At 41.2% G+C, this 84,250-nt stretch carries 83 protein-coding genes and 2 pseudogenes (1 of these 85 only partly in view); 37 read left to right on the top strand and 48 right to left on the bottom strand.

The features are described from left to right. Positions 1-76: 76 nt before the first annotated feature. The 3 genes and pseudogenes from H6G96_RS02620 to H6G96_RS02610 form a co-directional block, all read right to left on the bottom strand. Positions 77-991, bottom strand: a complete 915-nt coding sequence (locus H6G96_RS02620) for a DUF262 domain-containing protein (RefSeq protein ID WP_190909914.1) — start codon at positions 989-991, stop codon at positions 77-79. 155 nt (positions 992-1,146) lie between these two features. Then, positions 1,147-3,807: a bifunctional aconitate hydratase 2/2-methylisocitrate dehydratase gene (gene acnB, locus H6G96_RS02615; RefSeq protein WP_190909912.1), complete on the bottom strand. Its 2,661-nt coding sequence runs from the start codon at positions 3,805-3,807 to the stop codon at positions 1,147-1,149. A 320-nt stretch (positions 3,808-4,127) separates the two neighbouring features. Continuing rightward, a pseudogene (locus H6G96_RS02610) lies at positions 4,128-4,400 on the bottom strand (DUF4351 domain-containing protein); the annotation flags it as partial. Positions 4,401-4,459: 59 nt separating this feature from the next. On the opposite strand from H6G96_RS02610, the pseudogene H6G96_RS41095 reads away from it, so the two are divergent. After that, positions 4,460-4,594: pseudogene (locus H6G96_RS41095) on the top strand (IS630 family transposase); the annotation flags it as partial. Positions 4,595-4,874: 280 nt separating this feature from the next. Here the strand turns inward: H6G96_RS41095 and bchM are convergent. Next, positions 4,875-5,561: a magnesium protoporphyrin IX methyltransferase gene (gene bchM, locus H6G96_RS02605; protein WP_190909910.1), complete on the bottom strand. Its 687-nt coding sequence runs from the start codon at positions 5,559-5,561 to the stop codon at positions 4,875-4,877. Positions 5,562-5,976: 415 nt separating this feature from the next. Between bchM and H6G96_RS02600 the strand changes: the two genes are divergently transcribed. After that, on the top strand, positions 5,977-8,058 hold the full coding sequence (locus H6G96_RS02600) for a cation:proton antiporter (protein ID WP_190909908.1): 2,082 nt from the start codon (positions 5,977-5,979) through the stop codon (positions 8,056-8,058). 161 nt (positions 8,059-8,219) lie between these two features. Here H6G96_RS02600 and H6G96_RS02595 read toward each other — a convergent pair whose 3' ends face one another. Both H6G96_RS02595 and H6G96_RS02590 read right to left on the bottom strand, forming a co-directional pair. Then, positions 8,220-8,453 carry a hypothetical protein gene (locus H6G96_RS02595; protein ID WP_190909906.1) on the bottom strand — a complete coding sequence of 78 codons (234 nt, stop codon included), beginning with the start codon at positions 8,451-8,453 and terminating at the stop codon, positions 8,220-8,222. A 73-nt stretch (positions 8,454-8,526) separates the two neighbouring features. After that, positions 8,527-8,958, bottom strand: a complete 432-nt coding sequence (locus H6G96_RS02590) for a hypothetical protein (RefSeq protein ID WP_190909904.1) — start codon at positions 8,956-8,958, stop codon at positions 8,527-8,529. Between the two features lie 162 nt (positions 8,959-9,120). Between H6G96_RS02590 and H6G96_RS02585 the strand changes: the two genes are divergently transcribed. After that, positions 9,121-9,318 (top strand): hypothetical protein, encoded by a 198-nt coding sequence (locus tag H6G96_RS02585; RefSeq protein ID WP_190909902.1) that lies wholly within the window; start codon positions 9,121-9,123, stop codon positions 9,316-9,318. 356 nt (positions 9,319-9,674) lie between these two features. Further along, positions 9,675-12,701, top strand: a complete 3,027-nt coding sequence (locus H6G96_RS02580; protein ID WP_190909900.1) for an SMC family ATPase — start codon at positions 9,675-9,677, stop codon at positions 12,699-12,701. Here the strand turns inward: H6G96_RS02580 and H6G96_RS02575 are convergent. The 3 genes from H6G96_RS02575 to H6G96_RS02565 form a co-directional block, all read right to left on the bottom strand. Continuing rightward, the gene (locus tag H6G96_RS02575) at positions 12,698-13,939 is read right to left on the bottom strand and encodes a peptidoglycan-binding protein (protein WP_190909898.1); all 1,242 of its coding nucleotides are present in this window, start codon (positions 13,937-13,939) and stop codon (positions 12,698-12,700) included. The two genes, H6G96_RS02580 and H6G96_RS02575, sit on opposite strands and share 4 nt — an antisense overlap. A 341-nt stretch (positions 13,940-14,280) precedes the next feature. Further along, entirely contained in the window at positions 14,281-14,787 is a 507-nt protein-coding gene (locus H6G96_RS02570; RefSeq protein ID WP_190909993.1) for an SH3 domain-containing protein, read from the bottom strand. A 119-nt stretch (positions 14,788-14,906) separates the two neighbouring features. Continuing rightward, complete coding sequence (locus H6G96_RS02565; protein ID WP_190909896.1) at positions 14,907-16,418, bottom strand: AAA family ATPase; 1,512 nt, start codon at positions 16,416-16,418, stop codon at positions 14,907-14,909. Between the two features lie 187 nt (positions 16,419-16,605). Here H6G96_RS02565 and H6G96_RS41090 point away from each other — a divergent pair, with 187 nt between their 5' ends. Continuing rightward, complete coding sequence (locus H6G96_RS41090; RefSeq protein ID WP_190909894.1) at positions 16,606-17,682, top strand: DUF6745 domain-containing protein; 1,077 nt, start codon at positions 16,606-16,608, stop codon at positions 17,680-17,682. A gap of 109 nt (positions 17,683-17,791) precedes the next feature. On the opposite strand, the gene H6G96_RS02555 is transcribed toward H6G96_RS41090, so the two are convergent. The 7 genes from H6G96_RS02555 to H6G96_RS02525 all read right to left on the bottom strand — a co-directional run bounded on the left by H6G96_RS02555 (position 17,792) and on the right by H6G96_RS02525 (position 21,950). After that, positions 17,792-18,310, bottom strand: a complete 519-nt coding sequence (locus H6G96_RS02555; RefSeq protein ID WP_190909892.1) for a DUF177 domain-containing protein — start codon at positions 18,308-18,310, stop codon at positions 17,792-17,794. Between the two features lie 157 nt (positions 18,311-18,467). Next, positions 18,468-18,995 carry a R3H domain-containing nucleic acid-binding protein gene (locus H6G96_RS02550; protein WP_190909890.1) on the bottom strand — a complete coding sequence of 176 codons (528 nt, stop codon included), beginning with the start codon at positions 18,993-18,995 and terminating at the stop codon, positions 18,468-18,470. After that, positions 18,992-20,143 (bottom strand): membrane protein insertase YidC, encoded by a 1,152-nt coding sequence (gene yidC, locus H6G96_RS02545; RefSeq protein ID WP_190909888.1) that lies wholly within the window; start codon positions 20,141-20,143, stop codon positions 18,992-18,994. The genes H6G96_RS02550 and yidC overlap by 4 nt, the downstream gene beginning before the upstream one ends. Positions 20,144-20,313: 170 nt before the next feature. Continuing rightward, a complete protein-coding gene (locus H6G96_RS02540; RefSeq protein ID WP_109009000.1) occupies positions 20,314-20,706 on the bottom strand; it encodes a PH domain-containing protein in 393 nt (130 codons plus the stop codon). Further along, the gene (rnpA, locus tag H6G96_RS02535; protein ID WP_190909885.1) at positions 20,693-21,115 is read right to left on the bottom strand and encodes a ribonuclease P protein component; all 423 of its coding nucleotides are present in this window, start codon (positions 21,113-21,115) and stop codon (positions 20,693-20,695) included. The genes H6G96_RS02540 and rnpA overlap by 14 nt, the downstream gene beginning before the upstream one ends. A 25-nt stretch (positions 21,116-21,140) precedes the next feature. After that, positions 21,141-21,275, bottom strand: coding sequence for a 50S ribosomal protein L34 (gene rpmH / locus H6G96_RS02530; RefSeq protein WP_099102484.1), 135 nt, complete (start codon positions 21,273-21,275; stop codon positions 21,141-21,143). A gap of 162 nt (positions 21,276-21,437) precedes the next feature. Beyond that, on the bottom strand, positions 21,438-21,950 hold the full coding sequence (locus H6G96_RS02525; protein WP_190909883.1) for a DUF2808 domain-containing protein: 513 nt from the start codon (positions 21,948-21,950) through the stop codon (positions 21,438-21,440). Positions 21,951-22,712: 762 nt separating this feature from the next. Here H6G96_RS02525 and H6G96_RS02520 point away from each other — a divergent pair. From H6G96_RS02520 to H6G96_RS02500, 5 genes are all read left to right on the top strand, one after another. Further along, complete coding sequence (locus tag H6G96_RS02520; protein WP_190909881.1) at positions 22,713-23,885, top strand: Re/Si-specific NAD(P)(+) transhydrogenase subunit alpha; 1,173 nt, start codon at positions 22,713-22,715, stop codon at positions 23,883-23,885. A 92-nt stretch (positions 23,886-23,977) separates the two neighbouring features. After that, positions 23,978-24,271 (top strand): NAD(P) transhydrogenase subunit alpha, encoded by a 294-nt coding sequence (locus H6G96_RS02515; protein ID WP_100900811.1) that lies wholly within the window; start codon positions 23,978-23,980, stop codon positions 24,269-24,271. Beyond that, a complete protein-coding gene (locus H6G96_RS02510; RefSeq protein ID WP_190909879.1) occupies positions 24,268-25,674 on the top strand; it encodes an NAD(P)(+) transhydrogenase (Re/Si-specific) subunit beta in 1,407 nt (468 codons plus the stop codon). Before H6G96_RS02515 ends, H6G96_RS02510 begins: the two co-directional genes overlap by 4 nt. Positions 25,675-25,926: 252 nt before the next feature. Beyond that, entirely contained in the window at positions 25,927-26,688 is a 762-nt protein-coding gene (locus tag H6G96_RS02505; RefSeq protein ID WP_190909877.1) for a hypothetical protein, read from the top strand. Between the two features lie 3 nt (positions 26,689-26,691). Beyond that, on the top strand, positions 26,692-27,009 hold the full coding sequence (locus H6G96_RS02500) for a hypothetical protein (RefSeq protein WP_190909875.1): 318 nt from the start codon (positions 26,692-26,694) through the stop codon (positions 27,007-27,009). Here H6G96_RS02500 and H6G96_RS02495 read toward each other — a convergent pair. From H6G96_RS02495 to H6G96_RS02485, 3 genes are all read right to left on the bottom strand, one after another. After that, positions 26,999-27,436 carry a nucleic acid-binding protein gene (locus H6G96_RS02495; RefSeq protein ID WP_190909873.1) on the bottom strand — a complete coding sequence of 146 codons (438 nt, stop codon included), beginning with the start codon at positions 27,434-27,436 and terminating at the stop codon, positions 26,999-27,001. The genes H6G96_RS02500 and H6G96_RS02495 overlap by 11 nt on opposite strands. 71 nt (positions 27,437-27,507) lie before the next feature. Beyond that, a complete protein-coding gene (locus H6G96_RS02490) occupies positions 27,508-27,768 on the bottom strand; it encodes a hypothetical protein (RefSeq protein ID WP_242063144.1) in 261 nt (86 codons plus the stop codon). Positions 27,769-27,921: 153 nt separating this feature from the next. Beyond that, complete coding sequence (locus tag H6G96_RS02485) at positions 27,922-28,125, bottom strand: hypothetical protein (RefSeq protein WP_190909871.1); 204 nt, start codon at positions 28,123-28,125, stop codon at positions 27,922-27,924. 104 nt (positions 28,126-28,229) lie between these two features. Here H6G96_RS02485 and H6G96_RS02480 point away from each other — a divergent pair, with 104 nt between their 5' ends. From H6G96_RS02480 to H6G96_RS02470, 3 genes are all read left to right on the top strand, one after another. Continuing rightward, positions 28,230-28,484 (top strand): type II toxin-antitoxin system ParD family antitoxin, encoded by a 255-nt coding sequence (locus H6G96_RS02480; RefSeq protein ID WP_190909869.1) that lies wholly within the window; start codon positions 28,230-28,232, stop codon positions 28,482-28,484. Beyond that, positions 28,481-28,645 carry a type II toxin-antitoxin system RelE/ParE family toxin gene (locus H6G96_RS40695; protein WP_199339344.1) on the top strand — a complete coding sequence of 55 codons (165 nt, stop codon included), beginning with the start codon at positions 28,481-28,483 and terminating at the stop codon, positions 28,643-28,645. The genes H6G96_RS02480 and H6G96_RS40695 overlap by 4 nt, the downstream gene beginning before the upstream one ends. A 151-nt stretch (positions 28,646-28,796) precedes the next feature. Next, positions 28,797-28,961, top strand: a complete 165-nt coding sequence (locus H6G96_RS02470; RefSeq protein ID WP_190909867.1) for a hypothetical protein — start codon at positions 28,797-28,799, stop codon at positions 28,959-28,961. Here H6G96_RS02470 and H6G96_RS02465 read toward each other — a convergent pair. The 6 genes from H6G96_RS02465 to petN form a co-directional block, all read right to left on the bottom strand. After that, positions 28,945-29,382 (bottom strand): type II toxin-antitoxin system VapC family toxin, encoded by a 438-nt coding sequence (locus tag H6G96_RS02465; RefSeq protein WP_347242162.1) that lies wholly within the window; start codon positions 29,380-29,382, stop codon positions 28,945-28,947. The genes H6G96_RS02470 and H6G96_RS02465 overlap by 17 nt on opposite strands. Before the next feature lie 8 nt (positions 29,383-29,390). Further along, a complete protein-coding gene (locus H6G96_RS02460) occupies positions 29,391-29,669 on the bottom strand; it encodes a hypothetical protein (protein ID WP_190909862.1) in 279 nt (92 codons plus the stop codon). 10 nt (positions 29,670-29,679) lie between these two features. Then, a complete protein-coding gene (locus H6G96_RS02455; protein WP_190909860.1) occupies positions 29,680-29,937 on the bottom strand; it encodes a hypothetical protein in 258 nt (85 codons plus the stop codon). A 216-nt stretch (positions 29,938-30,153) separates the two neighbouring features. Continuing rightward, on the bottom strand, positions 30,154-33,294 hold the full coding sequence (locus H6G96_RS02450) for a GAF domain-containing protein (RefSeq protein WP_190909858.1): 3,141 nt from the start codon (positions 33,292-33,294) through the stop codon (positions 30,154-30,156). A 152-nt stretch (positions 33,295-33,446) separates the two neighbouring features. After that, a complete protein-coding gene (locus H6G96_RS02445; protein ID WP_190909856.1) occupies positions 33,447-33,608 on the bottom strand; it encodes a hypothetical protein in 162 nt (53 codons plus the stop codon). Between the two features lie 7 nt (positions 33,609-33,615). Next, the gene (petN, locus tag H6G96_RS02440) at positions 33,616-33,705 is read right to left on the bottom strand and encodes a cytochrome b6-f complex subunit PetN (RefSeq protein ID WP_012408302.1); all 90 of its coding nucleotides are present in this window, start codon (positions 33,703-33,705) and stop codon (positions 33,616-33,618) included. A 279-nt stretch (positions 33,706-33,984) separates the two neighbouring features. Here petN and H6G96_RS02435 point away from each other — a divergent pair, with 279 nt between their 5' ends. From H6G96_RS02435 to H6G96_RS02420, 4 genes are all read left to right on the top strand, one after another. Next, on the top strand, positions 33,985-35,871 hold the full coding sequence (locus H6G96_RS02435) for an ATP-binding protein (RefSeq protein WP_190909854.1): 1,887 nt from the start codon (positions 33,985-33,987) through the stop codon (positions 35,869-35,871). Between the two features lie 30 nt (positions 35,872-35,901). Continuing rightward, positions 35,902-37,164 carry a response regulator gene (locus H6G96_RS02430; RefSeq protein WP_190909852.1) on the top strand — a complete coding sequence of 421 codons (1,263 nt, stop codon included), beginning with the start codon at positions 35,902-35,904 and terminating at the stop codon, positions 37,162-37,164. A 125-nt stretch (positions 37,165-37,289) separates the two neighbouring features. After that, positions 37,290-37,724: a hypothetical protein gene (locus H6G96_RS02425; RefSeq protein ID WP_190909991.1), complete on the top strand. Its 435-nt coding sequence runs from the start codon at positions 37,290-37,292 to the stop codon at positions 37,722-37,724. Positions 37,725-37,845: 121 nt separating this feature from the next. Next, positions 37,846-38,319: a tryptophan-rich sensory protein gene (locus H6G96_RS02420; protein WP_190909850.1), complete on the top strand. Its 474-nt coding sequence runs from the start codon at positions 37,846-37,848 to the stop codon at positions 38,317-38,319. A 108-nt stretch (positions 38,320-38,427) separates the two neighbouring features. On the opposite strand, the gene H6G96_RS02415 is transcribed toward H6G96_RS02420, so the two are convergent. From H6G96_RS02415 to H6G96_RS02400, 4 genes are all read right to left on the bottom strand, one after another. Next, a complete protein-coding gene (locus H6G96_RS02415) occupies positions 38,428-38,817 on the bottom strand; it encodes a hypothetical protein (protein ID WP_190909848.1) in 390 nt (129 codons plus the stop codon). Between the two features lie 782 nt (positions 38,818-39,599). Then, positions 39,600-41,216 (bottom strand): NAD(P)/FAD-dependent oxidoreductase, encoded by a 1,617-nt coding sequence (locus H6G96_RS02410; RefSeq protein ID WP_190909846.1) that lies wholly within the window; start codon positions 41,214-41,216, stop codon positions 39,600-39,602. 340 nt (positions 41,217-41,556) lie between these two features. Beyond that, complete coding sequence (locus H6G96_RS02405) at positions 41,557-42,870, bottom strand: hypothetical protein (protein WP_242063143.1); 1,314 nt, start codon at positions 42,868-42,870, stop codon at positions 41,557-41,559. A gap of 227 nt (positions 42,871-43,097) precedes the next feature. Next, entirely contained in the window at positions 43,098-43,739 is a 642-nt protein-coding gene (locus H6G96_RS02400; protein ID WP_190909844.1) for a hypothetical protein, read from the bottom strand. A 1,003-nt stretch (positions 43,740-44,742) separates the two neighbouring features. Here H6G96_RS02400 and H6G96_RS41085 point away from each other — a divergent pair. Beyond that, positions 44,743-45,171 carry a hypothetical protein gene (locus H6G96_RS41085; protein ID WP_242063142.1) on the top strand — a complete coding sequence of 143 codons (429 nt, stop codon included), beginning with the start codon at positions 44,743-44,745 and terminating at the stop codon, positions 45,169-45,171. 181 nt (positions 45,172-45,352) lie between these two features. Here the strand turns inward: H6G96_RS41085 and H6G96_RS02390 are convergent, their stop codons facing one another. Next, on the bottom strand, positions 45,353-45,610 hold the full coding sequence (locus tag H6G96_RS02390) for a hypothetical protein (RefSeq protein WP_190909840.1): 258 nt from the start codon (positions 45,608-45,610) through the stop codon (positions 45,353-45,355). 104 nt (positions 45,611-45,714) lie between these two features. On the opposite strand from H6G96_RS02390, the gene H6G96_RS02385 reads away from it, so the two are divergent. From H6G96_RS02385 to H6G96_RS02360, 6 genes are all read left to right on the top strand, one after another. Continuing rightward, positions 45,715-47,079, top strand: coding sequence for an amino acid permease (locus H6G96_RS02385; protein ID WP_190909838.1), 1,365 nt, complete (start codon positions 45,715-45,717; stop codon positions 47,077-47,079). Positions 47,080-47,256: 177 nt separating this feature from the next. Then, positions 47,257-47,922 carry a class I SAM-dependent methyltransferase gene (locus H6G96_RS02380; protein WP_190909836.1) on the top strand — a complete coding sequence of 222 codons (666 nt, stop codon included), beginning with the start codon at positions 47,257-47,259 and terminating at the stop codon, positions 47,920-47,922. Positions 47,923-48,247: 325 nt separating this feature from the next. Next, positions 48,248-49,057, top strand: a complete 810-nt coding sequence (locus H6G96_RS02375; RefSeq protein WP_190909834.1) for an SDR family oxidoreductase — start codon at positions 48,248-48,250, stop codon at positions 49,055-49,057. A 138-nt stretch (positions 49,058-49,195) separates the two neighbouring features. Continuing rightward, positions 49,196-50,599, top strand: coding sequence for a glycoside hydrolase 100 family protein (locus tag H6G96_RS02370; RefSeq protein WP_190909832.1), 1,404 nt, complete (start codon positions 49,196-49,198; stop codon positions 50,597-50,599). A gap of 251 nt (positions 50,600-50,850) precedes the next feature. Further along, the gene (locus H6G96_RS02365; protein ID WP_190727519.1) at positions 50,851-51,153 is read left to right on the top strand and encodes a hypothetical protein; all 303 of its coding nucleotides are present in this window, start codon (positions 50,851-50,853) and stop codon (positions 51,151-51,153) included. A 104-nt stretch (positions 51,154-51,257) separates the two neighbouring features. Then, on the top strand, positions 51,258-51,725 hold the full coding sequence (locus H6G96_RS02360) for a hypothetical protein (protein ID WP_190909831.1): 468 nt from the start codon (positions 51,258-51,260) through the stop codon (positions 51,723-51,725). A 57-nt stretch (positions 51,726-51,782) separates the two neighbouring features. Here H6G96_RS02360 and H6G96_RS02355 read toward each other — a convergent pair whose 3' ends face one another. The 10 genes from H6G96_RS02355 to H6G96_RS02315 form a co-directional block, all read right to left on the bottom strand. Beyond that, positions 51,783-51,959 carry a hypothetical protein gene (locus tag H6G96_RS02355; RefSeq protein WP_190909829.1) on the bottom strand — a complete coding sequence of 59 codons (177 nt, stop codon included), beginning with the start codon at positions 51,957-51,959 and terminating at the stop codon, positions 51,783-51,785. 201 nt (positions 51,960-52,160) lie between these two features. Next, positions 52,161-55,169 carry a UPF0182 family protein gene (locus H6G96_RS02350; RefSeq protein ID WP_190909827.1) on the bottom strand — a complete coding sequence of 1,003 codons (3,009 nt, stop codon included), beginning with the start codon at positions 55,167-55,169 and terminating at the stop codon, positions 52,161-52,163. Between the two features lie 348 nt (positions 55,170-55,517). Beyond that, positions 55,518-55,664 carry a hypothetical protein gene (locus H6G96_RS41080; RefSeq protein ID WP_242063141.1) on the bottom strand — a complete coding sequence of 49 codons (147 nt, stop codon included), beginning with the start codon at positions 55,662-55,664 and terminating at the stop codon, positions 55,518-55,520. A 24-nt stretch (positions 55,665-55,688) separates the two neighbouring features. Further along, positions 55,689-55,922 (bottom strand): PIN domain-containing protein, encoded by a 234-nt coding sequence (locus H6G96_RS41075; protein ID WP_242063140.1) that lies wholly within the window; start codon positions 55,920-55,922, stop codon positions 55,689-55,691. Positions 55,923-55,924: 2 nt separating this feature from the next. Continuing rightward, on the bottom strand, positions 55,925-56,140 hold the full coding sequence (locus H6G96_RS02340; RefSeq protein ID WP_190909825.1) for a hypothetical protein: 216 nt from the start codon (positions 56,138-56,140) through the stop codon (positions 55,925-55,927). A 165-nt stretch (positions 56,141-56,305) separates the two neighbouring features. Continuing rightward, on the bottom strand, positions 56,306-56,551 hold the full coding sequence (locus tag H6G96_RS02335; protein ID WP_190909823.1) for a DUF1902 domain-containing protein: 246 nt from the start codon (positions 56,549-56,551) through the stop codon (positions 56,306-56,308). 123 nt (positions 56,552-56,674) lie between these two features. Next, complete coding sequence (locus H6G96_RS02330; RefSeq protein WP_190909821.1) at positions 56,675-57,271, bottom strand: transposase; 597 nt, start codon at positions 57,269-57,271, stop codon at positions 56,675-56,677. A 331-nt stretch (positions 57,272-57,602) separates the two neighbouring features. After that, positions 57,603-57,902 (bottom strand): hypothetical protein, encoded by a 300-nt coding sequence (locus tag H6G96_RS02325; RefSeq protein ID WP_190909819.1) that lies wholly within the window; start codon positions 57,900-57,902, stop codon positions 57,603-57,605. Between the two features lie 19 nt (positions 57,903-57,921). Continuing rightward, positions 57,922-58,122 (bottom strand): hypothetical protein, encoded by a 201-nt coding sequence (locus H6G96_RS02320; protein ID WP_190909817.1) that lies wholly within the window; start codon positions 58,120-58,122, stop codon positions 57,922-57,924. A gap of 149 nt (positions 58,123-58,271) precedes the next feature. Next, complete coding sequence (locus H6G96_RS02315) at positions 58,272-58,745, bottom strand: hypothetical protein (RefSeq protein WP_190909815.1); 474 nt, start codon at positions 58,743-58,745, stop codon at positions 58,272-58,274. Positions 58,746-58,914: 169 nt separating this feature from the next. Here H6G96_RS02315 and H6G96_RS02310 point away from each other — a divergent pair, with 169 nt between their 5' ends. The 4 genes from H6G96_RS02310 to H6G96_RS02295 all read left to right on the top strand — a co-directional run bounded on the left by H6G96_RS02310 (position 58,915) and on the right by H6G96_RS02295 (position 64,568). Continuing rightward, the gene (locus H6G96_RS02310) at positions 58,915-61,320 is read left to right on the top strand and encodes a GH116 family glycosyl hydrolase (RefSeq protein ID WP_190909813.1); all 2,406 of its coding nucleotides are present in this window, start codon (positions 58,915-58,917) and stop codon (positions 61,318-61,320) included. Between the two features lie 434 nt (positions 61,321-61,754). Next, positions 61,755-62,534 carry a cysteine peptidase family C39 domain-containing protein gene (locus tag H6G96_RS02305; protein WP_190909811.1) on the top strand — a complete coding sequence of 260 codons (780 nt, stop codon included), beginning with the start codon at positions 61,755-61,757 and terminating at the stop codon, positions 62,532-62,534. A 1,033-nt stretch (positions 62,535-63,567) separates the two neighbouring features. Beyond that, on the top strand, positions 63,568-64,038 hold the full coding sequence (locus tag H6G96_RS02300; RefSeq protein ID WP_190909988.1) for a HetP family heterocyst commitment protein: 471 nt from the start codon (positions 63,568-63,570) through the stop codon (positions 64,036-64,038). A gap of 344 nt (positions 64,039-64,382) precedes the next feature. Further along, positions 64,383-64,568 carry a hypothetical protein gene (locus H6G96_RS02295; RefSeq protein WP_190909809.1) on the top strand — a complete coding sequence of 62 codons (186 nt, stop codon included), beginning with the start codon at positions 64,383-64,385 and terminating at the stop codon, positions 64,566-64,568. A gap of 266 nt (positions 64,569-64,834) precedes the next feature. Here H6G96_RS02295 and rpe read toward each other — a convergent pair whose 3' ends face one another. After that, positions 64,835-65,542 carry a ribulose-phosphate 3-epimerase gene (gene rpe / locus H6G96_RS02290; RefSeq protein ID WP_190909807.1) on the bottom strand — a complete coding sequence of 236 codons (708 nt, stop codon included), beginning with the start codon at positions 65,540-65,542 and terminating at the stop codon, positions 64,835-64,837. Positions 65,543-65,742: 200 nt separating this feature from the next. Between rpe and H6G96_RS02285 the strand changes: the two genes are divergently transcribed. Both H6G96_RS02285 and H6G96_RS02280 read left to right on the top strand, forming a co-directional pair. Then, complete coding sequence (locus H6G96_RS02285) at positions 65,743-67,338, top strand: S8 family serine peptidase (protein ID WP_190909805.1); 1,596 nt, start codon at positions 65,743-65,745, stop codon at positions 67,336-67,338. Between the two features lie 426 nt (positions 67,339-67,764). Then, the gene (locus H6G96_RS02280) at positions 67,765-69,096 is read left to right on the top strand and encodes a serpin family protein (protein ID WP_190909803.1); all 1,332 of its coding nucleotides are present in this window, start codon (positions 67,765-67,767) and stop codon (positions 69,094-69,096) included. A gap of 54 nt (positions 69,097-69,150) precedes the next feature. On the opposite strand, the gene H6G96_RS02275 is transcribed toward H6G96_RS02280, so the two are convergent. Next, positions 69,151-70,326: an AI-2E family transporter gene (locus tag H6G96_RS02275; protein WP_190909801.1), complete on the bottom strand. Its 1,176-nt coding sequence runs from the start codon at positions 70,324-70,326 to the stop codon at positions 69,151-69,153. A 211-nt stretch (positions 70,327-70,537) separates the two neighbouring features. On the opposite strand from H6G96_RS02275, the gene H6G96_RS02270 reads away from it, so the two are divergent. Continuing rightward, on the top strand, positions 70,538-70,921 hold the full coding sequence (locus H6G96_RS02270) for a hypothetical protein (protein WP_242063150.1): 384 nt from the start codon (positions 70,538-70,540) through the stop codon (positions 70,919-70,921). A 285-nt stretch (positions 70,922-71,206) separates the two neighbouring features. Further along, entirely contained in the window at positions 71,207-72,631 is a 1,425-nt protein-coding gene (locus H6G96_RS02265) for an LCP family protein (protein WP_190909799.1), read from the top strand. An 85-nt stretch (positions 72,632-72,716) separates the two neighbouring features. Here the strand turns inward: H6G96_RS02265 and H6G96_RS02260 are convergent, their stop codons facing one another. The 6 genes from H6G96_RS02260 to H6G96_RS02235 form a co-directional block, all read right to left on the bottom strand. Continuing rightward, positions 72,717-73,790, bottom strand: coding sequence for an anthranilate phosphoribosyltransferase family protein (locus H6G96_RS02260; RefSeq protein ID WP_190909797.1), 1,074 nt, complete (start codon positions 73,788-73,790; stop codon positions 72,717-72,719). Positions 73,791-73,917: 127 nt separating this feature from the next. Beyond that, the gene (locus H6G96_RS02255) at positions 73,918-74,865 is read right to left on the bottom strand and encodes a LysR family transcriptional regulator (protein ID WP_190909796.1); all 948 of its coding nucleotides are present in this window, start codon (positions 74,863-74,865) and stop codon (positions 73,918-73,920) included. Between the two features lie 184 nt (positions 74,866-75,049). Next, complete coding sequence (locus H6G96_RS02250) at positions 75,050-75,274, bottom strand: type II toxin-antitoxin system HicA family toxin (protein WP_190909794.1); 225 nt, start codon at positions 75,272-75,274, stop codon at positions 75,050-75,052. A gap of 3 nt (positions 75,275-75,277) precedes the next feature. Beyond that, positions 75,278-75,487 carry a type II toxin-antitoxin system HicB family antitoxin gene (locus tag H6G96_RS02245; RefSeq protein ID WP_190909792.1) on the bottom strand — a complete coding sequence of 70 codons (210 nt, stop codon included), beginning with the start codon at positions 75,485-75,487 and terminating at the stop codon, positions 75,278-75,280. Positions 75,488-75,574: 87 nt separating this feature from the next. Beyond that, entirely contained in the window at positions 75,575-76,873 is a 1,299-nt protein-coding gene (locus H6G96_RS02240; RefSeq protein WP_190909984.1) for a HEAT repeat domain-containing protein, read from the bottom strand. A gap of 17 nt (positions 76,874-76,890) precedes the next feature. Next, entirely contained in the window at positions 76,891-77,304 is a 414-nt protein-coding gene (locus H6G96_RS02235) for a ubiquinol-cytochrome c reductase iron-sulfur subunit (protein ID WP_190909790.1), read from the bottom strand. Between the two features lie 511 nt (positions 77,305-77,815). On the opposite strand from H6G96_RS02235, the gene H6G96_RS02230 reads away from it, so the two are divergent. The 5 genes from H6G96_RS02230 to H6G96_RS02210 form a co-directional block, all read left to right on the top strand. Next, entirely contained in the window at positions 77,816-79,444 is a 1,629-nt protein-coding gene (locus tag H6G96_RS02230; RefSeq protein ID WP_190909788.1) for a ferredoxin--nitrite reductase, read from the top strand. Positions 79,445-79,600: 156 nt separating this feature from the next. Beyond that, entirely contained in the window at positions 79,601-80,923 is a 1,323-nt protein-coding gene (locus tag H6G96_RS02225) for a CmpA/NrtA family ABC transporter substrate-binding protein (protein WP_190909786.1), read from the top strand. Between the two features lie 104 nt (positions 80,924-81,027). Beyond that, positions 81,028-81,861 (top strand): nitrate ABC transporter permease, encoded by an 834-nt coding sequence (gene ntrB / locus H6G96_RS02220; protein ID WP_190909783.1) that lies wholly within the window; start codon positions 81,028-81,030, stop codon positions 81,859-81,861. Between the two features lie 43 nt (positions 81,862-81,904). Beyond that, the gene (locus H6G96_RS02215; RefSeq protein WP_190909781.1) at positions 81,905-83,893 is read left to right on the top strand and encodes a nitrate ABC transporter ATP-binding protein; all 1,989 of its coding nucleotides are present in this window, start codon (positions 81,905-81,907) and stop codon (positions 83,891-83,893) included. A gap of 53 nt (positions 83,894-83,946) precedes the next feature. Beyond that, positions 83,947-84,250 carry the 5' portion of a nitrate ABC transporter ATP-binding protein gene (locus H6G96_RS02210; protein WP_190909779.1) on the top strand. It continues 536 nt past the right edge of the window, so only the first 304 of its 840 coding nucleotides appear in the window; the start codon lies at positions 83,947-83,949; the stop codon falls past the right edge of the window.

Below are 84,250 nucleotides of genomic sequence, written 5' to 3'. Positions count from 1 at the left end.
ATATGCCTTGCTATAAGTAAACCTAATTAATCATCACCTCCGGTTTCACATAGTTCAGCAAAAAATGTATCTCTGTTTACAAAATCTTGACGCTTATTCTCTTGGAAAAAACTTTGCGATTTACTGAAATTTCTTTTTGGTTAACTGCTTCACCATCTTTACGTAGATAAAACCAAAATGCATTTGTTAATTCGTCTGAATACACTTTTTGGCTAACACTAGATTTATAACTTTCTACAAAAGGTAACCATTCATTCTCATATACCTCTTCTCGCTCTTCATGCGGCAACCTCATAAATATATAGTTACGAACCAAGTCTACCTGAGTTAGTTCTTCTCCCTTATTATTTAAACTTTCAAAAATAAGATATGGGTTATCGTTTGCATCAGAAGTTATATTTACTATAACTAATTGCTCTAATATAATTTTTTTCAATTTTGTTAAATCAAGAGGTATATCTTGCTCAGGGACAGATTCTTTCAGCCGTTTATCAAAAAAATTATAAGCTTCATTTATTTGCCCTGACTGCAATTCTGGATTTTTGGTTTTAGCTGTTTTAGCTGTTTTAGCTTCAACTATATTTTTATATGCATCACGATCATTTTGAGTAGGTAATACTTTAAAGTAATCGTCATTTTTATGATATTTGTTAATTAAATAAAATTCATATATCTGTTCAGACATTTGTTTATCATCTTTTTTAAGATGATTTCGTAATGCTGCTAAGAGAATACTAAGGGTGGTAAGACGTTGTTGCCCATCTATTACAACATATGGAGTGATGCCGTCAGCTGTTCCTAATTCAGCTTGTGTAACTATGGGGCCAAGAAAATAAGAACCTTGTACTTCATCATTATAGAGACTCATCAAATCTTCCCAAAGAGTCTTCCAATTTTCCTGTTTCCAAGAGTATGGTCGCTGAAAAAGAGGTATTTGAAACTGTTTACCACCTTCTAGTAAGTTACGAAGAGTTGTTTCTGATGCTTTCATGCTTGTTATTTGCTTTATGTATCATATACGATAATAACTAATTTTTGTATTATCAAAGACTTCAGTGTGAGGAATTTACATTAAAAAGCCTGCTAATGCGGGCTTTTTAATGTAATCACAGATTAAAACCTGGGGCATTTCATGTCAATTATTACCTACCTCGCTGCCGTAGGCATACCCAAAATATCCTCAAGCCTCGGCATATCTTCCAACGCAATCACGCGCCCTTCATCCTCAAAACCAGCAATTTGATCAAAGTTCAAATACCGATACAAATCATCTGCAAAAGGATGAATTCTACTCGCCACAATATCCAAATATTCCTGCACTGTGGGAAGCCGTCCTAACAGCGCACAAACTGCGGCTAATTCTGCTGAACCAAGATACACCCGCGCATCTTTACCCATGCGATTATTGAAGTTGCGGGTAGAGGTAGAAAACACTGTTGTGCCATCAGCAACTCGCGCCTGATTACCCATACACAAACTGCATCCTGGCATTTCTGTTCTAGCACCCGCAGCCCCAAAAACGCTGTATACACCTTCTTCTTTTAATTGGTGTTCATCCATACGCGTTGGTGGTGCTATCCACAGGCGAGTTTTCACTTCACCTGCACCTTCCAAAACTTTCGCTGTTGCCCGATAATGACCAATATTCGTCATACAAGAACCGACGAATACTTCTTGCACAGGATCATTAGCAACTTGCGATAATAATTTAACATTATCGGGGTCATTGGGAGCAGCAACAATTGGTTCTTTGATTTCGTTTAAATCAATTTCAATTATTTCGGCATACTCCGCATCGGCATCGCCTTCTAATAACACAGGATTTGCTAACCATTCTTCCATCTTTGCCACACGGCGCAGCATGGTACGCGCATCTTGATAGCCCCGTGCTATCATATTTTTCAGCAACGCGATGTTAGAACGCAGATATTCAGAAATTGTCTCTGCACTCAGCTTAATTGTGCATCCGGCACAAGAACGTTCAGCACTAGCATCGGTGAGTTCAAAGGCTTGTTCAACTTTTAAATCTGGCAAACCTTCTATTTCCAGAATTCGTCCGGAGAAGACATTTTTCTTGTTCTGCTTCTCTACTGTCAGCAAACCTTTTTGAATTGCTACGTAGGGTATGGCATTCACGACATCGCGCAGGGTGATACCTGGTTGCAATTCTCCTTTAAATCTTACCAAAACTGACTCTGGCATATCTAAAGGCATCACACCCAAGGCGGCTGCAAAGGCCACTAACCCAGAACCGGCGGGGAAGGAAATACCCAAGGGGAAGCGGGTGTGAGAGTCGCCGCCAGTTCCCACGGTGTCGGGTAGCAGCATCCGGTTTAACCAAGAGTGGATGATACCATCACCGGGACGGAGGGCGACACCGCCACGAGAAGCAAAGAAGTCGGGGAGTTCGTGATGGGTTTGGATGTCTACTGGTTTGGGATAAGCTGCTGTGTGGCAGAAACTTTGTATTACTAAGTCTGCACTGAAACCAAGACAGGCGAGTTCTTTTAATTCGTCGCGGGTCATGGGGCCTGTGGTATCTTGAGAACCAACGGTGGTGATGATGGGTTCGCAAGATGTGCCGGGACGCACACCAGGTAATCCGCAAGCTTTACCTACCATTTTCTGTGCTAGGCTGTAGCCTTTACCTGTATCAAAGGCTTGCTGGGGACGGGTGAAAACGGTGCTGTGTTCTAAACCAAGTGCAAGACGAGTTTTATCGGTGAGGGTACGTCCAATAAGTAGGGGGATGCGTCCACCTGCGCGGACTTCATCGAGGATGGTGTCAGGTTTGAGGGCAAAGGTAGAAATGACTTCGCCTGCTTCGTTTGTGATTTCGCCTTTGTAGGGATGGATGGTAATTACCATGCCGGTTTCGAGTTTGGTGACATCGCACTGAATAGGCAAAGCACCGGCATCTTCAGCTGTGTTAAAGAAGATTGGCGCGATCGCACCACCTAAAACATAACCCCCAGCGCGTTTGTTTGGCACAAAAGGTATATCATTTCCCATGTGCCACAACACCGAGTTGATGGCAGATTTACGCGAAGAACCTGTACCAACTACATCTCCCACATAAGCTACAGGATGCCCTTTCTTCTTCAGTTCGGCAATGGTTTGTAAACTTCCCGGTTGCCGTGACTCTAACATCACTAAAGCGTGTAAGGGAATATCCGGGCGAGTTGTGGCGCTTTGGGCGGGTGATAAATCGTCGGTATTGGTTTCGCCTGGAACTTTAAAAACGGTGACAGTAATCGCTTCTGGAACTGTGGGGCGCATGGTAAACCATTCAGCTTCCGCCCAAGAGTCAACCACCCGTTTTGCGAAAGGATTGGTTTTAGATAACTCTAAAACATCGTGGTAAGCGTCGTACACCAAGAGGATTTTGCTTAAGGCGTTGGCGGCGTAGGCGGAAATGGGTTCCTTTCCTTGTCCACCCATTACTAAAGGTGTTTCAGATGAGTCTGAGACGGATACGGTAGGCCATTGCAGCAAATCGATTAAAGATTGCACATTGTAACCACCTACCATCGTGCCCAGCAATTGCACCGCTTCTATGCGCGAAACCAAGGGACTAGTGATTTCCTTTTTGGCGATCGCGGTGAGAAATCCGGCTTTGACATAAGCTGCTGGATCAACACCAGGAGAAACGCGATCGCGCAATAAATGTAATAATATATCCTCTTGACCCTTGGGCGGATTTTTCAGTAATTCACATAATTCTGAGGTTTGCTTCGCATCCAATGGTAAAGGAGGAATACCGAGTGCTGCTCTTTCGGCAACGTGTTTACGATATTGTTCTAGCATTTTTATGTTCTCCATTGGGATGTTCTATCTTTAATTATGAAATTTTTAGGCAATACTTGGCTATAAAAGTTTAGCTTACTTTTATGATGAAAGCCTTACTGGTAATCGGTTATTAGCAACTTTTTTTATACTGAAAGTTTAGTTTAGTTTGAAAAGTATTAAGCGAATAGAATTCGCTACTACACAAACATTCGCCCTTAGCGTTCCCGCAGGGTAGGCTACCTCCGTGGACTAAGAGAAAATCAAGAATTTTTAACCTACGGAGGTGGGTTTCGTCTGTATAGCCGCGACTTCTACTCGCCAGGTGTAGTAATAATAAATTAGATTGATTGTTGGTTTAACCAAGTTTCTAAATCAGCAACACTAGAAAAGTCTAGCAATGCTTCTCCTAAATTCTCTAATTGTTCAAGCGATAAGCGTTGAATTTGCTCGATTAATGACGTATCAATCTCACCAATACGGCGATTGAGTTAACGTAGAACTAAACGTTGTTCTCCTTGTTTCTTTCCTTCTTGTATAGCTTGTTCTCTGTCTCTTTGATAAAGTGGTTCTAATCGCATAATTAACTCCCTATCATCTGCTTATAATTTTTTAGGTTGTTCCCCCAGAACAGTAGCATATTGGTGTATGCATGGAGATCCAGATAATCTATAAATGGATAAGTCAGGGAAACAGAGCCGAAGATTTTCAGGATATTGACCCCAAGATTGTTTTAATTTTAGATAATGCTAGTTTTCATAATCGTTTTGATATTCTCGCTAAAATCTCCCAAGAACTCTCTAACTTTATACGGCTTTGTTGCACAAATAGAAAAAATGGTAAATTATATTTATTAATAACTATGTTGCAATTTAAATGCTGATTAGATTAACCGTTAACCGTCAACAGTTAACACTTAACGACCGTAAACAGTGTTTATACAATTTAGTCACGAATTAGCTTAGTAAGCTGAAATTTACGCAAGCGTCAAATGTTAAAAATAAAACTAACCTGCCGTCTTCTACGTAGATTAACTGAGCTTGTGTAGCCGACAGGCTTTAGCCTGTCGGCTATTAGTGCTAAAATTTTCAATTACGTGTAGCTTCCAGTAGACGGGAAAAATAAAAACGAGTCTTCGTCATCGCTTTTCGTTGCAATGAAAAGCCATTACTTTCTAAAATTTTCACCACATCAGCTTCACGATGCAAATATGCACGAGTCGCTTTACTTGCTCCGGGAAAGAAACTGCCAATTTTCTTAAGTATACTCAGAGCGCAAGTCTTCGGCGCAAAACTGAGAATTATCCGCGACTGTGCCAAAGAACAGAGATGAGAAATCATCTCATCCGCTTTTTCTTGGGGGTAGTGGATGAGAACATCTAAGCAAATAACGGTATGGTAACTCCCACTCAACGATTCCAAATCCTGCACGGCAAAAGTGGGATTTTCAGTATTTCCCAAGGTAAGCTTTGCTCTATCTTTGCCTTCTTCCACCATTTTTTCAGAAATATCGGTGGCATAAACTTTAGCACCATCTACCGCTAAAGGAATGCTGAGACTACCGACACCACAGCCAGCATCGCAGATTGATAGCTCTGGTAAATTATTATCAGCCTTCAGCCAGCCGAGAACTGTATCCACGGTTTGCTGGTGTCCATTGCGGATGTCTAGTTGGACTTTATTGACTTCGCCATCGCCGTAGATTCGCTTCCAACGGTCAAACCCTGTGGAATTGAAATACTCGCGAACAATCGTTTTATCGTCGGCTGTGTTCATAAACTTTGATTTTTAGAAGTTCCCAATGTTTAAAATTATCATTGATAGGAACCCATAAGAGCGGTCTTCCAGATTTTTCTAGATATGATGCAGAGAATTAAGGGCACACATCTGTGCATTCATAATCATTTAAACAAGAATTGCTATATTTAATAAACTATTTATAGTTTTTTGAAAGAATTTCTTACTCTTTAAAGAGCAATTATTTTTATTACTATAAATTGTATCAATATTTCACACTGTAGATATATAAAATCCTTCTTAAGGTAGAATCGGAATGCGATCGCAACCTTTATGCTGTTAAAGTTTTTATGATTTGTAACTAATAAAACTGAATAAACAAAAAACTTTAAGTAAAATTTCTTATGCTATCTCTAGATTTACTTTACTATTTATTTAGGCTTAATTATTAAACATGGCACTGAACTCGCTCACAGACAGCCCTATCGTTGCATTTACAATTCTCCTAACAGTAATCTTTACTGTACCTCCTATATTTGAGCGGCTGCGGCTACCTGGATTAGTGGGGTTGTTGGTGGCAGGCATATTACTAGGTCAAAATGGGCTAAAGTTATTAAATCATGAGTCTGAAACTATTAATCTGCTCTCAGAAATAGGCAAACTTTATTTAATGTTCGTAGCAGGTTTAGAAATTGACTTAGAGCAGTTTCGTAAAACTAGAAATCGCTCAATTGGGTTTGGTATTTTAACATTTTTAGTTCCAATGATTGCTGGCATTGCTACAGGACGATTATTCAATTTTAGTTGGAATGCCTCCGTCCTCATTGGTTCTTTACTGGCCTCTCATACCCTCTTGGCATATCCAATTGTGAGTCGTCTCGGAGTGGTAACGAATGAAGCTGTAACCGTCACGATTGGTGCCACAATTTTTACTGACACAGGTGCTTTGCTAGTATTGGCGATTTGTGTTGGAATTCATGGAGGAGAATTCTCCGCCATGAGTTTAGCGATTTTATTGGGTGGATTAGCAATTTACACTGCTGTTGTCCTGTTTGGCTTTGACTGGGCAGGAAAAGAGTTTTTTCGCCGCTCTGGGGATGAACAAAGTAACCAGTTTTTGTTTATCTTACTAGCATTATTTTTAGCATCTGTCGGAGCGCAGGTAATTGGAGTTGAAAAAATTGTTGGTGCTTTTTTAGCAGGTTTAGCTGTCAACGACGTTCTGGGACGTAGCCCAGTCAGAGAGAAAATCGAATTTATTGGTAGTGCTTTATTTATCCCTTGTTTCTTTGTGGACATGGGATTATTAATTAATATTCCTGCATTTATCAAAACCCTCAGTTCAATTTGGCTGACTCTGGTAATTGTAGTAGCTTTGATTGGCAGCAAATTTATAGCAGCATTCTTAGCCAAATTATTGTATCGCTACAACACGGCGGAATTGCTAACAATGTGGTCATTATCACTACCACAGGTAGCAGCCACACTAGCAGCAACCTTAGTTGCTTATCAAACGGTAAATCCTGCTGGTGAGCGTTTAATCAGTGAAGCTGTCTTAAACAGTGTGATTGTTCTCATGCTGGTAACTGCAATTCTGGGCCCCATAATAACAGCACGATTTGCTCCTTCACTACAGCTTTCTCAGACAGATTTTGAAACAGATAGTTTGACAACTTGGTGGCAAGATAATGAAGATGAGCAAGTAGATAAAAATCAATATCCATTTACTGTATTAGTGCCAATATACAACCCCCAAACCCAGCGCTATCTAATAGAAATGGCAGCACTCCTGGCAAGTCATGAATCTGGAAGAATTGTGCCATTAGCTATTACTAAAGCACATATTCAGATGGATGATCCGCAATTAGTAACAGCACTCGATCAAAGCCGAGAAAGATTGAATTTAGCTAAAGAAATCAGTCAAGAATTTGAGGTGGAAGTATTACCAGCAATTCGGATTGATGATGATGCAGCCTTGGGGATTAGCCGCACCAGTCGAGAACAAAACGCTAGCTTAGTAGTGATGGGTTGGTCGCAAACAACAGGTTTGCGTGCCCGCTTATTTGGTAGTGTAATTGATAGTGTTTTCTGGTCTTCTCACTGTCCAGTAGCAGTAACACGCCTTTTAAGTAGTCCTAAGACAATTCAAAGAATTCTTGTACCAGTTGGAGACTTAACGCGCCAAACTATAGGCGCTTTGAGATTTGCCCAGATTTTGGCTGATGTTAATCAGGCAGAAGTAGTGCTATTACACGTATACAACCGCAAAACCCCGTCTAATCGAGTAGAAAACTTTGTATCTCAGTTGTCTGATATTACTTCTAAAGGCCAATTACAGGTGAATACGAATATCCAAACAATCAGGGGTGATGATATTGCTAGAACCATAATTCGGGAAGCTCAGGCATTTGATCTAGCAGTGTTACGTTCCGTTCGTTATCGCACAGCAGGTGGATTAGCCGTTAGCGAAGTGACAACGCAGTTAATTAAAGAATTGAAGTGTTCAATTGTATTGTTGGGAGAGCCTCATTCGTAATATGACGAGTCAACGTCAGTAAAAAGTACAAACACTTGCGATCGCTTTTGCGTCAGTGATGGGAATCGACAAGAGCGATTGCAAATCACCCCCAAAATGATTTACCTGTGGGACTGAAAGATAAACGACTGCTACACGGGTATTTAAGATTACTGCTGACGCTATTTAATCTCTGCGATCGGTAATAACAAAGTATCTTCTATTTGCTGTCGAACTTTCCGGCTGACATAACAATCACTCTTTAAACAAGATACAAGTATTTTATGGGCATCGTAATATTGTTTAAATATTTCTTTTTGCTCGTCAGTAAAATGCCATTCGTGACCAATGTTTCGATATCTAATAAGTAAAAATTTGAGTTTTTCAACCCAAGATTTTCCATTAGCTCTCCACAAGGGTTTAAATATTCCTTTATCCTTATCTGGATCAGGAATTTGTTGTTTAAACCTTCTTAGTGAGCGTTGTAATTCATAGTCTGATGTCGATGTAATAGCACGATTTAGGGCATATGATAGTTGAGACGCTAGTGTAAATGTCATTCAATCCGATGGGTTGAGTCATATCTAGCACCCGCATTGTGCCGCAGCGCTCTTGAATCAGGGGTTTTATTTTTTCGCGTACCTCTTGCACGATCGCATCAATATCAATGCTGTTATCCTGATTTACCTCTACTTCACTGGCTGGTTCAGTAACTACTTCTTCCCACTCTAAATTTAGCCTGTCGCAAATCTGGACAAAGATATTGCGGTCAACAGGTTTACCTGTAAAGAATTTTCCGATCGGCTGGCGAGTTACTTCTAAATCTTCAGCTAATGCCTTTTGAGTTAAGGAATAACGAATTAAAGCTCTTTTTACTTTTTGGATACCTTCTGGAGAACAGAAAAGCGATCGCCCTGACATAAGCTAACCATTACACTTTTGCTGATTCTAACTGCCAATTTTGCAATTCATCCTCATCGCATACACAAGTCATTCATATCCCAAGCCTGTATTTAAACTTACAACAAGCACTAGCCTGTCAAAGTAGGGATGTAGTGATTCAAATGATTTGGGAGTGGGCCAATGTTATCCAAGAAACTTCCTTCAAGAGATGAAGTGCTGGCTGTTGTTACGCTGATTATGGTCATTGGTTCTTTAACTCTTGCGGTTATCGACGAAAAGAGTCGCCCTCCATTTCTAGATTTAACTAAATTTGCTGTCGGTACATATATTGGACTGCTGATACCTCGGTCTAGGTCAAATGATAGCGATCACAATTAGCCAATGACAAATTCTCTCTTGGCGACTCTATGCAATCCTAAATAATTCGTAAGAGACAAGATCCCGGACTTCTTTGAGAAGTCGGGGATATGTGACTTTCAATTCTCATAAATTAAATAGGAATATTTTTATCTCAGACAACAGGGAGAAATAACCAAAAGCCTCCAGGGAAGTTTCATTTTTCTCCAAAGATAGCAAAACTTATTCATGCAACAAGAAAAATTAACTCGTCCTATTGTTAATTTTTGTAAAATTGATGTCTTCAAGACTAGAAACCTGATATCTAGATAGCTAAACTAACAAACAGTGCATCTGTACTGTTAACTATTAAAAGTAGATGTGGCGCTATAGCGTGAATGATCCCAGTACAACTTATCCTCAAAAACTTTCTTAGTTACCGTGATGCAACTTTAGATTTTGGCGGTTTGCATACGGCTTGTATTTCGGGTTCCAATGGTGCGGGTAAATCTTCACTTTTGGAAGCAATCACTTGGGCAATTTGGGGTGAAAGCCGCGCCACTGCTGAAGATGATGTAATCTATTCTGGTGCGAAAGAAGTTCGAGTTGATTTTACTTTTCAAAGCAACCAGCAAAAATATCGGGTGATTCGTACCCGAATTCGGGGCGGTACTAGCGTTCTGGAATTTCAAATAGAAATACCATCTGGGTTTCGCTCACTCACTGGCAAAGGGGTAAGAGCAACCCAAGATTTGATTTTAGAACATATCAAGCTCGATTACGATACATTTATTAATTCTGCTTACTTACGTCAAGGGCGTGCAGATGAGTTCATGCTCAAACGCCCGACGGAACGCAAAGAAATTTTAGCGGAGTTGTTGAAACTCAATCAGTATGATGATTTGGAAGAAAGGGCAAAGGAATCTTCTCGTCAGTTCAAAGCCAGGGCAGTAGAGTTAGAGCGTTCTTTGGAATCGATTAAAATTCAGCTGCAACAACGCGAGACAACCCAAGCGCAAAGAGTCGAGTTAGAAGCCGAACTCAACCAACTGCAACAGGTACAAGCTTTTGATAATATTCAATTACAAAGTTTGCAAGTTGTCCAGCACCAGCGCCAAAATTGGGAACAACAACTCAGTTTTGTAAAGCAGCAATACCAAAATCTTACCCAAGATTGCGATCGCCTCCAACAAGAACAATCAGCTATTGGCTCTCAGCTATCAGATTTAGAAAAAATATTACATCAAGAAGCTGAAATTAAAGCTGGATACGCCCAATATCAAAGTCTCCAATCTCAAGAAGAAGCTTTTGCTGCCAAATTTGAAGAATATACCCGCGCTGGGCAGACTCGCCAACAAAAGCAACAACAGCTTACCAAACAAATTCACGAAATCGAACGGCAACTGCAACAAGCCCAAGCCCAAATAGAAGCTTTGCAGCAACAAGAGCGAGATATTCAGCAAACTCTGACTAAATCAGGTGAAGTAGAAGCTGCTTTGTCACAGCTAACCGCAGCGCGTCACCATGTTGCACGTTTAGATCAGCTGCAAATGCAAGTTACTCCTTTGTTGCAACAACGAGCAACTTTACAAAGCCAACTCGATCGCACTCATGCTGGTTTAGTAGCGCGACTCGAACAACTCCAAAGTACTGAGAACCAATTGCAACGCCAGCACCGCCGCCAACCGCAACTGCAACAAGCGGTGATGGATGTAGCAATCCAGATTGAAGAACTGGAGAAAAAACGGGTTTATTTACAACGAGTCCAAGAAAAAGGGCAAGAAAGGCGGCACTTTATCGAACGTCTACAAGCTCATCAACGCGACTATGAAAAACTGCTGGGAGAATTAGAGCAGAAATTGCAAATGCTCCAAAATCCTGAAGCACTTTGTCCATTATGCGAACGTCCTTTAGATGAACATCACTGGAGCCGGGTGGTAGAAAAAACCCAGGCTGAGTTAGAGGATACTCAAGGGCAGTTTTGGGTAGTGCGAGAACAAATGGCTGTGTCAGACAGAGAAATTCAGGTACTTAGGCAGGAATATCGGGAAATTTCCCAACAGTTGGCGGGCTACGATGGTTTACGCGAACAAAGGGGACAGTTGGCAGCACAGTTAGAAGCTACAACTGATGTCCAACAACAGTTACAACAAATTGCTGCTGAAAAACAGCATTTAGAGCGATCGCTCCAAGCTGGTGATTACGCTCCTGATAAACAAGCCGAACTCCGGCAGCTAGACCAATATCTGCAACAAGCTAATTATAATGAACAAGACCACGCCCTCGCCCGCAGCGAAGTTGAACGGTGGCGATGGGCAGAAATTAAACAAGGGCAAATTAAAGATGCGACTAAACGACAAGCGCAACTATTAGCCCGAAAACCAGAATTACAATCCCAAATTGCTCAATTGCAAGCCAGAATCCAGCAAGATCAGACTGATTCTGAATGTGCTAAACAAATCGCGGCTCTTGAGCGTCACATTACCGAAATTGGCTACAGTTCCGAGCAGCACAACAATCTGCGTATGGCTGTCCGTCAAGCTCAATCTTGGCATTTGCGGTATCAACAACTGCTGTCAGCCCAACAGCAATATCCGCAACTCCAAACGAGATTGCAAGACTTAGAGGATTCCAGAAGCGCCAGAGTAACAGAGCGGCAAAAACTCGGCGGACAAATCGAAAGCATTATCCAGCAATTACAAGCAACAGCTAACCCATCTGCCCAAATTCAAGCTTTAGAGCAGCAGTTAGCAATACGCAGACGGCAACTCGATGAGCAAATTGCCAAATTAGGGCGTTTAGAGCAGTTGGCGCATCAACTGGAAACGCTGCAAATTCAGTACGAACAACAGCAGCAGCAACTCCAATCTTGCAAGCAGGAATGCCGTGTTTATCAGGAATTAGCGCAAGCTTTTGGTAAAAATGGTATCCAAGCACTGATGATTGAGAATGTGTTACCGCAACTAGAAGCTGAGACAAATCAACTACTTTCGCGGCTGAGTGGTAATCAGTTTCATGTTCAATTTATTACTCAAAAAGCTGGGCGCAGTGCTAAATCAACCAAGAAAAATGCCAAGCTGATAGACACCTTAGATATTTTAATCGCCGATTCTAGAGGAACACGAGCTTATGAAACTTACTCTGGTGGAGAAGCTTTTAGAATTAACTTTGCCATCCGTTTAGCCCTAGCAAAATTATTAGCGCAACGGGCGGGGGCGGCATTGCAATTGTTGATTGTAGATGAAGGTTTCGGTACACAAGATGCTGAAGGATGCGATCGCTTGATTGCAGCGATTAATGCCATCTCCTCCGATTTTGCCTGCATCCTCACTGTTACGCATATGCCCCACCTCAAAGAAGCTTTCCAAGCCAGGATTGAAGTGAATAAAACTCAGCAAGGTTCGCAGTTGAGTTTGTCAATTTAATTGAATTTTACTCGTGCATCCAGACCATAGGAGCGGAGCTTTTTCGTTAGCGCTTCTGCTTGTGCGCGATCGTTAAATGCCCCAGCATTCACATAATCTCCTAGATTGGATTGCTCTATAACGGCATCGGGTATATATTGTTGCACTTTAATCAGAGTATCATTATTAGAAATTGGTATTATTACTCTGTAAGGATTATTAGCAACTAATGTGTTGCCATTAATCTGAGGTGCTACATAGCCATTGGCGGGAGGTAATACATAGCGATTAGTCTCAGGTAATACATAGCCAGTATTAATAGGTACTACATAGCGATTAGTCTCAGGTAATATATAACCATTAGCCTCATTTATGCTTGGTTGTTGATTAGCATATCCGTCTGTGGAGGCTCTACGCAATGCCTGCAAAACTTGGGCATTGGCGATGCCATCAACAGGTAGACCATAATTTCGCTGGAATTGAATGATAGCTTCTCTAGTCAAGGGGCCAATATTCCCAGTGGGATTAATATTAAAAAAACCTAACTGTTGTAAACGGGCTTGTAGTTCTTTCACTTCTTGAGTCGAGAGACTTGATCTGGCTGAAGTCGGAGAATAACCCAGTAGTGCATTCCAAGTTTGTTGGTTTACAATCCCGTTAGCAGATATGCGATACCTTCGCTGGAATGCAATTACAGCATCTCTAGTTATTGGGCCAAAATTTCCAGTGGCATTAGCATTCAAGTAGCCTAACTGCCGCAAACGCTGTTGTAACCTTGTCACGGCTGCACCAGTTTTGCCTTGAGAGAGAGTAGGGTATTGACCAACTGGCGATCGCGATGCGCCACTAGTATTTCTACTTTGACATGCTCGTTGTAAGGCTTGTTGCGTATTAGTACCCACAACCCCATCAGCAGGTATTCTATTAGCTTGCTGGAATTTAATAACAGCATTCTGAGTCAAATTAGCAAATTTACCTGTCACCGGGCCGTTAAAATAACCCAACTTTTTTAAACATCTCTGGCTACTGGTAACGCTAGCCCCACTACTTCCGATTTTCTGAAGTGCTAAAGCTTGCCCAGTTATACCCATAAGCCCCGTAATCAATGCTACAGATAAAAGACGCATTGCAGCACCCGTAGATATATTTTTCCAATTCAAAAATTTGAAATTAACTACGATAGGAACACCCTTGATGCTTTCAGATGCCTCATAGACTGAGGCGAGCTTAGTTAAATAGCTATCTACCCCTGTTTTCACTTGCTTTTTTAGTTATGGCTATACAGAATTATACCAGTTCCTCTGTGTTATGTTTGTTTTATGTATGATACTTTACAAGTAATTGCTCTAGAAATGCATGTCTGACTTAGGAAGGTAGATGAAACTGCGGACAAAATTACTTTTGAACAAGTTCATAACGACCGTAAAGAGTGTTTATACAATTTAGGCGCGCATCAGCTTACATCTGTAACTTTTTGAGCAGATTGGAATCCAGCACTAATCACGGCAATACTCGCCAATCACTGATAGTATTTTGGCGAATTTCGATATTTGGTGAGATTTATGAACAAGCAGAATGTTGCCATTCCGCCTCCCAATGCCTATTGTTCATCAAGTTTTTCAGTATTACCTGCTTTCACCCAACCTTCTTGTTCGCTACCTTCCAAACGGATCTTTTGCCAGCCTTTATCCGCGCTTTCTTCCAAGATAATAATTTTTTGATTAAAACCCACCCCACCAATCTTTTCAGCTTGTTGATTTGGTTGCGATCGCAAACTCAAGCCTTCAGCCCAATTAACACGCCCCCGGTAAGCTCCCGATGGCAATGGTTTTGGTGATGGGGTAGCCTTTGGTGATTCTGTGGGGGCGGAGGTTGAGCTTGGAGAAGATTCAGCCTTTGTACCGGGTGTAAGGTTAGATTTACTTCCAGGCTCAGTTGCTTTGGGAGCTTGGGCTTTCACCGAAGGACTATCGTTAGAATAAACGGGTTTGGCAGGGGGTATGCCGGTACGATTCATAAAATAGAGTGCAATTGCAGCACCGCCACCTATTAGTACAGCGATCGCTAAGAAAAACCCAAGTATAAATTTTGCTAAACCAGACAACATAGTTAAAACCTGATCACCAGTGGTCAATAGTCAATAGTCAATAATAATTCATGATTAACTGTTGACTACTGACTAGCAATTATTAGCTAATTCATTATTGTAGCTACTGCCGAATGCGTTTACGTAGTACGCCGGAGGCGTTCGCTTAAAGGATTGTGTTTCGATGCTAAACGCGCTCTCCCAGCCGCCGCCCATTCTTGGAGTTGCTGAATTTGCTCTACAGCAGTCCGCGCCAAGGGGATAATCTGACTGGCTGCTTCTAAAATGTCATCAGTAGCAAAGTCGCGGTTTTGGCTAAATCCAATATGCATCGCTTCAATTAAAGTTTGCTCAATCTCTGCCCCAGAAAAATCGGGCGTTTCATAAGCTAACCTTTCGATGTCATAACTTTTCAAATTATGGGGGCGCAATCGGGATAGATGAACATCATAAATCGCTTTTCTCTCTTCTTGGGTGGGTAATCCCACAAAGAAAATTTCATCAAATCGCCCCTTACGGAGCATTTCCGGCGGTAAAGCTTGGATGTCGTTGGCGGTGGCGACGACAAACACGGGTGAGGTTTTTTCAGCTAGCCAGTTAATAAAAGTACCAAATACACGGCTAGCTGTTCCTGCATCACCTTTGCTACCAAGTCCGGCAAAGGCTTTATCTATTTCATCAATCCACAAAATACAAGGAGCAAGGGCTTCAGCTACTTGGATCATTTGCCGAGTGCGAGATTCTGATTCACCCACCAAACCACCAAATAACCTTCCCACATCCAAACGTAACAAGGGTAAATGCCAGTGATGAGCGATCGCTTTTGCCGTTAAGGATTTACCAGTTCCCTGAATACCTACCAACATTAAACCACGGGGGTGCGGTAATCCGTACTGTCGCGCCTTATCAGTAAATGAGCCTCCCCGGCGAATCAGCCAGTCTTTTAAGTTATCCAGTCCGCCGATATCAGAAATTTGCTCAGTGGCGGGGTAGAAGTCCAAGATTTGGGTTTGGCGGATAGTTTGGCGCTTTTCTTCCAAAACCAGATCCACATCTTCTGGTTGCAATTCTCCGTGGGTAGCGATCGCTTTTGCCAAGACTCGACGAATCCGTTCCATCGAAAGCCCTTGACAAGAGCGCACTAAGTCATCTAAAACTTTGCCAGAAAGTGAGTTACCAGTACTTTGTAACAAGCGATCTACCTCAGTTTTAATTTCTGGGGCGGCGGGTAAGGGAAACTCCACGACTGTCAGCACTTCGGTTAAATCGTCAGGGATGGCGATGCGCGGCGACAGTAGAACAATATTTTTTGGTTGCGACTTGAGGAGTCTGGACAGATTGCGGAGTTTGCGGGCGATCGCTACATCATCTAAAAAGCGATGATAGTCTCGGAGAATTAATACCGCAGGTGCAGAGGCTGGTAACTTTTCGATAAATTCTAAAGCTTGCAATGGGTTACGTCGCCCAAACCCAACATCATTGGGGTTTCCTTGGTAGCCATCAACAAAATCCCAAGTATACACTGGGCGATTACCCTGGTTGCTTGCTTCTTCCCGGATAGCTGCTTCTACCCGTTCCTCTTCATAAGTGGGAATATAAATCAACGGGTAGCGGGCGCGTAACAGCAGTTTAAACTCTTCACGGAAGTTCATATTTGGCTATCGTTATTAGTTCTTCTCTCATTGTTCAGGTTTGTATCACCTCTAACAACTAAAAAGCCAATAACATCACAGAATTTTCAGTTAGTCCAAATCTTACTTAGCGTTGTCGCTTGCTCAGGACTAAAGATTTTATATTGCCTGAGCCATAATGTAGCTGAAAGGAACTTTGTCACTCAATATGTCCAATAATACAATTGAAAAGCTAACTTCAGAGCAACAAGCTTTAATATCTTCTTATCGAGAAAAATGGCGTAATATTGTAATCTCAAATAAAACTTTTGACCGTTATGAAGCACAGCAAGCAGTTAAAGCTGCTTATGAACTAACAGGAAGAAGCAAACCAAAAATTATTTTTTCAGACAGTAATAATTCTGCATTAAAAATAATTTTCCAAAGGTTACATGCACCTCATTTACTTGGTTACTTGGGGAATAAAGATCGGAAAAAGCTTAGTGAAAACTTAGGAGAATGTATTGCTAGAGAACTGCCAAAGGAACTAATGGCAGAATTAAATAAACGTTTTACTAATCAAATTGCATACGAACTTGATAGATACCTTAATATGCAGATGTTATCATATATTCCGGCCGTACATAATTTACCACATCCCAATATTAATTTATATACTGATATTATTTATAATTGTATTAATCCCAAAACCTGGGAAAATATTGCGAGTAAATATGATTTTATAATTTCGGAATTAAATTGTATTTACTCGCCTAAAGCTTGGGAAGCATTTCAAAATCTTATAAAATTTTGTGGCTGGATTTTCCCCTTTGAAAAGTTGTGTTTGATATGCGATTACCCTCTAGAGTTTCTTTATGACAGCGCTTATCGCCTCCATGCGGAGGGAGAACCAACTATAAAAATAGCAAATGGATGTGATGTTTATGCCTATCACGGTGTTATTTTGCCCAAAAAATATGGTAAAGTCCGCCCGCAAGATTGGCAAATTTCATGGTTTTTAGAAGAACAAAATGTGGAATTGCGCCGAGTGTTAATCCAAGAAATCGGCTATGAACGTATTGCTGAGGAGTTACAAGCTACAATCATAGACTCATATCAAGAATACACTTTATTAAAAATTGATGACGGTGAAAACAAAGAGCCAATTTATCTTTTGAAGATGACTTGTCCCAGCACTGGTAGAATCCATGTATTGCGCGTACCGCCTAATATTCAATCTGCATATCAGGCGATTAGCTGGGTGAATTGGGGTATTGACCTAGAAGAATTTGCTATACAAACCTAAATAAGTGATTCGTATTAGAACTATTTAATAAAATATAAAACAATAAGCCTGTGTAGACAGGCTTAGTTCGTTTAGGTGCAGACTTAAGTCTGACGGAATTATCAAATTACTACCCCGGAAGTTGCTTTTTCAAAGCTTCCAGAGAAGCCCAACGGTTATCAACTGGAGTTTCAGGAATATCAGAACTGTCAACTGTACTAGTTACAGGAATACCTGGACAATTGCGATTGCACAGCTGACGCTGGGGTACTGCCAAGCTCATCTGTTCATACAGCCATTCGTTGGGATAAAAATAACCATCGGGTGGTAGGGTTTCCAACAAATCTTCCATAGTCACTTCCCGTTCTAGGGGCAAGTCATCTACCTGATTTGCAGTTTCATCTAACCAAATGATTTCTTTGGTATCAAGCCCTAAGCGGCGATTGTATTGCTGTAAGCATCGGTTGCAGGTACAAGTAATAATTGTTTCTGCTTGGGCGGACACTTCCAAGTAATTGCCATGATGCTGAACGCGCACATGGCCACGAACTGGTGTCAACGTTTCCAAACCAGGCAGAAATTCCTGAACCTGAACTTCCTCTGTCCGCTCCGATGCTCTAGTTAGCTGCGGAATATAAATTGCGTCCATAGGATTTGTGAGACATCCTCACTAAAAATTTATCTTCTTTACCAGCAATAATACTGATATTACATCTTTAATTTTATCTCTTAAGAACAAGAGAAATTTTGAAAGAAATTATATTGTTAAGAGTTTCAATTAACTCCAAACTCTTAACTCCTAACTCCTAACTCCCAACTTCTTCCAACGAAGCTGGACGCACAACCAAATGACGATGCGGCTCTTTACCGCGACTGAAGGTTTCTAAATCTCCAAACTCTTTCAAGAAGGTATGGATTTGCCGCCTTTCAGCAGAACTGAGGGATTTGATTTCCACTTCTCTACCAGAAAAGCGCACTTCATCGGCTGCTGCTTCTGCTAATGCGCGAATTTCGGCTTCTCTTTTAACCCGGTAGCCATTTAACTCAATGGTGTAAGAAGCTTGTTCCTCCGGTGGTTGGCTCAGGTTTAAAACCGAATTTGCTAGATACTGAATCGCATCTAACACAGAACCATCAGCACCAATTAATACCTGGATTTGTTCTGTCGTCAAATTAGTTTGGTCAATTGTTAACCAGTAGTTATCTGGTTCTGAAGAATCGCCGTCTTGAGATTGGGTAGTTTCTAAATGACCCTGAATTTCAGCAGGTATTCCAGTGAGTTCCAGCAGGGTTTTTAACCACTGCTGACCTCGCTGCATGGGAATATTGCTCATGATCCCCCTGTAGCCTTTTTCTTGGCACTTTTTGGTTCAAATGGCAATGCCTTTTGTTCTGCGATTACTGCTTCTTTCTCTTGGGTTGCTACGATTTTTTGCAGTTCTTCTGGTAGAGGTTCGCGGGAGAGCAGATAAGTTTGTGCAGTTTGGAAAATATTACCAATCACCATATACATCAGCACCCCTGCTGGCAAGGGGAAGAACAAAAACATCCCAGAAAAGATTACTGGGGTGACTTTGTTAACTGTATCCTGCTGCGGATTGCCACCACTAGAATTTTGCCCAGAAAGCATTTGGCTAACATAAAGGCTGATTCCAAAGGAGACGATCATAGCAACGATATCCCAATGGATTGTGCCATCTGGATCTGTTGCACCAACCCTGCCTAAGGCATCAATAAATAGAAAGCCTTTTTCTGCTGCTAGCCCAGGAATTGTCCCTTGAATAGTGACTTCTCCAGGCTGCAAAGCTTCTACATTGCCATCGGCATCAATTTTTACCCTATCTTCACCCTTGGTGACTTTCCAATCAGGAGTCAGCTTATTTTCTGGGTGTTCTGCTAAGAGTACTTGAAATGGTTTGCCCTGAACGGTCTGATATTGGATCTTAGTTTGTTCTCCCACCGCTAGTTTGTTACCACTAGGAAGGATGGCAGCTACTTTAACGTGTTCTCCATCAGCAATATAAATATTTTGAGGAGCAGTGGCAAAGGCTTGCGGTTGAATTTGTTCGATTTGTTCTGCGGGAAGAATTTGCAGGTTAACGCTGTAGTTCGCACTTGCAAAAGGCGAACCCCGCAAAGTGGCAAACAGCGCTAATAAAACCGGCATTTGCACTAGTAATGGAAAACAGCCTGCTAAAGGGTTGCCAAATTCTTTTTGAACATTGACCATTTCCTCCTGCTGCTTTTGCGGTTCATCCTTATAGCGCTCTTTAATTTCTGCCATCCGCTTCTGCATCAGAGGTTGTACAATTCGCATCTTCCGCATATTGCGAATTGAGCCAGCACTCAGGGGATAGAGCGCGAAGCGGACTATCAGGGTCAAAGCAACGATCGCCAATCCGTAGCTAGGCACAATACCATAGAAAAAATCTATGATTGGCAGCATCACGTTGTTCGAGAGAAAGCCGATACCAAAATCCATTATTCTGAATTCAACCTGAGGTACTGTAAACTGACTGAATCTAAGTTTATCTAAATCATAAATTATGTGCGACTACCCTTCGCTACGGATAGCCGCACATTCAAATGGGGCATTAGGCATTGGGTATTGGGCATTGGTTTTTCTCCCTTATCTCCCCTTGCTTGCTCCCATCACTTGTTAGCAGCAGCGCTATATTCGGGATTTTTAGCAGCAATTCTTTCGTTGATGTAGTCATAGACTTCCCGAAACTTAGGAATTGCACGCAGTTCGAGACGGCTGCCGTTTCTTAGGGTTAGCACCATATCTCCCCATAAGCCAATGCCACGGGGGACTGTGACAACTTTAACGATTTCTGAATAAATTATGTCAGTGCGATCGCGTCCCTGCCAACCTCCCGTCACGGTAATCCGGCGATCGGTGATGCGGAAACGCAGCCACAATGCTCTAACAATTGCCCCAACTGTTAATGGTATCCCGACAATGGTTAGCCCAATCAACAGGTTGACAATTAAATCCCCAATATGGGGGCCACCTTCATAATAAACATCTTCACGAATTCCCATCGAACACCTCAGCTTGTGCCAACAACTGCTCTAATTCTTGCAGAAATTGTGGGCTTACGCACTTAGATTCTGCTGCTGTGGGTTTGACAATGAACACTAGCCGCCATCCTGGTGATAATTTGGGCAGCAAGTTATGTAAAGCAGAAGTAATTTGCCGTTTGATTCGGTTGCGAACCACTGCCCTTTTGCTGACTTTTGTGCTTATGGAAATGCCAATGCGCGTGCTGGCAAGATGTGCTGAGTCAGTTGCTTGTGTCGTTTGGGTGGCAGTGTCCAAAGAAGGTTTTGTCAAACATAGAGGTTTTAAGGCTCTCAATATTAAATAAGAACCATGACGCCGAATCCCTTCCCGGAAAACTGCCTGAAAATCCTTGCGGGATTTTAGCCGATTTGCTTTAGGCAAAGCCACAGATGCTCTTCTAGCTTAATATGCTCTAAACGCTCAGACGGTGACGCCCTTTTTTTCTCCTAGCACTAATCACGTTTCTGCCGTCTGGTGTCCGCATCCTAGCGCGAAAACCAGAGGTTCTTTTTCTCTTACGGCTAGTACCGCCCAGTGTTCTTTTCATACTGTTCTCCTCCTTAGGTGATTTTTATAAAAACTCACAATCTCTAATTGTATCGCTTTATTAAAAAATAGGAAATAGGGTATTGTGCAATATTCTTCTTCCCCTGCCTCCCCTGCTCCCTTTGCTCCCTCATCTCCCCACTCCCGACTCCCCACCCCACTTTTAACTGATGCTTAAAATCCATGTTCCCATATAGCGCAGTAGTGGCACATCGCCAGGGGAGAGAACTTGACAGTTAAAATAGTAAATTCCGCCGAAGGCAGGGTTTTTCACGTTAGATAAGACTACCTCAACTGCACTACCTGCTGGCACCGGCTCTTGGGGAAAAATATTAATCAGCTTACCTTCTTTGTCCCACTTAACCTCAGAAAGCGGAACTGCTTTGCCTTTGACTCGGACTTGAATGTTTTTCTGGTCAAAAGTTCCTTTGTAATAATCAGGATAGGTAATGGCAAATTGACCAACAGCCAATTTCATTCTTTGGGCTGGAATCTTCAATATGTATCTATCCCAACCATTAGCTTGTCCACCAAAATCTAACCGGAAGGGGAGTTGATTTTCTTGTTTGATGCCGCTAAACAGCGTAAACCCAGGTAAACTTTGCGCCCAAGTCAGGGCTGGAAATGCAGTCATTAAACAGCTAGTCACGGCTACAGCGGAAAGTAAACGTCGCATAATTGGGCTTCCTCTACCAAAATATAAATCTGTTATCTAAAATAACCGTGTGTTAGTATTCGTTACTAAAGTTTACTACTCACTTCCTAACAATTGACGTTCAGTAACAATAAAAAGTGCCATCCTCCTTGATGTTTGGGCGGACAGCAATATTACTTAGTTGCAAATTTAACATACAATCTATTTAGTTTATTACCCTTACAGGCTGCTGATTTGATGACTAGGTTGGTAAAATTTTGAACTAAATAGAAATACAGTTGGGATTGGATTGTGTTTCTAAATATGTATAAGTGTATCTAAATTTGAGAATTTTGTTATAAAAATTGAGGTGTGGCATCAGCGATCGCCAGTTAAGTTGGGCTAAATTGATTAAAATGAGTTGAAATCGAAGTCGTAATCATTAAAATTTGATTGGGAAATTATAAAGCTTTCAAAATTTGGTCAATATTACTCTATAAGAAAGGAATACCAAAATTTCTCAATCCCGAAAACAAGCTGAAGATAAAGATGCAAAATTTGGGAATCAATTTAGGATGTGCAATACGTAACCCTGTTTGCAACTATCTGAGAATATGACATCTGCGAACGGCAAAGTCAGGCTTTGCCTGGATAGCTAAGAGTGGGAGAGGAAAGTTTCAAGGTTCAATCTACAAGTAAAAATCATGGCTGATTTTGCCGTCTAAGTACTATGAGTGCGGGATATCCCTCATCTAGACAATCGCTTACTTGGCAGAGATTAGGTATTTATCTTCAGGAGATTTCATGAGAATAGCAGTTGCTAAAGAAATTGAAGTTTGTGAACGTCGTGTGGCATTAATTCCTGACACTGTTGCTCGATTGGTAAAACAAGGTTTGGAAGTTTGGGTGGAAACAGGTGCAGGAGAGCGATCTTTTTTCAACGATCCTGACTATGAAGCGGCAGGAGCCACAATAATCAGCGATACTGCCAAATTATGGGGCGAAACAGATATTCTGCTGAAAGTCAGTCCACCTCAAGAACGAGAAGATGGACGCTCAGAAGTTGATTTGTTAAAGGAAGGGGCTGTATTAGTCAGTTTCCTCAATCCTTTGGGAAATCCTGTTGTAGCACAGCAACTAGCAAATCGGAAAGTCACAGCCTTGAGTATGGAAATGATTCCCCGTACTACCAGGGCGCAAAGTATGGATGCTTTGTCCTCGCAAGCTTCATTAGCAGGTTATAAAGCAGTATTAATTGCCGCAGCTGCATTACCGAAATATTTCCCGATGTTAACCACAGCCGCAGGCACGATCGCTCCAGCGAAAGTATTTATTATGGGCGCTGGTGTAGCCGGATTGCAAGCGATCGCCACCGCTAGACGTTTGGGAGCAGTGGTAGAAGCCTTTGATATCCGTCCCGCCGTCAAAGAAGAAGTGCAAAGCTTAGGGGCAAAATTTGTTGAAGTCAAATTAGACGAAGAAACCGTCGCCGCAGGTGGTTACGCCAAGGAAATCTCTGAAGCTAGCAAACAACGTACTCAAGAAGTTGTTGCTGAACACATCAAAAATTCTGATGTCGTAATTACCACAGCCCAAGTGCCAGGGAGACAAGCACCACGGCTCGTCACAGAAGAAATGGTGGCACAGATGAAACCAGGTTCAGTGATTGTAGATTTGGCCGCTGAACAGGGTGGTAACTGCGCCTGCACCGAACCCGGTAAAGATATTGTATGGAACGGCGTAACAATTATCGGCCCCATTAATCTCCCATCATCGATGCCAATTCACGCCAGCCAGTTGTATGCCAAGAACGTAACTTCGTTGATGCAACTGCTAATTAAAGACAAAGCTTTGCAGGTTGATTTTGGGGACGACATCGTTGATGCAGCTTGCGTTACCCATGCTGGTGAAATTCGCAATCAACGAGTGCGGGATGCGCTACAAGCTTTGACTACTCAACAACCGGCGGTTAATTAGGGAGATGAGGGAGCAGGGGGAGTAAGGGGAGATAAGGGAGAAGAACCAATGCTCCATGCCCCATGCCCATTTACACAAGGAGTTTTTATTTCATGACAGAGGCATTACTTGCTGCTTTGTTTGTATTTGTTTTGGCATCTTTTATCGGCTTTGAAGTCATCAACAAAATACCACCGACTCTACACACACCCTTAATGTCAGGCTCAAACGCGATTTCTGGCATTGCGGTACTTGGAGCAATAGTTGCTGCTGGTGCAAGAGACACAAGTGTGTCCGTAATTCTCGGTTTGATTGCTGTGGTATTGGCAACAGTCAACGTTGTGGGTGGTTTTTTAGTGACAGACAGAATGTTGCAAATGTTCAAGAAGAAGGAGATTAAAGCGTGAGCGACTTTTTACCAACTGGCATTCAGCTGACGTACTTAGTCGCTGCATCGTTATTCATTCTGGGCTTGAAAAAGCTGGGATCACCTGCTACAGCGAGAAACGGTAATATTGTAGCGGCTGTGGGGATGCTACTGGCGATCGCAGCGACAATGCTCGATCAGCATGTATTAAACTACCAGATGATATTGTTAGGCTTGGCGATTGGATCGGGAATTGGTGCGATCGTTGCCTACAAAGTCCAAATGACCGAAATGCCCCAAATGGTGGGTTTGCTCAACGGTTTGGGCGGTGCGGCTTCGGCATTAGTCGCCGTTGCCGAATTCTGGCGGTTATTAGATAGTTCGCAGCCGATACCTCTTGATGTCAACATTTCCATCCTGTTGGACGTGTTAATCGGTGGTGTTACCTTCACGGGTAGCTTCTTAGCCTTTGCCAAATTGCAAGGTTTAATTAGCGGTTCGCCGATTACATTTCCTTTCCAGCAACCATTTAACCTCTTGCTTTTAGGTGCTTATGTAGTAGGTAGTGCCTATTTAATCATCACACCAGATAGCTTACCCATATTCTTGGGAGTGGTTGGCGTTTCCTTAGTGTTGGGTGTGATGTTCGTCATCCCCATTGGTGGCGGCGATATGCCAGTAGTAATCTCGCTGTTGAACTCGTTGTCAGGTGTGGCGGCGGCGGCGGCTGGATTCGTGGTGATGAACAATATGTTAATCATTGCTGGTGCTTTGGTAGGAGCATCTGGCTTAATCCTCACCGAGATTATGTGTAAGGCGATGAACCGCTCCTTATTTAGTGTGCTGTTCAGCGCTTTTGGTACAGGTTCTAGTTCTGGTGGTGGTGCTGCTAGTGGTGGTGCGATCGATCAAACTGTCCGCAGTATCGATCCTGAAGAAGGGGCGATGATGTTGGGTTATGCCCGTTCTGTGGTAATTGTTCCTGGTTATGGTATGGCAGTTGCCCAAGCGCAACATAGCGTCCGGGAATTGTCAGATCAGTTAGAAAAAATGGGCGTTGATGTCAAGTATGCCATTCACCCCGTTGCTGGTAGAATGCCGGGGCACATGAATGTGTTACTAGCAGAGGCAAATGTGCCTTACACCCAGTTGTACGATATGGATGATATTAATCCCCAGTTCGATCAAGCAGATGTGGCTTTAATAATTGGGGCAAATGATGTAGTAAATCCGGCAGCACGGAGTGATAAAAATAGCCCGATTTATGGTATGCCGATTTTGGAAGTAGATCGGGCAAAGCAGACGATTGTGATTAAGCGCGGGATGAGTACGGGTTTTGCTGGTGTAGATAATGAGTTGTTTTACAAGGATAAAACTACAATGCTTTTTGGTAGTGCGAAGGATATGGTGGCGAAGTTGGTTTCGGAAGTGAAGCAACTTTAACGAACCACAAAGGCGCTAAGGGCGTGAAGTAAAGAAAGAATTAGAGAGTTGGCTTGCCTTGGGGGTGTGATGCTTCTGAGGCAAGTTTTTTGTGGGAAAATTGCCTCATGCAAAGGCGTAAAGAATAGAAAGTTTATTTATGACTTGATAATGTCCGAAAATTTTCACTTTAGTTATTTAACTTGACATTCTATGTATGCTCAATTATTTTTGATGAACAAGTTTTGATTTTCTAATTAAAATAATAAAGTTATGTTCAGTCAAGATTCTTTTAATGATGAGCTTCTAGAAAAAATAGTGGATGCATTTTATGGATATGGTAATTATCAAGGGAATTATTGGTTTATTGGTATGGAAGAAGCAGGAGGAGATTTTAACGAAATTAATAACAGAATAAAGAAATGGTCAGAGAGAGAACATAAGGAAATAGAAGATATTGCAGAGTATCATGAAGCTATCGGATATGGGGCGAGTTTTAAACCAGGTGCAAAATTGGATGTGCTAGTCTGGAGGACATTAATTCGTATTATATTGAGTGCTAAAGGAAAAGATAATATTGACCTAGAAGATATTCGTAAATATCAAATAGAGGAACTAGGTAGAAAAGATAAAGAGACTTGTTTATTAGAATTATTACCTTTACCCTCACCATCTCTTAAACATTGGATATATGGTGAATATTCTAAGCTTACTTTTTTATCTAATAGAGATACTTATGAAAATTATTGTCTTGAAAAGCGAATAAATCATATTAGTCAAAGAATAAAAGAACATCAACCTAAAGCGGTTGTTTTCTACGGTGTGGGATATGAGCCTTCTTGGAGAAGAATAACCGAAAAAATAAAGGATGTTGAGTTTTCACGAACTTCAGAAGGTTTCTTAATGTGTAGAAATAGTCAGACTGTGTTTGTTATAACTAAACATCCTGTATCTATAGGTGTAACAAGTGAATATTTCCATAATATTGGTAGATCAATTGCTACTATAATAGCGGAAAACCCATTATCTGCGTAGTTTGTGGCTCGTTTAAAAAAGGCGATCGCCAAAACTCCACAGTGCGATCGCCCTTCTTCTGACTCTGTGTTCTCTGCGCCTCTGTGGTTCGTTAAAAAGAGCGATCGCCTGCAAAATCTTCAGCGTGCGATCGCTCTCTTTTTCCTCTGTGTTCTCTGTGGTTCGTTAAAAAGAGCGATCACAAAATCTCCACACTGCGATCACTTTCTTCCGATTCTGTATTCTCTGCGTCTCTGTGATTCGTTAAACAAGGCGATCGCCTGCAAAATCTCCACCGTGCGATCGCTCGGTTCATTTTCTAAATTTCTTGCTATTCTCTAGCATTAATAAAAATAGATAGATATTTTTTATTGCTTGTGGCAATAATAACCTCATGCCCATAATTAGCAACTAAAATAGATTGAGATGCCCAAATTACATCACCATCTAAAGCTTTATTATCTGCTGTCGATTTACCTTGATTTCTGACTTGTGCCCATAACTCTGCTGCTTTCAACATCACTTCTGTTGTAATAGGAAGATAGATAATTTCTGACTTTAGTTGATTAAGTTTTCTAATTCCTGATAATTTATTTTCCCTTAATAATTCCCGTCTAATTTCATAATCTATAATTTCTGGTAAAATTACTTCATATCCTCTCTCAAATAGCGTATAAAACCATTCTTGACATTGCACAGCTAGAGGCATTGCTTTTGGATTAGTAATTAATCCTACTGGTGCAGAATCTAAGAGAATAACCTTACTCATCCTATTTTAAATAGAAATACCTTTCATAGATTCAATAATTTCTAAAGTTTGTTGTTGTTCTTTTTGTTCATCTAACTCATTCCATGAGTCAAATATTTTTTTATGTTTGTTTTCCTTTCTTGTTGTTTGACGGCATCACTCTGATTAATTTCATTAAGAGCATTTTCCCAGTTATTTAATGATGTCTTTTTCATGGTCACACTTTGACGAAATAGACGGACAATTTGTAGTAATTCTGGTACATATTCTTCTGGAGTTTGTTGAATTTCTAATAAGAGTTCAGCGCGGGGTGTAGTTGATGATTGTGCTGTGACCGGTTGATTATTGTTCATAAATACCTTGTAAGTAGATAAGTTAAAAACACAAGTAGATATTAATCAGTTTTAGCACTAGTAGTTATATTATATTTTAGCGTGAATAGCTATTTTAGTTTACTGAGAACGTCCCGACCCTTACATGGTATTCAACCGATCAAGAATCGGTTCCTAATCGAGTGTGCCTATTGCGTGAGATAAAAAAGCGATCGCTTGCTTTTTCTTGAAATGCTTAGGCAAAGCCCGCTGTAGGCATCGCCTTATGTGTTCTCTGTGTCTCTGTGGTTCGTTAAAAATAGCGATCGCTTGCTTTTTCTTGAAATGCGATCGCCTAATTTCACTTTTATAACAAATGCGATACTCCTGCGGAGCCACATTGTGATCGCATGAATCTTTCAGTTGAAAACTGAGTCGTATTCCTTCGTCAAGTCAATTAACGATAAAATTTGCATATAGTCAAGTTAGTAGAGTTATTTAGAATGAATATTTCCCTAAAACCTGAGCATGAGCAGTTTATTCAATCCCAAATTAAAGCTGGGAGATATGCTAATGCAGAAGAAGTTATGAACGAAGCATTCAAATTGTTACAAGCACGAGAACAACGTTTGGAAGAACTTCGGAAAAAAATAGTGATTGGAAAGGAGCAAATTGCTAGAGGAGAGGTTACAGATGGTGAGATAGTATTTGATCAACTACAAGAAAAAATCAATCAAATTGCTGAGTCTCAAAAATGAGCAACTACTCCTTTTCTGATGAAGCAGTCAAAGATTTAAATACTATTTGTGAATATATTGCTCAGACTAGCCCCAGCACTGCTAGTAAACTTTTTGATGCTATTCGCCAGAAATGCAAATTAGTTGCTGGATTTCCCAACATGGGAAAGAGTTATGAGTAATTATCTGCGAATCTACGAGGCTTTAACATTGAAGAATATATCATCTTCTACTATCCTAGAGAAGATGGAATTGATATTGCCCGTGTCATCAGTGGATATAGAGATTTGGAGTCACTACTTTTAAAATTAGAGTGAAATAGCCATAGCCTAATTGCACCTTCAGAGTAAAAAGCGATCGCATAACCTACGTCATTGGAAATGCGATCGCTCTCTTCATCCTCTGTGTTCTCTGCGCCTCTGTGGTTTGTTAAAAAGAGCGATCACTAAATCTCCCAAGTGCGATCGCTCTGGCAATATAATTAAGGCTGCGGTGTAACACTGCGTGGCTCAACAACTACAATTTCAGAAAAACGTTTAAAGTCATCAATATTAAATGTAAGTAAATGTGTTATCTGGTGTGTTATCATCGCCGCAACTAAACGTGCATCATGCACCTTTTTTCCCATGACTTGGTATTTAACAATTAGAGATTCCCATTCACTAAAAATAGCAGGTATATCAAGGTGTAGTATAAATATCTTCTTAAGTTTATCAGTTTCTTCTACTGCTTGAGCCGTGGATAAACCTAAACCATTACTATTAATTGGTCTTGTAGCAACAGCCCAAAACTCAATGAGATTCTGTGGAATTATATATAATAATTCCCCTTGCCTCTTGAGCATCAAGATGGCTCTTTGAGTATCAAAGTGCATTGAGCTATTCTTCTGCACCAAACGCAGCAAAATATTAGTATCCACCAAATAGCTCATAACATTTCATCTTCTCTGGTGTAAATACTCTCTCGACTAATCGCTGCATCTGAAAGTGCTGGCGCTAAAGAAAAAGTGGGACTATTTATTAAATCTGTTAATACAGCTTCCCATTCTTCCTGAGTTGATACTTGATAAAAAAAACTTTCTTTATGGCTGGTTAAACTATTTTCAATGAGAGATGCAAGATAAGCTTCTACCGATAAACCTTGTGCAGCAGCTTCAGCAATGAGACGAGCCTCTATTTCTGGTTTCAATTGTAGCTGTATGGTCATTTTTTGTCTCCTAATTCCCTGAGTTGTAAAAGTCTTGATCTGGATAATGACAAAAGTCTTCTCCCTCTAAGTCTGAGAATATATTTAATTCACTACTAGGTGCATAATCTGCAATAGCTGTCACTGCCGCTAGTGTTAATTGGCGTTTTTGCTCATCTTTGGTGAGTGAGTTTTTTTCTTGAAGAACCAATTGCAGGGCTGATTCAGTTATCTTTAGATCGCTTACGCTCAGGTTTGGGAGTGCTTGGAGAATTTCTTTAGTTTCCATATTAATTCATAGAGCAACTTATATTACTAATACTAATGAAATTATAATAAGCGATCGCCAGCAAAATCTTCAGCATTGGTAGGCGTTCGCGTAGCGTCTCGTAGAGAAGCCTGCCAAAGGCATCGCTCTTTTCTTCCTTCGTAGTTCGTTAAAAAAGCGTAGGTGTTAGCATAGCCTCTTCAAGAGTTGGCATAGCCTGGTTTCTTTCTTAACTAACTATCGTTTTATTGGGATTTCTATCCAGAACTCACAGCCTTTGCCAGGTTCAGAAACACACTTGATCTTACCGCCGTGTTTTTCCACAATAATTTGGTAGCTAATAGATAACCCTAAGCCAGTACCTTGTCCAGGTTGTTTGGTGGTAAAGAAAGGTTCAAAAATGCGCGATCGCATTATCTCTGGAATTCCACAAGCATTGTCAGCAATACGAATCAGAATAGTATTCCCTTCGAGGACTTCTGTACGAATCAAAATTTTAGGATTGTCAATTATTTTTCCACTTTTTTCTGAGTTTTCCAGCGCATCAATCGCATTGTTGAGAATATTCATAAACACCTGATTTATTTGGGCTGCATAACAGACTACTGAAGGTAATTCACCATATTGTTTAACTACCTCAATAGCAAAAGAATTAGTCTGTGGTTGCAGTCGATGTTGTAAAATTAGTAAAGTACTATCGATGCCTTCATGAATATCAACGGGCTTTATTCCTGCTTCGTCAAGTCGAGAAAAAATTCGTAGCGACAAGACGAGTTGAGAGATTCGCTCTGCCCCCATCTTCATTGAAGTTAGAATTTTGGGTAAGTCATCACTAATGAAATCCAAATCCAGTGCTGCTACTTGTTTTTTAATTTCCTCTGTTGTCTTAGGATACTGTTTCTGATATAGACGCAGTAATTTTAGTAAATTTTCGGCATGTTCAGTAACATAAGTGATGTTGCCGTAAATGAAACTAATCGGATTGTTAATTTCATGTGCAACGCCAGCAACTAACTGCCCTAAACCTGCCATTTTTTCACTTTGAATCAACTGGCTTTGAGTGTTCTGTAATTCTTTAAGAGTCTGGGTGAGTTCTTCTTTTTGACGTTGAGTTTGTTCGAGTAATTCCGCTTGCTGAAGCCCTACCCCTAATTGAGTACCAATCTGCATCAGCAAATCTACCTCATCTTCTTGCCAATCACGGGGTTTGATATTTTGATAAGCTGCTAGTAATCCCCAAAGTTGCTTACCCTGAAAAATCGGCACAATTATATATGCCCTAGCCTGCATTAGCTCAAGCAGGGCAATATGACAGATAGAATAATTAACGCTGTAAATATCTTTAATAATAATACTTTTACCATTAGCAAAGTTTCTGCCTTGGGTTTTTTGCAAGTAATCATCTGCGTAGGCGTAGCCCGTCGTAGACATCGCAGGTACAATTTCCCTTATTGGTGTCCAACCTTGGGCTAAAGACTCAGCCACAAATTCGCCGCTCCAATCAGTCCTGAATTGATAGATTGTCACTCGATCAACTTCCAATAGCCGCCGGACTTCTTCTGTACTGGTGGCAAAGATGGTATGAATATCAAGAGACTGGCGAATTTTCTCCACCGTTGCGGCTAATGCCTTCTCTCTTTCGGCTGCTTTCCGTTCTCGTGCAGCAGCTTGAGCCAGTTTTTGGGTCTGCACCTGCATCTGTTTCAACGACTCAGCTTGCTGTAATGCTACCCCCAATTGAACGCCAACTTGCGCCAATAAGTTGATTTCCTCATCTTGCCAATAACGGGGTCGAGAATTTTGATAAGCTACTAGCAATCCCCACAACTTCTCACCCTGAGAAATTGGGACGAAAACTTCATTCCGTGCATACTTACCTGCTTGTTTTCCTTGTACAAAAACGCCTTCTGTCACAGGCTGCGGCTTAACCATCGGTGTCCAACCATCAACAATAGAATCAGCCACAAATTCGCCACTCCAATCAGGATAGAAGCGGTAAATTGCTACTCTTTCTACTTCTAAAAGCCCACGGACTTCTTGAGTTGTGGTTTTAAAGATGGCTTCAATATCAAGAGACTGACGAATTTTTTCTACGGTGGTCGCCAATGCCCTTTGTCTTTCAGCAGCTTTGCTAATCTCTGCTGCTTGAATCTGCATTTGTTGGATAAATTCTACTTGCTGTAAAGCTACACCTAGTTGCGTACCCACTTGAGTAAGCAAGTAAACTTCATCTTTTTGCCAATCACGGGTTCTGGCATTTTGGTACACTGCTAGCAAACCCCAGAGCTTCTGACCGTGGTAAATGGCAACGATCGCATAAGCTCTTGCTTGATATATCTCTAAGGTTTTAATGTAGCAGTCGCTAAAGCCTGAATTATAAATATCATTACAAACACGGTACACTTCACAGCGGCTGAAGCTACCACCCTCTGTATCTTGTAAGTAGGTGTCAGCGACTGGAGGTTTAGCTAAATCTTTGGCGCTACATTTACTAACGTTTTCACTCAATTCCGGGCGCTGCAATTGCTCATGTATGAGGGAAATCCAACCCTCTGCCACTGATTCAAACACGAATTCACCACTCCAATCGGGATTGAAGCGATAAATAGCCACGCGATCAGCATTTAGCAGCTGCCTAAGTTCTACGGTAGTTGTGCGGAAAATGCTTTCCAAGTCTAGGAATTGACGAATCTTCTCAATGGTTATGGCTATAGTTCTTTGCCATTGAGCTGCTTTTTCTCTGGCTTTTGCTTGTGCTAATTCTGCTGATTGTAGTTTTACTTGTTCCACGTAATCTGCTTGTTGCAAAGCAACTCCCAAATGTTCAGCAATCAGTTGCACAAACTCAATTTCTGATGCTTCCCATTCGCGAGGACTACTACACTGATGAATACACAATAAGCCCCATAAATGTTTACCTTTGATTAAGGGGACAGTTATATTGGCACGTACTTGGAATCTTTCCAAAATCTGGATGTAGCAATCACTGGCATTAACTTGATAAATATCGGCTATTGCTCTAATCCGACCTTGCTGATATAGTTCTGCAAACTCCTCACTAAAGCAGTGGTCGCGCAGTTTTGCTGCTAGTGCTGAATCCCATTCTGCTGCCACATCTTCATAGATAAATTCCCCTTCCCATGCCAAATCAGGATAGAAACGAAACACACTAACTCGATCATTTTTTAGAAGTTGGCGAACTTCAGTAACTGTAATTTTGAAGATTACGTCAATATCTAGAGACTCGCGGATGCGGGCAATAACTCCAGACAACGCTTTTTGTTGCTCATTCTGACGCAAGCAGGATGTCACATCTGAATGAGATTCTTGCTGTTCTAAATTTGGTGCTATGGGTTGAGTAGTAGAGGAGTGTTCCATTCCCAGTGGGACTTTAAATATTGAAAGTCTTCTAGCTTATGATTCCCCTAGCGATCGCAAATTTAACAGTTCTTTGTTGAGAATGCCAAAAAACAGTGTAGGGACACGATAATATCGTGTCCCTACAAAAACATTTTTCAACCACGAGAGAATTATCGCCGCTTGGGAGTGGCGCTGCGGCTGATGCGTTTGTCTTCATCGCGGCGACGGCGATCGCGCCAATCTGCCACGGTTAAATAACCAACACCACCAGTGACTACTACAAGTAGTACTACGGCTACTATTGTTAAAATGCTCAAAAATGGACTTTCCACGATGCCTCTACAGTCCGTTACGTCCCCAAACTACCATTGCAATTGACCAAGTGAACACAACTAACAGTGATACCCAACCTAGTGTCAAAATCTCCATAGTCCCGCTTTTCAAATGATTACAAAAGGTTTCTAATATTTATCATACAGGGATTGGGCAGACTCAGATTTTTTTTATAAATGCCACTGTAACTTTTGCGTGTGATGTCTACGACGGGCTACGCCTACGCAAACACACACGATTTTTTCTTGGTAAGCTTAGTACCTCAAGCATCAATAAAGACCAATATAAAAAAACAGCGATCGCGCTTTCCGACTTGATAGTTTGGGAATACTAGGGTCATGGATATATATTTCAAATCCACCAACCCCTAGTATAATGCCGACATTTTTCAACTATCCTTTCCAATCTAACGGTTTTATTCCCCACGGACATTGTTATCTCTGGCAAACTGGATTAGTTTGGCTGCACATTATTTCTGATGCCACCATCGCTCTAGCCTATTATTCCATTCCCTTCCTACTGATTTACTTTATTTCCAAGCGCAAAGACGTTCCTTTCAATGGAATCTTTTTATTATTTGGTGCTTTTATCATTGCCTGCGGTACTGGGCACTTGATAGATATTTGGACGCTTTGGCATCCAGACTATTGGATTGCAGGTGGTTTAAAAGCTGTAACTGCCATTATTTCTATATATACGGCATTTGCGTTATTTTATCTTATACCTCAAGCTTTAATACTACCTAGCCCAGCCCAGCTAGAAGCTATCAATCGAGTGCTTTCAAGTGAAATTTTAGAGCGCAAGCGCATCGAAAAAGAACTACGCGTTGCAGAAGAAGTTGCTCAAAACTCCAGCCAAGCCAAGAGTGAATTTCTCGCCAATATGAGTCATGAACTCCGCACACCTCTTAACGGCATCTTAGGCTATACACAAATTCTCCAACGTACAGAATCTTTGAGTGATAAAGGACGCAAAGGACTCAGCATAATTTATCAATGTGGTTCTCATCTTTTAACCCTAATTAATGATGTCCTGGATCTCTCCAAAATAGAAGCCCGGAAACTAGAATTGTATCCAGTTGATTTCTACTTGCCTGCCTTTATAGATAGCGTAACTGAAATTTGCCGCATCCGTGCAGAACAAAAAGTCATCGCATTTCACGTTGAACTCGATCCTGATTTACCAACGGGTATTCATGCTGATGAAAAACGCTTGCGGCAGGTACTAATTAACTTGCTTAGTAATGCCATGAAATTCACTAATCAAGGCAGTGTCACCTTCAAAGTTCAAGTCATTGGTAAAGAATCAAATGGCAATGGACAAACTAACTACAAAATTCGCTTTCAGGTAGTAGATACAGGTACGGGTATAACCCCTGAACAAGTCGAGAAAATTTTCCAGCCCTTTGAGCAAGTGGGAAGTCAGAAACGACAATCTGAAGGTACAGGCTTGGGATTAGCAATCAGCCAAAAAATTGTTTTATTGATGGGTGGTCAAATTCAGGTGCAAAGTACCTTATCCAAAGGTAGCACTTTCTGGTTTGAGGCAGAATTGCCAGAATCTAAAGAGTGGGCAAAGGTTTCTAGAGTGGTTGAAGAGGGAACTATTATTGGTTATCAAGGACAAAGGCGCACCATTTTGATTGCAGATGACAAATGGGAAAACCGATCAGTAATTGTAAATTTACTAGAGCCAGTTGGGTTCACTGTTGTAGAAGCTAGTCACGGTCAGGAAGCATGGGAGCAGGCTCTAGCCTACAAACCAGACATGATTATTACTGACTTAGTGATGCCTAAATTGAATGGATTTGAGTTGATCGAACGTTTGCGTCAGTCTGGGCCATTTAAAAAGATTGCTGTCATCGCTTCGTCAGCCAGCGTATTTGCAATTGACCAGCACAAGAGTATTGATGTAGGTGCAGATGCATTTCTGCCAAAGCCTATAGAAGCTGAAACGCTGCTGGAAATGCTACGGCAATTTTTGCAATTGGAATGGATTTTTGACGTTAAGGTAGACGCAATAAAAAAAATCTCTACAGGTGGTTTGGATAAACAAAATGAGGAGATGATTTATCCTGCCAAAGAGGTTTTACAACAATTACTAGAACTTGCACAGGACGGCGATATTCAAAATATTTTAGAACTAGCTGAACAAATTTCTGCTAACGATAATTTAGATGTTTTTGTCCAACAACTCGTACAGCTTGCTAGTAATTTCCAACTTAAACGTTTGGAAACCTTTATTCAAGAATACATCAACTAACTTCAGTTAAATTTTAATTTTCAACTCATCATGAGAAAATCCCGAAATAACGGATTTATTTTAATTGTGGATGATAATCCGACAAATTTATCTGTCCTGTGTGCAGCGCTCAATAGTGAGGGTTTTCGTTTCCGTGTTGCAGTCGATGGAGAAAGCGCGATCGCTCAAGCCGAACGCAATCAACCAGAGTTGATTTTGCTGGATGTACAAATGCCGGGTATTGATGGATTTGAAACTTGTCGCCGCCTCAAAGCCAATCCTGTCACTGAAAACATTCCGATTATTTTCACCACTGCCTTAGCGGATACGGAAAGCAAAACGAAGGGATTTTCCCTTGGTGCAGTAGACTACATCCCTAAACCGTTTGCACAAGAGGAAGTCATTGCTAGAGTGCGCGTACATTTACAACTCAAACAATTGACTGAATCTTTGGAACAACAAGTTAGCGATCGCACCAAGGCTTTGCAACAAGCGCAAGTCCAACTAGTGCAGCAAGAGAAACTATCAACACTCGGAGAGTTAATTGCTGGCATTGGCCATGAAATCAACAACCCCATCAACTTTATTTCCAGCAATATTCCACCCTTGGAAGAATACATTTCAGGAGTAACCAAGTTGCTCCTACTGTATGAACAGGAGTATCCAAACCCAACAGCCAAAATTACCACTGCTATTAAGGACTTGGATTTGAGCTTCGTTCTCGAAGATATGGGGAAAATTTTGAACTCACTCCACCTAGGAAGTGAACGAATTCAAAACCTTTCTAATTCACTCCGCACCTTCTGTCGTTCGGATAGTGATACCAAAATATTTGCTGATTTACACCAAGGGCTAGATAGTACGTTAATGATTTTGCAACACCGCCTCAAAGCTAATGGCGATCGTCCCCGCATTGAAGTTATTAAAAGTTATGGAGTATTACCAGAAGTAAGCTGCTATATTGGGCAGATGAATCAAGTATTTATGAACATTTTGGCGAATGCAATTGATGCCCTTGATGAAGCTATAACGCTGGGCAAAATGAGCAATCTAATTCCTCAGATTAAAATTGCAACAGAAATATATTCTGAACAATTAGTTGTAATTCGGATTGCTGACAATGGGATTGGTATTCCTGAACGGTTAAAAAAACGTTTGTTTGAGCCGTTGTTTACCACGAAAACCGTTGGGAAAGGTACAGGACTTGGCTTGTCAATCGCCTATGAAATAGTTGTAGAGAAACACAAAGGTGTATTAGATGTAAATTCTCAACCAGGTCTGGGAACCGAGTTTATCATCAGAATTCCCACATAAGAGCAGCATTTAATTGATTACAAAACTGCTGTAGCATTTATCATACTGAAGAGTAAGGAAAAATTTCCTTAATACCTAATCCCTAATTTCTATATAGAGTGAGCGTAACTTTAGATCCTCAATTAATGGCAGAACGCATAGAATCCCTCAAAGCTGGAATAATTGGGGGTCTATCTGTGTGTTTTGCTTTTGCAATCGCTAGTCTTTTGAATAATTTAGTACTAGCAAAGTATTTTCAGATACTCGCAAGTCTGCAAAGTCATGTTAACTGGCACTTGTGGGTGAGTGGTGCAGTTGCAACTTTTACTGGTTTGCTATTTGGTGTCACCTACCGCTACATTATCCGCTCGGATAAAAATCCCCAACTCAAAGTCGGTGGTGTGCTGGCGTTTGGCTTGGTGCGGGGATTAACTCAAATAGAACTTGGCTGGGATTCTAATAGCACAATTTGGCCTTTTTTAGTGTTAGCGGGAGAAAGTTTGTTATGGTTTGCGCTGGCTGCGATCGCTCTTGATATTGCGATTCAACTCCGTTGGATTAAACCTTTTTCATCAATCTAATGTAATTAAGTATAGTTATCTATTAGCTAATATGAAAACTAAAAGATCCCACTATTATCTGAACACTAACGCAACCCTGAGCTAGACTACAAGTGTAATCCCTACATGGCAGGAAACCTTTGTGAAAGCGAGATGGATTATCACAGCAGTTTCAGCAGCACTATTTTTTGGCGGTAGCCTGCTAACATCACTCCGTGATCCTTGGTTTCAAAACTTGCAGCGTCCCGGCTGGTTGACTTTTGAATTTCTCATCCCATTTATTTGGACATTCATTTGGGTCTGTCTGACAATCTCAGCAATTATCGTTTGGGAGAAAACCTCAAAACAGTCTCGTCCTTGGCTGTTGATGGCTATATATGCAGCGATCGCCCTATTAACCTCAGTTTACAGTCCCATTGTAGTAGAACTTCGCAGCCTAACAGGTGGAATGATTGCCGGTGGCTTGGCAACACTTTTAGTCTACATTTTGGCATTTCTGGTTAAACCAATTTCCCAAAAAGCCTCTTGGCTATTTCTACCCTATGCTCTTTGGGGCCCTTTCGGTACTTATCTCACTTGGCTATTAATTCAACTTAATCAGGGCGCAGGCAGCTAAATAAAGGTAACGGAAAAAGACAGGCGATCGCTGGTGTTACCAGCTAAAGAACCTACATATTAAGTAGCTCTCGATACTCGTGCAGCATCAGATTGAAAATTATTATTTCTAGCCAAAAGGATGTTTGGAGGACAAATTTTTCTTGTTAGGTGAGTATTCAGAGCAATTCATTGCTTCTTCGGTGAGAACAATAGAAGGATTTACTGCACATTTTAGATAATGATTATTGGAATAAAAGCTACAGTTTTTACAGGGAAGTTTGTGTGTAGCTTTAGAGGGAAACACCATTTTGTAATCTAAAACTGCCCGGATTTTTCGCAATATTAGGAAAAAAACCATCCAACTAATTATAAAGCCAACAGGAGATAAAGATATCGCTATATCAGTAATAGTTAATTCATGCGTTTGCCCTTGATCTTTTTTTGCTTCACTAACGATTACTTGATGTAAATTACTATTGGTTGCTATGGTTGTTGGTAACATTTGAGTATGATACATATTATTTACCTTTTGCTATTCTTTAGTATCTTTATTTTTGATAGCCGGGTAACTCACTAGTTATTTTAAAAAACATCCTGAATATTATGTTATTGGGGCTGAGTTGGTAACACCGTTTGCCTTGGAATATACAAACTTTCTTTGAGGAATAAAACTCAGCATAATTTTATAAACAAGACTTGAGCTTACCTAAATCATCACAAATTTAGAAATTGTCCATATTTTAGATGCACATATCAAAAAATATGGAAAACAACGATACTTAGAGTTTATGTTTATTGATCTGTTTTTTAATTAACTCAAAATCACTACACATTTTCCAGTATATAAAGTTTGAATGTTTACAAGGATTTAATTATAGGTTTAGCAAAATAAAACTCCTGCCATATCTGTCAAGAGTTTTGCTTATGATTTTAAGTTATATACCCAAGGGAAGAAATTAGCTAATGGGCTTATAATTAGATATTTTTATGGTAAAATATTTAGGAAAATACTTCTAAAAGCTTCTAAATATTCAAAATAACAGGACTTACGCAAAATACCTCTCAAACTCTTATTCCTCCGTGTTCTCTGTGCCTCTGTGGTTCGATTTTCCACCTGTGCGTAAGTCCTAAATAAGACTGTGAGTGGTATAAATATATTCTGTTTCAAGCAAAGTGCATTGCGTATGTCGATAAAATTATAAAATATGCCACTGAGCAATCATAAGCCAGGAAGTTTCAAGAACTTTTCAGCTTCTAAATTTAAAGTGTGGATGGAGTTTTTTATTGATAAATAAAGAATTATTTGTTAATACCTTTCAAAATTTGCTTGGCAGCATTAACACCTGAGATTGCAGCTCCTTCCATAAAACCTTGCCATTCATAAAATGAGTTAGTATGTTCTCCTGCAAAGTAAATGTTATCTACTGATTTGCCTTCATTACCAGCAATTGTTGTAAAGTAACCAGGTTGGTTACAGGTGTAACTTCCTTTGGTGAGTGGATTTAACGACCAGTTTTCTAAATAAGCTAGATATTCGGTATTTTTAATCCGTACAGCCGAAATATCTGCGCCAGGGAAGACAAACTTCAGGTCATTAATAAACTTAGCAGTTTCTCGTTGAAGATTTTTTGGGTTAAGTCTTGCACCTAAATTGCCACCAGCGTAATCAGTTAACACTGCTCGGCCATATGTAGCTTTACTAGGGTTAGTTTCCCAAATACCTTGAAGGTTGGCAAGATCAGCATAGGCACTACCATTACTACCAAGGATATTCCAAGGACGACCATTGAAACCTACCATCAGTTTTGAGTTAGTTCCATAGACTAAATTATTAATCGCATCAAGTTTCCACTGTGGTAGTTGAAGCCCTTTTAAATCTACTTCGCGCAGAGTTGAGAAAGGAAGAGAAAATACAACAGCATCAAACTTTTCACTAAGACCATTGCTAAAAACTAATTCAATTTTACTAGCACTATCTTTCCTGGCAGCAATCAGCTTTTTACCATACTGAATCTGCCCTGGTAAACGGTTTTTTAAACCTTCAACAATCTGTTGATTGCCTCCAATAACATGATAGCGTTCATCGCTAAATACACCAAAAGGCTTAAACTTTGAGCGTCTATCTGCATGAATAAATAGTAAAAAATTTAAACAGTTTTGTTGGTCAATTTCTCGACCATATTCACTAATATATGCGGATTTAATTACATTTTTGAGTAAAGTTCCCGCTCCACGACTATCAAGATAATCTTGGAGATTAGTCAAATCCAGTAGTCGCTCAGATACAGTGAAGTTATCCGCAGTAGGTTGTTTCAGAGTGCGTAAATCAACTCTCATTGCGGTAACAAAATTTCGGAATTCATCAACTACTGCTGATTCCCGATAACGCTGACCATTAAAGTAATAAAATACTTCACCTGGTTGCTTTGATAAATCTTCGACTTCTAACTTAAATTCGCTTACATATCCTAAGATTGTTTTGTGCAGATTGTCTATAAACTCGCCGCCTCTTTCGGCAACTTGACCAGGGAAGACACCATCAAGTGAGTAGCAACGTCCTCCTGCTCGGTCACTAGCTTCGTAAATAGTAGCTTTAATTCCTTGACGTTGAAGTTCGTAGCCACAAGCAAGTCCTGCTAAACCAGCACCTACAATAGCTATCTTTGCATCCACTGATGAAGGTGCGGCTAAAGTACGATGAAAATAACCAGACCCTACACCAATTGTCCCACCCAATATTGTCAATTTCCCTAAATCAGTCAAAAATTGTCGCCGCTTAGTTTTACGCAATGACATCAGTTTTTTAAGTTGATCAATGCGCTCAATGCCTTCACTCGTTGAAATATCATGCTTTTGACAATAGCTGACAATCCCAAGTGTGTTGGCTAATTTTCTAAATATTGGTGAATGGCTCATTACTTATATACAACTTTAACTAGTTTTTTAGGAAAACTTTCTATTTATTTATCTGTTTACAAGTATAGATTTGATCTATATAGTTACTTTAAAGAATTAACCTTTATAAGATAAAGTTTTAATATTTTTTCAATTACTAACTGAATTTTATTGATTTTTCAATAACTTCAATGCATTATTCAAGTACTATCCAGATTTGCAAAAAAGAAGTTGCGTAAATTCTGAATACTTTTACAAGCGATCGCTTGGTAAATAGACTTGTACTGTAGGGGCACAGCAATGAGCATTGCTGTGCCCCTACAAAAGATATCTTTCAAAGAAATGAAAACTGCTGTAAAAATTACGAATTACGGATTTTTAAAGATCGGTGTTTGTAACGGACTATGCATAGTAGAACAATTAGTAATACAAGCGCTTTGATCATTGATGGCTCCACTACTCTCTTCATTTCCGTAGGGATTGTAGGAGTAAGATTACACGGAATCTCAATGATCTGTGTGTGATCAGAACCATTACTACTGGGAGTCAGATCGCATTCGCCTTGGCTGTTGAGAGATAAAGGTGCATTTTCTGAAGAAACAGGTGTTTGAGCTGATGCACTATCGCCATCCAGTAGGAGAAGCAAAATTAAACCAAGACCCCCAATTCCGATTATTGGCCAGAGTGGAAAGGAATCAGGACTATCTTGTACCAAAACATCTCCCACAGAGGCGGGGAAAGTACCGAAGCTCATCGCTTCTCCATCCAACGCTACTGGATTATCACTCAGCAAAATATCTCCTGGGATATCTTCTCCCAATAGCTGACTAAATTCCTGTGGAACCGCGTTATTGGGACGTCCGAATTCCCCACCATTTTTGGAGTATGGAAAGGATAGTACTTCAAAGATTCTCTGTTGGAGTTGATTCGGATTTCCAGAACTCAACGCATCCAAGCCTGTTGAAATTTTATCTACATAGAAATTCGTCATCTCTGGCGACAGACCTAGAGACTGAATCTGCTCTTTAATGTTGGAAATTTTTGAGGCTTCTTCAAATAGAAGTCGTCCGTATGACAACTTCAAGTCTAGTAATCCATTCCGGAGGCTGACCGAGTTATTGGTTCCGGAGTATGGTGACCAGTAAAACTGCTTGGTTATATGTCCGAGTCCTTCTATTGGATTTCGATCAATAGGTTGTCCAAGAAGGTATTGAGATCCATCCATGATTGCGGGAGATTCGTTTCTCCAAAATGAGGCGAAAGGCACGGCAGAGAGATTGGGATTGTTACCGTAAAAGCTAGCAAAGTTCTGGAAGTTTTCTTCCCCACCGGCTGCTCGGATCAGGAGGTTTTGATAGCTAGCGCCGTCGTTTAAATCCAGTAATCGCTGGATTACTGATCCAGTTTTATTGCAAGTCAGGCCAAATCCCACATCACATCCAGGAATGACTCGCATCTGGCTCAGATTCTGGTTATTGAGTTGGTATTGGAGATACTCAGACTCCAGTCCTTGTTGGATACCATAGCGTCCAATATTGAGCTGTGCAAAAGTAGGCTGACAGGTAGTGAGTACTACTGCAACAGATGAGAATACGATGGTCGCAAACCGAACTGTCTTCTCTACAAGACGCTGTGCCAACGGCATTGCAATTCTTTGAACAATTGATTTAGGCAAGATGCACCTCCACTAAATGACAGCAATTTCATTGGTTGTTCACGTCCCTCTTTCAGTCCGTGGGGCCGATATTAATAGCTTCAGGAATTCAACGAGTCGCAACAATACGGCAGACTCATCGAGTCTGCGAACAGTGTTCCTCTCATGGGTAACTAGAATTGGAGATTGGGAGAAAATTTCTTTAGGAGTTGAGTGAGGTTTGAATCCCCAATCTCCAGTCCTCAAGTTCAACTCTTAGGTAAATCAATGTTGATCGTGATTCCAGTACCCTTGAGATTTCCTGATGAGAGTGTGTGATATAAGACCAATGCCCGGTTTGGTTGGTCAAAAATAAACCCACGACGTGTGGGTTTGATCTTCCCTTCTTTTACTAAGGAGACAAAAGCTTCTAAATACCTACGTATACCTTGACGGTTCTCTTGACTATTATTCATATGACGCTTAATCAGCATCATAAAGAAGTCCAAACTCCGATTTTCCTGTCCCTGAATCAGACTGCCCTCATCTAAGAAGGAACTTGCTATAAGTCTGCCATCGACTTGTTTAACCTTAAATAAGGTAAAGTAACGCCCTTCTTTTTTAGGATTGTTCGCATAACAGACCCAAGAACCCTCTTGAGTCTGTGTAAAACCTTGTTCGGCAAGGTAAGAAAGCAAAGAATTACTTGCCTTGGTTTGTAGTGGAGGCAATAAATCCTCAATGGGATCTAAAGAGCAAATCTTCTGCGTTGTTTTCTGTTGAGAAGCAGCAGGAGTCTCTTGGGTATAGATACGCAGGGGCTTTTCATTAGACATTGCCATAGTAGACATCGCTGCGATCGCAGATATTTGGAAAGCGATCGCTCCAAACAAACGAACAATGATATTCATGTTTTCCTGTTACTCTTAGTGACGTTGTTAATAATCTAGTCGTTACTAAATCATTTGTTAGATTTTAATGTTTGCCTCATTTGATAGAGGTATCTTAAATTTTCAGCCATAAAATAGGGATTTTATATTAGGTAACTAACCACAAAGAGAAATCAATATCTAAATAAAACACGCAATATTAATGTCTTATTGGCAAGACAAACTTGGCTTTTCGATATTTTTACATATACGAAAAACGCCTGAATTAGTGTCAAGTTTTTCCTATTTATTCTTGTCTAAATTTTAAGAGGTTTTGATACCTTATTAGCTAGCTTTAATAATTACTAAAATAGGGATTTTTTAGCTATTTAGTACCTTATATAAGCAAATTTTCAAAAGCTCTGTGCTTTGCAGATTAGCATTTTTGTACATTTTTTGAGTGTGTTGAATAACTTTTTGTTTTTTGGAGGTAGCACACCTAACTAGCTGTTTCCGCATGGTTACAATTTAATGTATAAAATAATATCTCCTGACAGTAAAATAATATTACCATGAGCTTGATATATGCAACAGTATTGTGGACAGTTATCAAAGTTGTACACGCTGGATTGTAACTACCTGTTCATTAAATTTCATGGCAAATAGCTGAGAGTCAAAATTAATTTACTTATACATCGTTAGTATTTTAAAATTTAGTACTTTTGTTCTTAAGTTAGTACTACTATGTTTTAAATATAACTTTTTTAGGGGAAATATACGGAAAATTAATATATTCTTGTTGCTGGATCAGCCTGATTTTCTGAACTTTTAGCTACAAGCGATCGCACCAAACAAAGTTAAAAGCGTCTAAGGCTTAGATTCCCGAACTATATATTGCCACGACAAAAGAGTATGCCCTGAAATTTGCCCTGTAGATAGAGAAATATCCTGAGCGCAGTTGGTATATTTAGAAATTCGAGTAGTAACAAGCTTTGACTACAATTAAGATATTAACTTGGTCTTTCTTTTCACAAGCCTTGGCAGTATGAATGTGGAATTTTTTAATAGGATTCCTTTGATGCCTTTAATATTACTATGGCTGGCTTACACTCTCCTGGGATGGTATCTTGCTGCTCATCATATTGTTTGGTTGGTAGGAGCTTTTGTTGCTGCTATGGTTATAGCTGTAGTGCGAAAAAGTTTTTCTTGGTTAGAGCGTTTAGTTGAATTTGGGTCTAAGACTCTAGCTGTCATATTATTTTTAAGTATATCAATTGCTTTTGTAGCAACTTGGTCGCTATTCTTAAGCCTTTTTATCATCCCCTTGGCAAGTACACTTTTAGCTGATTTAGAAATGCGCTTTTCTGGCTTTAAGAAGCTAGATTCGTTTTGGGTTTTAACAGTCATAGCTGTATTGGGTTTAGTAATGGGAGAATTAATAGATATTCTACTTTTTCCCAGTAGCAGATACTAAAGGATTAAGGATAAAAAAAGATTTTTATTATTAAGTAGGGACGCACATTTATGTGCGTCCCTACTTAATTTAAAGTTTTAGGCGATCGCTGTCTCTAGCTGTCTGATAAAACCAAGCACGATTGGCCACTATTAGTCAATCATTCTTTAGATTACTATAAATCCAACTTACGGAAGACGTTTTATTGAATCAGATATCCTAGCCTATTACCAGAATTAGGACAAACTAACAATGTAAATACTTCTGGTAAAAATCGGAGGTAGATAGGGAATATTTGGGCCTTAAGAACAAACAGGGAAACAGTTCCTTGTTTCAGATTAAATTGCCAAAGATAGACATTGTCTAGCAAGAGAAATGTAAGCGATCGCTGTAGGGAGATTGATCTGTATGTGGCGTGGTGGATATTACCGTTTGAAGGCATATTATTGATGATTGTCATTTTTGAGTCACATTTGTTTTGAACTATAGAGATATAGGTAAAACAGTGCAAACAAAGATGAAACAAAGCGGCGAGTCGCCACTCAACATTAATAAGGAAGTAACGTGAGTAGACGTAAAGACTACAGTTTGCTTCAGCAGACAGGAACAGATCAAGTAGCAGCACCCAAGCCATCGCTGACATTATCAGATGCAGTGGCTCTGATTGTCGGTATTGTGATCGGGGCGGGGATTTTTCAAACCCCGGCTCTAGTGGCAAGTCAAGCAGGTAGTGATATTGCCGTACTATTTCTTTGGCTAATGGGTGGCGTGGTATCTCTAGTAGGAGCGCTGTGCTATGCAGAGTTGGCCACTGTCTATCCCGATGTTGGAGGTGTCTACTATTATTTAAAACGTGCATTTGGGCGGGGAGTCGCCTTTTTATTTGCCTGGGCGCGAATGACAGTGATTCAAACTGGTTCTATTGCCCTGTTAGCATTTGTTTTTGGCGATTATGTTTCTCAGATATGGCGGCTAGGAACGTTTTCGTCTTCTATTTATGCAGCTATAGCGATCGCATTTTTAACTGCTTTGAACATCATCGGTTTGCAGCAGGGTAAGTGGACGCAAAACTTGCTGAGTGCTGCGAAAGTTCTGGGTTTGTTGCTGGTAGTAATTCTTGGGCTTACCGCCATTCCTAATTCTGCTGCTGCCGCCCCTGTAGAATCTGCATCATCAGGAACGTGGGGGCTAGCTATGGTATTTGTGCTATTGTCCTATGGCGGTTGGAATGAGGCGGCTTACATCTCAGCAGAAATTCAAGATGGACGACGTAATATTGTACGATCGCTAATGTGGAGTATTGGCATCATCAGTGCCATTTACTTACTCATCAATCTCGCTTACCTGCGGGGACTGGGATTAGCAAATATGGCACAGTCTGAAGCAGTAGCAGCAGATTTAATGCGCTCTCTTTGGGGTGAACCGGGAGCCTTATTCATTAGTGTATTGATTGCGATCGCTACTTTGGGAGCAACCAACGCTACAATCTTTACCGGAGCGCGTACCAATTTCGCACTGGGACAAGATTTTTCGCTATTTGGTTTTATGGGACGATGGCAACAACGTCCTAGTAGTCCTATCCATGCCTTATTATTGCAAGCTGCGATCGCCTTAGCACTGGTTTTTTTAGGCACGCTCACCCGCAAAGGCTTTGAAACAATGGTGGATTACACCGCCCCAATATTTTGGTTCTTCTTTTTGCTTTCCGGCATATCACTACTGGTATTGCGAATCCGCGAACCCCACATAGTGCGTCCATTCCGCGTGCCATTTTATCCTTTTACACCATTACTGTTTTGTGCCGTCTGCGGTTACTTGCTCTACTCCAGCTTGGCTTATACAGGTGTGGGAGCAGTTGCAGGTGTTTTAGTTGTAGCAGCAGGTATCCCCGTGTTGTTCTGGAATAACTATCGCCAAGGTAAGACTTAATATTTTGGATTTTGGGACTTTCTGCGGAAAGCTACACGTAGTTTGCTTCCACAAAGTGGTACGGCTACCAAACAATTTTGGATTGTATAACCCAAACTATAAGCAATTCAAAATTCTATGAATATCAGTTGTTTTACTAACTACTGACCACAAGCTACTGAATAAAGGAGAAAATTCATGAACTTCAAAAAAATTCTGTTTTTAATGGTTACAGGGGTTAGTATTACCAGCTTGGGAATTTCTGGATGTACACCGCAAGGCACAGACTTACAAGCCGGGACACAACCTTCTCCTTCTACTTTGACGGGTCAGACCGAAACCGAAGCACCAGCTACGACAACTCCTACAACTCAACCACAAGAACGCGCTGGCGATGTTCCCTACGTACCTACACCACAGCCAGTGGTAGATGCAATGTTAAAAGTGGCAAAAGTGGGTAAGAATGATGTGCTTTATGACCTTGGCAGTGGTGATGGAAGAATTGTCGTTACTGCGGCGCAAAGGTATGGTACGCGCGGTGTCGGCGTAGATATCAACCCTGAACGCATTCAAGAAGCTAATGAGAATGCCAAGAAAGCAGGAGTAACAGATCGCGTGAAGTTTGTCCAGCAAGATTTGTTCACCACTGATTTTAGTGAAGCAACAGTACTTACACTTTACTTACTGCCAGAGGTCAATGCCAAACTCCGCCCGAAGATATTGAGTGAACTCAAACCTGGGACTCGTGTTGTCTCTCACGCCTTCGATATGGGTGATTGGAAACCAGAGCAGACCCTGACTGTAGATGGCAAAACTATTTACTATTGGGTAGTTCCTGAAAATGTGCCAGAGAATTTACGTTAGGGAATAATAGCATTGCCCCTGAGATATCTCACCCTGGTTTTGCATAAGCTATCCCTCTCTTTAGTAAGGAGAGGGATCTCCCATAGGACAAGGTGAAGTTTTAGAGGACTTTTGGGGAATCGCATAACTTGTGCTTACACCGTAGCTCCTTGGCAAGAAGAGGAGTTGAAGATGAAATGTACTTTATGTAAACGAAAACCTTTGTAATTTTAAATTACCTCTATTGGGGGTTGACAACAGCAAATTTAGATATCAGAAAAAATAATCTAAAATCAAAAATTTTAACTGAGTGCAAATTCCAGCAAGGGCAGCTTAGGCATAAAATATGATAGGGTTAAAAGGAAAGAATGCTTTAATTACAGGTGCAACTTCAGGTATTGGTCAAGCGATCGCTATCAGACTTGCTCAAGAAGGGTGCAACATCGCTATCAATTACCGTAAAGACCCGGAAGGCGCGGCAGAAACGGAAGAGATGGCATTGCAAAAAGCCTGCGGCAACATCGAAAATTGTGGTGTGAAGTCGCTACCGGTTCAGGGAGATGTCTCCCAAGAATCAGACATTGTTGAGATGGTCAACACCGTAGTAAATGAATTTGGCAGTGTAGATATTTTAATCAACAATGCTGGTATTCAAACAGAAAGTCCGTCCCATGAAGTTACCACAGCAGACTTTGACCGGGTAATTGCAGTTAATCTCCGGGGTGCTTATCTCTGCGCCCGTGAAACTATTAAACACCTCCTGTCTGTTAATCGTCCGGGGGTGATTATTAATATTTCTAGCGTTCACGAAATTATTCCGCGACCGATGTATATCAGTTATTCCATTAGCAAAGGTGGTATGGAAAACCTAACCAAAACTTTAGCATTGGAATATGCCAACCAAGGTATTCGTGTCAACGCCATTGCCCCCGGAGCAACAGTCACGCCAATAAATCAAGCCTGGATAGATGACCCCGAAAAAAAGGCGATCGTAGAAAGTCACATTCCGATGGGGCGTGCTGGCTCCTCAGAGGAAATGGCAGCCGCAGTAGCTTTTTTAGCTTCGGATGAAGCCGCCTACATCACCGGACAAACCCTATTCGTAGATGGTGGATTGACTCTATATGCTGACTTCCGAGAGAGCTGGTCAGCTTGAAAAAGAGGCAAGGGAGTAGGGAGTAAGGGGGATAGAACAGAAAGGGGATTCGCCCTTTCTCCCTGCCTGTTCGTTGAGGTAGGCTTGCGTACTTTCCACAATTAAGCCGATACATACCATTAGTGGAATTAAACGCCTATGACTAGCGCGATCGATAAGAACAGTCTGCTGGAAGCAGAAGCCTGGGAATTGTTGGAAGAGTCGATAATTTATTACCAGGGAAAACCCATTGGTACTGTAGCCGCCAGAGATGCGGAGTCAGATGCACTCAATTACGATCAGTGCTTTCTCCGCGATTTTGTTCCTTCTGCCTTAGTGTTTCTCATGAACGGCAAAGCAGAGATTGTGCGTAACTTCTTAGTAGAAACACTGAAATTACAAAGTCATGAAAAGCAGATAGACTGCTTTGAACCAGGAGCGGGATTAATGCCTGCAAGTTTCAAAGTACATTCTAATGGGAATGAGGAATTTTTGGTCGCTGATTTTGGTGAACTGGCGATCGCTCGCGTTCCCCCAATTGATTCTTGTATGTGGTGGATTCTCTTGCTACGCGCCTATGAAAAAGCTACAGGTGATTTAACTCTAGCGCGTCAGCCAGATTTTCAAGCAGGAATCAAGTTAATTTTGGATCTTTGCTTGGTACATCGCTTTTCCATGTACCCAACAATGTTAGTTCCCGATGGCGCATTTATGATTGACCGTCGCATGGGAGTCTACGAACATCCTCTAGAAATTCAAGTCTTATTTTATGCGTCTCTCAGGGCTGCTAGTGACTTGCTTTTACCAGATGGGGATGGCGATACCTACCTTGGCAAAGTCAATAGGCGATTGGGATCTTTGAAATATCATATCCGTAACTATTACTGGCTAGACCTGAAGCGATTGGGGGAAATTTATCGTTACAAGGATAACGAATTTGGTAAAGAAATTGTTAATAAATTCAACATCAACTCAGAATCAATCCCGACTTGGTTGACCGAGTGGTTGCCCGAAACTGGAGGATATTTAGCGGGAAATCTCGGGCCGGGACGGATAGATTTTCGCTTTTTTGCTCTGGGAAATCTGATGGCAATCTTAGCTTCCTTAGCAAGCGAAAAAGAATCTCAAAGCATTATGAATTTATTTGCCCAACGTTGGCAAGACTTGATCGGCTATATGCCTGTTAAAATCTGCTTTCCAGCAATGGATGGTTTGGAGTGGAGAATTGTTACAGGATGTGATTCTAAAAACAGGGCTTGGTCTTATCACAACGGTGGTAACTGGCCCGTTTTGCTGTGGTTATTTACTGCGGCGGCACTGAAAGCAGGTCGAACAGAACTTGCCCAAGCAGCAGTAGCTATTGCCGAAAGGCGTTTATTTAAGGATAAATTCCCGGAATACTACGATGGGAATAATGGTCGTTTGATTGGGAAAGAAGCTAGAGTATATCAAACTTGGAGCATTGCCGGCTTGCTAGCAGCCAAAAAACTGCTGGAAAATCCAGATTACTTGGAATTAATCAGCTTTACAGAGGGTCTTGAAGGCCCAGGCTGTAGCCTATAGGTACTGATTGCGGCGCAAGGCGATGATTTAGCCGTTGTACTTATACAGGATGCCTCTGCTAAGAAGTACCGTAACTCTTGGAGATGCTATGCCTAGCTTGCTTCTCCAAAGTGAGTACGCAAAGGTAAACTTTAAAGCTTCAAATGCCGGATAACTGATACACTATATCGTAAGAGGTATCTGAAGTGTCATACTCAGTAGTATCACAAGATAGTCTTTGCATCATTAACACGTTTTAACGTGTATAAACCATGAAAACTACTTCAGATTTAATTTCAGAATTTGAACAATTATTCAGACAAAAATTACAACTAAATAATTGTAAGCTCAGAAAGAAAAGACAAGAGAATAATTATGAAATTATTACTCCAGCTAAAGATATTTTCTTGATGTACTGGTCTGAATTCCCAGAAATCAATTTAATATATCAAGCTATAGGGGTACGCACTCAGCAGACTAGTGTTTATGAAAAAGCTATCCGCTCCCATATTAGTTCTAGTCTGAGTAGTATCCAAGAGAACCCTCACTCGGAAACACCATTATTGGTAAAATAACGAATATTTAGATAATACAGAAAATATTTCCTAAACTCTCGCCAATTTTTGTAATAGAACTGGCGAGATTTTTTCAGCGAAAAGCTGTTTATCAAGAGATAAAAATGCAATCCGAAAAAAATCAAGATCAGCCAGATTATAAAGCCTTGTTAGCAAATGCAAAACAAGCCTTAAAACTTGAATACCAGAAATCAGCTGCTTTAGCGTCCCAACTGCAAGCCATAAAAACTCAGTTAGAGCAAGTTCAAGCTGAAAATAAAACTTTAAGGGAAAGTCCTTACGAAGACGTAATTAAGCATTTTGAGGCGCGGACTCAAGCAGCAGAAGCACTAGCACTAAAAACAGAAGTACGTCAAAGATTCCTTGAAGCCAATGGTTGTAAGGATGATCAAAGCTTCAATGCTCTATGGGATAGCATTAAAAATAAGATTCAGATCCAAGACGGTGAAGTGAGAATTGTTGCTCAAAATGGTACTCCTAAGTTCACCTTAACGGGCAACATGATGACTTTGGGGGATTTTATTCAATCCCTCAAACAAGACCCGATTTCTGGAAAGTTTTTCTACAATTAAAAAGCTAAATAAATTAAAGCCTCTTGCTAGAAGCAGACTAGAGATTGTAGCAGAAAATTATTCATCTTCATCTCCTGGCGGTCGTTCGCTCTCGCTTTGTTGGGCGTTCCACTCCAAAACAATGCGCTCTAACATTTCAGGCTGGGTACAATTATTAACATCGGCGTACATTTGAATCAACTGCCTCACTTTAGGACTAATGTGCCGAATCTCTAGTTGCTTACTTTGCATCATGTTCGTTAACCTTTAGTGTCTATTACATTATGTTGAATCATTCAACTATGTCTGTTGCAATAAATTTTGTTAAATTATGCAATCCCTGCATTTAAGACCAATACGCTTGGGTTAAAGTTAAAACTCCTTGTTAAAGTCAATTTTTTTTAGTCACAATTCCCACAGTTATTGCACCCCAACCCCTTCCCTTCTCACAGTTCCTCAACCTGGCGGAACTGCTTCTTCAAAGGGACGGATAATTGCAGGCGCTGGTGTAACTTCTGGTTTAAAAATTCCCTGCAATGCTTCTTCTAATGTTTGTGCCATGACAATCCGGTTTTCGTAAGCCACAATTACCCGCACCAAAGTTGGCAAACTATTCTGTGTGGCTTCTAGATAGATTGGCTCAACATACAGCAGCGATTCTTCAATGGGAATTACTAGTAGATTGCCTTGAATGGCTTTCGATCCTTGGCGATTCCACAGAGAAATTTGCTGAGAAATTACTGGGTCTTGGTTAATCCGCGCTTCGATTTGTTCTGTACCGTAGACCAGTCTTTCTTTGGGAAAAGTATATAAGAATAACCTACCGTAGTTTTCTCCATCCGATCGCGCCGCTAACCAAGCGATTAAATTAGTCCGTTGCCTGGGAGTGTAGGGTAAAAGCAGGATAAATTCTTCAAAGGGTACGGTGGGTAGACTAGTAATCAAATAATACGGCTCTACCGGACGGGCTTCACTGCCATAGATTTCGTTAGGAATCTGCCACTGGTCTTCCCGATTGTAAAATACCTGGGGGTCAGTCATGTGGTAGGTCATCAAGCGCTCAGATTGAATTTTGAAAAAGTCCACCGGATACCGGATATGACTGCGGAGAGTAACCGGCATGGCACTGAGCGGTTTGAAGGTGTTGGGAAATATCCTTGACCAAGTAGCAATAATCGGATCGCTGGAATCTGCAATATAAAAATTAACACTGCCATTGTAAGCATCAATTACTACCTTGACCGAGTTACGAATGTAGTTGATACCGTCGCTAGCAGTGTCTGAGTAAGGATAGCGATCGCTTGTTGTGTAAGCATCAACAATCCAGTAAAGATAGCTGGGATTACTTGGAAAATCTTGATTAGCAGCAGCAGCAACTAAATAAGGATCGCTGTCAAATTTCAGAAAAGGTGCGATCGCTCGAATTCTTTGCTTGACATTTCGCCGGAATAGTACCCTTGTATCTGGCAAAAAGTCCCGCGTCAGCACCATCTGCCAATCTTTCAAATACATGGCAAATAACCACCGTCGCCATGTTGAACCAATTTGAACTCCACCCAGACCATCGTAAGAGTTGTAAACATTGTCACTACCACTGGGGTAGTCTAGCTCTCTAACTCTTGTGCCAGTCATTACATAACTATTAGCTATTTCACCGTAATAAATCCGTGGTTGCCCAATGGGAATACTGTCACGAATCGCTGGACTCGAAGTTGTGAGGGCGCTACTGTTACCGCTAATATCTTTAACAAAATATTCTGGTAGCCCACCCGCTCCAACTGTATTAACTGGGCTAACAGTAAACCCGAAACCGTGGGTATAAATTAAATGACGGTTAACCCACGTTTGAGCTTCCTGTGGTACGCCAGTGTAGTCTAATTCTCGTGCGGCAATCAGTACCTGCCGACGTTCTGTTGCTTCAGCTGCTTCCTGCTTAGGTTCTGGTGGGTTTTGAGGGGCTGATGGTCGGCGTGAAGTTACATCTGTTTTTAGAGTATACCGATCAATATCGGCATCGGGGAACCGATAATATGGCCGAATTTGTTGCAGCTGACGGTTAGTTTCTAAAAGCGGTCGCTGATCCCAAAGGCGAATATTCCGAATTGTCAAGTCATTGTTTTGAATATCAGCTTCAGTCAGCATTCCTCGAGGGTTGAAGCCTCTGGAATCGATTGCCTCTAAATCGAATGCTTGGCGAGTCAAAGCGATAGTTCGCTGAATGTAGGGTTGCTCTCGTTGCAATTCATTAGGTAGGACAATTAAATATTGCACTACAGCAGGTAAAACAGTGTCAGCTAATATAACTAGTACTAAATAAACCCCTAATCCGTAAAATACTAAGCGACGATACTGGGATTTGGATTTCCAGAAAAACGTTCGCCAAAGTAGGTAAGTTGCGATCGCTACTGCCACAATACACAAGACGGTATAAGCTGGCAACTGGGCTATTACATCCGTATAACTTGCACCATAAGTTACTCCACGGGTAGAATACACCAGTTCATAGCGACTCAGCCAATAACTCAGAGCTACTACCAGCATCAACAAGCCACCCATACCGGATAAATGACGCTGCTGCTGGGGCGAAAAACCAGGGAAAATCCCCTGACTCAAACTGTCAGCTGACAAAAGATAAGTAAGGCTAACGGCGACGAAGCCATACAAACATAATCCCATCAGCCAGAGTTCTAGCAGTTCCCAAACAGGTAAGAAAAATACGTAAAAGCTGATATCTCGACCAAATAAAGGCTCAGTGCTGTTGAAAAGGGTGGGGTGAAAATATTGCAGCACCTTTGGCCAGTGTTGGAATAGGATGAAGGCAAAAATGGGACTGAATACAGCCGCGATCGCAGTTAATAAAAATTGGGGATAGATTAAGATTGCGATCATTACTCCCCCAATTAAGCCGATATACCAGACTTGAGAAACAATCTGTCTGAAGAGTTGCCAAATTGTCTCTGGCCGAAATAGAGAGGGAATGGGTAGACTAGCCTGATTTACTGGAGAATTCCAGTAAAAAAGAGCAATTTGACCATAGTGAGCTAGCATTAACCCAATCAAAAAGCTTAATACCACAGCTAAGGGTAATAACCAGCGCAATCTAAATGGTTTCAAGCGTTGTGGCGTAACTGTCTGGATTTCGTTGCGTCTTGAATAATGAGGAGTGAGAAAATTTTTTAATTCACTGCTCAGTTCTGCCTCCTCACGCCTGACTTCCTCAATCTTCAAAGACGGGGAATATTTTAGCCGTTGTGCTACGGCCAGATTTAGCAGTAGATAGGCAGCAGTTACCCCAGCCACTACTATCCATAAAACACCGCGAGTTACCACCCTCAACAAAAATACTTGGAGGTAGCCGACTTCCTGAAACCAAAAAATCTCCGCTCCCAAGCGGGAACCCAGATTCAGGAGTAGCCACAACCCGAAGAATACAATTAGTAGTCTAAAGCCCCATTTCCAATACATTCCGTAGCAGCCAAACTATCTGCAAAGTCAACTTCACTGCATTAAGGAAAGTATTTGGTACTTTCCCAGAAGTTATTACTACTTTCTACAATAGCTGAATTCAGCAACGCCTCAAAGTTTATAGTGGAAACTAAAATAAATTACCTTTGAATCTGGGATGTTGCAGTTCTGAGCATGAGTATCGAGTTCAAAGAGGAAGCATAGACGTACAGGGCTTGTCGTCTTCACCTCGCTATATTATTCTTTGCGATCGCACTATTAAAAACTATCTCTAATATTTCCGCGATAGAAGATGCCCAAATGAGACTATGAGGTGCGAGTTTGAGAAAAGGTGCAAAGATACGTAATTTAAGAAGAACGCCAATTCTCTATTTGCAAGCTGGGTACTCTTTGATATTCTCTAATATTAGATGTTACAACAATATGATTGTGAGTTAGTGCTGTTGCTGCGATCAACATATCATAAGAACCAATAAAATTACCTGCTGTTTTCAAAATACTTCTAATTTGGGCAGCAAGTTATGCTTCTTCCACACCAAAAGGTAAAATTGTAATCGAACCTAATAATGCTTCAATCACTGATTGAATTTTCAAGGCACGTTGGGGATTGATTGCTAATCCGTACTTTACCTCCATTACTGTTAAGGAGGAAATAAAAATATCAGTGGGAGTTGTAGGCTTTAATAGCTTGAGAGTATTTTGTTCTCCCTTGACAAAATTACTAATTACGCAGGTATCGAGTAAGTAACCCATGATTACAAATGGATTTCGTTAGGTGGTAGTAGTTCGTCTCGGTAGGATTCAAAAATGATACTTTCTACTACACCTTGATGTTGCATAATTGTTTCTGGCCAAGTCATGGCTTTTGTCTCTAAGAAAGTAACAAAGACTCTGCTTTCAGTAATACCTTGTGGCGTTTCAGCTAGTTCAATTTTGCCGTTTTTATAAATTCCTTCAATGGTTCTTAGCATTTTTGTTTACCTCCTATCTGATTTCTAGTAGCATTTCTTGCTGCTCTACCGACGCTCTGTAATTGCACTGTACCAGATTTCATGATCTCCTTTGCCTTGCCGTTCAAAGTAGCACCCAACTTCTGAAAGCATCTTTTTCAACTCAGGAGTAAACGACGCACCCATCTATGAAGCCACCTGAATCAACTCTTGTCGATGGCTGGTTAACTCAAAGGTGATAGAACCCACATAGTCACGAGGGACAATTTTGTTGATAACGATCAGTTCTGGAATTATTTCTCGCAGCTTTTGCGTCAGAACCTCAATCGTAGAAGCTTCTGTTACCAATCCAGGTACATTATCACTAGTTGCTACCCAAACTTCTGCGTCTGAATCCCAAAATACTTCAACCTTAAATGTGATTTGTGCCATTATTGAGTGCTTACAACGTAGTTCCAGTTTAGAAAATCGTAGGGGCACGGCAATGCCGTGCCCTTATCAATGTGTTGCATCTCAACGCGAATTGATATTTATGACATAACACAGGGTTTGAAATCAAAAAGGGATGTCAAACAGGAAATCTCCATCGTCAAAATTATGTTGCGGGTTTTCTGGATCATCTGCCCAACGCTGGGGATTATTTAAAATATATTCTCGGATATTATCTAGAGATTTTTGTTCTCTTCCAATGTGTTCATAAAAATTTCGTTGCCAGATTGATTGTCCTTTGGTCTGCCAAATTATATTAATGCGTTTGGTGACAACGCCTTTATAGCTACGAATAACTGTAGAAATAGAACCATGTAAAGGTTTACCGAATTTTTCTGTGTTGTGGGCGAGATGTTGATTGAGGGCACAACAATGTTGTGCCCCTACAGGTTTATCGGTGATGATTAAGATGCCGTGTAGATGGTTAGGCATGACTACAAAGGTATCTAATTCAATATGGGGAAAATGATCGGGTATTGTTTGCCAGTAGTTGAAGGCAATATGACCTAAATAATTTAATTGCATTTCGCTTTTAACCACATTACCAAATAAACATTGCCGCGCTTTGGTGCAAATGGTGATGAAATATGCGCCAGATTGGGTGTAATCGTACCCTTTTAAGCGAATAGAATGGCGATGATGTATTTGTGGATCATAAGCCATGAATTTTTATATTTAGTTATTAGCAATATGTGTTTATTTTAATCGATGATTTTTATTTGCACCTATATACAAAACGTAGGGGCACGGCATTGCCGTGCCCTCTAACCCATTTGGCATCTCAACGATAAATAATATTGTTTTGCACGATGCATATTAAATTTGAATGATACTAATTCTTTTACGGGAAATTACAAATAAATTATTGGTTGGGGTGAACAGTTGTATCAGGGCACAACAATGTTGTGCCCCTACGCAAGATATTTGTGGTAGCTTTAGTTTGCAGGTTTGTGAAGATAAAATAATAAGGAAAATATTCGCCCTTGAATCACCATTATTGAGCCTTGGATCTCGTATGTTGCGGTTCCAAACACGAAGTTTTGAGTTCAGAGGTCGAAGTTTCGAGTTCAGAGGTCGAAGTTCTGAGTTCAGAGGTTGAAGTTCCGAGTTCAGAGGTCGAAGTTCCGAGTTCAAAGGTCGAAGTTTCGAGTTCTGAAAGTGAAAACTGGAGTTCTGAGCCTAAATGATGGAGATAATAAGTACAGACCATTGTAGGGGCACGGCATTGCCGTGCCCCGAACCCATCTGGCATCTCAACGAGAAACAATATTGTTTTGCACAGTGCGTATTCCATTTGAATGGTACTAATTACTCTATGGGAAATTACAAATAAAATATTGGCTAGGGTGAACAGTTATATCAGGGCACAACATTGTTGTGCCCCTACGCAAGATATTGGTGATAAGTAATTTGTGTTTTTTGAGGTTGCAGGTTTGTGAAGATGGGATGATAACAAAAGCGATCGCTCCTAACTCACTATCATTCACTCTTGGATCTCGGACGTTGCTGTTCATAGCTCCAAGTTTTGTGTTCTCATCTCGAAATTCTATGTTCTGAGGTTGAAGCTTCGAGTTCAGAACTCGGAACGCCGAGCAATTTACTCCAACATCCGAGTTCTGAACCTCAACATTGCACCTTAGAAGTGCAATCACCGAGCTATTTTCTACAACGCTGCTGCTTGAGGCTTGGATTTCCGAGATTTACGGGCGAACCTTTGCCCCATTTCTTCAACTACCCCATCTAAACCAGCGCCTTGTCCACTAGCTTTGGCATAGTTATACACCTGCAACGCGGCTGCATAAGCTTCACTGCCCACTGCTAGCGAAGTATCATCCAGCAACTCTTGTAATTGCGACAAAGACAGCAATACTGGATACAAAGCTTCAAATAATTGTACGTCTTTCCGCATCTCATTGAGGTCAAACGATCGCGGCAAAAACTCTGGGTTCTGTGTCGCTACTTCCAATGCTTTGCTGACAAAGGCACGGCTTTTATCTCCCATCTTGGGTAAAGCTTTACGCTCCTCGTTACTTAAATCAATCAAAAATGGTAGTTTTTCTTTAATGGTGGCGATCGCTTGCAAGACGGCATCTCTCTCTGATTGCGCTAGTGTTGCACTAATTGGGGCTGTGGACATAGAAATTAATCTCCAGTATGTTACTTAACTTTAGAGTGCCCACATATACAACAAAATTACCAGATAGGGACACGGCAATACCCATGCCCTTAGATCATTGTGCCCCTTGAGAAAAATCGCACATCGCGCTAGTCTTCATGGACGTAACTGCACGCTGTAACATTAGGCGATGACAAATCAACTCTCTGTGAAAATTCCCTCTTGCACTTGGAGCCGTCCCATCGGCTTAGGCTGGGACAAACCTTATACCGTCCGCTATGCAAGTAATATCGATGATGGCCCTTGGCATGGTATGCCTTTAGGTGGCTTTGGTGCGGGTTGCATCGGTCGTTCTTCACGGGGAGATTTTAACTTGTGGCACATCGACGGCGGTGAGCATACCTTCAAAAACGTTCCCGCTTGTCAATTCAGTGTGTTTGAGTCAAATGGCACATCTTCCCAAGCCTACGCTTTATCTACCCAAGCGCCAGATGATGACACTCTCAAAGCTTGGCAATGGTATCCGACGCTTCCCGCTACACAAGGGACAGGCAATTATCACGCGCTATACCCACGTAGCTGGTTTGCGTATGAAAATGTATTTCAAGCACAGTTGACTTGTGAGCAGTTTTCACCAATTTGGGCAGGTAATTACCAAGAAGCTAGCTACCCTGTAGCAATATTCCTTTGGAATGCCTACAACCCCACGGATGCACCGATTACTCTCAGCATTATGCTCACTTGGCAAAATATGGTGGGCTGGTTTACAAACGCTCTCAAATCTCCCGAAGTGCGGGTGCGCGATGATGGTAGTCCGGTTTACGAATACCAACCACGGTGGGGCGAAAGTCAAGGGAACTATAACCAGATAGTTGAAAATACACAACAGTTTGGCTGTGTTTTAGGTCGGGCTGGTAGTGATGCTTTGCAAGAAGGTGACGGAACTTGGTGTATTGCTACAGTTAAGCATCCCCAGGTGCAAGTATTTCATCACAGCCGATGGAATCCTAATGGTACAGGTGATGAGGTGTGGCAAAACTTTGCAAAAGATGGTTCTTTGCCCAATTATATAGATGCAAATCCAGTAGCAGAAGGTGAACAATTAGGGGCTGCAATGGCAATCCGTTTCACTCTTCAACCAGGAGAAACTCTCGAAATTCCCTTTGTCCTGGCTTGGGATTTGCCGATTACAGAATTTGCCACCGGGGTCAATTATTACCGCAGATATACAGACTTTTTTGGTAAAAATGGAAACAACGCTTGGGCGATCGCATCTACCGCACTACAAGAATATCAAAGCTGGCGATCGCAAATTCAAAGTTGGCAAAAACCGATTCTCGACCGGGAAGATTTACCCAACTGGTTTAAGATGGCTCTATTTAATGAGCTTTATGACCTTACCAGCGGCGGTACTCTCTGGAATGCAGCATCAGAACTTGACCCCATCGGTCAGTTTGCAGTGCTAGAGTGTCTAGATTACCGTTGGTATGAAAGTTTAGATGTGCGATTATATGGCTCCTTTGCCCTGCTGATGCTGTTTCCAGAATTAGAGAAGTCAGTAATGCGGGCATTTGCACGAGCGATTCCTCAAGGTGATGATACACCCCGAATCATTGGCTATTACATGACAATTAAGGCAGAAAGCCCGATCGCAGTTCGCAAAGTTGCAGGTGCAACACCCCACGACTTAGGCGCACCCAATGAACACGTTTGGGAGAAAACCAACTACACCAGCTATCAAGACTGCAATTTATGGAAGGATTTGGGTAGTGATTTTGTCTTGCAAGTATACCGTGATTTTTTACTCACGGGTGCTGACGATGTAGAATTCTTGGCAGATTGCTGGAGTGCGATCGTTCAAACCCTCGACTACCTGAAAACTTTTGACCTTGATGGCGATGGGATTCCCGAAAATTCCGGTGCGCCTGACCAAACCTTTGATGATTGGCGGTTACAAGGTGTCAGCGCCTATTGTGGTGGGTTGTGGTTGGCGGCGCTAGAGGCTGCGATCGCAATTTGCGATATTTTATTAACTCACAAACTTGGCGACCCTAGCATCTTGGCGGTTCAAAAATCAACCTATGAAGCTTGGTTAAAACAATCTCGCCCTATTTATCAAGAAAAACTCTGGAATGGGCAATATTACAAACTTGATAGTGAAAGTGGCTCTGATGTAGTCATGGCAGATCAATTGTGCGGACAATTCTACGCCCGACTACTAGATTTACCTGATATTGTACCGAGCGATCGCACCCTCTCTGCCTTGAAAACTGTTTATGATGCGTGCTTTTTGAAATTCTGCAATGGTGAGTTTGGTGCTGCTAATGGTGTTCGTCCTGACGGTTCACCAGAAAACCCGAAAGCGACTCATCCCCTAGAAGTTTGGACAGGTATAAACTTTGGACTGGCGGCTTTTCTTGTGCAGATGGGAATGAAGGATGAAGCGTTGAAATTGACGCAAGCTGTAGTGCAGCAAATTTATGACAATGGTCTGCAATTTCGTACCCCTGAAGCTATCACCGCAGCTGGTACTTTCCGCGCTAGCACTTACTTACGGGCAATGGCGATTTGGGGAATTTACTTAGTTATTAATTGATTTGCTATTAAAACGAAAACCGTTTTGATGCAACACACGTAGGGGTGCATAGCTGTGCGTCCCTACGAACGGTCATATTTGGTATGCGTAATGCCAAATTTAGCCTGTCTTCATCTGAAAAAGCAGAGTCTAGTTTTGTGATTTTATTTTCCGAGTATTTCCGGAAGCGAAGGAAATTTTCAGTAATGGTAAGAGTTGAAGGATTGAGAATTCAAGACCACTCTTTCAAAAAATGCAACTATTACTAGCTTTAGCCATAAATGTAAGAAATGAAATTGAAATATTGTGTGATTAAAAACATAAGTAATTGCGTTTTACATAGGCTAGTCGAATGATGTAAAACCAAATCAGCGAAAGAGTTATCAACCTTTTCGCTCTATAAATACTTAGTTCGCACAAGCTATTAAGTTTACCCAAACAACCGAAATTAAACCATGAACTCCTCTTCATCATTAAGAGTCCGGGGAGATGTGAAATATACAAGTAATCAGCAGTCTCCCACTCCAAAAGTAGCTATGCTCAGATTTTTGAGCTTAGTTGCCGAGGATACAAACCTAGAATCGCAATTTAGCCAAGTTCGGGTTTTCCATGAGTTTCAACAAGGTGAGGAGACAATTATCTACAATCTAGATGGGAAAATTGAAGAAAATAGAAATTTTTTGTATTCAGTTTGCCAGGGTCAGGTGCAGCTAATTGCGTCAAACGCAACTATTCAAGGAGAAGCCTCAACTCATCTGCTCTTGGAAGCGCTAGCAGTAAGGGCGAGTCTTAGTAAGCTGGACTCATATTATAACCCGTGGGTAGCTCATTGGCAAGTAATTTATTATTTACTTGTCTGGCGAGTTCAAGGCGATCGCATATTAAGTAATCCAGCCATAGGCAAGGAATGGCTTTGGCGTTCACAATTTGAAGCTAGCAGGACAGCATATACCCTACTTTTAAACTTTACGGAAAACTTGAATGCTCCCAAAGGTGAGAAACTCTCCTTCAATTATTATTGGCAAACATTGTGGCATTACCGAAAATTACTCAGACAAATTATTTTTACTTCATTGGTTTGCACACTGATTAAGAATTCAGCGATTCTGATTTTGGACGAAGAGATTAGTGCTTTAAATATCGATTTAGCACGCAAGTTTAAACAGAAATTAACCCAAATTAATCAAGCTCCTATTACCTTCATAATGTCGGCTATATCTTTGTTACAAACATAGGTATACTTTTTAACAAAGGGCTTATCAATAACTCATAGTAATTTTTGGTTTATATTACCATCTAGCCCAACGGCAACGGCATCTGTAATCTTATATATAAAAAATTGTTAGATATTAATATGTTTATAAATTGCTATTGAATAAAACTAGCAACATCCTCTGCTATTTAGCTTTATATATATTAGTGAATTAGCTTAAGCTATACAGATTCAGCCTGCTATATTTTTTGTATTAGCATTCTGTTGCGTATATTTTAATAAACTCCACTTGTGATTATTAAAATCAGATATTCCTACTAATAAATAATTAGTTTTAGAATTTAGATTATTTGTAAGTTATTGATGATACTCATGAGATATCCATGAGCGCTTTATAGCGATTTTATCCTAGATATGCTAAAGCTGTAACCTTTGTATATCAAGGCATACAAAGATAAAAGATAACAATATTCTCTAATTGAGAATATTTTAAAAATATTTCCAATTAGTATGAAAATTCTCGTTTTATCAAACTTTTATATATTGCTATTTTTACAAGTTGTTTTACCTCCTAGTTAATGCTAATATTTTCTAGTGACTCGACAATAATAAAAGGTTTAAATTGATATTGCATGAGGGGTCTTACCCCTCATTATTTAGCAAAGGGGGTCAAAATTAAAAGTTGCACAATACGCATCTGCATATCAAAGTAGATTCAGTAAATTTAGCTTAATAATCTGCTAAATCCGTAGATGGCATTAATAGTAAAAAATAGTATAAATACCAATAGTGTTGTTAATGCTCAAAGACAAATATTTTTTCTATTACCTAAAAAAATATGCAAACTTCCCGGAAAATGCTTAATTTAGCAGTAGTAAGAAATACAACCAATTGAACAGACAAAGTTGTTTAATTAGGAGTTGAAAACAGTTTGTTAATCCTAAAAGCGATTAGAAGCTGCAAAAAGGCTAGTGCAGTTTGTAAGCTTTAATTTAAAAATCAACAATCGCAGAATCTAACCTAAATTACTTCATCCCAGGTAAATAAAAACTATGATGAATCAAGACATTGCAGGCATTAGTAGTAACTTAGATAAGACAGTGAAGGCTCAACAATTTGACAAAGTAGTTGAGGCAATTCTTGCTGGTAAATATTCCTGGGCATGTGTTTTAATGCTGCGATTTGCTGGCTATAATCCTCTCCATTACATTCCATACCGCACCTACAATCGATTGCTAAAAGAAAACTCTAAAGCCACTAGGGTAAATCAACAGCAAAGTGAAAACATAAAAATGCTGCAACATACTAATGATGCAATATCTGATAGTAATGGATCATCCAGTTGCTTAACCAAAATCAAAGACAGAGCTTATCTGGAAGTAGTCGGAAAGCAAAAAACGGAAATTCGTGGTGGTAGTTTAGATCAAAGATTGGCGTACCAAATTAACGAGCATCAATCAATAAAATCGCAAATGAAACCAGAAAGCACTCAAGATATTTCATTGAAAAGTTGTGGATTCAATTAAAAAGTACTTGGAATCAATAGGTTCTACTGTAGGTTTCATTGAGTCTCTAAGAGCCTGCTATGCTAATTGAAAATTGTTAGCATGGCAGGTTTTCTATAGCAATGAGGAATTTGATATTGTTTAAAAAAATCTGCCAAAATGGCAAATATATACTGATGAGATTGGTAAACTAATAAAAAGTACAGTACAACTTCAACCAAAATAGAGGTGATTGGCGGCAAGCAAGTTAATTTTAAATAATAAAATCAATGATTAGTTCTGACTATGGAAGAAATAAAACTGATTACAAAAGTAGTCAGCATTTCATGGAGTAAATAACTCCTACACCAAGTACACCAAGACTGATGATTCAACCGTTGCTACTGGTGGTTCTATTTTCGAGAGAGTTTGAGCAAAGAAAATTTGGAGCGGTAGCTTCTCCCAATCCAAAGTTTATACAGCTTTTACCGACTGCAGACGGTGCGAGTAATGCTTATAAAACTTTCTACACTTTGATTGGTGTTGCTTTAGTTAATAAAGCAAACGCTTAACACCAATACCGAGAACGGAAATAGAAAAGTTACGGTTAAATCCCTGTCGTGGCTAGTAGAACTAGTAGCTCATACGCTTCTCTTTCGACTATTTTAATCCTAGTCCTCCCAACCTGGATTATCTCTGTTTTCTAAATTTTCAATTTATATAGTAAGTACTGGAAGTTCAAAACTTGAATAGCTTCCAGTTTTTTATTTCTAAATAAAAATAAGGTGGGCAATTTGCCCACCTTATTTTTGTGGAGTATAGTTAATCCAAAAATGAATTAAACCTTGACTAATTCTGGGGTAGGACACTTGCTGTTACGAATTGCTGTAATAGCCTCAGCATAATCCTTAGCATTAAATACAGCTGAACCAGCGACAATTGCATTAGCTCCCGCTTCCAAAACTTGCCAGGTATTATTTGCCTTCAGTCCTCCATCCACTTCAATCCAAGGGTCAAGACCGCGTTCATCACACATTTGACGCAGCTTGCGGATTTTGGGTAATACACCAGGGATAAAGCTTTGACCACCAAAACCAGGGTTAACACTCATAATTAGTACTAAATCGCACAAATCTAGAACGTATTCAATTAGCTCTAGAGGGGTACCAGGATTGAGTACAACTCCAGCTTTTTTACCAAGCTCTTTAATTTGCCCTAAGGTGCGGTGTAGGTGTGGGGAAGCATTATGTTCGCAGTGTACGGAGATTATATCAGCACCCGCCTTAGCAAATCCCTCTACATATTTTTCTGGCTCCACAATCATCAAGTGGACATCCAGTGGTTTGGTTGTAACCGGACGAATCGCCTCCACAATCAGAGGGCCTATCGTAATATTAGGTACAAAACGACCGTCCATGACATCAACATGAATCCAATCCGCTCCAGCCGCGTCTACGGCGCGAATTTCGTCACCCAGACGACTAAAATCGGCCGATAGAATAGATGGAGAAATTACAATGGGCTTTTGAGATAGGTTTTGGGTCATGGCTAGTGGGTTTTTAAGCGTCCTCGTCTGTACGCATTGTAACAAAACATTGATCAAGACTCATAACTTTGATCCCGGCTTTTTTCGGGGGCGGGGATTGGGGACTGGGGACTGGGCACAAGGAGAATAACCCATGCTCAATACTTCTCTATAAGAGGGTGCGGCAATGCCCAAGACAAATGACAAATGACAAATGACCAATGACTAAAAAACTAACCTGGATAATTTGGGGATTAAGTGCTTCTTGTCTGAGTGCGCCGGTAATTGCTTTAGCTTTAGAATCTGCTTTGGGAACTAACGGCATTGATGCTCTAAAGCTACATCAACCTCCTTATAATTTAATCGGTCGTAAGATTGCTATTGGTCAAGTTGAAATTGGCCGACCGGGAATGTTTGGCTGGGATAAGGCGGTGTCTAAAAATCGCGCCATATCTTTAGCGGGAGTATTCTTACGCAATGGGCCAGCTAAATCTAATAGCGGTGTTGACCCCCACGCCTACAATGTTGCTGGTGTGATGGTAAGTCGAGACAAAGCTTTGCCGGGAATTGCTCCGGGAGCGCGACTGTATTCGTCTGCGGTGGGTTCAACTAAAAACATGGGTCAACCAGAAGAGTGTTTATCAGCCCAGCATATAGCGCTACAAAATAGTGGCGATGTTCGTGCTATTAACTTTAGCTTTGGTGAACCTCTAAGCCGCGATCCTAGACCAGAGGCTACTTTAGACGGCAATGCTTTACTAACTTTATGTATTGACTGGTCTAGTCGCGTTCATGACGTTGTGTATGCGATCGCAGGCAACCAGGGTAAGGGTGGTATTCCTATTCCTACAGATAATTTTAACGCAATGAACGTGGCCTTTTCATCCCGCAGAGGGAGAGTTTTTAACAAAGTAGATGTGGCTAATCTGGCCGGTGCTAACCAAGGAGCAACCAGACGGTTAGCTGGCAAGGAATTTAATATTGATGGGCGTCCCGCTATCAGTTTAGTTGCTCCTGGGAATAATATTCCCTTGATCAATCCAGATGGCAAATTAAACAAGGTTACAGGTACAAGTTTTGCAGCACCTCAAGTTACGGCTACTGTTGCTCTGTTGCAGGAATTGGCTGACAGACAGATGCGGACAAAACAACCCCACTGGAGTACCGATTCTCGCCGTCATCAAGTAATGAAAGCTGTATTGCTGAATTCAGGAGATAAAATCCTAGACAGTGGCGATGGCTTACGCTTGGGAATGACCCGAACCCTAATTGATAAACAAAATCAAAACTGGCTAGATTCTGATGCTTATAAAGATCCAAAGATTCCCTTAGATGCCCAAATGGGAGCGGGTCATTTAAATGTATTTCGTGCTTATCAGCAATTTAGTGCCGGTCAATGGCAGCCATCAGCTGCGGTGCCAGCGATTGGTTGGGATTATCGCACAGTCAATGTTGGAGCTTCTGGTGACTATATATTGGCAAAGCCGTTAAAGCAGGGAAGTTTTGTTGCTGTTACCCTGAGTTGGGATCGATTGGTAGAACTCAACGATAAAAATCAAAACCAGCAATATGATCTGGGTGAAAATTTTCGCGATCGCGGTTTAAATAATCTCGACCTTTACTTAGTAAAAGCCGATGCTCAAAATTCAGATGCTGGTGCTGTTTGCTCCTCAATCAGCCAAATTGATAGTGTAGAACATATTTTTTGCCCCGTTGCTGCTGCTGGCAATTATAAAATCCGCGTCCAGTTCCGTCAAAAGTTTAATGAAGCGACTCAAGCCTATAGTTTAGCTTGGTGGAGTGTACCTATCAATTGAAAGAGGGATGCACAACTTTGTCAACTTACAGCGTTTTCATCTATTTCAACAACGCTCTCCTATCGGGGCGCAAGCCGTGCTTCCTTAGAAAAATTTCGTATTTCGTGAACTGAGAAACATAATTTCATCTTTAAAAATCAAGAACGGTGGTTCTTTTGTGATTAGGTAGTTTAGAATACTTTTATTGAAAAATATAAAAATTCCTGCAAATCGGGATTTTTCATAATTCGCCTGCATAACCGCCTCAATTAGGAATTAGCAGCCTTAAGAAGTTGTGTTTAATTCCTCCGAACTATTAACTTGCTGTTACAAAAACTGTAACAGTCCCATTTTTCTATTGAAGCAAATGCAATAGTTAATCATTGACACAGTGTCTGCGTCAACCATGAGCACAGATCGGGAATCTTTGGCAAGTGAGGTAGCAGAATGAATCGACAAAAACTTAGTGATGCAAAAGAAAATTTTCTGCAAAGACGTTACGGTGTTAGTCTGGGCAGACGTTATGCTCTAGCAGCTGCAAGTGTTGTTCTATTCAGCGTATTAGGATGTTCTCAAGTCGAGAGTAACAGAAGTGCCCTCGCCCAATCTAGTTTACCTCAGTCAGAAACTCCATTGCAAAAAAAAACAGTCAACTCTGATACAAGAATAGTTGAGTCTAGCAATAAGTTTGGCTTCAAACTATTTTCAGAAGTTCTGAAAGATGATAAAGGTGAGAAAAATGTTTTTATCTCACCTTCAAGCGTCGCGATCGCTCTTGCTATGACCTACAACGGCGCTAACGGCTCGACTCAACAAGCAATGGCAAAAACCCTGGAATTACAGGGGATGACTCTACCAGAAATCAACTCTTCTTACGCGGCGGCATTGAAGCAGCTTTTAGACACTCAGGATGCGAAAGTGCAACTGAGCATTGCTAACTCACTTTGGGCAAATCAAGATGTTAGCTTTGCCCCAGACTTCCTCAAGAGAACCCAGGATTTCTATCAAGCTAAGGTCAGCAATTTAAACTTCAAAGATGCCGCCGCATCTACTATTATCAATAACTGGGTAGAAGAAAATACTAAGGGCAAAATTACTAAAATAGTTGAAACAATTCAACCCAATCAAGTGTTGTTTTTAATTAATGCCATATATTTTAAAGGTAATTGGAGTAACGAGTTTGAGAAAAGTCAAACCGCTCAATACCCTTTTTACATCACATCTGGCAGACGAAAACAACACCCGATGATGTCGCAAGAAGGTAACTATAAATACTATGAAAGCGAACAATTTCAGGCAGTTAGTTTACCTTACGGCAAAGACGGGAAAGTTAGTTTTTATATCTTCCTACCCAAACAAAACTCTAACCTTAAAGCCTTCTATCAAGGCTTGAATATTGAGAACTGGGAAAAATGGATGACTCAGTTCAATGAACAAAAAGGGTTTATTCGCCTACCCCGCTTCAAAACAGATTACGATGTTACCCTAAATGATGCTTTGAAAACTTTAGGCATGGAAGAAGCTTTTAGCAGCAAAGCCAATTTTTCCGGCATGGGTAAAAATTTTGCCATTAGCCAAGTTAAGCATAAAACTTTTGTCGAAGTGAATGAAGAAGGAACCGAAGCGGCTGCGGCTACTTCAGTGGGAATAGTAACAACATCTTTGAGGGAAGAACCAGAACCATTCCGAATGATTGTTGATCGTCCCTTCTTCTGCGCTATTAGGGATAATCAAACGGGAAACATTTTGTTTATGGGTTCCATCATTGAGCCACAGTAAAAAATCCAAATTTATTCATTTTGGATTTATTAATTTTGAATTTTGAATTGAATTCTAGGGTAATGTTGGTTCAGAAATACTCAGAGTATTTTTGGTGTCAGCTTTCGGGGGTTCTTTTGCTGCAACAGATGCAGTTATTTCCCCAGTGGCACTGTCGTCTGTCTCGCTGGTTAGCGCTCCCGGACGTAGGGCGCTTAAAGCGGTCTTAATTACAACAGCTGTAGGTACTGCCACAATTACACCTAACAGCCCGCCAACTCTGGCCCCTGTTAAGACTGAGATTAAAATCCAAACCGGATTTAAACCAGTAAAGCTGCCTAAAATTCGGGGGGCAATTAAGTTTTCCAGAATTTGCTGTACAATTACTGCTGCTATCAAAACTCTCACGCCCATTGAGAAATCTTGCAACGCTACCAATAATGTAGTCAAGGCGATGCCTACAGAACCACCAAAGGGGATGAGAGCCATCAGACCAATAGTTAGACCGAATAATAGGCCAAATGGCACCTTCAGCCACAAAAAGGTAGGAATGAGGGCTGATGCCATGCAAGTCGATAAAATCAACTGGGTGATGAAGAAATTTTGAAAGCTTAGGCGGACTGTTTTCGAGAAAGGATCGCGAAATTTAGTAGGTAGCCATCCCACTAAACTTTGCCAGAGTTCACCCCCATGCTGTAAAAGGTAGAAAGTCAAAACCATCGTTAAGAGAATATCTAGCAGACTAGTAACTGTAACTACCGCCAGATTTAAAACTTGTCCAGCGATCGCTTGCAATTGTCCTTTGACGCGATCGTTGATTTGCACTACCAGAGCATCGAGGTTAATCGGTAAGCCAAAAGTCTCAGCTTTTTCGTTTAATATCATTAACTGAGAGCGTCCAGAGTCGATTAACTCTGGCAAACGAACCACCAGTTGTTGAGCTTGGGTAAGGGCCAGTGGAAAAAGTGTCACACCCAACGCTAATAAAATCGATAAAGCCAAGAGAAATACTAAAATAGCGACTTGCTCTCGCCTAGCGCCATGATGCTCCATCCAACTCACGGGGTAGTTGAGCAGAAATGCTAAGACTGAGGCTCCGACTAAAATGACTATGAGAGAATGGAAATAATCAAAAAATACTGAAAGTGCCCAACCATTAAGAACTAGTAGCGGCAGGAATAACGCGATCGCCCCGATTCGCGCTATTGGTGTGAATGTTTGCCACCAGTCGAGTAGCTTGCGTGTCTGCATTTTGAGCTGATTGCGGGATACAACTAAATGAAATCTTTCTTTACAGCTTATTATCTCTAACTATATGAGTCTTATTCATCCTTCTAGTTTAGGAGTTAGACTAACCCAAATGGAAAATTTTGAACCGAAAGACAATGGAGAGCGGGGAGATGAGGGGGATAAGGGAGACAAGGGGACAAGGGGACATGGGGACAAAGAAAGTATTTTCCCAATGCCCAATGCCCAATACCCAATGCCTAATACCCAATGCCCAATCCCCAAAACACAGTTACTTTTATATTTGATTCCGATTATCGGCTTTTTCCCCTCCTTGTGGACTCTCTATCGGGGCCAGGGAAGTCGCGAACAACTTGCTATTAGCCGTCTATCTATTACTTTGGCAGTTACTTGGCTGTTGGGATATTTATTATTAGCTACCGGAGCAGCAACTTCAGATTTTTTTTCGCTACGTCTATTTATCTTGAATAGCTTTCTCACGTCGGGTTACTTTTTAGTAAGTGTTTGGTTGATTTTGCGCCTGATGCAAGGCAAATCTGGGCGTTTACCAGGGTTTACTAATTTAGCAGAACGAGTGTTCGGTAAGTACTTATCTTAATTTTTTGGGGTGATAATTTTTCAGTAATTTTACTTATTTCCGAAAAAATTACTGTTGATTTATCTATATATGTAGTCAAATCCAGTTTATTATTGCCATACTTCAGTAAAACATATCCAGGTTGATCAAAAAAAGGAAAAATGCTGCTATAAGTGTTGTGGTTGACACTACATTAAAAAAGTTAGCACTGATAATTAAGAGTTAGTTATTATGGGTTGATTTATCTGTATGTTTTTAGTCGGCAAATTTACAGAATTTGATTATTGAGTAAGTGTGAGGAAGTCTGTGACCATTCAAAGAAGTTCGGCGGAAGAAAATCATTCGGGAAAAGCCTCAAAGTCCAGTAAAAAAATTTCCCTTTCCCGTAACTCGAAATCAGGACGTTGGCTGTGGTTTTGGGTAGGGATGAGTGGAATTGCAATGGTGTCAGCAACAGCAGGGGCGCTTTTAGCGGTGTCTTTAACCAGTACGCCTTTACAACAAGCCCAGCTAAGTCCACAGGAGGAGGCAGCCTTTGATGGCGATCGCATTTCTGGAGGTGTGCTGCGATTTTCAGAATTAACTCGCCCAGTCAATCTTTTAGTTATGGGGATGAGCGTACTTCCCCCAGATGTTCAAAACCCTCCCGAAGAAACCAAAAACCTGAGATATCTGCCCCAGGTAAACTCCTTTGATGGTCTTGCCGATGTGATGCTCTTGGTCAAATTTGATCCAGAGACGAAAAAAATAGTTATGCTTTCTGTTCCCAGAGATACCCGTACAGAAATAGAGGGGTATGGGGTGAGAAAAATTAATGCCGCCAATGTTGAAGGTGGGCCAGCTTTGACTGCCAGAACCGTCAGTAATCTTTTAGGTGGGGCGGGAATTGATCGCTATGTGCGAATTAACGTTCTCGGAGTTGCCAAGCTGATCGATGCTTTGGGAGGCGTAACAGTCTACGTCCCCAAAGATATGAAGTACCAAGATGATTCTCAGCATTTGTACATCAATTTGAAGGCAGGTAAGCAGCATCTCAGCGGCGATCAGACACTGCAATTGCTGCGGTTTCGCCATGACGAACTTGGTGATATTGGTCGAATTCAGCGGCAGCAAATGGTCATGCGTGCCTTAATGGATCAAACACTCAACCCAGCTACTGTAGCTCAATTCCCTAAAGTTCTTGAGGTAGTGAAAGACCATATTGATACCAATTTGACGGTTGAAGAGTTAGTGGCACTAATGGGTTTTGGGGTGCGGACAAATCGCTCTAATATGCAAATGTTAATGCTGCCAGGTCGCTTTAGCGAAAAGAGTGAGTTTGATGCTAGCTATTGGTTGCCCAACAAAGATGGTATTGCCAAACTGATGGCTCAACACTTTGGTTTGGAATCAGAACAGGAACAGCAAATGGCTGATCCAGGCTCTTTGCGTGTAGCAATTCAAGATAGTACAGGTGGCGATCGCTCTAACCTGCGACCATTGATTAGAGCTTTGGAAAAATCTGGATATCGCAACATCTATGTAGCCAAGGCATGGGGTGAACCTCTAGAGGTGACTCATATTGTCGCCCAGCAAGGAGATGGTGAAAGTGCCGAATTAATTCGTGACACTTTGGGATTTGGCGAAGTGCGTGTGGAAAGTACTGGCAACCTTGGCTCGGATATTAGTATCCAAGTAGGCCAGGATTGGTTGCAACAAAAATCTATTTTAGAGGACTTGCTAAGGGAATAATTCGTAATACTCGCCATTTGCGTAACGTCTCGTAGAGAAGGCGAGAAGCAAGCTACGTAATTCGTAATTCGTCATTCGTCATTAATTACACTGGCACAAATGCTGCTGAGAGCGAATTTACTACCTGGTTGAGTTCTTGGAGTTTAGCTGCTACTACACCATTGGTTAATAATTCTTCTGCCTTCGCTAAACCCTCTGGCATATCTCGACAAATACCACTCCGCCAGAGGTAAAATCCGCCATTCCACAAGGCTGTTTGCATTAGTTCGCCTGGTTCACCTGCCAAAACTTTCTGAATATCCGCCACCAATTCTTCAGTAGTTCCAAGGGGTACGTTCTTGGTAGTAAAGCCGTAATCACGCGGTACGAGGTGCAATCGTTCTACCTCTTGGGATGCTACGGATGAAGATAAGCTGATAATCGCAGTGCGATCGCGCGGTAAATCACAACTACCTTCCAATCCTTTCACTAATGTAAATTTTGTTACTCCCCGCAGCCCCAAAGCTATCTGAAACATCCCTTCTGTCGGCGGATGAACAAACCCAGAAATTACGTGAGCATCCCCGGCATAAGGACACCAGATTAACTCCATTGTTGCCAATGGCGGACGTTTGCCAAGTTGGTCGCGGTACTCCCAAATACTTGTAGTTAAAGGAAAATGCTGAGGTAGATAAATAAAGCCGATTCCCGTTTGCTCAAACACTTGTTGAGTTTTTGCTAGTGGTAGGGTAGTCCAATCGACTCCTAAACCCTGCCAAATATCTATTAGAGGTAAGCCGTACTTTGTTGGAAGGCGATCGCCACCGTGCATTACCACTGGTTGTCCAACTGCGGCGAGTAGTAAAGCTGTTACCGGACTAATTGGTGCTGTGCGTGTTCTGCCATCATAAGGGATGCCAAGAGCGATCGCTGGTCGCCGAGAGTCGAATGGTTGCAGTTTTGGCCCCAGTTCATCATAGGCATCCAACATTCCTGCTAACTCTTCCCCTGTAGGACGTTTGATTCGATGAGCAATCAAAAACGCTCCAATTTGGGCTGGTGTAGCTTCACCCAGCAGCATCATTTTAGTGGCGGTGGCCGCTTCAGCGCGAGTTAAGTTCTCGCCTGTATGGTTTCCGCTACCTACTTTTTTCAGTAATTCCCTAAATACATTGCTCATTTGTGCTTTGTCCTACCCTATGGGAAGCCGCAAACGCGTCTATGTCATTTGTCCATTGTCCTTTGTTCTTTGTAAATAACCGAAAATCACTAATGACTAATGACTAATGACCAATGACTAATAACATTTAAGAAGCCGATCGTTGCTGATCAATTTGTAATGGGATATTTTCGCGCACGAGTTGCCAAAAGTGCTTGATGGGGGGAATTAGCAGCCGATCTTGAGTTGTTACCATTACTACCCGCCGAGTCAAACTGGAACCGTCTGCTAAACCACTATTACTATTGCTGGCTAAGGAACGAATCGCCAAGGTAGGGTCAGTACGTGCTTCTATTAGTGCTGATTGAGGTAGTAAAGCTATTAGTTCTCCTTGGCGCACTACTCCCCGGAAGGCATCTAAGGTATTTACCTCTAAAGCTGCTTGGAGTTTAGCTTCCATTCGCTCAAATCTATCTTGTATTAAGCGCTGCATCCCATAACCATCTTTAAAAACCACTTGGGGATAACGAATTAGCTCCGACCAAGGAACGCATTCATATTGGGCTAGTGGATGATTGGCTGCGGTCAGAACTTCTATAGGTTCATCATAAAGTACTTCTACCACCATTTCTCTACCAGTGGTTAAAAAGCGATTATTCATCACAATTGCTAAATCCACCAATCCATCTTTGAGGACTTTCAGGGCGCGATCGCTTCCCAATGAAGTCACTCGCAATTGCACATCTGGATAATCATGACAAAAATTTTGCAACACTGGGGGTAAGTAAGATCCACATAAGGAGTGAATGGCGGCAATGCAAAGTTCTGGCTGCTTTCCGGCAATTAAATCAGCTAATTCTTCTGTGGCTGTCTGCCATTCTTGGCAAATTTTGCGGACACGGGGTAGTAAACATTCACCTCCCAGCGTCAATTTTGCATGACTATTTCTATGAAATAGTTCTACACCCAAATCTGCTTCCAATGCCTGGATTTGGCGACTAATGGTCGATTGGGTAACACCAGATGTTCGCGCTGCTTGTTGAAAGCTGCCGGTTTGTGCGATCGCCAGAAAGGCTTGCAACTGCTCTAGGCGCATTTTTATGTAGCCTGAATTACATTTATAGCTTTCATTTAAGTTAACGGTTTTTTATCCACAATTTAGTATAGTTTGTTACAGTAGTTTTGCTCTGATTTACATTTAGGTAAATCAGATTTTACCGCCTTTTTCGTCAATTCTCCGCTTTGTATCGATGTCCTAACGCCAAAGGAGAGGATGAATCTCACTGCGACTCCAGCATTTCTTCAACAGACAAACCAATATCATTCGCAATTTGGCGTAGCAATCTCGGCGAAATATCACGGCTCTTGTGAAACGGAACTGTTGTTCCTCGACCATCTTGGTGACGAAACTGCTTGTGTGAACCCTTTTGGCGCACCTCCACAAAACCAAGGTTTTCTAGAATGCGGACGACCTCTTGTGGCTTCAGGACAGGAATGTTGCTCATGGTTTACTGAACCACGATCTGCTGTGTACCGACAAATTCCGTCTCAAATGTCGCGTCTTCATCTTCTAGAAGCATCTCAATCACTTCGCGTAGATTTTCCTGTAACTCATCCAAGGTTTCTCCTTGAGAATGCGCTCCGCGAAATCCAGGCACATAACCAACGTAAAGATTAGTATCAGAATCTCGCTCAATTATCGCGGTAAAGGTTTTCATAAAGTTGGTCAGTGGCAATATGCTTTAGATCATAGCCGGACAATCACCTGTTCATAGTAGAGGAATCTGACCTCCAATTTGACGAAATTACCACTCAGCCAAAGCAATCGCTATTCCTTGTTGCAAATCTGCTATGAGTGAAACATCATTGGCTAATTGCAGCAATTGTTGATGTGCAACTTCCCCATCCAGATTTTTGAGTGCTGCGATCGCGTGCAGTCTCACCGATGGATTAGAATCAGCTAGCAGCGAAATCAATGGTTCAATAGCTTGTATTTCACCTAACTGTCCTAAAGACAAAGCGATCGCACTTTTTACATTAGCAATCTCTGTGGCTGGATGTTGCGATTGTAGTATTTGCAATAATATTTCTGCGGCTTGTATGGTTTGCGGCTTTTGCACTCGCCCCAAAACTGTAACAATTTCTTGCCAAAGTGTCTCTGAAGTGCTTTGATTAAACGCTGTTTGCAAATATTCTAAACTAGATAGTGTCCCCACCCAAACCAAAGCGCGGATGGTTTCTAATTGCAATGGTAGCGGTGTATGGGGTGATATTAGCAGATCAAATAAATGTTTTGCAGCGTCATCACTACCCATTCTGGAAAGAGAAACTGCGGCTGCACAACAAACATCAATATTAAAGTCGTAAAGCTTGGGTTGTAGTCTCGTCACCAAATCTAATGCTTGGCGTAAGTCGGGGCGAAAACCTAAACCAAGGACTGCTGCACGCCTGACTGTAGCAGCGATATCATCCAAAGCGTTTAACAATACTGGTGGTACACGTTCGTCATGAAAACTGCTGAGGGCTTCAATTGCAGCAGTGCGGATTGTTGCTTGTGAATCTTGTACTATACTCAACAGAGGTGTGATGGTTTCTGTTTGAGGAATACAGGAAAGTGATCGCACTGCTAAAAGTCGTGTATCTTCATCTAATAAAAGTTCAGAAAGTGCTGCGATCGCAACAGTACCCATTTGCCCTATTGCTGTAGCTGCGATCGCTTTGATTTCTTCATCCTCATCAGTTTTCAACAATTCAACCAAGGGTGCGATCGCTTCTGGGTGCTGAAACTCGCCTAAAGTCCGCGCTGCATACCAGCGTAATTCTTCCTCTGCATTTTCGTCTTCTAATATCTCAATGAGTGGTGGGATAGCAATATTTCCCAAGTGAATTAACACCTTGGTGATTTCCCAACGCTGTTGAAAATCCCCTTTCTCTAATATCGAAAGTGTTAATGCCAGCAGATATTTTCGATTTTTAACTATCTCTGGATCTTCAGAGTTTGTCCCTAAAATTAATTGTTGTAAATATTGAATTAGTGATGACCAATCAGCCGTATCATGTGCTGTCTGGGCTTGCACTAAAAGCTGGTTGATATTACTCACGATACCCTAAATTGTATTGTTTAACTTGGCTTGACTACAACTGAATTGCCCTCAATCTTGGCGGCGTAAGTTTTAAGCGCTTCTGTCGCTGGGCCTTTTTGCACTTTACCATCAATGCCAAATTCCGAACCATGACAGGGACAGGCGAATTTTTTTGCCTCAGCTTGCCATGCTACGGTGCAATTTGCATGAGGACAGGTAGGGTTAACAGCAGTCAGATTTGCAGTTTTAGATGTACCGACTACCAACACAGGCCCAGCAGGTGAGTTTTTCGCCAGCAATTGACCTGTTTTATCTAATTCTGCCGAAGTTCCTACTGTTTGCCAATCTCCCGTTGCTGAAGTTGTCCCGGAAGAACAGGCTGCGATCGCTATAGGTAGAGAACTCGCTATCCCACCCAAACCTACCCAATTAATAAAATCACGACGTTTCATAGGTGCTGAAATGATATTTAAGTTTTAGCTAACATCTGCTAGTCAATTTTGGATTCAGAATTGATCTACAGCAATCCAAAATCCCTTTGATCATTTCAAATACCCTTCATTAAGCGCTTTGCGTGGCTCATTGGCTGGCTTTGATGCAAAAAATGCATATAGTTTATTCATTTTCAGCAATTTTACCAAAAAACCGTAACAATTTATACGATTTTAACATAAATCTGGCTTTAACTTATGAGTATCGAAATTGTTACATGAACATTATCCAAACCTGCTTGACAAATTCCCAAGATGTAAATGGCAACAAGTTTTTCTTAACTAATCACGGATTTGGAGTTTCGCTTTGGAATGCTCTTAAGTAAAAATAATCAGCCATAAGCAAATATTAAGTTTTTATTTCCTAAGCCTCGTAGATACAACACCTGATGGAACTACGGGTTAATTGATATTGAGCAAGCATCATCACAAGTTCTCACTAGATTCAGTAATTTGCATTGAGAGTCAGATCATGACAGACACAGCAACTACCACTACCAGCCTCAATAAGTTCGAGAAATTCAAAGCGCAAAAAGATGGACTCGCCATCAAGAGTGAGATAGAGAAATTTGCTGCCCTTGGTTGGGAAGCAATGGACGAAATCGATCGAGATCATCGGCTCAAATGGGTGGGTGTGTTTTTTCGCCCAGTCACCCCAGGTAAGTTTATGATGCGGTTGCGGATGCCTAACGGTATTCTCACAAGCAGTCAGATGAGTGTTTTAGCCCAAGTGGTGCAACGTTACGGTGATGATGGTTGCGCCGATATTACTACGAGACAGAATATCCAATTACGGGGGATCAGAATTGAAGATTTACCAGATATCTTTAATAGATTTCACGCAGTTGGCCTAACCAGCGTCCAGTCAGGGATGGATAACGTCCGCAACATCACAGGCGATCCGGTGGCGGGATTGGATGCAGATGAGTTGTACGACACACGAGAGTTAGTACAGCAAATTCAAGATATGCTCACCAACAAAGGCGAAGGGAATCCAGAGTTTAGCAACTTACCACGGAAGTTTAATATTGCGATCGCAGGTGGACGAGACAATTCAGTTCACGCTGAAATTAATGATTTAGCTTTTGTTCCAGCATTTAAGGAAGGGAGTGGAGAGTGGGGAGTGGGGAGTGGTGAAGAATCTCCTACTCCCTACTCCCTACTCCCTAATCCCCAAAAAGTTTTTGGCTTCAACATCATTGTGGGTGGCTTTTTCTCAGCTAAACGTTGTGAGGCGGCGATTCCTCTAAATGCTTGGGTACTTCCCGAAGATGTAGTCGCTGTATGTAGAGCCGTTTTGGAAGTCTTTCGTGATCATGGCCCGCGTGCTAATCGGCAAAAATCGCGCCTAATGTGGCTAATTGATGAATGGGGTGTAGAAAAGTTTCGAGTAGAAGTAGAAAGCCGTTTGGGTAAATCATTATTACCCGCAGCAGCAAAAGACGAAATCGACTGGGAAAAACGCGACCATACCGGGGTATATAAACAAAAACAACCAGGATTGAATTACGCAGGTTTGAACATTCCTGTCGGGCGGCTGTATGCTGAAGATATGTTTGAAATTGCCCGTCTAGCGGAAGTTTACGGCAGTGGCGAAATTCGCTTCACAGTTGAGCAAAACATCGTTATCCCCAACATTTCTGACTCGCGTTTAGCAACATTTTTGACAGAGCCTTTGCTGGAAAGGTTTTCTATTGATCCAGGTTTGCTAACGCGATCGCTAGTATCTTGTACAGGCGCACAATTTTGCAACTTTGCCCTTATCGAAACCAAAAACCGCGCCCTGGCAATGATTAAAGCCTTAGAAGCAGATTTAACCTTCACCAATCCAGTCCGAATTCACTGGACAGGTTGCCCCAACTCTTGCGGACAGCCCCAAGTTGCAGATATCGGCTTGATGGGAACTAAAACTCGTAAAAATGGCAAAACTTTGGAAGGCGTTGATATATATATGGGTGGCAAAGTTGGCAAAGACGCTCATTTAGGAACTTGCGTTACCAAAGGCATACCATGCGAAGACTTGCAGCCAGTATTGCAAGATTTACTAATCAAAAACTTTGGGGCAAAACTCAAGCAAGAAGCTTTAGTAATTAACAGTTAGTAAGTAGCTGGTGAGCATGAAATAGTAAATAAAATCCTAGTTCGTAGTGAGTGAGCAAGGTTTATTAAGACTAAAGTTCTCACTACAAACTTGAATTTATTTACGCCTCGTTACTGAATTGGTAGTGCTTAATAAATGACAAAAAATAAAGGACAAATGAAAAATATTTCGCGTAGAAAATTTATTTTAACCACCACTACTGCGGCGGCGGCTTCTATCTTGGCTCATGGTTGTTCTTCCGGTAGCAATACAGCGTCAACAGGTGGTGACACACCTTCTGCGGCTCCGGCTGCAAATGTCTCTACAGTAGCGAATGCGCCGAAGGTAGAAACAACTAAAGCCAAATTAGGATTCATTGCTCTAACTGATGCTGCTCCTCTAATTATTGCTAAAGAAAAGGGTTTCTTTGCCAAATACGGCATGACTGATGTTGAGATCATCAAACAAAAATCTTGGCCTGTCACCCGTGATAACTTAAAAATCGGCTCATCTGGCGGTGGTATTGATGGCGCACACATCCTCAGCCCCATGCCTTATTTGATGACCATTAACGATAAAGTGCCAATGTATCTTTTGGCAAGATTAAATACCAATGGTCAGGCTATTTCTGTTGCCAATAAATTTAAAGACCTGAATGTAAAATTAGAAAGTAAGGCGTTGAAAGAAGCTGCGAGTCTTGCCAAAGCCGAGCAAAAAGCCTTGAAATTTGGTATGACCTTTCCTGGCGGCACTCACGATTTATGGATGCGCTATTGGCTAGCGGCTGGCGGTATTAATCCAGATCAAGATGTGGTTTTATCACCTGTACCACCACCACAAATGGTGGCGAATATGAAAGTCGCTACTATCGATTCTTTCTGTGTGGGAGAGCCTTGGAACGCTCAATTGGTCAACCAAAAATTAGGTTATTCAGCTTTAGTTACAGGCGAGTTGTGGAAAGATCATCCAGAAAAAGCTTTTGCAATGCGGAAAGATTGGGTTGATCAAAATCCTAATGCTGCACAGGCATTGTTGATGGCAGTTTTGGAAGCTCAACAATGGTGCGATCGCGCCGAAAATAAAGAGGAAATGTGCAAAATCTGTTCTGGTCGTAAATACTTTAACGTTGCTGTTGCAGATATTTTAGAAAGGTCTAAAGGCAATATTGACTTCGGCGATGGACGGACTGAGCAAAACTTTTCACATCCGATGAAATTCTGGGTAGATAATGCTTCCTATCCTTTCAAAAGTCATGATATTTGGTTTTTAACAGAAGAAATTCGCTGGGGCTATTTACCAAAAGATACTAAAGTTCAAGAAATAGTTAATCAAGTGAATAAAGAGGACTTGTGGAAACAAGCAGCTAAAGCTATTGGTGTTGCTGATTCTGAAATTCCTAAGAGTACTTCTCGTGGAGTTGAGACTTTCTTCGATGGTGTAAAATTTGACCCTGAGAAACCAGAAGAATATTTGCAAAGTTTAAAAATCAAGAAAGTTTAATGAAGTATTTAGGCACAATCTCACTTTGTGATAATACTGCGCTAACTCACTACAAACTTTAATTTTACGCCTAGCTACGTAAAGGCAACCGGAGAACAAAGAAAATGACAGCTATTCTTGGAAGTCGCAATTTCAGAAAGAATAACCGCAAAAATCTTAATAAATTAGTTTCGCAAAAAATTGTGCCACCACTGGTAGCATTAGCTATTTTTCTCGTGATTTGGCAACTAGTTTGTTTAACTCCTAACTTCGGTTTACCTGGCCCAATAGAAACATTTTCAGAAACTTGGGACCCTTTTATAATTGATCCATTTTTCGATAATGGTGAAAGTGATAAAGGCTTGGGCTGGCAGATACTTAGTAGTTTGGGAAGAGTTGCTTTGGGCTTTTCGCTAGCAGCAATTGTTGGCATTGTATTGGGGATTTTCATTGGTGCTAACAAGTTACTCTATAATGCCGTAGATCCTATTTTCCAAGTGTTGCGAACAGTACCGCCTCTAGCATGGCTACCAATTTCCCTGGCAGCATTTCAACAAGCGAATCCTTCAGCTATTTTCGTGATTTTCATTACATCCATTTGGCCGATTGTGATCAACACTACGGTGGGCGTGCAACAAATTCCTCAAGACTATGTAAACGTAGCTAGAGTTTTACGTTTGAAAGGACTAAAGTATTTTCTAAAAGTTGTGTTTCCTGCAACTGTTCCTTATATATTCACAGGGTTACGCATTGGCATTGGTTTATCTTGGCTAGCAATCGTTGCAGCAGAAATGTTAGTCGGCGGTGTGGGAATTGGTTCATTTATTTGGGATGCTTACAACACAACCACAGAAACTAACTTAAGCGAAATCATTCTCGCACTAATTTATGTTGGTTTAGTCGGATTGTTACTAGATAGAATGGTTGGTTTTATAGCCAGCAAAGTTGTCCCAGAATAATAAAAGTAGTTACTAAGAACAAATGACAAAGGACTAACGACCAATGACTACTTTTGTTGAAGTTGACCACATCGACCGTGTATTTGAACTTCCCAATGGCGGCAAATATATTGCTCTAAAAAATATTGATTTGAAAATCCAAGAAGGGGAATTTGTTTCTCTAATTGGACATTCTGGTTGTGGTAAGTCTACTTTGCTCAACATCATTGCAGGTTTAGATAGAGCAAGTGTTGGCGGTGTGACGTTAGAAGGGCGGGAAGTTAGAGAACCCAGTCCAGATCGGATGGTTGTATTTCAAAACTACTCTTTGCTGCCTTGGTTAACAGTACGGGAAAATATTGCCCTAGCTGTGGATGAAGTGTACAAGGATAAGCCCAAAGGCGATCGCAGAAGCATTATCGAAGAACATATCGATATGGTGGGGCTGCGTTTGGCAGCAAATAAACGTCCTAGCGAGTTATCTGGGGGGATGAAACAACGGGTAGCGATCGCTCGCGCCTTAGCAACTCGTCCCAAGTTATTACTGCTAGACGAACCATTTGGAGCGTTAGATGCCCTAACACGGGGTAGTTTGCAAGAACAACTGATGAAAATTTGCAACGAACACAACGTTACTTGTGTGATGGTGACACATGACGTAGATGAGGCGCTTTTATTGAGCGATCGCGTTGTCATGCTCACTAATGGCCCAGAAGCTCACATTGGGCAAATTCTCGAAGTGCCAATTCCTCGCCCGCGTCAACGCTTGGAAGTCGTCAAACATCCCAGCTACTACAGTCTGCGGAATGAAATGATTTACTTCCTCAACCAACAAAAGCTGGTTAAGAAACGCAAAGCACAGCAGACTTCAGCACCAGTAGCCATATCCCGCAACGGCTTAGAAAAAGTCAATTTAGAAATTGGCTTTATGCCTCTGACTGATGCTGCACCTTTAATCGTTGCTCAAGAAAAAGGCTTCTTTGCCCAGTACGGTTTAGAAAATATCACCCTCACTCGTGCTAATAGCTGGAAGGAAATAGCTCAAGGGGTTGTTACTGGCAAATTAGATGCCGCCCAAATGCTGGCGGGAATGCCTTTAGCCCTAACTTTGGGTGCTGGTGGTAAAAAACCAGTTCCTATAATCAATGCCCTAAATATCTCTCGCAATGCGAACGCCATTACCTTAAGCAAAAGATTATATAGCCAAGGTGTCAGAAATCTGGCTGGCTTAAAAACAGCAATTAACGCTGCTCCCGACCAAATTCTAACTTTGGGTGTAGCTCACTCTACTTCAATGGTGAACCTAATCCTGCGTTATTGGCTGGCGGCTGGTGGCATCGATCCCGATCGAGATGTCAGCTTAACGGTGATTCCACCAATGGAAATGGTTTCTCAACTCAAAGCCGGAAATATTGACGGTTACTGTGCTGGAGAACCTTGGAATTATCTTGCTGTTCATCAAGACTTAGGCTTTGTTGCCGCCACAGCTTTAGAAATTTGGTCAGGACAGCCAAAAAAAGTGTTGGGAGTGCGGGAAGATTGGGCGCAGAAATATCCAGAAACTTATCTTGCTCTGCTTAAAGCACTCTTAGAAGCTTGTAAATACTGTGATGATTTCCGCAACCGCGAAGAAATTTTAGAAATAATCTGCCGTCCTGAGTACTTAGACATAGATCCTGTATATGTTCGTCCTGGTTTCGTCGATCACTACGATCGCGGCGATGGTACAGAACCACAAGAATTCAAAGCATACAACCAGTTTTATCTCAATCAAACCAACTATCCCAACCGCACTGAAATTTTGTGGATGGCTACTCAGCTAGCACGTTGGGGTTTAACACCCTTCCCAAAAAACTGGGTCGAGGTAATTGAAAGAGTCTGTCGCACAGACATATTTGGTGCTGCTGCCCGCGAACTCGGCTTACTCGATATCGGAGAAGATGACCCTGTTCACTTATTTGATGGGAAAGTTTTTAACCCATCAGAGCCGATAGAGTATCTCAAAAGTCTGGAAATTAAGCGGCAAATACGTATTGAAGAAGTATTTCTTTAGTCATTGGTCATTTGTGACTGACAAATAACAAACTACTCATAGATAAACTTACGATGCAAATAGTAAACAGCAAAACCCAAATTAATAAACTGCAAACGAGAAAAGCAGAAAATTTTTTGGTGATTGAAGGTGTAAGCAAAATTTATCCAACTTCTGAGGGTCCTTACACCGTACTGGATGGAGTTGACCTGAAAGTACGCGAAGGCGAATTTGTGTGCATAATTGGTCACTCTGGCTGTGGCAAATCAACTCTGCTCAACATGGTTTCCGGGTTTAACACTCCCACCGATGGTATTGTCTTGCTGCAAGACAAACCCATCACCGAACCAGGCCCAGACCGGATGATGGTGTTCCAAA

The sequence above is a fragment of the Nostoc sp. FACHB-892 genome, from assembly GCF_014698795.1.
Lineage (GTDB): Bacteria > Cyanobacteriota > Cyanobacteriia > Cyanobacteriales > Nostocaceae > Nostoc.
Note: the sequence above shows the minus strand (reverse complement) of the source record. Positions and strands in the feature narration are given on the sequence as shown.

Coding starts and splice junctions, on each gene's coding strand:
- H6G96_RS02555 (WP_190909892.1), bottom strand. CDS start 18,310: ATGGACGCAATTTATATTCCGCAGCTAACTAGAGCATCGGAGCGGACA.
- H6G96_RS02320 (WP_190909817.1), bottom strand. CDS start 58,122: ATGAACAGCAACGTCCGAGATCCAAGAGTGAATGATAGTGAGTTAGGA.
- H6G96_RS02585 (WP_190909902.1), top strand. CDS start 9,121: ATGTTATCCAAGAAACTTCCTTCAAGAGATGAAGTGCTGGCTGTTGTT.
- H6G96_RS02260 (WP_190909797.1), bottom strand. CDS start 73,790: ATGAGCAATGTATTTAGGGAATTACTGAAAAAAGTAGGTAGCGGAAAC.
- H6G96_RS02550 (WP_190909890.1), bottom strand. CDS start 18,995: ATGAGCAATATTCCCATGCAGCGAGGTCAGCAGTGGTTAAAAACCCTG.
- H6G96_RS02375 (WP_190909834.1), top strand. CDS start 48,248: ATGATAGGGTTAAAAGGAAAGAATGCTTTAATTACAGGTGCAACTTCA.
- H6G96_RS02370 (WP_190909832.1), top strand. CDS start 49,196: ATGACTAGCGCGATCGATAAGAACAGTCTGCTGGAAGCAGAAGCCTGG.
- H6G96_RS02275 (WP_190909801.1), bottom strand. CDS start 70,326: ATGCAGACACGCAAGCTACTCGACTGGTGGCAAACATTCACACCAATA.
- ntrB (WP_190909783.1), top strand. CDS start 81,028: ATGACAGCTATTCTTGGAAGTCGCAATTTCAGAAAGAATAACCGCAAA.
- bchM (WP_190909910.1), bottom strand. CDS start 5,561: ATGAACACAGCCGACGATAAAACGATTGTTCGCGAGTATTTCAATTCC.
- H6G96_RS02450 (WP_190909858.1), bottom strand. CDS start 33,294: ATGGAACACTCCTCTACTACTCAACCCATAGCACCAAATTTAGAACAG.
- H6G96_RS02570 (WP_190909993.1), bottom strand. CDS start 14,787: ATGTTGTCTGGTTTAGCAAAATTTATACTTGGGTTTTTCTTAGCGATC.
- yidC (WP_190909888.1), bottom strand. CDS start 20,143: ATGGATTTTGGTATCGGCTTTCTCTCGAACAACGTGATGCTGCCAATC.
- H6G96_RS02620 (WP_190909914.1), bottom strand. CDS start 991: ATGAAAGCATCAGAAACAACTCTTCGTAACTTACTAGAAGGTGGTAAA.
- H6G96_RS02295 (WP_190909809.1), top strand. CDS start 64,383: ATGATTCAACCGTTGCTACTGGTGGTTCTATTTTCGAGAGAGTTTGAG.
- H6G96_RS02540 (WP_109009000.1), bottom strand. CDS start 20,706: ATGGGAATTCGTGAAGATGTTTATTATGAAGGTGGCCCCCATATTGGG.
- H6G96_RS02480 (WP_190909869.1), top strand. CDS start 28,230: ATGAATATTTCCCTAAAACCTGAGCATGAGCAGTTTATTCAATCCCAA.
- H6G96_RS02315 (WP_190909815.1), bottom strand. CDS start 58,745: ATGTCCACAGCCCCAATTAGTGCAACACTAGCGCAATCAGAGAGAGAT.
- rpe (WP_190909807.1), bottom strand. CDS start 65,542: ATGACCCAAAACCTATCTCAAAAGCCCATTGTAATTTCTCCATCTATT.
- H6G96_RS02230 (WP_190909788.1), top strand. CDS start 77,816: ATGACAGACACAGCAACTACCACTACCAGCCTCAATAAGTTCGAGAAA.
- H6G96_RS02490 (WP_242063144.1), bottom strand. CDS start 27,768: ATGAACAATAATCAACCGGTCACAGCACAATCATCAACTACACCCCGC.
- H6G96_RS02310 (WP_190909813.1), top strand. CDS start 58,915: ATGACAAATCAACTCTCTGTGAAAATTCCCTCTTGCACTTGGAGCCGT.
- H6G96_RS02285 (WP_190909805.1), top strand. CDS start 65,743: ATGACTAAAAAACTAACCTGGATAATTTGGGGATTAAGTGCTTCTTGT.
- H6G96_RS02400 (WP_190909844.1), bottom strand. CDS start 43,739: ATGAATATCATTGTTCGTTTGTTTGGAGCGATCGCTTTCCAAATATCT.
- H6G96_RS02455 (WP_190909860.1), bottom strand. CDS start 29,937: ATGGAAACTAAAGAAATTCTCCAAGCACTCCCAAACCTGAGCGTAAGC.
- H6G96_RS02245 (WP_190909792.1), bottom strand. CDS start 75,487: ATGAAAACCTTTACCGCGATAATTGAGCGAGATTCTGATACTAATCTT.
- H6G96_RS02270 (WP_242063150.1), top strand. CDS start 70,538: ATGCCCAATGCCCAATACCCAATGCCTAATACCCAATGCCCAATCCCC.
- H6G96_RS41075 (WP_242063140.1), bottom strand. CDS start 55,922: ATGGGTTACTTACTCGATACCTGCGTAATTAGTAATTTTGTCAAGGGA.
- H6G96_RS02515 (WP_100900811.1), top strand. CDS start 23,978: ATGACAGAGGCATTACTTGCTGCTTTGTTTGTATTTGTTTTGGCATCT.
- H6G96_RS02350 (WP_190909827.1), bottom strand. CDS start 55,169: ATGTATTGGAAATGGGGCTTTAGACTACTAATTGTATTCTTCGGGTTG.
- H6G96_RS02505 (WP_190909877.1), top strand. CDS start 25,927: ATGTTCAGTCAAGATTCTTTTAATGATGAGCTTCTAGAAAAAATAGTG.
- H6G96_RS02460 (WP_190909862.1), bottom strand. CDS start 29,669: ATGACCATACAGCTACAATTGAAACCAGAAATAGAGGCTCGTCTCATT.
- H6G96_RS02225 (WP_190909786.1), top strand. CDS start 79,601: ATGAAAAATATTTCGCGTAGAAAATTTATTTTAACCACCACTACTGCG.
- H6G96_RS40695 (WP_199339344.1), top strand. CDS start 28,481: ATGAGCAACTACTCCTTTTCTGATGAAGCAGTCAAAGATTTAAATACT.
- H6G96_RS02430 (WP_190909852.1), top strand. CDS start 35,902: ATGAGAAAATCCCGAAATAACGGATTTATTTTAATTGTGGATGATAAT.
- H6G96_RS02330 (WP_190909821.1), bottom strand. CDS start 57,271: ATGGCTTATGATCCACAAATACATCATCGCCATTCTATTCGCTTAAAA.
- H6G96_RS02325 (WP_190909819.1), bottom strand. CDS start 57,902: ATGGAATACGCACTGTGCAAAACAATATTGTTTCTCGTTGAGATGCCA.
- H6G96_RS02365 (WP_190727519.1), top strand. CDS start 50,851: ATGAAAACTACTTCAGATTTAATTTCAGAATTTGAACAATTATTCAGA.
- H6G96_RS41085 (WP_242063142.1), top strand. CDS start 44,743: ATGAATGTGGAATTTTTTAATAGGATTCCTTTGATGCCTTTAATATTA.
- H6G96_RS02215 (WP_190909781.1), top strand. CDS start 81,905: ATGACTACTTTTGTTGAAGTTGACCACATCGACCGTGTATTTGAACTT.
- H6G96_RS02435 (WP_190909854.1), top strand. CDS start 33,985: ATGCCGACATTTTTCAACTATCCTTTCCAATCTAACGGTTTTATTCCC.
- H6G96_RS02250 (WP_190909794.1), bottom strand. CDS start 75,274: ATGAGCAACATTCCTGTCCTGAAGCCACAAGAGGTCGTCCGCATTCTA.
- H6G96_RS02425 (WP_190909991.1), top strand. CDS start 37,290: ATGGCAGAACGCATAGAATCCCTCAAAGCTGGAATAATTGGGGGTCTA.
- H6G96_RS02525 (WP_190909883.1), bottom strand. CDS start 21,950: ATGCGACGTTTACTTTCCGCTGTAGCCGTGACTAGCTGTTTAATGACT.
- acnB (WP_190909912.1), bottom strand. CDS start 3,807: ATGCTAGAACAATATCGTAAACACGTTGCCGAAAGAGCAGCACTCGGT.
- H6G96_RS02415 (WP_190909848.1), bottom strand. CDS start 38,817: ATGTATCATACTCAAATGTTACCAACAACCATAGCAACCAATAGTAAT.
- H6G96_RS02340 (WP_190909825.1), bottom strand. CDS start 56,140: ATGCTAAGAACCATTGAAGGAATTTATAAAAACGGCAAAATTGAACTA.
- H6G96_RS02520 (WP_190909881.1), top strand. CDS start 22,713: ATGAGAATAGCAGTTGCTAAAGAAATTGAAGTTTGTGAACGTCGTGTG.
- H6G96_RS02600 (WP_190909908.1), top strand. CDS start 5,977: ATGGCACTGAACTCGCTCACAGACAGCCCTATCGTTGCATTTACAATT.
- H6G96_RS02255 (WP_190909796.1), bottom strand. CDS start 74,865: ATGCGCCTAGAGCAGTTGCAAGCCTTTCTGGCGATCGCACAAACCGGC.
- petN (WP_012408302.1), bottom strand. CDS start 33,705: ATGGAGATTTTGACACTAGGTTGGGTATCACTGTTAGTTGTGTTCACT.
- H6G96_RS02305 (WP_190909811.1), top strand. CDS start 61,755: ATGAACTCCTCTTCATCATTAAGAGTCCGGGGAGATGTGAAATATACA.
- H6G96_RS02355 (WP_190909829.1), bottom strand. CDS start 51,959: ATGATGCAAAGTAAGCAACTAGAGATTCGGCACATTAGTCCTAAAGTG.
- H6G96_RS02380 (WP_190909836.1), top strand. CDS start 47,257: ATGAACTTCAAAAAAATTCTGTTTTTAATGGTTACAGGGGTTAGTATT.
- H6G96_RS02580 (WP_190909900.1), top strand. CDS start 9,675: ATGATCCCAGTACAACTTATCCTCAAAAACTTTCTTAGTTACCGTGAT.
- H6G96_RS02235 (WP_190909790.1), bottom strand. CDS start 77,304: ATGAAACGTCGTGATTTTATTAATTGGGTAGGTTTGGGTGGGATAGCG.
- H6G96_RS02280 (WP_190909803.1), top strand. CDS start 67,765: ATGAATCGACAAAAACTTAGTGATGCAAAAGAAAATTTTCTGCAAAGA.
- rpmH (WP_099102484.1), bottom strand. CDS start 21,275: ATGAAAAGAACACTGGGCGGTACTAGCCGTAAGAGAAAAAGAACCTCT.
- H6G96_RS02590 (WP_190909904.1), bottom strand. CDS start 8,958: ATGTCAGGGCGATCGCTTTTCTGTTCTCCAGAAGGTATCCAAAAAGTA.
- H6G96_RS02495 (WP_190909873.1), bottom strand. CDS start 27,436: ATGAGTAAGGTTATTCTCTTAGATTCTGCACCAGTAGGATTAATTACT.
- H6G96_RS02335 (WP_190909823.1), bottom strand. CDS start 56,551: ATGGCACAAATCACATTTAAGGTTGAAGTATTTTGGGATTCAGACGCA.
- H6G96_RS02360 (WP_190909831.1), top strand. CDS start 51,258: ATGCAATCCGAAAAAAATCAAGATCAGCCAGATTATAAAGCCTTGTTA.
- H6G96_RS02300 (WP_190909988.1), top strand. CDS start 63,568: ATGAATCAAGACATTGCAGGCATTAGTAGTAACTTAGATAAGACAGTG.
- H6G96_RS02410 (WP_190909846.1), bottom strand. CDS start 41,216: ATGAGCCATTCACCAATATTTAGAAAATTAGCCAACACACTTGGGATT.
- H6G96_RS02565 (WP_190909896.1), bottom strand. CDS start 16,418: ATGAACTTCCGTGAAGAGTTTAAACTGCTGTTACGCGCCCGCTACCCG.
- H6G96_RS41090 (WP_190909894.1), top strand. CDS start 16,606: ATGTCCAATAATACAATTGAAAAGCTAACTTCAGAGCAACAAGCTTTA.
- H6G96_RS02390 (WP_190909840.1), bottom strand. CDS start 45,610: ATGACAATCATCAATAATATGCCTTCAAACGGTAATATCCACCACGCC.